This window comes from Paractinoplanes brasiliensis (assembly GCF_004362215.1).
GTDB classification, from domain to species: Bacteria; Actinomycetota; Actinomycetes; order Mycobacteriales; family Micromonosporaceae; genus Actinoplanes; species Actinoplanes brasiliensis.
On sequence record NZ_SNWR01000001.1, the window covers coordinates 1,261,842 to 1,377,184 of the forward strand.

Consider the following 115,343-nt stretch of genomic DNA (forward strand, 5'->3'; position numbering starts at 1 on the left):
AACCTCAAGGACGTCAGCGTCGAGATCCCGAAACGGCGGCTCACGGTGTTCACCGGGGTCTCCGGCTCGGGCAAGAGCTCGCTGGTCTTCGGCACCATCGCCGCCGAGTCGCAGCGGCTGATCAACGAGACGTACTCGGCTTTCCTGCAGAATTTCATGCCCTCGATGGCCCGGCCCGACGTCGACGTGCTCGACGGGCTGACCACCGCGATCCTGGTCGACCAGGAGCGGATGGGCGGCGACGTGCGGTCCACGGTCGGCACGGCCACCGACGCCAACGCCATGCTGCGCATCCTGTTCAGCCGGCTGGGCAAGCCGTACATCGGCTCGCCGCAGGCCTTCTCGTTCAACATCGCCTCGGTCAGCGGGGCCGGCGCCGTCACCCTGCAGAAGGGCGGGCGTGAGGTCAAGGAGAGGCGTTCGTTCAGCCTGCTCGGCGGCATGTGCCCGCGCTGCGAGGGCCGCGGCCAGGTCAACGACATCGACCTTTCCCAGCTGTACGACGAGGAGAAGTCGCTCAACGAGGGCGCGATCACCATCCCCGGGTACAGCATGGAGGGCTGGTACGGGCGGATCTTCCGCGGCGTCGGGTACTTCGACCCGGACAAGCCGATCAAGAAGTTCACCAAGAAGGAAATGGACGACCTGCTCTACCGCGAGGCCACCAAGGTCAAGATCGAGGGCATCAACCTCACGTACCTGGGCCTGGTCCCCAACATCAAGAAGTCGTACCTGTCCAAGGACATCGACGCCGTGCAGCCGCACATCCGGGCCTTCATCGAGCGGGTCGCCGTCTTCAAGACCTGCCCGGACTGCGACGGCACCCGGCTCAGCGAGGCCGCCCGGTCGTCGAAGATCAAGGGCATCAGCATCGCCGACGCCTGCGCGATGCAGATCAGCGACCTGGCCGAGTGGGTGCGCGGGCTCGACGAGCCGTCGGTGGCGCCCCTGCTGACGGCGCTGGGCGAAACCCTTGATTCCTTCGTACGGATCGGCCTGGGCTACCTTTCCCTCGACCGCCCCTCGGGCACGCTGTCGGGCGGCGAGGCCCAGCGTACGAAGATGATCCGCCACCTGGGGTCGGCGCTCACCGACGTCACGTACGTCTTCGACGAGCCAACGATCGGCCTGCACCCGCACGACATCCAGCGCATGAACGATCTGCTGCTGCAGCTGCGCGACAAGGGCAACACCGTGCTGGTGGTGGAGCACAAGCCGGAGGCCATCGCGATCGCCGACCACATCGTCGACCTGGGGCCGGGCGCCGGCAGCGGGGGCGGTCAGGTGGTGTTCGAGGGCAGCCTGGACGGGTTGCGGGGCAGCGACACCCTCACCGGCCGCCACCTGGAGTACCGGGCGAAGCTGAAGGAGAAGGTGCGCCAGCCGTCGGGAACGCTCGAGGTGCGCGGCGCGAACAGCCACAACCTGCGCGACGTCGACGTGGACATCCCGCTCGGCGTGCTCGTGGTCGTCACCGGGGTGGCCGGCTCGGGCAAGAGCTCGCTGATCCACGGTTCGGTGGCGCCGCGCGACGGGGTGGTGGCGGTCGACCAGGCGGCGATCCGGGGTTCGCGGCGCAGCAGCCCGGCCACGTACACGAGCCTGCTCGAACCCATCCGTAAGGCGTTCGCGAAGGCCAACGGGGTCAAGCCGGCCCTGTTCAGCGCGAACTCGGAGGGCGCGTGCCCGAACTGCAACGGCGCCGGCGTCATCTACACCGACCTCGGGGTGATGGCGAGCATGGCCACCACCTGCGAGGTGTGTGAGGGCCGGCGGTTCGACGCGTCGGTGCTGGAGTACAAGCTGGGCGGCAAGGACATCAGCGAGGTGCTCGCGATGCCGGTGGTCGAGGCCGAGGAGTTCTTCCGTACGGGCGAGGCGAAGGTGCCGGCCGCGCACGCCATCCTGGTGCGGCTGGCCGACGTGGGTCTGGGCTACCTCAAGCTGGGCCAGCCGCTGACCACCCTCTCCGGCGGCGAGCGGCAGAGGCTCAAGCTGGCCACCCGGATGGGTGAGAAGGGCGGCGTCTACATCCTCGACGAGCCGACCACGGGCCTGCACCTGGCCGACGTGGAGAACCTGCTGGGTCTGCTCGACCGTCTCGTCGAATCGGGCAAGTCGGTCATCGTCATCGAGCACCACCAGGCCGTGATGGCCCACGCCGACTGGATCATCGACCTGGGTCCGGGCGCCGGCCACGACGGCGGCACGATCGTCTTCGAGGGCACTCCGGCCGACCTGGTCGCCGCCCGCTCCACCCTGACCGGCGAGCACCTGGCGGACTACGTGGCACCCTGATCCACCCTCGCCGGCGAGCATCCGACACCGCACGTTGCACCCTGATCCACCCTCGCCGGCGAGGGTCCGGCGTCGCACGTGGCATCCTGATCCACCCTCGCCGGCGAGCATCCGGCGTCGCACGTGGCATCCTGATCCACCATGGAGAGCATCACCAAGAACCGGCAGTCGCTCGACACGCTGCGGGCGATGGTGGCGCGCGCCTACGGCGACGATCAAGTGCCTTCCGGTACGGCGGAGTGGGCGCACGAGCTGCGGCACGGCTGGTTCAACGTGGCGTACCGGGTGCGCCTGCGCGACGGCCGGCACGTGGTGTTCAAGATCGCCCCGCCGCCCGGGGTCGAGGTGCTGACCTACGAGCGCGGGGCGATGGCGAACGAGCTGGCTGCGCTCGAGCTGATCCGATCCCGTACGGGTGTGCCGGTGCCCGCGGTCGACTTCGCGGACACCTCAGGTGAGCTCGGCGGGGCCGGCTGGTTCTCGATGCCGTACGTGAACGCCGACAACTACGGCGTCATCCGCTCGACGCTGTCCGCCTGTGAGCAGGACAAGCTGGACGTGTCCCTGGGGCGGATCACCCGTGAGCTCAACACGATCCCCGGCCCGGCGTTCGGCCCGCTGACCGACCCTCCGTACGCCACCTGGCGGTCCTGCTTCGTGGCCATGGTCGAGTCCGTGCTGGACGACGGCGCACGCCGGGGCGTCGAGCTGGACTACGCCGGTGTCCGCGCCCTGGTCGCCGCGCACGCGGACTGTCTCGACGCGGTGACCGAGCCCCGGTTCGTCGAGTGGGACCTGTGGGACAGCAACGTCCTGACCCGTGACGGCGTGATCGTCAGCGTCATCGACCACGAACGCGCCTTCTACGGCGACCCCCTGATCGAGGCCGGTTTCGTGGCGACCCAGCTGCCCTCCTTCGGCAACCCGGCCGCCTTCCTCCGCGGCTACGGCAAGCTGGCCCTGACCCCCGGCGAGCAGGCCCGCCGCCGCCTCTACAACCTGCACCTGACCCTGGTCATGCTGGTCGAGACGGCGTACCGCGGCGAGCCCGGACCCCAGCATGCCGGCTGGACCCGGGCCCGCCTCACCGAGGCGCTGGCCCAGTTCCGTTAGCTCTGCGGCCCGTCTGCTTTCGCCTCCGCGACAGACGTCCTCCGCAACAGCAGCAGAGAGGCCACAGCGGCCAGAGCGACGGCCACATAGAGCAATGAGACGGTCGAGTCGACGACGGCGGATGCGGAGGTGAGCAAAGGGCCGGCCGCCATGCCGACGGTCAACGCCAGGTTCGAAAGGGCGTTGTAACGGCCGCGCAGGTCGTCGGGCGCCATCCCGTTGATCAGGGTGGGCAGAGCGCCCGCGATCAGCAGCTCGCCGAAGCCGATCAGGACCGACGCGACGGTCAAAGCCGCTCGGGTGCCCAGCCCACCACCGAGCACTGTGGGCACGCATATCGCCCAAGCCAAGCCCCACAGCCCGGCCGTGCAGAGCAGCGCCGAGCGCGCGGAGATCCGGTCGGCCAGCCGCAGCGCCACGGGCGCCCCGACTACGATGGCCAGGGAGTTCGCCACGCCGGCCCAGCCCAGCGCGGCCGGATCTGCTGCGGCCAGCGCCATCACTGACGGAGCGGCGTTGTAGATGCCGTAGCCGAGGGTGGACAGCAGGGCCGCGGCAACCAGGATACGCACGAGCGTCCGGTTGCCCAGCGCCCGGCGGTACCCGCCCTTGCTCATCGCGTCGGTGTCATCCGACGGCGGCGCCATCTGACGTCCGGCCAGCACGGTCACCACGATGTAGACCACGCTGAGGGCGGCTGCCGCCACCCACAGCATGGGCAGTACGGATTTGCCCGTTTCCGTGTCCGGCGGCCAGACGGCGAAGGCCACACCGCCCACGGCGGCACCGATCGCCATGCCGAGATTCATGATCACGTACTCGGTCGTGAAAACGCGTGCTCGCAGCTTCTCCGGGGTCAGGATCGCCAGCCGCGTGGCGAGCGCCGGCAGCGCGAACGAGAAGCCCAGCCCGCCGATCATGACACTGCCCATGGCTGAGGCCAGGCCCGGACCGTACGCGAGCGCCAGCAGACTGATTCCGACTAGCACAATGCCGATGACCATGACGAACCGGCCGCCCCGGCGGTCGATCAATGGCCCCGCGACGGCGTTGCCCGCGATGGTGACGATCGGGCCCAAAGCCCAGATGCCGGTGGCCACGGCCAGCGAGTAGCCGCGGATGTCGTGCAGCAGCACCACCGCGTACGGCTGGGTCATGCCGATGCCCAGCGCCATGATCAGCTCGCCGATCAGCAACAGCCACACGCCGGCTGGGAAGCGAGTCTTGACCTGCTCAGGACTGTGGAGGTCAGTAGTCAGGATGCACACCCCCGGGCAAGGGGATCCGCCGGCCGCAGGCCATCGGCGAATTCCAGTGAGGAACGCCGATCGTAGGGCGCAATGCCAACTCTGGTCCACCCCGCAGATCTGGCACACTCCAGCGCGAGATTGGCCTTCCGCTGGAACAAGCAAGATCTATGATCCAATCTAGACCTTGGAGGGCTTCGTGTGCTCGTCGGCGGTCAGCCGGCACAGCCTTTTGAGGACCCTGCCGCAACCTTTCAGCAACGCATCGCTCATCACGATGGGAGCCTGAAATGGATCTACCGACCAGTCACGTCTGCCCGCCTGAACCAGGCCGGCGCCTGATTCCCCATCTGTCCTGACACCCTTCCCAGGCTCACTCGTCGTCACGCGGCGGACTGTTCGGCGTGCGCGTTTCCGAGCGCACCGCCCGAATCACCACTGAAACCTCTGGAAGGGTTCATGACTGAAGACCTGCACGACCTTGAAGCTCTGCTCGCCGACCCGCGGCAGATTCAGGGCAACATCCTGCAACCTTTCGACGGACGTCACCAAGCGTTCCTGTTCCTCTCGTTCGCCAGCAACCGGACCGGAGCGCGTGCGTGGCTGGCCGGCGCGGCCGATCGTGTCGACTGCACCGCCGACGTCCTCGAGGCCCGCGACGGTACCCACATTCCGTCAGGCCGGTCGTTGATGAGCGTCAGCCTCACCGCCACCGGACTGACCATGCTGCACCCGGAGGTCGCATCCGACCTGGTGCCGTTCGAGGCGTTCTGGAAGGGTCCGCTGGGTAACCGGCTCGACGACAAGGGGCAAATCACCAGCACCCCCGCGCTGCTGGGCGACATCGGCGACAGCGACCCGACGAGGTGGGTGGTCGGCGGGGTCCGGCGGCCCCCGGTCGACGCGATGCTCACCATGGCCGCCGACGACGAGGAAACACTTCTTTCCCGCGCACTGGATGAACAGGCCCTCGCCGGCGAAGCGGGACTTTCCGTGATGCCGATTGCCGCTCATGGCGCGGATGGTCCCCGCGCGCAGGTCGGTAACGTCGTTCGCAACGCCGACGAGAAGCCGATCGAGCACTTCGGGTTCGTCGAAGGCATCTCGAATCCCGGTGTGCGGGGAGTGGACGGCGCGGCCGCCGGAACGCCCGACGTGGCGGCGGGCGAGTTTGTGCTCGGCCTGGTCGGCGAACGGCGGCCGCAGACCCTCGGGCAACGGCCCACGCCTGCGGCCTGGATGCGCGGCGGCTCGTTCCAGGTGTTCCGCCGGCTGCGGCAGGACGTGGCCGGGTGGTGGGACAAGATGGAGAAGCTCAGCGACGAGACCACCTCGCCCGAGGAGATCGCCGCGCGGGCAGTGGGCCGCCGCCTCGACGGCACACCGCTGGCCACACCGGGTTCCGGCGACAACGACTTCACCTACGCCGACGACCCCGACGGGGAACGGACCCCGCTCTACGCCCACATCCGCAAGATGAACCCCCGCCGTGATGAGATGTTCCGCGAGCGCAGTCACAAGCTGCTGCGGCGAGGCATTCCGTACGGGCCTCCGATGGACCGCCGCGTGCCCGACACCGCCGAGCGGGGCATGCTGTTCAACGCTTACATGGCCAGCATCGAGGACCAGTTCGAGTTCCTGCAACGCTGCTGGGCGAACGATCCCGAGTTCCCCTCGAGCACGATCGCCAAGTTCGACCTCGAGCCCGGCGCCGCGGAGGGGCGCGTCGACGGCATGGACCCGGTGATCGGCTACAGCGCCGAAGCCGCCCACCGTCGCCACGGCGAAAGCGTCAAGGGCGTGCCACCACTGGCATTCGGCGGCTTTGTCACAACCACCGGCTCGGTCTACGCGTTCGTTCCTTCCCGCGCGGCTTTGCGACTGCTGGCAGCGAACCAGTCCCTCGACCCCTAAAGGGTGGACACTTTGAGCCAACCAACCAGTAACGCCGCTTTCGCACTATACGGAGAGCGTGCGTCCATTCCCTGCGTTTTTCGTTCGCCGCGCCGTTGGACTATCCGTACGCGCCGGCAACAGTGGCCGACGAGAAGCCGCCGCCGGCACTGTTCCGCCGCATGCAAGCCGCCTCACCGCCACCCGCCCGCAACGGCGCACCATGGCAGACGGGGCTCACCCTTGACGGTGAACCCTTCTACCCGGTCGGCGCACTCGACCGGCTCGCCGATGTCGAACACCCCGCGGGCGCCACCAACCTCGACCAACCGGCACCCGACACCTTCGTCCTCGACTGGACCTTCGACATCCCCGGCGACCAGCACACCATCTCCATTCCGGGCGACGGCGAAGGCCAGCGCCTTCTCTCGATCCCCTACTGGGGCCCCGCCACGGAGAAAACCGTCGACTACTACGTTACCCACCGCGTCGAGTGGGCTGAACAGCCTGCAGACGCCTGGGTCGCTGTCAGTTTCGACGGCTTCTACCCCAAGGAACGCGACAGCGCTGACATCCTCATCCCCCTCGGCGCTTGCGACGAACTCTGCCCCAGCTGATCCTAGAAAGGAGCGACCTGTGACTGTATGGAGCAGTGACGCAGCATTCGAGCTGCACGGAGCTTGCCGACATTCCCTGCGATTCTCCTTCGCCGCACCAGTCGGCTACGCGTACGCACCGGCCAAGATGGCCGAGGACAATCCGGCGCCGACACTTTTCCGCCGTATGCAGGCGGCTTCACCGCCACCGACCCGTAAGGGCGCACCGTGGCAGACGGGCCTCACCCTCGACGGGCAACCGTTCGATCCGGACGGCTCTTGCGACCGGCTCGCCGAGGTCGAGCACCCAGCGGGCGCTACGAATCTCGACCAGCCGACCCCCGACACCGTCGTCCTCGACTGGACGTTCGACATCCGTCGCGAGCAGGCCACCATCACCATGCCAGGCGATGACGAGGGTCAGTACCTGCTCTCCATCCCCTACTGGAACCCCGCCGCCGCGGCCGGCACAACAGTGACCCAGACCGTCGACTACTACGCCACCCATCGGGTCGAATGGACCAAGGCGCCGTTGGACGACTGGGTCGCCGTCAGCTTCGACGACTTCTACCCGAAGGATCGCGACAGCGCCGACATCCTCATCCCCCTGGGTGACTGCGACGAGCTCTGCCCGGTTTCGTAGTCAGCAGCCGTTGCGCTGGGAGCTTACGGCGACGTCGTCGTACCAGAGGGTGTCGGCGCCCTCGCCGTAGCTCTCCCAGCCCAGGCGCAGGTCGGTCAGGGCCGGGCGCCACGTGCGGTTGAGCCACTGGCCGTCGACGTCGTGGGTGGGGACGCCGTCGTTGAGCAGGCCGGGCACCGAGGTGTCGTTGAGCCAGGTCTCGATGGTGCCGTTGCTGCCGTCGATTTTGAACTCGACGCAGTTCCACGTGTTCGTGGGCAGCGGCGCCGACTGGGCCACGCCGGCCGGGCTCTGCTCGGGCAGGGTCGCGTCGTCGGAGGCCCGGTTGAACTGCAGGGCGCCGTTCTGCCCGCCGAAGCGCAGGTCCCGGTTGCCGTCCGCCGAGTCACGCATGGCCACCGTGGTGATGTGCGACGTCGGCAGCGCGGTGGTGTGCCGCACCCAGTAGCGGACGTACCAGACCGGGCCGGCCGTGCCGAGGATCTGTGTGTTGCCGGCGAAGACGTGGTTGCAGTAGCCCGCGGCCCCGTTGATGCGCAGCGAGGTGGTTCCGGTGTGCGCGACCGTACGGTCGATCACCGCTGTTCCGGCGCCCGAACAGTCCGGGGTGGAGATCGTCCAGTTGCCGCCCGGGGTCGTGCCGGTCTGGTTCTCGAAGCCGTCACAGATGCCCGTCGGCACACACCCCTGCCCCGGCGTGGGCGGCGGGGTGGTCGCGGGCGGCGTGGTCGGCGGCGGAGTGGTCGGCGCGGCCGTGGTCGGGACAGGAGTTGTCGGCGTCGGGGTCGGGGTTGATCCGCTGCAGGACACCCCGTTGAAGGCGAACTCGGTGGGTTTGGCGTTCGTCCCCGAGAAGGTTCCCTGGAAGCCGAACCGCGCCGACGCCCCCGTGGCGAGGGACCCGTTCCACCCCACGCTGGCCGCCGTCACGGCGCTGCCGGTCTGGGTGACGGTGGCGTTCCAGGCGTTGGTGACCCGCTGATTCCCCGCGAACGTCCACCCCAGAGTCCACGACGTGACCGCCGAGCCGCCGTTGGTGACCTGCACTTCGGCCGTGAACCCGTTCGACCACTGGTTGGTCGTCCACTCCACGGTGCAGGCCGCGGCCGCCGACGCGGGCGGGGCCGCCGCCACCGCCATACCGGCTGCGACCAGCGCCGCAGCCCCCGCCACCGCATAGTTCCGAAGCCGCACAGCCGCCTCCTACAGTCTTTGGGAGCGCTCCCATACATCGATGACTGTAATTACGCGTTGCGGAAATGTGAAGACCGGAAGTCGTAAGCTCCGACCGGTTCGCCGCTCCGCCTCAGACCCGAGCCGCGAACAGGGCTTCCCTGAGGTCGAGCGGGATTCGTCGGTGAGGCTGCGGCGATTGAGCAGCCGGGGACGGACGGCGAGTCACCCGAGAGCCGGCCCGTCCTGGCTGCGGAACTCATCGAGCCGGTCAGCTCGGCGCCGACCGGGCGGTCGAGTCGGCCGGCCCGAAGAAGCGGCGCCGAAGGCGGTCAGGCAGGGCAGAGCGAGTCGCAACTGCCGAGGGGGATCAGGATGTCGGCGCTGTCGCGCTCTGGCGGGTAGAAAGCGTCGAAGGTGAGCGCTACCCAGCGCCCCTCCGGCACTCGGGTCCAGTCCTTTCGATACTCACCGTAGTAACGAACGAATCGCTTCACGCCGTCCGCGCCGGGGTTCCAGTAATCGATCGACAGGAGATACTTCCCGTGGTTCTCCCCCAGGGCCTCCACCGGCCGCGGCTCGTCAAGCCGGTCCATCCGGATCCATTCGTCGAGCACGACCGAGGCCGGATCGGGGGTGTCGAGCGACGGGTTGCCCTCGTCGTGCTCGACCGCCTCCAACTGGTCGCCACCCGTAGGCACATCCGGCCGGAACGGCTCATCGAACAGGGTCATTCCGGAGTACCAGGATTTGCCCGCCCTGGTCGGAGGGGGCGAGACGACCTGGATCCGGCGGAAGAAGGCAGGCGGACCACCGGCCTCCTCCGTCACCGGAACGCCTTGCGGGTAGCCGATCGGAGCCCCGAACGAGAACCGCAGCGAGTGGACACATGCGCCGGTCAACTCGAAGACACCGTCGCTGCTGATCACAGACATGGTTTGCCCCCCCTTGGCGACAGGCACGCTGAGAATATGATTGATCCCGTCAGTAGGATCGAAGGGTGGCCGCACAGGGCGTGACGCAGGAGTCACCGAGGACACCGTCATCACAGATCGTGAATGAGCTGGCCGCGACCTGGCGATCGTACCTGCCCGAACATACGGTGCGACTGCTGCTGACGGCCGAGAGTGTCAGCAACCCGCCAGTAACCCAGCGGGCTGAGGCCGTCGTCCTCTACGCCGACGTGGTCGGTTTCACGGCGTTGGCCGAGAGCTTCGCGGGCTCCGGAAGCTACGGCACCGAGCAGCTGACCCGCATCATCAACAGCTGGTTCGCCGTCACCGCAGACGCCATCGCCGAGTCCGGGGGCAGCGTGGTCGACTTCGCCGGTGACGCCCTCGTCGGCATGTTCGATTACACGCCGGAAACCGCCGCCGCCGTGGCCCGCCGGGCGATCAGGTGCGCCGAGCGCATCCGGGAGGCTACCGCCGAGGTCCGGCCGGTGCCCACACCCGACGGTGCACGCACGTTGACGATCCGTGTCGGGATGGCCTCCGGACCGGTGCTTCTGATGCTCCTGGGCGACCCGGACACCCGGCTGCAGCATCTCATCGCCGGTCCGGCCCTCGCCGGCGCGATCGACGCCCTCCATCGGGCCGAGCGGGGCGGCATCGTGGTCGACGAAGCGCTGCGCGCGATCGGCGGCACCATGGCGATGCCTCCGCCGCCGTACGCTCCGCCGGCGCCGCCCACGGCCGAGCTGGAGCGGCTGATCGAGCCGTTCTTGCATCCGGCCATCCGCACGAGGCTGCGCTTCGGGCGGCACGAACTGGTCAATGAGCACCGCAAGGTGACCACGGCGTTCGTTCAGCTGCCCGACCTGTCGATCGACGACCCAGCGACGGTTGACGCGATGCAGCGCTATCTGGCGGCTGCGGTCAAGGTCATCGACCGGTTCGGTGGCCACCTACGCCACCTGATGGCCGACGACAAGGGAACTGTCGTGGTCGCTGTCTTCGGCACACCGGTAAGCCATGAGGATGACGAGGAACGCGCGCTGCGGTGCTGCCTCGAGTTGCTGGCGCTGCTGGGCGGCAACGGCCGGGGCGGCGTCACGACCGGGCCCGTCTTTTGCGGCGAGGTCGGGTCGGACGTGCGCCGGGAGTATGCCGTCGTCGGGGACTCGGTGATCCTCGCCGCACGCCTCATGCAGGCGGCCCCGCCCGGACGCCTGCTCGTCGATCGTTCCACCTTCGACCGCGTCCGCGACCTTGTGGTGACCGACGGGCCGATCGACGTCCTCGCCAAGGGCAAGAAGGCGCCCGTCCCGGCCTGGTTCGTTGGCGAACTGCGAGAAACCGAGCCGACCAGCCCTTTGCCGGTTCCCGCATCCGGCCCGCTCGTCGGCCGTGCGATCGAGATGGCCAGACTGCGTGCGCTGGTGGACGAGGTGGGGGCCGGCCGCGGGCAGGTCGTCTGGCTGCACGGCGAGGCCGGCATCGGGAAGACCCGTCTGGCCGGCGAGATGTGCCAAGTCGCCGAAACCGTCGGGTTCACCGCCTACAGCGGCAGCTGTCGCTCCCATCAGACGAGTTCCAGCTACTTGGTGTGGCACTCCATCTGGCGCGAGCTGCTAGAGATCGACCCCGGCCTGAGCCTGGACGAGCAGCGGACGGCGCTGACCCAGCGGGTCGCTCGCTACGACGGCACCGGCCAGCGTGCGCCGCTCGTGGCTGCCGTGATCGACCTGCCGATGCCGGACAACGACCTGACCCTTCAGCTCGACCAGACCGGCCGTGACGTGCTGCTGCGTTCCACCCTCCTGGCCTGCATGCGGGAACGCGCCATGCGCGGACCGCTCGTGCTCCTGCTTGAGGACTGCCACTGGATCGATCCGGCCTCGTTGAACCTGCTCGGCCTGCTCGCCGGTCGGCTGGACGAGATTCCCGTGCTGCTGGTGGCCACCTCGCGCGAGACCGTCCCCGGATCGCTGCCCGAGGCGGAGCACATGACCACCGTCCGGTTGGACCAGATGACCGACGCCGACGTCCAGCGACTGGCTACGCGCCGGCTGCGCGACCGGTACGGGCCGGACGTGGGCATCGCCGAGGAGCTGATCAGGCAGATCGCCGAGCAGGCCGGAGGGAACGCGTTCTACATCGAGGAGCTCGTCGCCTATCTGCACGGCAATGCGATTGATCCGTCCGATCCGGCCGGACTAGGGGCACTGCACTTGCCCGGCAGCCTTCAGCGGCTGGTGATGGCCCGCATCGACCAGCTCAACGACGACGAGAAGTCGGCCATCAAGGTGGCCAGTGTGCTCGGCCGCCGGTTCCAGTCGCCGTGGATCGCCTCGGTCTACCCGGCCGCAGGCTCCCCGTCCGAAGTCGCCGGGCATCTCCTCCGGCTGCACGCTCTCGAGCTGACGCCGCAGATCGCCGCGCTGCCGGAGCCGGAGTACGAGTTCAAGCACCCGATCACCCAGGAGACCGCGTACCAAAGCATCGCGTACGACACCCGGGCCTTCCTGCACGAGCGGGCCGGTCTGTTCATCGAGGAGAAGTTCGCGGACCGCCTCATGCAATACGTCGACCTGCTGGCACATCACTACGGCCGGACGGACCGTACGGACAAGCAGCGAATCTGGTTCCGAGCCGCGGGCGACCGCGCCAAGGCGATCTTCGCCAACGAGGCGGCTACCCTCTACTACGGACGGCTCCTTCCGCTTCTGCCCGAGGCCGAACAGGCGGCACTGCACGTCGAGATCGGCACCGTGCACCACCTCACCGGGCGGTGGACGGAGGCCGAGCGTCACTACCGGCTGGCGTTGCGGGCCGCCGAAGCCACCGGGCGTCGCGACATCGTGGCCGCCGGCCAGCGTCAGCTCGGCGACCTGCTGACGTATACCGGCTCGCACGCGGAAGCGGTCGCCTTGCTGGGGCGGGCTCTGGCCGCCTTCGAAAGCCTCGGCGACGCCACCGGCCTGTCACGCACCCTGGACCGGCTGACATTCGTCCTGCACCGTCAGGGCGAATACGGTCAGGCGATCGCCATGGCGCAACGTCACCTCGCCATGGCGACCAAGGCCGGGGATCCGCCGGCGATGTGCGCGGCCCTCAACCATCTCGGCGCCTGCCACCTCCAGACAGGACGGGTCGACGAGGCGCTCGAATACCTGACTCGTGCTTTCCACACGGCGGAGCAGGCCGGTGACCGGCACTGGATGTTGCACGGAGCCAACAACCTGGGCGTGGCATTCCGGCGCAACGCCGACCACATGCAGGCCATCGCCTCGTATCAGCGGGCCCTCGACGTCGCCCGCGACATCGGCGCCCGGCCCACCGGGGGTCTCACCGTGGGCAACATGAGCGAGATCTACCGGGACGAGGGTGACTTCTTCCGGGCCCGGGCCTGCGCGATGTACGCCCTCCGTGTGGCCGTCGAGCTTCGGGACTGGATTCCCGTCGTCGACCAGGTCAGCGGGCTCGCAGCGATCGCCGCGGCGGAGGGGCGCCCCGAAGAGGCACGACGGCTGCTGGAACGCGTCATTCCGCTGGCACGGGAACTCGACGCGCCCCACTATCTCTGCGACTCGTTGCACCGGCTGGCCCGGCTCCACCTCAATGCGGGCCGGAGCGCGGTGGCCGAACGGCTCAACTCCGAGGCCCTGCGGCTCGCCGAGGAGCACGGCGAGCGATTCACCCAGGTGAACGCGTTCATCCTGGCCGTACGGCTGCAGGTCGACCGCGGTGATCTCACTCTGAGCGCCGCCGCCGCAGCCCTGCGCCAAGCCGCCGAGCGATGGACCGCGCCGCCCGAGGTCGCGGCACTGCTCGATGCCGCTTGGCGGGCCGATCCTGGTGACGACGAGGCTCGGCAGACCGCAGCCGAAATTTACCGAACGCTCTACGAGCGGGCTCCCACTCTGGAGCATCGGCGCGCCTACCAGCGGCTCACGGGTGTTCGTCTGCCGCCCGGACGGCCGCTGCCGGCCCTGCCGCGGTGGATCCGCGCCGACAGCGGACCCGATCTCGAGACCCTGCTGACCCGCATCGACCGTATCCCCCGCCAGGCCGTTGCCTCCTAGCTAGACCAGACTTTCCTCCCCGGCCAGGCGGCGCAGGGCCGGCAGGGACGGGGCGAAGGCGTAGACCGCGCCGGTCGTCGTGACGAACCCGCCGTATGCGGCTTTCGGGATCTTGTCGACGACCGCGGCGGGCAGGCGCTGAGCCGCGGCGCCGGGGCTGTCGCCGAGCACCGGGTCGAGGCCGTCGACGCCCGGCGGCTCGGCTGCGGCCCGCCCGTACTCGGCCAGGGAGCTGGCCGGGAAGCCCGGGTTGTTGGCCCACCGCCGCTGGATGAACTCGAACTGGTCCTCGATGGCGGTCAGGTACGAGTTGAAGACGATGCCGCGGTCCGCGCGGTCGGGGTTCTCGCGGTCGAAGGGCGGTCCGAACGGCACTCCCCGGCGCAGCATCTTGCGGGCCCGGTCGCGGAAGACGACGTCCTCGCGCGGGTTGACCTTGCGGATGTGGGCGTACCGAGGCGTCCGCTCGCCCTCCGGGTCGTCGGCGTAGGAGAAGTCGTTGCCGCCCCCGGGTTTGGCCAGCGGCGTGCCGTCGAGGCGGCGGCCCATCAGCCGGGCCGCCGCGTCCTCGGCCGGCTCGCCGGGCTCGCGCAGCTCCTCCACGTGCTCCCACCAGCCCTGGGCGTCCTGGTTGAGGCGGCGGAAGACCTGGAAGGAGCCGCCGTGCATCCAGCGCGCGGCAACCGGGCGGGCCTTCCACGCGGGCGGCCGGCGTTCGCCGTCGCAGCCGAGCACGAACTCGCCGGCCGCGATCACCGGGGCGCCCGGGCGGTTCTCGTCGTCCTCGAAGCCGCGGACGACCGGCTGGGAGATGCCGTCGGCGAAGCCGAAGCGCTCGAAGCGTTTGCCGTCCTCGCGCCGGACCTGGCAGCGTTCGACGTGCAGCGCCTCGAGGCCGGCGGCGGCCGCGGCGGCCAGCTCGCGGCGCAGCGCCTGCTCGATGGTCTCGGCGTCGCCCGCCGCGATCGTCAGCAGCGCGTCGACCGACGGACCGGTCCCGCCGACCACCCATTTCCGCGGGTCACTCGGCCCGACGTCGCCGAGCAGGGCGGGCGTCGTGGTGAGCCGTCCGTTGTCGTCGCGACGCAGGCCCAGCGGGCCGTTCCAGAAAGCGTCGTAGCCGGTCAGGTGGCTCGCCGTCTCGGGGTGCAGCAGGACCAGGCCGGGCGCGGTGAGGCCCACGTTGAGCAGGCTCCGGCCTTCGGGCAGCCGGTGCTCGCCGCGGGGCGGCACGTCGAGGGTGCCGGCGACGCGGCCCGCCGCCCCGGTCAGCCAGCGGCGGGCGCCGGGGCGGTCGTTGCGGAACGACAGCGCCACGAAGGCCTGGTGGGTGCCACCGAACGGGCGCAGGATGTTGCCCTGGATCTGCTGCACGTCAGCGAGCGGTGATGCGGCGGGGATCGCCATGGCTCAAGCACCCCTTCGGTCGGGATCAGGCCCGACCGATGCTAGCCACGGAAACTACTGGCCAGTCATAACTGTCGCCCATTGGTCGTTCGGGAGAGGAGCGGGGACGGGTGGGGCGATGAAGAGCGGCTCGGGGCTGATCGTGTGGTCGACGAAGATGGCCCACCACAGGCAGAACATGGCGACGGCCCACACCTTGCGGGAGTGGTCGGCCTGCCCGGCCCGGTGTTCGGTCAGCAGGCGCAGCGCGTAGTCCACGTCGATCAGGTGGCGGGGGCCGGAGCCGGCGATCAGGCCGCCCACCCAGTCGCCGATGCCGCCCTTGAGCCACAGCCGGGTCGGGGTGGGGAAGCCGAGTTTGCGGCGTTCGCGCACGGACTCGGGGACGATGCCGCGCATGGCCTCGCGCAGCGCGTGCTTGGTGGTGTTCCGGTTGCCGGAGGGCAGTTTGAGCTCGGTCGGCAGGCCCGCCGCGGCGGCGTAGACGGCCTGGTCGAGGAAGGGCACGCGCAGTTCCAGCGAGTGCGCCATCGACATGCGGTCGGCCTTGGCCAGGATGTCGCCGGGTAGCCAGGTGTGCAGGTCCACGTACTGCATGGACGCCACCGCGTCGACGTCGCTGGTCTCGGCGTACAGATGGGAGGTGATCGCGGTGTGGGGTTCGGCGGTGAAGCGCAGCAGGGCGGCCTTCTCGTCGGGGTTGAAGATGCGGGCGTTGCCGTAGTAGCGCTCCTCGATGGGGGTGGTGCCGCGTTCGAGGAAGCTGCGGCCGCGTACGCCCTCGGGGATGGCGTGGGCCAGGCCGCGCAGGCCGCGTTGCATGCCGGCGGGAAGCCGCTGGATGCCGGCCAGCGAGGCGGGCTCGCGATAGATGGTGTAGCCGCCGAACAGCTCGTCGGAGCCTTCGCCGGAGAGCACGACGGTGACGTAGCGCGACGCGGTCTGGGCCAGGAAGTAGAGCGGGATCAGCGAGGGGTCGGCGACCGGGTCGTCGAGCAGGTGGACGATGCGGGGCAGTTCGCGGATGACGTCGTCCTCGGTGACCACGGTCGGGGTGATCCGCACGCCGAGCTGCCGCGCCGTGTCCTGGGCGATCTCGATCTCGGAGTAGCCGTCGTGGGCGAACCCGGCCGTGAAGACGTGCAGGTCGGGTTTGTGCTCCCGGGCCAGCGCGACGATGGCCGACGAGTCGACGCCGCTGGACAGGAACGCGCCGACCGGCACCTCGGCGTGCAGGTGGGCGCGGACGCTGTCGCGCAGGGCGTCGCGGATGCCGTCCAGGAAGTCCGAGGCCGGAGCCGTCAGCGGCCGCAGCGAGGGCCGGAAGTAGCGGTCCAGGCGCAGGCCACCCCCGGCCGACCAGGTCAGGCGGTGCCCCGGCGGGAGGCGGCGGATCTGACGGTGCAGGGTCTGCGGGTCGGGCACGAACTGGAACGTGAAGTAGTGGGCCAGCGCGTCGGTGTCGAGCTGCGCGGCCGGGTCGCCGCTGAACGGCAGCAGGGCCTTGCGCTCGCTGGCCAGGAACAGCCCGTCCACGGTTTCGAGCAGGTACAGCGGCTTGATGCCGAACGGGTCACGGGCGGCGTGCAGGGTGCCCGTCCAGTGGTCGTACGCGGCGAAGGCGAACATGCCGCGCAGCCGGGGCAGGGCCGCCGGGCCCCAGAAGTGGAAGGCCGCCGCCAGCACCTCGCTGTCGCCCTCGGTGGCGAAGGTGGCGCCGTGGTCGCGGATCAGCTCGGCCCGCAGTTCCCGGTAGTTGTAGATCTCGCCGTTGAACACCACGGTCCAGCGGTCCTTGTAGTGCACGGGCTGCGCGGCGTCGGTGCGGTCGATGATGGCGAGCCGTTTGAAGCCGAACGCGGCGCCGTCGGTGAACTCCGCGCGGGTGTCGTCGGGGCCGCGGTGGTGCATGGTCTCGAGCGCGGCGGAGAAGGCGGCCTGGGATGCCGGGTCCGGCGCCCCGGCGGCGGGCCGGCTGCTCACGAAGACGTTCAGTCCACACATGGCGTTCCTCTCGACGACGGGTGACGGGAGGAGAGTGCGGGCCGGGCTGTGAAGAACTTGTTGAGGCATCGATTTCGGGCCGGAACTTCACAGGAATCGCACATTTCTTGGCGGGGCTTGCGAACGGAGGCCAGAATCGCGGGCGTGACCGCACGTATCCTCGTGGCCGACGACGACCCGAAGCATGCCCAGCTCATCCGCCTCTACCTGGAGCGCGAGGGGCATCAGGTCATCACTGTGGGTGACGGCCGGTCGGCGCTGGACCTGGCCCGTTCCCGCAAGCCCGACCTGATCGTGCTGGACGTGATGATGCCGCTGGTCGACGGCCTGGACGTGTGCCGGATCCTGCGGGCCGAGTCGAACGTGGCGATCCTGATGGTCACGGCCCGCTCGTCGGAGAACGACATGCTGCTGGGGCTGGACATCGGCGCCGACGACTACCTGCCCAAGCCGGTGAGCCCGCGCGAGCTGACCGCACGGGTGCGCGCGCTGCTGCGGCGTACGGGAAAGGCCGAAGGCCCGTCGTCGGTGATCCGGGTGGGTGAGGTCGAGGTGGACGCGGGCCGGTTCGAGGTTCGCGTACGCGGGGAGGCGGTCGCCCTGACCGCCAAGGAGTTCGGCATCCTGGAGTTGCTGGCGCGCGAGCCGGGCCGCGTCTTCACCCGCGGCCAGATCATCGACAAGACGTTCGGCTTCGAGCACGACGTGTCGGCCCGTACGGTCGACGCGCACATCGTGAACCTGCGCCGCAAGATCGAGGTGGATCCGGCCGAGCCCCGTTACGTGCAGACCGTCTACGGCCGGGGCTACCGGATGGCCGAGTCTTGAGTTTCCGGATCCGCATCTTCGCGCTGGTGATGCTGGTCGCGGTGACGGCCATCGGCGCGACCGCGGTCCTGACCCTGCAGCTCACCCGGCGGGAGGTGTCGCAGGCGGTCGAGGCGCAGAACCTGTACCGCGCCGAGATCGTCGAGGAGATCCAGCGGTACGGGCGCGTGCACGGCAACTGGCCGGGGTTGAATCGCCTGGTCATCGCGCTGAGCGAGCGCACCGGGCTGCACATCCGGGTGCAGACCCGCGACGAGGGCGTGGTGCTGGTCGACTCGGACATCGAGGCCGGGCGGGCGTCCGGGCCGGTGCAGCCCATCGCGTACGACATCGACGCTCTCCCGCCGCTGACGGTGCCGACGGCCGGGGACGACGTGGTGCCCGTCGAGTTCTATCGCAAGGCCGGCCCGGCTCCCCGGGAAATCTTCGGCGCCGCTCCCACCGACCGCATTTTCGGCGGTACGCCGATGCTGGTGCTGCGGCAGGCGGCCCAGTTCCGCACGGGTCTCGTGCTGGTCCGCTGCCTGAACGAGACGATGCGTACGGAGCCCGCCCTGGCCTCGGACAAGGCCCCGTACGTGTCGGCGGCGCAGCTGAGGATGTCGCCCGAGTGCACCCGCCGCGCGCTGACCCGGGTGCTGACCGACGAGGCCTGGCACCTGAGCTTCTGGGACGTCTACGCCCAGTGCGCGGACAACCGTCGCCAGGGGTTCGCCAATCCGGCGGCGAACAGCAAGGAGAGATCGTTCTGCCTGGGCCAGGCCTTTCACGACACCGTGGTGACCAGCTCGGCCGTGCCGCTCGAGCTGTACCTGGGCGGGCAGGGTCAGGTCGGCATATCGGACTTCGGGCGGCGCGGGCTGGCCGGGGCGGCCGGGCTGGTCCTGGTCGCGCTGGTCGGCACGTTCCTGATCGCGCGGCAGGTGAGCAGCCCGGTGCGGCGGCTCACCGGGGCCTCGCAGATGCTGGCGGCCGGGCAGCTCGACGCCCGGGTGCGGATCAAGGGCGCGGGCGAGCTGGCCCGGCTGGGCAGCTCGTTCAACTCGATGGCGGAGGCGGTGCAGCAGAGCGAGGAGCGGCAGCGCCGGCTGGTCGCGGATGTCGCGCACGAGATGCGTACGCCGTTGTCGAATTTGCGCGGCTATCTCGAGGGCCTGTCGGACGGCGTGATCGAGCCGAGCCGGGAGCTGTTCGTCTCGCTGCACGAGGAGACCATGCTGCAGAGCCGCATCCTGGACGACCTGCAGGTGCTGGCCCTGGCCGAGGCGGGTGACCTGGGGTACACGCGGACGCCGATCGACCTGGCCGAGCTGGCCTCGCTGAGCGTGACCGCGCACCGGGCGGTGGCGGCCGAGGCGCAGGTGGCGCTGACCGTGGACGCCTCGGCCCCGGCCTGGGTCTCCGCCGACCAGGACAGGATCCGGCAGGTGCTGGGCAACCTGCTGACCAACGCGATCCGGTACACCGACCGGGAGGGCCAGGTCCTCGTGCGCGTCCGGGCCGAGAACGGCGAGGCGGTGCTCACCGTGCAGGACACCGGGGTCGGCATCGCGCCGGGCGACCTGCCGCACGTGTTCGACCGGTTCTGGCGGGCCGACCCGGCCCGGCAGCGCGCCACCGGCGGCACCGGCCTGGGCCTGACGATCGCCCAGCGCATCGTCGCCGACCACGGCGGCCGCATCGACGTCGAGAGCCGGCAACACGTCGGCACGACCTTCACCGTGCGGTTGCCACTGTCCACACCGGCTTCCGCGGCTTGAACCAAGCCATGAAGCTTTGAGGAAGCCCTCGGCGCTGCTTTCGACTGATGCTGCAAAAGTTATGCTGGTCGATCCGAAAGTCTGGACAGGAACGACGCGAAGTTCCTAACGTGATCCCCACTACAGGATTGTTTCCGGCGCGTATCGGCTCCCCACCGATGCCGGCGACACCCCCCTGGCAACCCCCGGTCAGGAAGGGAACACGTGAACAAGCACACTCGCACACATCGATTAGTAACGATGGGTACGGCCGCGCTCCTGCTGTCCACAGTCCTCACGATCGCGGCCGCCCCGGCCTCCGCGGTCATCGACCCCGCCGACTTCCAGCAGGTCACCCTCGCCAAGGGCGTCGCCGAGACCGGCGAGCCGATGAGCCTCGCGGTGCTGCCCGACCGGTCGGTGCTGCACACCGCGCGTAACGGCACACTGCGGCGTACGGACGCGGCCGGCGCCACGGCCGTGATCGCGACGATCCCCGTCTACACCCACGACGAGGAGGGCCTGCAGGGCGTGGCGGTCGATCCCGGCTTCGCCACGAACCGGCACATCTACCTCTTCTACGCGCCGCCGCTGAACACCCCGGCCGGTGACGCCCCGGCCACCGGCACCGCCGCGACCTGGGCCACCTGGGCCGGGGTCAACCGGCTGTCCCGGTTCACCCTCAACGCCGACTTCACTGTCAACATGGGCAGCCAGGTGAACGTGCTCGACGTGCCGACCGACCGGGGCATGTGCTGCCACGTCGGCGGCGACATGGACTGGGACGCCGCCGGCAACCTCTACATCTCCACCGGCGACGACTCCAACCCGTTCGACTCGGCGGGGTACTCCCCGATCGACGAGCGCACGAACCGCAACCCGGTCTTCGACGCGCAGCGCAGTGCCGCCAACACCAACGACCTGCGCGGCAAGATCCTGAGGATCAAACCCAACGCCGACGGCACGTACGCGATCCCGGCGGGCAACCTGTTCGCGCCGGGCACCGCCGGCACCCGGCCCGAGATCTACGCGATGGGATTCCGCAACCCGTTCCGGATCAGCGTCGACAAGGCCACCGGCGTCGTCTACGCCGGCGACTACGGTCCCGACGCCGGCGTCTCGTCGTCCACCCGCGGGCCGTCCGGGCAGGTCGAGTTCAACCGGGTCACCGCGCCCGGCAACTACGGCTGGCCGTACTGCACCGGCACCAACACGACCGCCGAGACGTACAACGAATGGGACTTCGCGACCGGCGCGAGCGGCGCCAAGTACAACTGCTCGGGCGGGCCGGCGAACAACTCGTTCCGCAACACCGGCCAGTCCACACTGCCCGCCGCCAAACCCGCCTGGATCCGGTACGCCGGCGACGCGGGTTCGCCGCCCGAGTTCGGCGGGGGCTCCGAGTCGCCGATGGGCGGTCCCGTCTACCGCTACAGCGCGAGCAACCCGTCGGCCACGAAGTTCCCGCAGACCTTCGACGGGCAGTTCTTCGCCGGCGAGTTCGGCCGGGGCTGGATCAAGCCGACGGTGGTCAACGCCAACGGCACGTACGGGGCGATCGACACCTTCGGTTGGAACGGCAAGCAGGTCATGGACATGGCGTTCGGCCCCGACGGCGCGCTCTACGTCCTCGACTACGGCACCGGCTACTTCAACGGCGACGCCAACTCGGCGCTCTACCGCTACGACTACGTGGCCGGCGGCAACCGGGCGCCGACTGCGGTGGCGAGCGCGAACCCGACCTCCGGCGCCGCCCCGCTGACCGTCACGTTCTCGTCGGCGGGCAGCAGCGACCCCGAGGGCGGGACGCTCACCTACTCGTGGGCGTTCGGCGACGGCACCACGTCGACGGCGGCCAACCCGGCCAAGACGTACGCCGCCACCGGCACCTACACGGCGACCTTGACCGTACGGGATCCGCAGGGCGCCACCGGCACGTCGAGCGTGAGCATCAGCGTGGGCAACACCGCGCCGACGGTCACCATCGGCAGCCCGGCCGCGGGGCAACTGGTGTCGTTCGGCGACAGCATCCCGTGGAGCGTCACCGTCACCGACCCGGAGGACGGGGCGATCGACTGCACGAAGGTGACGATGGCCTACGTGCTCGGCCACGACCAGCACGCCCACCAGATCACCTCGCAGACGGGCTGCTCGGGCACCATCACCGTCCCCACCGACGGGGAGCACGACGACGCCGCGAACATCTTCCCGATCTTCGACGCGTCCTACACCGACAAGGGCGGGCTGACCACGCACGCCCAGAGCATCCTGGCGCCCCGCAAGCGGCAGGCCGAGCACTACAAGACGTCGCAGGGCGTGAACAAGATGTCCAAGACGTCGGCCGAGGGCGGGCAGACGGTCGGTGACATCCACAACGGCGACTGGATCCAGTTCGACCCGTACAGGCTCAGCAACGCCACCTCGTTCACGGCCCGGGTCTCCTCGGCCGGCATCGGGGGCACGCTCCAGGTCCGTACGGGGTCACCGACCGGAACGGTCATCGGCTCGGCCGCGGTGGCGTCGACCGGCTCATGGGACACGTTCGTCAACGTCACCGGGGCGATCGCCGGGGCGCCGGCGGGCACGACCTCGCTCTACCTGACCTTCGCCGGCGGGACCGGGAGCGCGCTGTTCGACGTGGACAGCTTCTCGTTCACCACCGGAACAGCGCAGAGCCTGCTCTCGCTCAACAAGACGGCCACCGCCTCCAGCGTCGAGAACGCCACGTTCCCGGCCTCGAACGCGGTGGACGCCTCCACCACCACCCGCTGGTCGAGCGCGCACAGCGACCCGCAGTGGATCCAGGTCGACCTCGGCTCGACGCGGACGGTGAGTCGCGTACGCCTGCAGTGGGAGGCCGCCTACGCCTCGGCGTACCAGATCCAGACGTCCACGAACGGGACTGCCTGGACCACCGTGCGCTCGGTGACCGGGGGCAACGGCGGCGAGGACGACAACACCGGGCTGAGCGCTCAAGCCCGGTACGTCCGCGTCAACGGCACCACCCGGGCCACCGTCTGGGGCTATTCGCTCTACAACTTCGAGGTGTACGGCAGCTGATCCTTCCTCATCGAGCGTGGGCGCCCGTCCCCCCAAGCGGGCGCCCACCTCCCCCGAAACAAGGAGGCTCCATGCGCAAACTCCTGGCCGGCGCGGCGACTGCGATCGCCCTGGCCGCTTGCACGTTCACGGCGACGTCCCCCGCCTCGGCGGCCGACACCCCGTACGACGTCCTGGTCTTCTCGAAAACCGCCGGCTTCCGGCACGACGCCATCCCCGTCGGCATCCAGACGATCCGCGACCTCGGGGCGGCCAACAACTTCACCGTCACCGCCACCGAGGACGCGGGCGCCTTCACCACCGGCAACCTGGCCCAGTACGAGGCGGTCGTCTTCCTCAACACCACCGGCGACGTCCTCAACGACACCCAGCAGACCGCCTTCGAGTCGTACGTGCGCGGCGGCGGCGGATACGTCGGGGTGCACGCCGCGGCCGACACCGAGTACGGCTGGCCCTTCTACGGGCAGCTGGTCGGGGCGTACTTCCACTCGCACCCGGCGATCCAGCAGGTCACCGCGCGGGTCGAGGACCGCGGGCACCCGAGCAGCGCCCACCTGCCGCAGGCGTGGACCCGTACGGACGAGCTCTACAACTACCAGAGCAACCCGCGCGCTTCCGCCCACGTGCTGGCCACGCTGGACGAGTCGACGTACTCGGGCGGCAACATGGGCGCCGACCACCCGATCGCCTGGTGCAAGACGGTCGACAACGGGCGCTCGTGGTACACGGGATTCGGGCACACGCAGGCCTCGTACTCCGAAACGAACTTCCGCACCCACCTGCTGGGCGGCCTGCGTTACGCGTCGAACCGGGCCAAGGCCGACTGCCGCCCCGAGACCGGGTACACCAAGCTCTACAACGGCAGCACCACCGGCTGGTCGCAGTCCGGGCCGGGCAGCTTCACCAACAGCGACGCCACGCTCAGCTCGACCGGCGGCATGGGGCTGTTCTGGTACTCGGCCAAGCAGTTCACGTCGTACTCGCTCAAGGCCGACTGGCGGCTCACCGGCGACAGCAACTCGGGCATCTTCGTCGGCTTCCCCAACCCCGGCAACGACCCGTGGGTGGCCGTCAACCAGGGCTACGAGGTGCAGATCGACGCCACCGACGCGGCCGACCGCACCACCGGCGCGATCTACACGTTCCAGTCCGCCGACCTGGCCGCCCGTGACGCCGCGCTCAACCCGGCCGGCGAGTGGAACGCGTACGAGCTGCTGGTCGAGGGGCAGCGCATCCGCGTCTACCTCAACGGCAAGCTGATCAACGACTTCACCAACACCGACCCGGCCCGCAACCTGGACGGCTACATCGGCATCCAGAACCACGGCGCCGCCGACCAGGCCGCGTTCCGCAACATCCGGATCAAGGAGCTGACCGGGCAGCCGCCCGTGACGAACCTGGCCCTGAACAAGACGGCCACCGCCTCCAGCGTCGAGAACGCGTCCTACCCGGCCTCCAACGCCGTCGACGCCTCCACCAGCACCCGCTGGTCGAGCGCGTTCAGCGACCCGCAGTGGATCCAGGTCGACCTGGGCGCGGTGGTCACCGTGAATCGCGTACGCCTGCAGTGGGAGGCCGCCTACGCCTCGGCGTACCAGATCCAGACGTCGGCGAACGGCACGACGTGGACCACCGCCCGGACGGTCACCGGGGCCAACGGCGGCGAGGACGACCACACCGGCCTGAACGCGTCCGCGCGATACGTCCGCGTCCACGGCACGCAACGCGCGACGCCCTGGGGTTACTCGCTTTACAACTTCGAGGTCTACGGCAACTGAAGTAAGGGGTTTTCGGATGACGACCGGCGTGTGGTTGATCGGAGCACGAGGATCTGTCGCGGTGACCGCCATGGTCGGGGCCACCGCACTACGCGCCGGGCTCGCCGAGCCCCTGGGGTGCGTCACCGAGCTGCCGGAGCTGGCGTCGCCGGCCCTTCCCGGGCTGGGCGAGCTGGTCTTCGGCGGCCACGACATCAGCGACATCACCCTGGAGAAGAAGGTCGAGAACCTGGTCGCCGCCGGAGTGCTGCCCGCACGTCCGGCGGCGGCCGTGGCCGACCAGCTCGACAGGCTGCAGTCCGAGCTGCGGCCGGTGCCGGTGGCCGGGAACCAGCTCGAACTGGCCCGGCTGGTGGCCCAGGACATCGACGACTTCCGGCGGCGGCGCGGACTGGAACGGGTCGTGGTGGTCAACGTGTCGTCGACCGAGCCGGCTGTCGCTTTCCACCCGTCGTTCGATCGCCTTGATGTGTTGCGGCGCGAGATGGCGGCGTCGCCGGTGCTGCCGCCGAGTTCGGTCTACGCGTACGCGGCGTTCAGCGCCGGGTGCGCCTATGTGGACTTCACGCCGTCGACCGGGGCGCGGCTGCCCGCGCTGGTGGAGCTCGCGGCCGCGGCGGGGCTGCCGTACGCGGGGCACGACGGCAAGACCGGTGAGACGCTGGTGAAGTCGGTGCTGGCGCCCATGTTCGCCATGCGGCACCTGCGTGTGCGCACGTGGGCCGGCACGAACCTGCTCGGCGGCGGCGACGGGGCGAACCTGGCCGACCCGGCCGCCCGGGCCGCCAAGTCGGGCAGCAAACAGCGGGTGCTGGCCGAGACGCTGGGCTACCAGCCGCAGGGCAGCAGCCACATCGAATACGTCGACGACATCGGCGACTTCAAGACCGCGTGGGACCTGATCACGTTCAGCGGCTTCCTCGGCACGCAGATGCGCATGGAGTTCTCGTGGCACGGCTGCGACTCGGCTCTGGCCGCGCCGCTGGTGCTCGACCTGGCCCGGCTGACCGCGGCCGCCCACGCCGCCGGGCGTTCCGGGCCGCTGACCGAGCTGGCGTTCTTCTTCAAGGACCCGCTCGGCGACGTGCCCCACGGCCTGGCCGAACAGTGGGGACGGCTGGCTGCCTTCGTCCGGAGCCTGTCGGATGTCTGAGACGACCCGCCCGGCATCCGCCAACGACTCCCCCCTCAATCACGTCCCGCAACCGAGCGTTTCCCGGGGTGGCGTACCGTCCAGCGACGCCTCCGCGGGCGGTGGCCGGGGAGGCAGAAACTCCAGAGGCGGGTGGCCACGGTGGCGGGATCTGGCCGAGCTCGTGCGGGCCCCGGCGGCGCTCTCCGTTCCCGGGGACACCATCGCGGGGGCGGCGGCGGCCGGTGGAGTGCGGCCCGCCACCCCGGTGCTCGCGGCCGCGTCTGTTTGTCTCTACTGGGGCGGGATGGCGGCCAACGACTGGGCCGACCGGGACGTCGACGCCCGCGAACGACCCCGACGGCCGATCCCGTCGGGGCGGGTGCGGCCGAAGCACGCGTTGCTCACCGCGGCAGGGCTGACGGTGGCCGGAATCGGGATCGCGGCGCTGAGCGGGGGCCGGAGGGCGGCGGCGGTCGCGGCGCCGCTGGCCGGGGCGGTCTGGGCCTATGACCTGTGGGCCAAGAACACCGCCGCCGGGCCCGCGTTCATGGCGGCCTGCCGAGGGCTCGACGTGCTGCTCGGTGCGAGCGGCGGGCGGATGCGGGACGCCGCCCCGGCCGCGCTGACCGTGGCGGCCCACACCTACACGGTCACGGCGCTGTCCCGTCGTGAGGTCGAGGGCGCGACACCGGCGCTGCCCCTCACCACGCTCGCGGGGACGGTGGCGCTGGCGGCCGCCACCGCCGGGCGGAAGCCCGGCCCGGCGGGGCTGCTCGCAGCCTGGTACGCCACCGGATACGGCGGCGCGCAAATCCGGGCGGCTGCCGAACCCACCCCGGGCCGGGTACGCGCCGCAGTCGGGGCGGGCATCACCGACCTGCCCACGTTGCAGGGCGCTTTGACCGCCAGAGCAGGCTCCCCCGCGTACGGGATCGGGCTGGCCCTTGTTGCCCCGCTCGCCCGCCGCCTGGCCCGGAAGGTGTCACCGACATGACGCCGGCCCATGGGTACAACCCGCATCAGCCACACCCCCACACGGCACGCGAACGCACAACCGACCGGCCGAGCGAACATCCCGGCATCGATGGGCGGCCGCTCTCCCCGCCCGCCGTGTCCCACCCGGCACGGGCCACCGGCTCGGCCACGCGCGTGGGATCCGGGGCACAACCGCGGCGGGCGGGCCTCGGCTGGAAGGAGCTGCGATGAAGTTCGGCTACGGGACCAACGGGTTCGGCAATCATCGGCTGCCGGAGGCGCTCCGGGTGATTGCCGAGCTCGGCTACGACGGGGTGGCGCTCACGCTCGACACCAATCACCTCGACCCTTTCGACGCGGATCTGGCCCGGCGGACCACGGTTGTCGCTGCCGATCTGCGAAAGCTCGGCCTCGAGGTGGTCATCGAGACGGGCGCGCGTTATCTGCTCGACCCATGGCGTAAGCACTCCCCCACGCTCATGGACGACAACCGGAAGCCGCGCCTCGAATACCTGCGACGGGCCGTACGAGTGGGGGCCGACCTGGGGGCGCAAGCCGTGTCGTTCTGGGCGGGCATCGGGGCGGCCGACCGCTGGGACAGGCTGGTCGACGGCACGGGGCAGATCGCCGAGTACGCCGCGAAAGCGGGAGTGACGCTGGGGTTCGAGCCGGAGCCGGGCATGCTCGTCAACGACATCGCGGACTGGCGACGGCTGTACGACGACCTCGGACGGCCGCACAACCTCGGCATCACCCTCGACATCGGACACTGCCGGTGCCTGGAACCGTTGCCGGTGGCGGACTGCGTGACGGCGGTGGCCGAGCATCTCGTCAACGTGCAGATCGACGACATGCGGCGCGGCACCCACGAGCACCTCGAATTCGGGACGGGTGAGATCGATTTCCCGCCGGTGCTGGCCGCGCTCGAGAAATCGTACGAGGGGCTTGTCTCCGTTGAACTGCCCCGGCATTCGCACGCGGCGCCGGCGGTCGCGGCGCAGTCGCTCGAATTCCTGCGGACCGCGCTCAAGGGGCAGCCGGCATGACCACAGTGGACGAGCTCCGGAGAGCGCTGGCAGACAAAGAGAAGCTGACGGACGACCTGCGGCGGGTGGCCGGCAAGCCGGAAACGGTGGCGGGACTGTTCCCGGCGGCCGGGCGGCGGTACGGCCGTGAGCCGCTGACCGACGGCTGGACGACCGACGAGGCGGCGCGGGCCCTGCTGCTGGCCGCGGCGCCGCCCGGGGAGATCCACGAGATCTACCGGTACGGGGACACGGCGGAGAAGCTGGCAGTGCTCAAGGCGCTGCCGTTGCTGCCGATCGGCGACACCGGCGTCCCGCTGCTCGAGGACGCGCTGCGCACCAACGACACCCGGCTCGTGGCGGCGGCCCTCGGCCCGTACTCCGATCGCCTCAGCCCGCAGATGTGGCGCCAGGCCGTGCTCAAGTGCGTGTTCATGGGGGTGCCGCTGAAGGTGGTGCATCGCCTGCACGAGCGCGCGGACGCCCGGCTCGATTCGATGCTGCGGGCTTTCGCCCAGGAACGCGAGGCCGCCGGCCGGGACGTGCCGCCCGACGCCCTGGCCCTGCTCGACCATCTCAAGGAGGCCTGATGCGCATCTTCGACCCGCACATCCACATGACGTCGCGCACCACCGACGACTATGCGCGCATGGCCGAGGCGGGCGTGCAGGCCGTGGTCGAGCCCGCCTTCTGGCTCGGGCAGCCGCGCACCAACCCGGGGTCGTTCACCGACTACTTCGACTCGATCATCGGGTGGGAGCCGTTCCGGGCGAGCCAGTTCGGCATCCGGCACCACGCCACGATCGCGCTGAACCCCAAGGAGGCAAACGATCCGCGCTGCCGGCCGGTGCTCGACCTGCTGCCGCGGTACCTGGCCAAGGACGGCGTGGTCGCGGTGGGCGAGATCGGGTACGACTCGATGACGCCGGCCGAGGACGAGGCGTTCGCGGCGCAGCTGGCCCTGGCCCTCGACCACGACCTGCCCGCGCTCGTGCACACCCCGCACCGGGACAAGGCCCGCGGCACGCAGCGCAGCCTCGACGTCATCAAGGAATCGGGCATCGACCCGGGCCGGGTGGTGCTCGACCACCTCAACGAGGTCACGGTCGCCGCGGCCAGGGACGCCGGGGTCTGGGCCGGGTTCTCGATCTATCCCGACACGAAGATGTCGCCGGAGCGGATGGTGGCGATTCTGCGCGAGTACGGGCCCGAACGGGTGCTGGTGAACTCGGCGGCCGACTGGGGGAAATCGGATCCGCTGCTCACCGCGGTGACCGCGGCCAAGATGCTCGCGAACGGTTTCAGCGAGGACGACGTCGATCGGGTGCTGTGGCGCAACCCGGTCGAGTTCTATGCGCAGTCGGGCCGGCTCGACCTGTCCGGCTCGGCCGGCGACTCCCCCACCTTCGCCGGCAACTCGATCCTGCGCGGGGGCAGCTGATGCATCTGAGCTACTGCACCAACGTGCACGCGGCCGAGACCCTGGACGGCGTCATCGGGCAGCTCGACACCTACGCGCTGCCGATCCGGCAGCGTCTCGGCAGCGACGTGCTGGGCCTGGGCCTGTGGCTGGCCGCGCCCGCTGCGGCTGGGCTCGCCGCCGATCCCGGGGCGAGGCGCCGGTTGCGCAGCGAACTGGACGCGCGCGGCCTCGAGGTGGTCACCCTCAACGGTTTCCCGTACGAGGCCTTCCAGGCGCCCGTGGTGAAACTGGGCGTCTACCACCCCGACTGGACGTCCCGCCGGCGGCTCGGCTACACGCTTCAGCTCGCGCGCGTTCTCGTCGACCTGATGCCGGACGAGGCCTCGTACGGGTCGGTGTCGTCACTGCCGATCGCGTGGCGCACGCCCTGGGACGGCACGCGCGCGTCGGCTGCGTACGGGCACCTGGACGAGCTGGCCCGTGGGCTGGCGCGGATCGAGACGGAGACCGGCCGCACGGTGAAGGTGGGGTTCGAACCCGAGCCGGGCTGCCTGATCGAGAACACGACTCAGGCGGCCGAGCTGCTGGCCGGCGTGGACACCGGGCGGCTGGGCGTCTGCCTCGACCTGGCCCATCTGGCAGTGGCGTGGGAGGAACCGGCCGAGGCCCTGCACCGGCTGCGGGCGGCGGGCGTGCCGGTGGTGAAGGTGCAGATGTCGGCGGCCCTGCAGGCGGACGACCCGATCGCGGCGGCCGGCGTGCTTCGGGCGTACGTGGAACCGCGTTTCCTGCATCAGACCCGCTCACGGGGCGGGGACGCGACCGACGACCTGGACACGGCTCTGGACGAGAAAACGCCGGGGCCGTGGCGAATTCACTACCACGTGCCGTTGCACGCGGAACCGGTCGCGCCGTTGACGTCGACAATTCCGGTGCTGCGGACGGCCGTACGGGAATTGCTCGCGACCTCGGACTGCGCGCATTACGACGTGGAGACGTACACGTGGGGGGTTCTGCCGGCGGAGCAGCGGCCCCGGGACGCGGGCGGGCTGGCCGACGGCATAGCGGCCGAACTGGCTTTCGCGAGGGATCTGCTGACGGCGGAAAGGGTGACTCGATGACCAAGCTGGTGGTGCTCGATGTGGTCGGGCTGACGCCGCGGTTGCTGGCGCACATGCCGAAACTGCGGGCCGTGGCCGAACGCGGGTTCCAGGCGCCGCTCGGCACTGTGCTGCCGGCCGTGACCTGTTCCGTGCAGTCGACGTTCCTCACCGGGGAAATGCCCTCGGGCCACGGGATCGTCGGCAACGGCTGGTATTTCCGCGACCTGGGCGAGGTGTTCCTCTGGCGGCAGCACAACGCGCTCGTCGGGGGCGAGAAACTGTGGGACGCGGCCCGCAGGCAAAGACCGGACTTCACGGTGGCCAACGTCTGCTGGTGGTACGCGATGGGCGCCCGGGTCGACTGGACCATCACACCCCGGCCCATTTATCGGGCCGACGGGCGCAAGGAGCCGGACTGCTACACGTATCCCCCGGAACTGCACGACGAACTGCCGCCGTTCCCGCTGTTCACCTATTGGGGGCCGAACGCGGGAATGCCGTCCACGCAGTGGATCGTGAACGCGGCGCTGCATCTGCTGACGACCCGGAATCCGGATCTGACGCTGGTCTACGTGCCGCATCTGGACTACGACCTGCAGCGGTTCGGGCCGTCCTCACCGCAGGCAGCGGCGGCCGCGGCGGCGCTCGACGACGTGCTGGCGCCGTTGCTGTCGGCGCCGGACACCACCGTGGTGGCGCTTTCCGAATACGGCATCACCGACGTCAGCAAGCCCGTCGACATCAACCGGACGTTGCGCGCCGAGGGGCTTCTCGAGGTCTACACGCAGGACGGCATGGAATACCTCGATCCTTGGATGTCGCGGGCCTTCGCCGTGGCCGATCATCAGGTGGCTCACGTCTATGTCCGGGATCCGGCGGACATCGCCGCGGTCGCCAAGGTGTGCGCTTCTTTGACCGGCGTGTCCGAAGTCCTCGACGATTCGGGCAAATCACGATATGGACTTGACCACGATCGGGCGGGCGAACTCGTGCTCGTGGCGGATTCGGACGCCTGGTTCACCTACTACTACTGGCTCGACGACGCGCGGGCGCCCGACTTCGCGCGCTGCGTCGAGATCCATCGCAAACCCGGTTACGACCCGGCCGAACTGTTCTTCGACCCGGCCGGTCCGGGAGCGGCCAAACGACGCGCGATCACGGCCGTGGCGCGCAAGAAACTGGGGCTGCGCTACCTGATGAACCCCGTCGGGCTCGACGCCGGGGCCCAGGCGATTCGCGGGTCGCACGGGCGGTTGCCCACCGGCGCCGAGGACGCCCCGGTGCTTTTGTGCTCAGACCCTTCCGCCGTACGGGAAAAGGTTTCCGCCACCGAGGTGAAAGGCCTGCTGCTCGGGTTGGCGGGGCTGTCATGACGCTCGAGGCGACACGGGCGCCCGCCACCGCCGAACTGCGGCAACGTTTCGACTCGGCGCTCGCGGAGTTCATCGACCGGCAGGACCCGTCGTGGCCGGACGGCGCCCCCCGCGGCGCCCTCGACTCGTTGCGGCGGTTCATCCTGGCCGGGGGCAAACGGATCCGGCCGACGTTCTGCTACTGGGGCTGGCGGGGCGGCGGGGGCGACGACTGCCCCGAGGTGGTCAACGCGGCGGCGGCGCTGGAACTGTTCCACGCGTTCGCGCTGATCCACGACGACATCATCGACGGCAGCGACCGGCGCCGCGGCCAGCCGTCGATGCACCGCTTCTTCGCCACCCTGCACGACCGGCACTCGTGGCGCGGCGACTCGCTGGCCTTCGGGCGCAACACCGCGCTGCTCTGCGGCGACCTGTGCGCGGCGTGGGCCGAGCAGATGTTCCACGAATGCGGGCTGCCGCCCAAGCAGATCCACCAGGGGTACGCGGCGTTCGCGCTGATGCGGACGGAGGTGATCGCCGGGCAGTACCTCGATCTCGTCTCCGGCGTCGGCGACGGCTCGGTGGCCAGCGCGCTGACGGTGATCCGGATGAAGGCCGCGCGGTACACGGTCACCCGCCCCCTGCAGATCGGGGCGTGGCTGGCCGGGGCGCCCCGGCCCCTGTACTCGGCGTTCGTCGACTTCGGCGACCCGCTGGGCGACGCGTTCCAGCTGCGCGACGACGTGCTGGGGGTCTTCGGCGACCCGACGGTGACCGGCAAGTCCACCCTGGACGACCTGCGCGAGGGCAAACCGACCGTGATGATGGCGCTGGCCCGCGACGCCGCCTCCCGGGCGCAGGCCGCTCAGCTGGCCACGCTGTTCGGCAACCCGGAACTGGACGCGGCCGGGGCCGAGGAGCTGCGGGCCATCATCGTCGAAACGGGCGCGCTGACCCGGATCGAGCAGATGATCCGCGTGCGCACCGAGGCCGCGCTCGCCGCCCTGGCCGTGGCGCCTCTGCCGTCCTTCGTCCGCGAGGCCTTGACCACCCAGGCCGCCGCCGCGGTCGACCGCGCCACCTGACCACTCGCCGGCGTCCGGTCCTGCCGTGACCGCGCGCCACCTGATCCGTTGTCAGGTCAGATCAAGGGTGAACTCGGCTCGGTGCACCTTGCCGTCGACCTGGAACTCCAGGAACGCCCGGTAACGGGCAGCGCCGGGCACGGAGACGGTGAAGCGGATCGCGCCGCCGGCCAGCTCCGGGTCGGGGTGCACGTGCGCGTAGCCCAGGTCGCCCTCGCGCAGGATCACCAGATGCCCGTACGCCCCCAGGTAACGCTCCAGGGCAGCCGGGCCGGGCGACGAGCGGGCGACCCGGAACAGCACGGGCACCGTGGCGCCGGGCTCGGGCTTGCCCTCGATCGAGACCAGGAACGGCTTGGCCTGCACGATCGCCTGCGGCGCGGGCAGCTCGGCGGCCGGCGCGTCACCGGGCACGACGTGGTCGACGCCGAGCACGAGCGGGGTGCTCGCCCCGTCCGCGGTGGCGAGGGTGAAGTCGGCGAAAATGCGGTAGGCGCCCGCCTCGGGCAGGGTCAGCGGCACCGACCACAGGCCGTCGGGCGTCATGGTGGGGTGCAGATGCTGGAAACCGGTCAGGCCCCGGCCGACGACCACCAGGTGCAGCGGCTTCTCGTGCACGACGGCGTACCGAGTGGCCGGTTGCCGGTCGGGCCCGACGATCCGGAAGGCGTAGTCGACTTTGCTGCCTCGGGGCTGGGTCCGGCGTACGGGCTGCATCGTGTAACCCTGGTCGCTGACGGTTGTGCCCAGCGCGCCGGCGCCGGCCGCTCCGCCGTCGCCGCCGTGCTGATGCCCGCTCGCCGCGGGTGGGATCGTCGTCGTGGTCGTCGCTGCCGTCCGCTCGGGTGCGGTGGCCCGGCCCAGCGCGTAGCCGCCGATCAGCGCCACCACGACACCCCCGACCGCGATCGGTGCGACCTGCAGCCGGAAACCCCGCCGTCGCCACATCGCGAGCCCGGCCGCCCCGAGCGCCAGCCCGCCGGCGCCGCCCAGCCAGGCCGGCCAGTTGATGCCCTCCGCCCCGGCGCCCGTCTTTTCCCCGGTGTCCGCGTTCTCCCCGGTGGCCGCCTTCTCCCCCGTGGTCGCCTTCTCGCCGGTGGCCGCCTTCTCGCCCGTGGCCGCCTTCTCGCCCGTGGCCGCTTTCTCCCCGGTCAGCGCCGGGTCGGCTTCCCCGGTCGGTGCGGCCCATCCGGCGGGGGCGGGCGTGACCGGACCGGTGTACTTGAAGGTGACGGTGCCGTGCACGGAATCCCCGTCGGAGGCCTTCGACAGGTAGTCCACCCTGTACTCGCCCGTGGTGGGCAGGTGCGCCACCCGCACGCGCGCCGGGAAGCCGGTCTTGTACTCCCGCGGCTCGAACTGCCCGCCCTCCATGAAGTACTCGGTGACCGGCTTGTCCAGCGGCCGCGGGCCGGCGTGCTCCCACCCGTTGTCGACCCGCCCGCCGCCGGGCGCGGTAACCGTGAAGTGCGCAAGATCCGGCACCTTCTCGGTGAAGTACAACTCGACGCTCGCCACCGGCGCGTCGACCGTCGCCCCGTTCGCCGGGTTGGACATCGCCAGCGTCCCGTGCGCCCGCGCCGGCGACGGCAGGGCGAACACCGCCGCCGCGAGGACACCCAGCGCGAGGACGCCACGACCCAGTGATCCCATCCGTCCATCCTGGAAGAAGCGCGACTTCCGGCCAAGGGATCGACAACTTTTTATTTTTGCGACCGAAGTCCCGTCCCGTCCGGCAGCAGCGGCCGGGACCTCGGCGGCGCCACCCGGTTCGGTGAGGCGGGCGTGGCGGCAACGACCGGCGCCGCCGCACCCGGCGTGGGCAGCCTGCCGATCAGGGGCAGGTTCAGCGCGCTGCCGCGCAGGTCGAGGTGAATCGTCGCGCCGGTCGACTGCGGGGTCGAGTACTCGTTGTCGCTCGCCTGCACGATCAGGCCCAGCACGTGCCCGGTGGCGATCCGCTGGTCGGTGGGCTGCAGGGGAACGGTCACCGAATACCACCGGCCGGGCCGCAGCGGCGTCACGAACCGCAGCGACACGTGATGGGCGGCGTCCTGCCAGCCGCGGGTCAGCACGGCGTGGCCGGCGGTGACCGTGCTCTCGGCGGTGTCGCGGTAACAGGCGTCGTCGGCCGCTGTCGAGGCGCCCCAGCACGACTCGGTGGCCAGCGTCGTGATGCCCTCACCCCGGCCCAGGTAGTTGACGCGGGTCGCGGTGCCGTAGTCGACCAGCCGGGCGGTCAGCTCCGTCGTGGGCTTGTCCACCTGCACCTTCAGGGTCACCGTGGGCGTTCCCGAGATGCGTACGGGCTCGGTGAGGGGCGCCGAGAGAAACGCGACCCTTCCCCGTACGGGGGCATTCGGGCTCGCGACAGCGGCCGCCTCGCTGAGGTCGGGGTTGTCGTCCCACGTACGGGAACCCGGGGTTGATCTGCCGCCCAGCGTGCCCGTCGCGCCGTTGCCGTCACCCAGCGCGACCCTCGTCGTCCGGGCCGCCGCCGCGGGCCAGTTCCGCTCGTGCGCCCAGGTCCCCGGCGCGGTCTCGATCGTCACCGCCGGCTCGCGCTCGACGCCGTTGCGCAGCCCCTGCAGCCAGCGGTCGAACCACCGGTGCAGCGTCCCCACCCACTCGGCCCGGCGGATGTCGAACGGATCGACGTGCCCCTGCTGCGGCAGCCAGAGCTTCTTGGGCGCACGCAGTCCCTCCCACCACCGCGCGAACTGGGTCGTGCTCACGTTGATGTCGTTCAGCCCGTGCGCGATCAGCACGCTGGCGCGCACCTTCCGGGCGTCCGGCCGGAAGTCCCGCTCGGCCCAGTACGCGTTGTAGTCGCCGGTGGCGTCGTCGCTGCCCTCGTCGAGCCCCTGCACAACCGCGTCGCAGACCCCGGCCGGGCGCCCGTTGACGACCCGGTGCAGGTACTCCGGGTAGTCCTCGATCCGCAGCACACCGTTGTAGCGCTGATAGTCGTACCAGCTGGAGATGGCCGAGATCGGCACGATCGTCTCCAGCCCCTCGACGCCGGTCGCCGCCACGCCGTTGGCCACCGACCCGTCCCACGACTTCCCGATCATGCCGGTCCTGCCGTTGGTCCAGCGCGTCGCCACGGCCGGCGTGCCATCCGCGTACGTGGCCTTCGCGCGCCCGTTGAGCCAGTCGACCACGGCTTTGGCGCTGAGCACCTCTTCGCGGCCGCCCACGTCCATGCATCCGGTGGAGCGCCCCGTGCCCGCGATGTCAGCCGAGACGAACGCGTACCCGCGCGGCACGAAGTAGTTGTCGTAGAACAGCGGCTGCTTGGTGATGACGCCGTTCGCGTCGTACTGCTTGAGCTCGCTCTCGTTGCCGCGCCCGCAACACGAGTAGTACGGCGAGGCCTCCAGAATGACCGGAACCTTGCCCTTCGCCCGGGGGCGCGTGATGTCGACGGCCACCTTGTCGGGCACGCCGTCCCGATCGTTGTCGAGCGTGGTCTGCACCCACACGCTCTCGCGAACCGCATCCTCGTACGAGTAAACAGGCACCGTCTGCCCACCCCGTACGTGGTCCTCCCCCGCCCACGCCGGCGCGGCGACCATCGAAGCCCCCACCCCAGCCACCACTGCGACAGCCAATACCCGCAACCCCACCATCAACGCATCGTAGTACGTCGATGCCTTCCGGGGTCAGCCGTCACGCCGCGGGTTCACACCGGGACCTAGGCGCGTAGTTCCTCCAGCGTCGCACCAGCGACGATGCGAGCAATGACGCTGTCACTGTCGCGCCCGGCCAGCCGCCACGCCAGCTCGTCCAAGTCGTCGAACTCGCCGTACTTGGCCCGCAGAAGCGACCGCATGATGTCCACGCGTTCCTTCTGGCGACCCTCCTGACGACCCTGCTCCCGGCCCTTCGCGAGGATCTCGCGGCCGACCTCGGACTGCTCGAGAACGTTGTTCATGCCTCTCCTCCGCAACGCTTCCAACACCTGAGCCGCCAGCGAACCTCCCGCCAGCATACCCAGCTCCACCAGCACCAACTGCTCCTCGAGCGTGGGGATCGCCGCGATCCGATCCACCACCCGCTCCACCACATCCACCGGCGGCTTCTGCGACCACAACGCCAACGGCGCCAACGGACCCGCCAGCAACACCCCGGGCTCCAAGTCATCGGGCACGTTCACCGACCGATAGTCCAGCTGCGCCCGATCACGCCGGAAACGCCCCGGATAACCCCCACCCAACGGCCACAACACCACCTGATGAATCCGATGCTCCGCCCGCCGATACCGCAACGCCAACGACGCCCAGTACGAGACCATCCGCTCCTGAAAATCCTCGGTCCGCTTGACCTGCACCTCAACGTGATAGATATCCGCCGGAACACCCTCACCCCGCCGGACCACAAACACCTTGTCCAGCTGAAGGCTGCGCTGCCGTGGCTGCTCAGTCGGCCCGTCCACCACCACCGTCCCGCCATCCACCCGGGCACCGCACAACTGCTGCAACGCCTCCCGCGGATGAGCCTCCAGCAACTTCTTGAACAACCCGTCAAAATCCCGGGCCGGCGCCGCGCTCCGAACCACCCTGATCCTCCCCCGTCGCCATCGACGCGAGGCAGTCTGCCCTGTCACACGACCACTAGTCAAGCGACCCGATGACGAACGCCTAGCAACGGCGTGACGGAGAGCGTTGTCAGACCGACCAGGCCCGGACGATGTCGCCGGGGCCCCAGATCAGATCGACGGCCCCGGCGGGAAGATCGACCCCGGAGCGGCTGACCACGACCAGTCCACCGACGCCCGGTTCGAAACCAGGAATCATCGGAACATCACGCCGCAGTTCGTCGAGGTGATGCCGGTCGAACGGGCCGTCCTGCCACTTGACCGAGCCCGCGAACGCGATCCGCGAGGCGACCGGGGCGCGGTCGGCTCCGACCAGGTCGATCTCCGAATTCGCCTGCCGGTTCCACCAGCCGCCGACTTCCCAGGTCTCGGTCCACGGCAGCGCACCGGCGCCGGCGGCGATGGCCAGCGCATCGCGGACGAGCGGCTCGACGGCGTGCCCGCGCCATGACGACCAACGCGCTTCGAGCACGCTGCGGGCGGCTGCCGTGCGGTCGCGCAGGATCAGCTGGTGCACATCGCGGAGGATGGCGAGGTAGAGCCGGAGGTTGCTGTCGGCGATCCGGTACTGAGCCAGCTTGCTCGGCTTGGTGGACAGCGGCTTGTCGACAGCGAGGATCTGCTTCTCGCCGACGAGCCGATGAAGCAACGGGGACAAGGTGCCGGAACTGACCGGCCCGGCCCGGTCACCGGCGGCCGCCGCGATGTTGCTGAACGTACGACTTCCGTTGCCGCCGACTGCTTCGAGAACGCGCCGAGCCGTGTCCGGGGCAGGGAACTCCGAGGCCAGCGACTGTTCGGGAACGGTGAACAAGGCCGAGGTCTTGTTGGCGATCTCCGATGTCAGGAACTCGACCGGAGACATCCCGGGGGTCCACTCCAAGCTGATGCCGGGCAGTCCACCGGTGATCAGGTGGGCGTCGATGGCTTCGGCACCGCTGAGCCCGGTCACGGCCGCGGTCTCAGCGAGGTTGAACGGGCCGAGGACCATGTTGGCGGCCCTGCCGTAGAACGGCCGGTCGTACTCGGTGAACCGTTGCATCATGTGCAGGTCACTGCCGAGCAGCAGCAGCAGAACGGGCTTGCGGGAGAGGATCCTGTCCCAGGCGACTTGCAGGTGCCCGTCGAAGGTCGGGTCCTGTTCCGACACCCACGGCAGCTCATCGAAGACGACGATGCTCGGCTCGTCGGGCAGCACGCCGGCGAGGACTCGCAGCATGTCGCCCCAACCGCTCGACGGCGGCAAGGACGGCAGGATCTCTCGGCTGGTCGAGGTCGGCACCGAGGAGTCCCGCAGCGCGCCGAGGAAATGACCGACCGATTCGGCACTCGACGCGCCTTTGACCGCAGTGTAGAAGCAATACGACAGATCCGCTCGATCGCACAGTTCCTGAACCAGTCGCGACTTCCCGACCTGGCGGCGCCCGCGGATCGCGACGGCACGGCCCTCCCCCGTACGCCGGACGCGCTCAAGCTCTTTGCCGAGCTGTTCGAGCTCGGCGCGACGGCCCACGAACATCGGCGCCTCCGAAGCTAGATGCAATCTTACTTCGGCTCAATCTAGCAAAGAGGCGCCCGCCAACGACCGAGCCACGTTGACCGCGTTCAGGCTGGGACGCGGGACGGGGCGGTGCGCTGGTCCATCTCCGCCGTGTACGTGACCTGGCGGCCCTTGCCCAGCCCTTTGGCCTCGTACATCGCGACGTCGGCCCGGCGCAGCAGCTCGTCGGTGGTGTCGCCGGGGCGGGCGGGGGCCAGGCCGATGCTGGACTCGACGACCAGTTCGTGGCCGCCCGCGTGCACCGACCGGCGCAGCTGGGACGCGATCGCGGCGAGCGTCCGGGTGGCGTCGCCGGGCAGCAGCAGCGCGTACTCGTCGCCGCCCTGGCGGGCCACCAGGCTTCCCGGGGGTAGCTGGGCCCGGATCGTGCCGGCCACGGCGACCAGCAGCTCGTCGCCGACCGCGTGGCCGAGGTCGTCGTTGATGGCCTTGAAGTCGTCGAGGTCGATCAGGGCGACGCTGACGCCGGACGGGTCCCCGGCCAGCGCCTCGGTGATCTCGCGGGCCAGCACCGTGCGGTTGGCCAGGCCGGTGAGCGCGTCGTTGCCGGCCTGGTGGGCCAGTTCGCGCTGCCGGGCGTCGAGGTCGTCGAGCAGGCGGGCGTTGTCGCGCAGGGCGATCAGCTGGCGGGTGGCGACCAGCAACGTGACGGTCACCGAGCCGATCGCGACCGCGAGCAGGTCGGCGGTGTGCCCGGCGGCGCTGCTGAGCAGCAGGCCCGCGGTGGCGAGCACGGCCGCGTACGGCATGGGACTGAGCCGCCGCATTGCCGGGCGCGGAAACGGCCGGGTGAGACGGCCGGCGCGCAGCTGCCGGTCGGCGGCCAGGCTGAGGCAGAAGCAGGTGGCCGGCAGCAGGACGTGCGTGGTGTTCAGGTGCGGCTTGGCTGCCAGCAGCGGGGCCAGCGAGCCACCGCCGGCCCCGATCGCGCCTGTAAGGGCCAGCAGGTGCAGGGCGCGCCGGTCGATCGGGCCGGTGCCGGTGAAGGCGACCTTGACGAAGGCCAGCACGCACAGGAAGCCGGCCGCGAGCACGATGAGGACCGAGAACGAGCCGGCGACGCTGCCGCCCAGCCAGCTCTCCCAGCGCCGGTACGCCAGGTGCCAGGTGCCAGTGCCAGGTGAACGTGAGCACGGTGACGATGTCGAGGCCGAAGCGGGTCCATTCGATGCCGCTGCGCCGGGCGCCCGGGATGCGCAGCAGGCCCGCCACGAAGACGATCAGCCCGCAGATGTAGATCGCGGCGGTGAGCCCGCTGATGTGCTGGCCGGCCTCGGCGCCGCTGAAGTAGTCCCACGCGTTGGAGGCCAGGGTGTGCGTCAGCCGGAACGGGGGCACCGTGTCCCCGCCGGCGGCGCTCGTCCTTCCCACTGCGTTCCCATCGGCTCGACACCGCCGCGGGCTGACTGCCCCCCGGGGCTATCCGGGGCACAGGGTACCGCCGTGATCGGATTGAGCAAAGGGCACGAACGTCGTAGGCCCGATCCTCCCCTTTGCGGAAACGGCAAGGTAGCATGCACTAAATGCAGGAGATTTCGGACGTCGTACGGCAGCGGATCCGTGGTCTGCGGCAGGCCCGCGGGTGGAGCCTCGACGCGCTGGCCGTCCGCTGTCACCTCAGCCCGTCCACGCTGAGCCGGATCGAGACCGGGCGCCGGCGCATCGACCTGGAGCAGCTGGTGGCGCTGGCCCGCGCCCTCGACACCACGATCGACCACCTGGTCGAGCCGGTCGACGACGCCGACGTCATCATCCGGCCGATGCAGCATCAGGAGCCGGGGCTGACGACGTGGGTGCTGTCGCGCGAGCCGGCCCGCAACAGCGGCAGCCACGTGGCGAAGATGCGGATCACGCCGGAACGCCGTACGGGACCGGAGTTTCAGGCCGTGCATCCGGGGCGGGAATGGTTCACCGTGATCAGCGGGACGGCCCTGCTCTTCCTCGGCGAGCGGCAGATCCCGGTCGCGGCGGGCAACGCGGCCGAGTTCTCCACGATGATTCCGCACTCGATCGGCGCGGTCGGTGGACCCGTCGAGATCCTCACGATCTTTGACCAGGAGGGCGAGCGGGCCCACGCCGCCCAGTAGGTTCTTGCCACTTCTGCAAGAGCTGATGCCGTCACCGCAAGCCCGGCCTACCGTTCGGGCATGACTGTCACCTCGCCCCCGTCCCCGACCGTCGACGATCCGCGCCGGCGCCGCGCGATCCTGATCGCCGTCTGCGTCGCACTCATGGCCGTCATCGCGTCGGTGTCCGGCCTCAACGTGGCCCAGCAGCAGATCGCCCTCGCGTTCGGGGCCTCCCAGAGCACCGTCCTGTGGATCATCAACGTCTACGCGCTCACGCTGGCCGCCCTGTTGCTGCCGCTGGGCGCGGTCGGCGACCGCTGGGGCCGCAAACCCGTCCTGCTGACCGGCCTGCTGATCTTCGGCGTCGCGAGCGCGGCCGCCGGGCTGGCCGGCTCGACCGAGGTGATGATCGCGGCCCGGCTGCTCAGCGGCGTCGGCGCCGCGATGATCATGCCGGTGACGCTGGCCGTGATCACCTCGACGTTCCCGGAGTCGGAACGGTCCCGCGCGATCGGCGTCTGGACCGGGGTGGCCGGCGGCGGTGGCCTGCTCGGCATGTACCTGTCGGCGATCCTGGTCGACGTGGCGAGCTGGCGCTGGCTGTTCGTGCTGCCGGTGGCGCTGGTGGTCGCGGCCGCCGTGCTCGCCGCGCGAGCGGTGCCCGACTCGCGCGAAGGGCACGGCTTCGACGTCGTCGGCTCGCTGGCGTCGCTGATCGCCGTGGTCGCGCTCATCTTCGTCCTGCACGAGGGCCCCGTACGGGGATGGACCGCCCCCGAAACCCTGATCAGCCTGGCCGTCGGCGTGGCCGCCACGACCGGTTTCGTCGGGTGGGAGCTGCGGCACCCGTCCCCGCTGCTCGACGTGCGCCTGTTCCGCGAGCGTGGCCTGGCGAGCGGGTCGGTGTCGCTGCTGACGGTCTTCGGGGTGCAGGCCGGCATCTTCGTGGTGCTGTTCCCCTACTTCCAGGCCGTGCTCGGCTGGTCCGGCCTGCGGTCGACGTTCGCGATGCTGCCGATGGCGCTGCTCATGATGGTCGCGTCCGGGCTCGCCCCGCGCCTGGCCGAGCGGGCCGGCGGACGCGCCACCATGGCCACCGGCATCGCGCTCGGCGGCGCGGGGCTGGCGTTGATGGCCCTGCTGGTCTCGGTCGACGGCGGTTACCTGTCGGTCCTGCCCGGCATGCTGGCGATGGGGCTGGGCATGGGCCTGTCGATGACCCCGTCGACCGAGGCGATCACCTCGTCGCTGCCCCGGTCCCGTCAGGGCGTGGCGTCGGCGCTCAACGACGTGACCCGCGAGTTCGGGACGGCGCTGGGTGTGGCCCTGCTCGGCGCGATCCTGTCGGCCGGGTACCGCAGCGCCGTCGACTCCCGTTTGCCGGGCGCTCCTGAGCCCGTACGGGGAAACATCGCCAACGCCGTCGGTGACGCGGACCTGGTCCGGGCCGCCCGGGAATCCTTCGTGGACGGCTGGCAACAGGCCATGTGGGCGGGCGTGGTCGTCATGGCACTGCTTTTCGTGTACGTGGTCGCGCGCGGCCCGGCCCCGTCCATCGCGCGCGGCCGGTCAGCCTCCGACACGCGCGGCCCGGCCCCGTCCATCGCGCGCGGCCGGTCAGCCTCCGACACGCGCGGCCCGGCCCCGTCCACGTCGCCGGGCGCGGCGCGTCTGTCAGGCGAAGAGCGACCCCGGGATGTCGGCGTAGAAGAGGGCGGGGTCGCGGGACAGTGACGCCTTCACGTTGGCGGTCGGCTTGTCGGCGACGACCTCGAGCTGCCCCGCCTCCAGACCGTCGAGGGCCTGGGCGACGACCTCGTGCGGCGGCAGCTTCGGGATGTCGAAACCGGCCATCATGTCGGTGTCCGCGATGGCGAGGGCGAGCGCGGTCACCTGGGTCTTCTGGTCGGCCAGCTCGAGCCGGACACCGTTGGTGAGTGACCACATCGCGGCCTTCGAGGCGGCGTAGCCGTTGCTGGCCGGGGCGAAGGCGTACCAGCTCAACGCCGAGATGACGTTGAGGATGGCGCCCCCGGCCAGCCTGGGCGCGAACGCCCGGGTGACGTTCAGCGTGCCCCAGAAGTTGGTGTCGAACTCCTTACGGACGTTCTCGACGTCGGGGCCGAGCAGGGGCGCGTCGGTCGAGATGCCGGCGTTGTTGACGAGGATGCCGAGCTCACCCACCTCGGCCGCCGCCGCCTCGATCGACGCCGGGTCGGTGATGTCGAGCCGGAGCGGGACGACACCGGGAATCTCGATGCTCTCGGGGCGGCGGGCCGTGGCGTAGACGGTGGTGGCGCCCCGGGCGACAAGGGCTTCCGCGAAGGCCTTGCCAAGACCACGGTTGGCGCCGGTGACGAGGGCTGTGCTGCCGTTGATCTGCATGCCGCCACGCTAGAACCTGACGCCGACGTGAGGGGCAAACATAGCGACGCGGGTCACCCCGTGTGCTTTGATGCTGCCGTGCGATGGAGCGAGTTGATCGTCCGGATGGGTCGTTACCGGTGGTTCGCCGCCACCGGGCGGTTTCTTGTGCCGCTCGACCGGCGGTTGATCCGGCTCACCAAGGGACGGTTCTCGGTGACCGGGTGGCGCACGTCGCCGCCGACGCTGCTGCTGACCACTCGGGGGCGCAGGAGCGGGCTGCCGCGCGAACGGCCGGTGCTGTACGCGCGCGACGGTGACGCGTTCGTCGTGATCGGCTCGAACTGGGGGCAGGACCATCATCCGAGCTGGTCGGTGAACCTGCTGGCCGACCCGCAGGCCACGGTCACGATCGGCGGGGAGAGCACCGCCGTACGGGCCGTGCTGGTCGAGGGCCAGGAACGGGAACGGCTGTGGCCGCTGCTGCTGCGGGTGTGGCCGGCTTTCCGCGACTACGACGCCCGCGCCGACCGCGCCCTGCGCATCTTCCGCCTCGAACCGGTCACCACACCGAACCACGAGCCGGCCGGGTAACCAGCACCCACCCGCCGCTGCTGGTGCGGGGGCTCGAGGCCTTCCTGGCCGCCACCCGGGACGAACGCCGAGCCGCCCTGCGCACGCTATTCCGTCCGTAAAGCCGTCGCCGTACGGGTCCGGGCCGCCCACCCGGCCGGCAGCAGGGCGCCCAGCAGCGCGATGACCGGCCCACCCAACGCCACCCCGGCGAGCAGCATCGGTCCGTACACGTCGAGCAGCGAGTCCGGCAGGTTGAGGCCGCCGCTCGCCGCCATGGCCGGGACGACCAGGCGTTGCATCGTGATGCCGGCCGGCACGCCGAGCAGGGCCCCGAGCAGGCCCACCCCGGCGACCGAGGCGATCACCATCGCCACGGTCTGGCGTGGGGTCATGCCGAGCGCCTTGTGCACTCCCAGGTCGTGGACGCGGTCGCGCAGGTCGAGAACCAGCATGTTGAGCACGCCCAGCGCGGCCACCGCGAGCAGCAGCAGCGTCAACGTCAGGGTCAGGCCCTGCACCACGGCCAGCAGCGGGTCGATCTCGCCGCCGTTCGGGTGCGCGGACAGGTCACGGCCGGCCAGCGCGGCGTTCAGGGCATCCGTGTACGCGTTCTTGTCGGTTCCGCCGGTCAGGGCGATGCGCCACTCCCCCGGCCTCAGGTCGGGGATCGTGGCGGCCGCGGTGAACACGCCCCCGCTGGTCTCGAACACCTCGCCGACGATGTGCAGGCGTACGGGCTGGTTCTCGACCTTGATCTGGACGGTGTCCCCCACTCGCGCGCCGGTCGCGCTCAGGAACTGCGCGCCGGCCACCGCCTCGCCGGGCGCGGTGAACCATCGGCCGCTCACCATCACGAAGCCGTCCCAGGCGGCGTCGCCGCTGATCGCGGTGACGCTGAACGGATCGCTGACGCCGGGCGCCGTTCCCGGGGCTTGGCCGAGCCCGTACGCAGCCCGGGTCCCCGCCTGGGCCGTGATCACGGGGAGCGCGTCGGTGGCGGCGCCGGGCGGGCCCGCCACGAACACGTCCGCGTTGTCCTGCTCGATCGCGGACTGGATGCGCACCAGTGAGGCCGCCAGCCCGGTGGCGAAGGTGACCGCGGCCGCCCCGGTCGCCACGGCCAGCAGGATCGCCGTCGTCCGCACCGGACGCGCGAACGGCCGGGCCAGCCCGAGCGCCACAGGGCGTGGCAAAGGCAGCCGGGCGGCGAGGCGTCCCGCCCATCGGCCGCGTACGGGTCCGGTCGCGCGCCCGACCGCGATGGCGTCCACGGTGCGCAGCCGTCCGGCCCGCAGCGCCGCCGCCCAGGCGCTCACTGCCACCACGGCGAGCACCCCGCCTGTCGCGACCAGGGTCACCCACCAGGCGATGGCCGCGCCGGAGGACCCGTACAGCTGCTCGGTCTCGGCCAGCACGGGCAGCGCGATCACGTTGCCCGCCAGCGCGCCCACGACCCCGCCGGCGGCCGCCGGGATCAGAGCCTGGGCGACGAACGCGCGGACGATCCCGGCCGGGGTGCAGCCGAGCGCCTTGAGGATGCCGATGCGCCGGGTGGCCGCCCCGACCGCGCCGGCGATCACCGTGCCCACCACGAGCACCGCCATCACGATGCCGAGCAGCGCGAACGCAACGAGGAAGGGCACGAACACGGCGGCCTGCTCGACGGCCTGCTGCCGGACGTCGAGCCAGGACCGCGCGCCGGCGACCGCACCCGCCGGCAGGGCTGCCTCGACGGCGGCGCGAGCGGTCTCGACCTCGGCGGCCGTGCCCGCGGCGGCGAACCGGTACAGCATCTGAGTGCCCTGGACCCTGCCGAGCTTGTCCACGGCGGACGGTGACACCCACGCCGTAGCGGTGGCGCTGACCGAGCGGGCCACGCCGACCACTTTCAGCGTCACGCCGTCGCGGGTGGTCAGTCGCTCGCCGAGCGGCATGCGGAACCCGCCGTCGCCGATCACGATCTCGTCCGGGCCGGTCGCCCAGCGCCCCTCGGTCACCTCGATCCGGTCGACGGCCCCGCCGGGCTCGGCACGGGCGACCACGGTCAGCGACGGCCCCTGCAAGGGCAGGTCAAGGACCGGGTACGGGCCGGCCGACGCCACCACTCCGGGCACTTCGGCGGGCTGAACACCGGGGGCGAGCTGGACGGTGAGGTGCGCCCCGCGCTGAGCGGCGAACGAGTTGTCGAACGGCGCCCGCGACGCGACCAGCAGGCCCGCGCCCAGCACGGTGGCGGTGACAGCGGCCGCGGAGACCAGCGCGATCACCAAGGTCTGCAGCCGCTTACGCCGCAGGCTCCTCATCGCTCCTCCTCAGCGCGGCCGTCGCGCATGGCGACCGTACGGGTGGCGCACGCCTCGGCCAGCCGCAGGTCGTGCGTGACCAGCACGATCGTCTGCCCGCTGTCGTGCAGGTCGTTGAGCAGGCGCCGCACGTCGTCGCCGGAGGCGGTGTCGAGCGCGCCGGTCGGCTCGTCGGCCAGCAGCAACGCCGGTCGGTTGACCAGCGCCCGCGCCACGGCGACGCGCTGCCGTTCCCCACCGGAGAGCCTTCCCGGGTACGCGTCGGCGTGCCGGGCGATCCCCAGCGAGTGCAGCAGCCCGGTCGCGCGGTCGTGGGCCTGCTTCCTCGAACCGCCCGCGAGTTGCGCGGGCAGCAGCACGTTGTCGAGCACGGTCAGGTCGTCGAGCAGGTTGAAGAACTGGAAGACGAGCCCGATGTGCGCGCGCCGGAACCGGGCCGAGGCCGCCTCGCCCAGCGTCTCGACCCGGGTGCCGGCCACCGTGACCGTGCCCTCGTCCGGCCGGTCCAGCCCGGCGATCAGGTTGAGCAACGTGGACTTGCCGCTGCCGGACGGGCCGAGCACGGCCACGGAATCGCCCGGCTTCACGGTCAGCGACACGTCGTGCAGCGCGGGCGGGCCGTCGTCGTAGCGGCGGGTCACCCCGCGCAGGTCGATCACCGGGTCGGTCATGGCGTGCTCCTTCATGTGGGTCGCTGCGTCGCCCTGTGCCGGGCCGGCCGCTGTGACGCTAGGGCCGGGCCGGGTCCGTGCGCGTCCGTCAGGCGACGCATCGGCCGTACCGTAGAAGGCGGATCCGCGTCCGTCGTCAACCCAGGGATGTAGTCCCAGGGACCGATGACCGGGCCGGTGGCAGCGGGCCAGAATGAGCCGGTGAAACGGATGCAGGCCACCGGACCCCTGCCGCGACCGGGCTGGCGCGCGTTGCTGCTCGACGCCGCGCTGGCCCTGGTGCTCGGGCTCGTCTGCTTCCAGGCCGCCACCGACGACGCCGCGATCCTGCGGCCACTGCCGACGTTCCCGCCGATGCCGCCCGACCCCTGGATGCCGCAGCCACCGCAGGAATCGGACCTCGGGGCGCTGCTGCTCGTCTTCGTGCTGTGCGCGCCGCTCGTGCTGCGCCGCCGCTACCCGCTGGGTGTGCTCTGGGCGACCGTGCTGGCGTCGGTGCTGGCGCTGCTGAGCAAGGGCGAACTGCAGCCCAACCTCTACCCGTGTGTGGTGGTCGCGTCGCTGATCGCCGTTTACAGCGCGGCCGCCCACAGCCCTTACCGTGCGCCCGCCCTGGCCAGTATCGCGGTGGCGGCGCTGATCGGGCTGACCGTGATCGACGTGCCCGGCGGCGACTACCTGCCGTTCCTGCTGCTGGCCCCGCTGACCGCCGCGGCCGGTGGCAACTACGTGTGGCAGCGGCGGGCCGGGGAGGACAGGGCCCGGATCGCCGCCGAGGCCCGAGCCCAGGCCGAGGCGCTGCGTGACGCGGTCGACGGCGAACGGGCCCGGATCGCCCGCGAGCTGCACGACGTGGTGACGCACCACGTCAGCGTGATGGTCATCCAGGCCGGAGCGGCCCGGGCGGTGCTTGCCGCGCAGCCCGACGAGGCGCGGGAGGCACTGCTCGCGGTCGAGGCGACCGGCCGGTCGGCGCTGACCGAGCTGCGCAACGTGATGGGGTTGCTGTCCGAGCCGGCGGCCATATCGGTGGAAGCGCCACAGCCGGGCATAGAGGGGCTGCCCGCGCTGGTCGGGCGCATGCGTGACGCCGGGGTGCCGGTGCTGCTCACAGTGCTCGGCGAGGAACGGCCGATTCCGCCGGGCGTCGGGCTGACCGCGTATCGCGTCGTGCAGGAGGCGTTGACGAACATGGTGCGGCACGCGCCCGGGGCCACCGCCATGGTGCTGGTCGAACACGGCCCCGGCGAGCTCCGGGTCGAGGTGACCAACACCGAGCCCACCGGCCTCGCCGCCACCGGGCCGACGGGCGGGCGCGGGCTCATCGGCCTGCGCGAACGGCTCGCCGTCTACGGTGGGACCCTGCGAGCCGAGGCCCGGCCCGGCGAGGGCTTCCTGGTCGAGGCCGTGATCCCCGTGGAGTCGGCGTGACGGTGCGCGTGGTGGTGGCCGACGATCAGGCGCTGGTCCGTACTGGCTTCCGCATGATCCTTACGGCGGCCGGGGTGGACGTGGTGGCCGAGGCCGCGAACGGCGCCGAGGCGATCGAGGCCGTCCGGCGCACCCGCCCCGACGTGGTGCTGATGGACGTGCGGATGCCCGAGCTCGACGGCCTCGAGGCAACCCGCCGCATCCTCACCGGGGCGTCCGCGGCGCCACGCATCATCATCCTGACCACGTTCGACCTCGACCAGTACGTCTATGCCGCGCTCGCCGCCGGGGCCAGCGGTTTCCTGCTCAAGGACGTCACCCCGGAACACCTGGTCGCCGCCGTGCTCACCGTCCAGGACGGCGACGCCCTGCTCGCCCCCGCGATCACGCGGCGGCTGGTGAGCCGGTTCGCCCGCCGCGAACCGCAGACCACGACGGTGCACCGCGACCTGGCCACCCTCACACCCCGCGAGACCGAGGTGCTGCGCCGGCTGGCCGGCGGCCTGAGCAACGCCGAACTGGCGGCCGAGCTGCACCTGTCCGAGGCCACGGTCAAGACGCACGTGGCCCGCATCCTCGGCAAGCTCCAGCTGCGCGACCGGGTCCAGGCGGTCGTCGTCGCCTACGAGACCGGCCTGGTCAGCCCCGGCGGGTGACCGTCAGTACTTCAGGTGTTCCCGCGTCAGCTGGGCCACCTTCTCGACCAGGGCGATGCCGCTGTCCATCGACGGGTTGTTGTGCGACAGCACGGCCACCGAGACGTCCACATTGCCGTCGGGCGAGGTGACCCGGCCGATCGTGTTGACCGCCCACAGCCCGCCGTCGGCCGAGCGGGTGTCCCAGCCGTTCTTGACCGTGGTGGTCTCGCCCGGCTTGGCCACGGAGGGCACGCCCCAGTCCTGTTCGTCGGCGACCGTGTTCATCAGCGTGAACGCCGTCTTGCGGGACTTCTCGTCGAGGGGGCCGCGCGGGTCGACAAGCCGCGTCAGCAGCTTGACCTGGTCGGTCGCGGTGGTCTTGGTCAGGCCCCAGGCCCGGTTCACTGTCGTCTGGGTCAGGCCCATCCGCTTGTTGCACTTGGTGATCGCGCTCTTGCCGCCCAGGTGCTCGAACAACTCGGTCGTCGCGTTGTTGTCGCTGAACTGGATCATGGGCTTGGCCAGCGCCATCTCGCTCTCGGTGGGCTCGCGGTCGGCGTCCTGCGCCTTTAGCAGCTCGCACGCGAGGATCTGGGCCTTGACGATGCTGGCGGTGTCGAACTTCGTCGCGCCCTGATACGCGTACGTCTGTCCGGTTTTCCGGTCGATGACGGCGACCGAGAAATCGGGGGTCTCGGCCGCGACCTGCTTGAGGGCGGCGTCGAGCTGCTTGGCGCGTTTCGCCCGCTCGATCCGCGCCAGCTCCTCGGGGCTGGGGCCGGCCGGCTTCTTGTCCTTGCCGGTCAGCGCCGCGACCGCGCCACCGCTGTCGTCGCCGCCCATACCGAGAGCAATGAGGCCGCCGCCGCCGAGGATCACGGCCGCCGCCACAGCAATGAGGAGGTTTCGGGATCGCCGCACCGGAGCATAGTGCCGCCTTCTGCCCGCAGGATCAAACCCTCACACACAGGGCATCCCCGTCGATACTTTAGGTGATCGTCGCGGGGCGGCATCCCCCGGACGAGCTACCCCCGATTGCCCACCGCACGGTGACTCCGGCGAAGGCGCTCGTCCATAGCGTTTTTCCCATGTCGATGACCAAGGTTCCGCGCCTGCTCCGCCCGATCGGGCTCCGTCTGTTCTTCCTGTTCGTGACGTTCCTCGCCGCGGATGTGCTCCTGGCCCCGGTGGCCGTGTTCGCCGCCCGCAACCCGATCACCGGCGTCCTGGCCGGGTTCGCCGTCGCGGGAGCGGCACTGGTGCTTTATGTCCGGCTGGTGGGGTGGCTCGAACAGCGGCCGGTGACCGAGTTGGACCGGACGACCATGCGGGAAGGGCTGCTGCGCGGCCTGTGGACAGGGTTGGCACTTTTCTCCGCGCTCATGCTGCTGATCGTCGTCAGCAACGGCTGGCGGTTCGGCGGCTACGGCTCGATCGGCGACATGATCGCGACGTTCGGGCTGATGGCGGGGGTCGCGACCCTGGAGGAACTGCTGTTCCGGGGCGTGCTGTTCCGGATCGTCGAGGAATGGGCGGGCACTGTCGTCGCGCTGGTCGTGTCGGCGACGTTCTTCGGCGGCCTGCACCTGCTCAACCCGGGAGCGACGCTGTGGGGCGCGCTGGCCATCGCGGTCGAGGCCGGCCTGCTGCTCGGGGCGGCGTACGTGCTCTTCCGCAACCTGTGGGTGCCGATCGGCCTGCACCTGGGCTGGAACTTCGCCGAGTCCGGCATCTTCGGGGCCACCACCTCGGGTTCGAGTGGCACCGTGGGCGGCCTGCTCACCGGGACCCCGCACGGCCCGGCAATCGTCAGCGGCGGTGGTTTCGGGCCCGAGGCCAGCATTTACGCCGTGCTGGTGTGCCTGACGGCAGCTTACTTCCTTCTCCGTACGGCCCGTCGCCGCGGCCTTGTCCACAGGGCCTCCTGGCGGTGACGTCCGGCCGCTACGCTGCCCCCGTGTTCCGGCGTCCCGCCCCGACGGCCCAGCGCTCCCCCGCCCCTACGGCGCGGCGCTGGTCCGCCGCCCGGCGTTTCTCCGCCCCGGCGGCCCAGGGGTTCTCCCCGCCGGCCCGGCGTTGGGCGCGCTGGGCCGCGGGCTGGCGGGCCCGCCCGGTGCCGGTCCGTGACGGGCTGCTCGCCCTGGCGCTGGCGCTGCTGGCCTTCGTCCCGCCGCTGTCCGGCCAGGGCACCCGGCTCGGTGAGCTGCCGATCCGCCCTGTCGACGGGCTCGCCGTGGTGGCCGCGCTCGCCATGTCGCTGCCGCTGACGTTCCGCCGCCGCGCGCCGGCGATCACCCTGACGATCGTGGCGGCCGGGTTCGTGGTCCAGGAGCTCCGGGGTTACGGCACGTTCGCCAGCATCGGCCTGATCATCGCCCTCTTCAGCGCGGCGGCCCACCTGTCCCGGTTCCGCCCCGCCACAGCGGTCGCGGCCGCGGTGGCGTACGCCGGTCTGGTCCGTGGCCTGCAGTCGGCCGGCTCCACTGCGTCCCCGTCGGACTACACGATCTTCTTCCTCTGCCTGTGCGGCGCGTGGGCAGCCGGCTCCTGGACGCGGGGCCGACGGGTTCTCGAGGCCGAGCGCGCCCGCCGGGTCGCCGCCGAGATCCGAGCCGCCGAAAGGGCAGGCATCGCCCGCGAACTGCACGACGTGGTGACCCACCACGTCACAGCAATCGTCGTCCAGGCCGGCGCGGCACAGTTCCTGACAGCCGACCCCACCCGCACCGCCGAGAGCCTGACCGCCATCGGCGACACCGGCCGCCGGGCCTTGGCCGAACTCCGCGATCTGCTCGAAGTCCTCAACCCCGACCGCGTGACCGCCTCCCCGACCCACCCTTCACCTTCTCCCGCCCCGAGCGCATCCGGTCCGCCCTCCCCCTCGCCGGACCAGCACCCACCCGCCCCTCGCACGGCCTCGCCTTTTCCCGGCCTGGATCCGCCCACCGCTTCCACCTCCCCGGAGTCGCCTGCACGTTCCTCAGGGTCGCCTGCAGCCTCCTTGGAGTCACCCTCGCACCCATCCGGGCCACCTACGCCCTCTCCAGGGCCGGCTCCGGGGTTGCAACCGCCATCCGCGGCTCCCCGCTCCCCCGAGCCACGCTCCCCCCTCACCGCCCCGAACCCACGGGCCCCCTCCCAGCACCCCGCCGCGAACCCGCCCGCCGGTTTCTCTCGGCAGGCCCCGCGCAATCGGCAGCCGGGAATGTCGGATGTGTCGCTGCTCGTCGAGCAGGTTCGGGGCGCTGGACAACCGGTTGAGCTGGTCGAGGACGGCCATCCCGCGCCGCTGGGTGAGGGGCGCCAGATCACCGCCTACCGCGTGGTGCAGGAATGCCTCACCAACGCGATGAAGTACGCGCCCGGCGGCCGGACCGTCGTGCGCTTGGACCACCGGCCCGACGGCGTGCGCATCGAGGTCACCACCGATCCCGTCGACGGCGCGAGCAACCCGGCCGGCAGCTCCGGGCGCGGGCTGGCCGGACTGCGCGCGCGGGTCGAGGTGTTCGGCGGCGAACTGACGGCCGGCCCCCGGCCCGACCAGGTCTTCGCCGTCACCGCCCACATCCCCACGGAGGCCTCACCGTGACGCTCAAGGTGCTGGTCTGTGACGACCAGGCCCTCGTACGCACCGGTTTCGTCACCATCTTCGACGCGCAGCCCGACATGACAGTGGTCGGCGAGGCGTCCGACGGCCGCACCGGAGTCGACCTGGCCCTGCGGCTCCGGCCCGACGTCGTGGTGATGGACGTGCGCATGCCGGTGATGGACGGCATCGAGGCCACCCACCAGCTGGCCGGCCCCGCGGCCGCCGACCCGATCAAGGTTCTGGTGGTCACGACCTTCAACCTCGACGAGTACGTCTATGCCGCGCTCAACGCCGGGGCGAGCGGTTTCCTGCTCAAGGACGCGGCCCCGCCCGAACTCGCGGCGGCGGTGCGCACGGTCGCGGCCGGGGATTCGCTGCTCGCCCCCGCGGTGACCGGTCGCCTGATCGGCCGGTTCGCGCAGCGGATCCGCCCGGCCTCGTTGTCCGGCGGCGCCGTGGCGGCCGAGGTGCTGACGCCGCGCGAGCTGGAGGTGCTGCGCCTGATGGCCACCGGCATGTCCAACGGCGAGATCGCGGGCGCCCTGGTGATCGGTTCCGAGACCGTCAAGACGTACGTCTCCCGCATCCTGACGAAGCTGGCGTTGCGGGACCGTGTGCACGCGGTGGTGTACGCCTACGAGACGGGGCTGGTCCGTCCGGGGTGACCGCCGGAGCCGGGTTCCAGGGGCAGCGTGATGGTGACGGTGGTGCCGACGTTCTCGGTCGACTCGACGGTGATGGCGCCGCCGTGGTTGTCGATGATCGTGCGGACGATCGCCAGGCCCAGGCCGGTGCCGGGGACGGCCTGCTTGATGGCGTTGGTGGCGCGGAAGAACCGGACGAACAACGCCTGCTGCTCGTCGGCGGGGATGCCCATCCCGGTGTCGGCGACCGTGAGCACGGCCCGGTCGTCGAGGCGTTCGGCGCGTACCGTCACCGTGCCGCCGGGTGGGGTGAACTTGACGGCGTTGGACAGCACGTTCTCGAGCACCCGGTCGAGCTGGCCGCTGTCGCCGCGCACCGGCAGCGGACCGCGGATGTCCAGGTGCAGGCCGACCGAGCCCTTCGCGGCGACCGGGCCGAGCGCGACCAGCGCCCTGTCGACGGTGCGGGCCAGGTCGAGCGGGGTGCGGTCGCTGCCGTAACCGCCCGACTCGATCTTCGACAGCGTCAACAGGTCCTCGATCAGGTCCCGCAGGCGTTTGGCGTTCCGCGAAATCACCTCGAGCATGCGGCGCTGAGCGTCGTTCAGTTCGTCCGGAGCGCTGTCGCGCATCAGCTCGAGATAGCCGGAGATGCTGGTCAGTGGCGTGCGAAGCTCGTGCGACACGGTCGCCATGAAGTCGTTCTTGACGGTGTCGAGGGCCTGCAGGCGGGCGCTGACCTGCTCCTCCCGGCGCCTGATGTGCTCGCTCTGCTCCGCGGCCGCGTTGACGGCCTCGGCCACCGCGCGGATCTCGGCCGGCCCGATGGTCACGTCGGCACGGGCGTCGAGCTTTCCCGCCCGTACGGCATCGAGCGTCCGCACCACCGCATCGAGGGGCCGCGTGATGCGGCGGCTCGTGCACACCGCCGTGACGACGGCGATCACCGCGGCCGCCACGGTCAGCACCGAGATGGCCGCGATCGCCGCCGCCTGCAGCGAGTGGGCCTGGTCACGCAGGCGGCCGGCGCGGGCGGCCAGCGTGCGGCGGAGTTCCTCGTTGGCCGAGATGAAATCCTGGAACAGCGGGCTTGCCTGCTCCGCGAAGTCGATCGCGGCCCGGCTGCGCGGCGGTTCGAGGCGCTCCCTCTCGGCCAGAACCCACCACAGGTTCGCCTTGTCGATCTGGCGGGCCGCCGCGTCCGCGTCCCGGTTCTGGCTGCGCCGGCGGAGCTCGTCGCCGGCGACCGTGAAGTCCCGGCGCGCCGCGTGGTAGGTGTCGAGCATCCGCTCGTCGCCTGTGAGCAGGTAGCCGCGCAGCCCTCGCTGGGCGTCGGTGAGCACAGAGCGCAGCCCCGCGTTGGCCAGCTGCGACGGTTGCACCTCGCCGGTCAGCTGCTGCACGGCCCGGTGCTGCACCAGCACCGCGGCCAGCCCGACCAGACCGGACCCGATGATGAGCGCGACCAGAACCGCGAACGCCCGGCTCAGCAGCCTCCCGACGGACCCGTCACGTCGCATCGTCCCGACGTACGCCCGCCCACCCGGCCCTCACGTCCGGGCCCGGGTCAGCAGGGCCTGGACGCGGGACACCAGTTCGCGCGGGCTGAACGGCTTGGTCACGTAGTCGTCGGCGCCGGCGTTGAACCCGCCCTCGACGTCCTGCTCCTGCACGCGGGCGGTCAGCATGATGATCAGGATCCCGGCTGTCGCCGGTTCGGACCGCAGCATCCGGCACACTTCGATGCCCGACAACCCCGGCATGGACACGTCCAGCACCGCCAGCGTGGGCTGCCGGATGCGTGCCTGCTCGACGGCGGACTGCCCGTCCTCGACGGCGATCACCTCGAAACCCGCCTGCTCGAGTTTGAAGGCCACCAGATCGCGGATGTCGGCGTCGTCGTCGGCGACCAGGATCACCGTCACGACAATCTCCCTCGGCTAGGATGCGGTTCTTTCGGTACTTATCGGGACCATATCCGGTTGGTCCGGGTTGTGCGGCCGCTCCGCAAATGCCGACCGCGGCCGGGGCGAATCCAACGCGCGCTGCGCCAATGCCGGGCGCGGGCGCGGCACATCGACGGACGCTGCGCACATGTCGGCCGTGATCGACGGTCGCTCCGCAACCGAGGCGCAACGACTGTGCAGCGGAGCTGCATCCCCGCTCCGGTGTTCTGATTGCAGACCGCGCTGACTTCACCCGGCAGGAGGTTCCCATGAACGCCGTCCTCGATGACATCCGTTGCGAAGCCCTGTTCGTCTCGGACGTCCAACGTTCCCAGCGACCCACCCCCGAGCTGATCCGGGAAGCGGTCGCCGCCACCGTCACCCGCCTCGGCGAGGCCCGCTGCGCCGAACTGGTGGCCCAGGAGTTCGGTGAACACCCCGACTGCGCCACCGACCGCATGCTCTGGGCCCGGAACGCCGTCCGCTCCGCCTTCGCCGCATAGGGCCCGCTCGGGGGAAATTTGGGACAGGGGTGGTGCGGCGATCGTGCCGGGCCGTACGCTCCTCCCCATGCTGTACGCGCGATTGAACTGGTGGCCCGCCTGACCGGCGGCCACGATCTTCGCGCGTAACTCACCACGCGGCCGCCTCCCCGAGGCGGCCGTTTTCTGCATGGTCTGTCCTCGGCCGGCCCCGCCGAGACCCGGAAGAGGACCACCATGCAACCGTTCGCCCTGCTGCACCGTGACGGCGCCGACCACGTCGAGGTGTTCACCGGTGACGTGATCACCGTGTCCGCGCTCGACGACATCCCCCTGCATCGCGGCCGGCCCACGCTCGCCGTGATCCCCTATCGGCAGATCGCCGAGCGCGGCTTCGACTGCGTCGACGACGCCGCGCCGCTGGAATGCCTCGTCGTGCGGTCCTCCCGGCTCGAGCCGCTCGACGCCTTCCCGCCCAGCCCGCTGAGCGTCAGCGAGGGCGGGTTCGACCTCTCCGACGACGAGTACGGCGCCATCGTCGAGGACGTCCTGCGCGACGAGATCGGCCACGGCGAGGGCGCCAACTTCGTGATCCACCGTGTCTTCCGCGCCACCGTCGACGGGGACCCGGTCGCCGCCGCCCGGGCCGCCTTCGGCCGGTTGCTCGCCTCCGAGCAGGGCACCTACTGGACGTTCCTGGTGCACACGGGCACTCGTACGCTGGTCGGCGCCACGCCCGAACGACACGTCAGCGTCGCCGACGGCATCACGATGATGAACCCGATCAGCGGCACCTTCCGCAACGGCTCGGGCCGGCTCCTCGACTTCCTGCGCGACCCCAAGGAGGTCGAGGAGCTCTACATGGTGCTCGACGAGGAGCTGAAGATGATGGCCACGGTCGCCGAGCAGGGCGGCCAGGTCGCGGGCCCGTACCTCAAGCAGATGACCCACCTCACCCACACCGAGTATCTGCTGGCGGGGCGTGGCTCGCTCGACGTGCGTGACGTGCTGCGCGAGACCATGTTCGCCCCCACGGTGACCGGTAGCCCGATCGAGAACGCCTGCCGGGTGATCGCCCGCCACGAGCGCCGCGGCCGCGGTTACTACGCGGGCGTGCTGGCCCTGCTCGACCACGACGACCAGGGACGCCAGACGCTGGACGCGCCGATCCTGATCCGCACGGCCGAGATTTCGCCCGTCGGGGACCTGCGCGTGCCTGTCGGCGCCACGCTCGTGCGGCACTCGACCGCGGCCGGCGAGGTCGCCGAGACCCACACGAAGGCCGCCGGGGTCCTCGCCGCGCTGGGCGCGGTCCCCGCCCGGCCGCAGCCCACCCGCGCCGAGGCCGAATCCCCCGAGGTTCAGGCCGCCCTGGCTGCCCGCAACGACAACCTGGCCCGCTTCTGGCTCGATTCGCGAGCGCCCGGGGCGCTCGTCGTTCCCGAGCTGGCCGGCCGCACAGCGGTGATCGTCGACGGCGAGGACACCTTCACCGGGATGCTGGCCCACCAGCTGAAGGCCCTGGGCCTCGCCGTCACGCTTGTGCCCTGGTCCGCTGCCGCCGCCCCGGAGGTGACGGCGGCGGATCTCGTGATCGCGGGACCGGGGCCGGGCGATCCCGGCGATCTCGCGGACCCCAAGATGGCGGCCATGCGGGCCCTGATCGAGGCCCGGCTCACCGAGGGTCGGCCGCTGCTGGCTGTCTGCCTCGGCCACCAGATCCTGGCGTCGCTGCTCGGGCTGCGGCTGCACCGGCGGGATTCGCCTTATCAGGGCCTGGCCCGCGAGATCGAGCTCTTCGGCGCCACGCGGCGGGTCGGCTTCTACTCCAGCTTCTCCGCGCTTGCGCCGGCCGGCGAGCTGGACACCGCGTACGGGATGGTGGAGATCGCGCGGGACCCCGGGGACTCGACCGTGCACGCCGTGCGCGGGACGGGTTTCGCCGGGGTGCAGTTCCACCCGGAATCGGTGCTGAGCAGGGACGGTCTGGCCGTGCTGGCCGAACTTCTGCCACAAGTCCTCTCCGGAGTGATTAGTCCCGCCACGAACGGGTAGCGAAGAGGGTTGCCGGTGGTTCAAGGGGATCGAGAGCCTCCGCTTGGGCCACCGGCCCCACTCACCCGGCCAGCACATCGTCCAGCACCTCGACGAAGCGACCGGGCTGTTCGAAGGGCACCGCGTGACCCGCGCCGGGCACGACCACGAGCTTCTTGGTGGGTGCCCGGAGCTCGGCGTACCACTCGTCGAAGAGCGCCTGCAGCCCTCGCATCTCGTCCGCGCCCATGACGAACCACGCGGGCACCTGCAGGCTCGGGGCATTGCGGCGCAGGTCGACGGCCTGCATGCGGGGATAGATCACGTCCCAGGTGTCGAGGATCGCGTTCAGCACGTGGATCTTCTGCAGGAGCGTGAACTCCCGGACACCCAGCCCGAAGGCCGGCGGCCGCTGGTGGTACGCCTCGTTCTCGTACAGCATGATCGGCTCGTAGCCCCACACGTCCGGATAGGGCGGAGGGCCCTGCTCGGTGAGCTGCCGGACGACCTCGTCGCGTCCCTCCGAGCGAGCCCACGCGAGGATGTCGTCGTAGAAGATGCGGTCGCCGGCAGGCAGGTTCACCGCCTGGCCCGAGCCGATGTAGGCACGGAACTTCTCGGGATGGCGCTGGACGGCGAGCACCGACAGCAGCGAGCCGCCGGAATGCCCGTACAGGAAGATCTTGTCTTGCCGGAAGCGCTCGCGGAGGTAGTCGGTGACCTCGACGATGTCGGCGACCAGACGATCGAGGGTGACGCGCGACGTCGGGTCGAGCGCAGGGTACGACGAGCCGCCGCCACGCCGATCGAGGGTCGCCATCACGAAACGCTGCTCGACGGCGGCCAGACGGGTGCGGACGTTGCCGAGCTCCGAACCGCCGGGCGCGCCGGGCACGAAGAGCAGGACCGGCGCGTCCAGGTGTGCCCCGCGGATCATCACGCCGAGCCTGCCCACCCGGGCCAGCTCGGCGACACCGCCGGGAATCGTGGCCGTGCGAGCGGGAACGGCGAGCGCCGCCGTGAACAGCAGCAGGCCCGCGGCCGGAAACGCATAGAGCACCCGGCTCACCCGCCTTTTCACCCCGCGACCGGCCGCCAGGCCCAGCAGGATCGGCAGGAGGGTCAGCACCGCCTGCACTCCCCGGCCGGCGACGAGCACTGTCACGCCGAACGGGCTGCCGTGCGGCAGCTCGGCCGAAGGACCAACGACACCCGAACGGGTCAGTTCGAGCGCCAGCTGGAAGGAGACCGGGACGACCAGCCAGACGAGGCGGGAACGACCGAAGCGGCCGGCGGCCCAGCCCACCGCCGCGCTGACGGCGACCGAGCAGAGCGCCTGACTGACGGTGAGGGGGCCACGCGGGGTCCACCACCCCGCGACCACGCCCCAGGCAGCTGCGGGAACGGTCCAGAGGAGCGCCGGAAGAAATGTCATGCCGGTGAGGATGGTGCTCGGCGCCCGGGAGCACAGCCGTCTTCGGTACGGGGCCGACCCAGTACTTTGGTAGGTCCTCAAACGACTCCGGGCTCCGTAGGCTTCGCTCATGTCGTCGCTTCTGTTCGCCCTGCTGGTGCCCGGTCCGCCGGGCAGCCCGCGTGCGACGCTGCGCGACCGCACAGCCGATGTCGTCGCAGTGCTGTCCGCCCTGGCCTACGGCGCGCTCATGGTGCCGCTCGGCGACGCGACCTCGGTCCACGCGGCGATCCCGTGGCAGGCCGACGTGGCAATCGGGCTCGCCTGCACGCCGGCCCTGCTGGCACGTCGCCGCCGGCCGCTGGCTGTGTGCCTGGCCCTGCTCCCGTTCGGCGTCATCTCGGTGATGGCGACCGGCCCGATCCTGGTCGCGCTGTTCACGGTCGCGATCCGGCGCCGCGCGCGGCTGGTGCTCGTCCTGGCCGCGGTCCACGTGCTCACCGGCGTCGTCTATTACGCGCTTCAGCACGACCCGCCGTTCGATCTCTGGGTCGACCTGCTGATGCGGGCGGTCACAGGGCTGGCCGCGGTCGGGTGGGGCCTGTTCCTCAAGGCCTACCGGCACCTGACCTCGTCGTTGCGGGCCGAGGCGGAAAACGCGCAGGCCCAGGCCGAGATGCGCATGGAGCGGGCCCGGCTCACCGAACGCGCCCGCATCGCCCGCGAGATGCACGACGTGCTGGCCCACCGCATGTCGATGGTGAGCCTGCACGCCGGGGCGCTCGAGGTACGCACGGACGCCACCCCCGACGAGATAGCCACGGCCGCCCGAGCCATCCGCGTCAGCGCCCACCTGGCCCTGGAGGAGCTGCGCTCGGTGATCGGCATCCTCCGTCAGCCCGCCACCACCACCGGCATCGGCGCTCACAGCAGTGGCGTTGACGGCAGGCGCGCCGACGCCTACAGCAACGACGACACTGACGTCGAAGACGCATCACGGGCAGGCCCGAGCATGCACGACACGATCGTGGTGCTGGGCAGTCTCCTCGGGCCCGGCACGAGCCACCGCGGCGCCGAGGGCGATACCGGCGCACACAAGGTGGCCGGCGTGGGTTTGGTCGGCGGACGCGGGGACGACGGTCGCCGTCGGCATCGTGGCGGTGTCCGGGTGGAGCCGCCGCAGCCGCGCTTCTCCGACCTGCCCGACCTGTTGACCGAGGCCCGGTCGTCGGGCATGAAGATCGACGTGTGGGTGGCGCCGCGCTCGGTGCCCTCCGAGGAACTGGAGCGGACGGCCTATCGCGTGGTGCAGGAGGGGCTGACCAACGCGCGGAAACACGCCCCCGGCGGCGACGTCGAGGTGCGACTGGACGGTGGGGGCGATCGCGACCTGCGCATCCTGGTCACCAATTCGCTGCTTCACGAGCCCGGCGGCGACGAAGTGCCCGGGTCCGGCACAGGCCTGACCGGGGTCGGCGAGCGGGTGGCGCTCGCCGGGGGGCGAGTGGAGTACGGCGCCGAGGACGGCCGGTTCCGGTTGGAGGCCTGGCTGCCGTGCAACCAGTGATTCAGCGTCCGGTGCGGCTCCTGCTGGTTGACGACGACTCGATGGTCCGGACCGGGTTGCGGCTGCTCTTCGGCGGGGACAGTGGCTGCGTCGTGGTCGGTGAGGCGGGCGACGGCGACGAGGCGGTCACGGCGGTGCGAGCGCATTGGCCCGACGTGGTGCTGATGGACATCCGGATGCCGCGGGTCGACGGGGTGGAGGCGACCCGGCGGATCCGGCGCCTGCCCCACCCGCCCGAGGTGGTCATGCTGACGACCTTCGACGTGGACGAGCTCGTGGTGGAGTCGATCAGGAACGGGGCCTGCGGGTTCCTGCTCAAGGACACGCCGCCGCGGGAGATCATGGCCGCGGTCCGGGCGGCGGCGCGGGGCGAATGTGCGATTTCGGGCCGGATGCTGCGGCCGATCGTCGACCTGGTCGCGAGCACTGCCGAAGGGTCACGGCGGTCTCAGGCGATCAAGCGGTTGGACACGCTCACCGATCGGGAGCGGGAGGTGGCAGTCGGGCTGGGCCGGGGCTGGTCCAACGCGGAGATCGGCGCCGAGCTGGGCATGGGGGTGTCGACGGTGAAAGGGCACGTCTCGCGCGTGCTCGGCAAGCTGCTGCTCAACAACCGCGCGCAGGCCGCCGTGCTGATGCACGAGGCGGGCCTGGTCTGACCGCCGGGGGACGTGCCGAGCGCCCGGCACAGGGCCGGGCGCTCGCCGATGCGGTTCAGGAGGCGGACACCCCCGCGGCCTTGCCCTCGTGGAGGGTGATGTTGCGGCCGTCGCCCGGGTCGAACAGGTGGATCTTGTTGAGGTTCATCCAGATGCGGGCCTCGCCGCCGTCCCGTACGCGGGACTCGGCCGACAGGCGAGTGACCAGGTTGTCCTGCGGCGGCAGGTCGGCCCCGCCGGCGTCGGCGGCCAGGTCCTCCAGGTCGGCGGCGACCGCGTGTTCCCCCTCGACGGTCAGGTAGACGTACTTGTCCGAGCCCATCGACTCGACCAGGTCGACCGGGGCGGTGAACTCGAAACCCTTCTCCCGCTGGTGCTCCTCGATCAGGTTGGCGTCCTCGAAGTGCTCCGGCCGGATCCCCACGATCAGCTGCCGGGGAGCGTCCGCCCCGCTCAGTCCCTGCCGCAGCCGGTCACCCAGCGGCAGGTCGCCCAGCGGCGTACGCAGAAGCGACTCCTCGACCGTGGCGGGCAGGAAGTTCATCGACGGCGAGCCGATGAACCCCGCCACGAACAGGTTCACCGGGTTGTCGTACAGGGTTTGCGGGTCCCCGACCTGCTGGATGTAGCCGCCCCGCATCACCACGACCCGGTCGCCCAGGGTCATCGCCTCGGTCTGGTCGTGGGTCACGTACACCGTGGTCGTGTTGAGTTGCTTCTGCAGCCGCGACACCTGCGTGCGCATCTGCACCCGCAGCTTGGCGTCGAGGTTCGACAACGGCTCGTCCATGAGGAACGCCTTCGGTGACCGCACGATCGCCCGGCCCATCGCGACCCGCTGACGCTGACCGCCCGACAGGTTGGCCGGCTTGCGGTCCAGGTACTCGGTCAGCTCGAGAACCCGGGCCGCCTCGGCCACCTTCTCCTTGATAACCGATTTGTCCAACTTGGCGAGACGCAGGGGGAAAGCCATGTTCTCGCCCACGGTCATGTTCGGGTAGAGCGCGTACGACTGGAACACCATCGCGATGTCCCTGTCCTTGGGCGCCTTGTCGTTGACCCGCTCCCCGCGATCCGCAGCTCGCCCGACGAGATGTCCTCGAGCCCCGCGATCATGTTGAGGGTGGTCGACTTCCCGCAGCCCGAGGGCCCGACCAGGATGATGAACTCGCCGTCGGCGATCTCCAGGTCGACCGCGTGCACCGCCGTGGTCCCGTCCGGGTATTTCTTGGTCACCTTGTCGAGAACAATGTCAGCCATCGTTACCTAACCCTTCACGGCGCCGGACGTGAGGCCCGCGACGATGCGCCTCTGGAAGAACAGCACGAACAGGATGATCGGGATCGTGATCGTCACGGCTGCCGCCGAGATGGCCCCGGTGGGGTCCTCGAACTGCGAGGCGCCGGTGAAGAACGACAGCGCCACCGGAACCGTGCGGGACCGCTCGGTCGAGGTCAGCGAGATGGCGAACAGGAAGTCGTTCCAGCAGAAGATGAAGACCAGGATGGCCGTGGTGAAGACTCCGGGCGCGGCCAGCGGCGCGATCACCTTGCGGAACGCCTCGCCCTGGGTCGCGCCGTCCATCTTGGCGGCTTTTTCCAGGTCCCACGGGATCTGCTTGAAGAACGCCGACAGCGTGTAGATCGCCAGCGGCAGGGCGAACGTGATGTACGGCAGGATCAGGCCCAGCCAGGTGTCGAAGATCCCCAGGTTGCGTTCGATGTTGAACAGCGGGGACACGAGCGAGACCTGCGGGAACATCGCGATGAGCAGCGAGACGCCGACGAGCGCCTTCTTGCCGGGGAAGTCGAGCCGGCTGATCGCGTACGCGGCCATGGTGCCGAGGACGACGGCGATCGTGGTGGAGATCAGCGCGATCCCGATCGAGTTGATCAGGGCCCGGACGAACTGGTCGGTCTGGAAGATCAGCTTGTAGTTGTCGAACGTCCACTCGCGCGGGATGAAGTTGCCGTCGGTGAGCGTCGCGGTCGTCTTGAACGACAACGAGACGATCCACAGCACGGGGATCAGCGCGAAGACGACGACGACCGCGTCGAGCAGACCCCATTTGACCTTGGCGGAGGTGGTCTCGGCCGCCATCAGCGCCTCCCCTCGTCGGTGCTGCCGGGTGCCGCCGTGCCGAAGAGCTTGACGAAGATGAACGCGATGATCGCCACGGTGACGAAGATGAGCACCGACATCGTCGAGCCGATGCCGAGGTTGAGACCCTTCATCAGGTTGTTGTAGGCGATCATCGAGACCGACGACGTCTCGTTGGCCCCGGCCGTGAGCACGTAGATGTTGTCGAAGACGCGGAACGCGTCGAGCGTGCGGAACAGCAGCGCGACCAGGATGGCCGGCTTCATCACCGGCAGCATCACCTTGGTGAACCGCTGCCACCAGGAGGCGCCGTCCATCGACGCGGCTTTGAGCAGGTCGTCCGGCACCAGCGCCAGCCCGGCCATCAGCAGCAGGGCCATGAACGGCGTGGTCTTCCAGATCTCGGCGAGGATGATGATGGCCAGGGCGCTGGCTCGTTCGGTCAGCGGCGCCCCGTCCGGCGAGACCAGGTTGGCCAGGTAACCCGTGCCCGGCGTCCAGGCGTAGCGCCAGCTGAACGCGGCGACCACGGTGACGATCCCGTACGGGATGAGAGCGCTGGTCCGCACGAGACCGCGCCCGATGATCGTCCGGTGCATGATCAGCGCCAGGCCCATGCCGAGCACCAGCTCCACGGCGACCGAGATGACCGTGATCAGCATGGTGACGCCGAACGCGGTCCACCAGTACTCGTTGCTCAGCACCGTGGCGTAGTTGGCCAGCCCGATGAACTCGCGGTTCTCCGGGAACTTGAGGTCGTAACGCTGCAGCGACAGCCAGATCGAGTACAGGATCGGGTACGCGGTCACGGCCACCATGACGAACGCCGCGGGCGCGCAGAGCAGCCAGCCGAGCCGGCGTTCCTGCCTCTTGCCCTCGCTCAGCCCTTTCTGTGGCGACGGAGCCGCGGTTTCCGCAGAGGCGGTCTTCTGACGGGAAGCGACGCTCACGGCAGCACTCCCTTCGAGTCGATGGCGGCCTGGATCGACTCACGGAGCGAGTCCGCGGTCTGCCGCGGCTGGATGGAGGCCGGCGGGGACAGCTCGGCCGACACCACGGTCGACAGGTTCTGGTACGCCGGGGTCCGTGGCCGCGGCGCCGACGTCTTGAGCTCGTCGAGCAGCACGTCCTTCATCGGGTAGGCCTCGTTCATCGACGGGTCGTTGTAGACCGACTCGATGGACGGCGCCTGGCCCGACTTGGTGGCCAGGAACAGCTGGCTCTCCGGCCCCCGCAGGCAGCGGATCGCCTCGAAGGCCAGGTCCGGGTGTTTGCTGTAGGCGCTGACGGCCAGCTCGGACCCGCCGATGGTGGTCCTGCTCGGCTTGTCCGCGTCGATCGCCGGATAGCGGGCCCAGCCGACGTTCTTGGCCAGGTCGGGGGCCTCCTGCACCATCGACGCCCAGACGAACGGCCAGTTGAGCTGGAACGCGCCGCCGCCGGACTGGAACGCGCGGCGGACGTCGTCCTCGACCGCGTTCGAGAACGACGGGCTGGTCACACCAGCGGTCGCGAACGTCTTGAGCGTCTCCAGCGCCCGCACGGCGCCCTCGTCCATCACGGCCTTCTTACCGTCCTCGTCGACCACGTTGCCGTCGACGCTGGCGACCAGGCTGTTGTAGAGCACGACCAGGCCCTCGTACTGGGCGCCCATGGTCATCACCTGGTAGGTCTTGCCCTCGGCCTTGAGCTGCTGGGACATCTTGATCATTTCGTCCCAGGTCTTCGGCGGGTTCGGCACCAGGTCCTTGCGGTACCAGAGCAGCTGCACGTTGGTGTTGTTGGGCGCCGCGAACAGCTTGTCCTCGTACTGGGCGGCGGCGACCGCGGGTTCCAGCGTCTCGCTCTCCACCTCGTTCTTGAGTTCCCCGGTGACCTCCCGGATCCAGTCCGCGCTGGCGAACTCCTGGGTCCAGGTCACGTCCATGCCGAGGATGTCCATGCTGTCGTCCTTGGCCGCGAGCCGGCGGACCATCTGCACCCGCTGGTCGTCGGCCTGCCGCGGCAGGACCTGGTACGAGATCTTGTACTTGCCCGCCGCCTCCTGGTTGCACCGGTCGACGACGCTCTGCATGTTCTCGACGGGCGAGTTGTAGAAGTTGAGGACGGGCACTCCCCCGTCATCGGATCCGCAGGCTGCCAACGGTGCCGTCAGGGCGATCGCGGCCCCCGCCGCAAGTGCCCGGACGCGCAGGGTGCGCCTCTGCGGATGTTGGTCGTTTGTCGCCATTGACCCTCCATCCGGCCGGAAACGCGTCGAGTGATCGGGATCACTCGACGGCCATGGTTGTCCTGCCCCAGGCGGTGCGGAAACAAACCAGTAATGCATCCGGAACGCGGACGGAGGGCGCGCGTTTAACCCCGTGACGCGGATGGGTACCCGCGTCACGCCGATCTACATAGGGGGATGACATGGCCGAGCCGCAGGTCACGCTGGATCCGCGCACGCTCAACGTGGTCGAGCAGAAGCTGCGCGGGCCGCTGGAGGATCAATTGACCTCAGCGCTGCAGGCCGCCACCGACAAGATCCGGCACTCGTACGCCGGGGAGAGCGTCGACGAGGTGACCGAGCAGCTGTTCGAGCGCACCAAGGCCGGGCTGCACCCGGACATCGCCGCCGGCTTCCACCCCGATCACGCCCAGTTGCGTCGCGTGGCCGAGGCCATCGTCACAGGTCACTGACGATCGCCCGGATCGTGTCCATCGCCTTGAGGCGGTCGGCGCCCTCACCGAGGCCACGATCCGGGAGGATCAGCTCATCAAGACCGTCGCATCGCCTCACCCTGCCAGTCAGGGCCGCAACGCCGCCAGCACATGATCGGCCAGCGCGTCGGCGTACTCCGCGTCCAGCGGGCCGTTGCGCAGTTGCCACCGATGGAAGACCGGCCCGAACATCAGCTCAACGGCAAGGTCAAGATCTGCCCCCGTACGGATCTGACCCTGCTCACGGGCGGCGGCAAGGCGATCCCGTACGGCGTGCAACTGCGGCCGCAGCAAGCGATCACGTACCTGTTCGGCGAGGTCGTCGTCGGTGAGCATCTCGACGGTCAGCGCCCGCGTCGTCGCCGAGAGCCGGGGGTCGCCGAACTCGGCCACCGTGGCGCGCACGACCTGGCGCAGGTCGGCCTCGAGGTCGCCGCTGTCCGGCAGCGCCATGGGCATCGCCTGCTCGGCCAGCGCCTCCAGCACCACCTCGCCCTTGCGCCGCCACCAGCGATAGATCGTCTGCTTGCCGACGCCGGCGCGGGCGGCGATGGCCTCGATCGTCACCTTGGCGTAGTCGGTCTCGGCCAGCAGGGCCAGCGTCGCGTCGAGGATCGCGCGGCGGGACTGTTCGTTACGGCGGGCGGCAGCGGGCACGGGGTCGATCCTATCGCACGCGAGACGAGACGTCTCGTCTTGACACCCAGGCGAGACGATACGTAGCGTCTCGCTCATGGCTCATATCGCGATGGTCAGCATCCCGTTCCACGGTCACGTCAACCCGAGCGCCGAGGTCATCCGGGCACTGGTCGCCCGCGGCCACCGCGTCACCTACGCCAACGACCCCCGCTTCGCGTCCGCGGTCGCCGCCATGGGGGCCGAACTCAAGCCGTACGCCTCGAAACTGCCTGCCAACGACGACGACTGGGCCGGGGATGCGATCGACCAGCTCACGCTCTTCCTCGACGACGCGATCGCGATGCTGCCGCAACTGCGCGACGCGTACGCCACCGACCGCCCCGACCTGTTCCTCTACGACATCGCCGGCGCGCCCGCCCGCCTGCTGGGCGAGCAGTGGGGCATCCCCGCCGTCCAGCTCTCCCCCACGTACGTGGCCTGGGAGGGCTACGAGCAGGAGATGGCCCCGATGATCGACCAGATGCGGGCCGACCCGCGCGGGGCCGCCTACTACGACCGGTTCGCGGCGTGGCTCGCCTCGGAGAACTCGTCCGCGAGGGACAGCCTGTCGTTCCAGGGCCGCCCGAGCCGTGGCCTGGTGCTCATCCCCCGCGCCCTGCAGCCCGGCGCCGACCGTGTCGACCCGGCCGTCTTCGACTTCGTCGGCCCCGTCCTCGGCGACCGGGGCTCATGGTCGCGCCCCGCCGGCGCCGAGAAGGTCCTGCTCGTCTCGCTGGGCTCCGCCTTCACCAACCACCCTGCCTTCTACCGCCGCTGCGTCGAGGCCTTCGGCGCCCTGCCCGGCTGGCACACCGTCCTGCAGATCGGCGACCGCGTCGACCCCGTCGCGCTGGGCGACGTGCCCACCTCGATCGAGGTGCACTCCTGGGTCCCCCAGCTGGCCGTCCTCGAGCAGGCCGACGCCTTCCTGACCCACGCCGGCATGGGCGGCGCGAGCGAGGGCCTCTACTGCGGGGTCCCCATGATCGCCGCCCCGCAGGCCGCCGACCAGTTCACCAACGCCGACCAGCTGACCGCCCTGGGCGTGGCCCACAGAATCGACCTCGAAACCGCAACCCCGGCCGAGCTCCGCGACCACCTGCTGGCCCTGACCACCGACACCGCCGTCCAGGCCCGCTGCGCCGCCCTCAAGCAGCAACTCCACACCGAGGGCGGCGCGCACCGAGCAGCCGACCTCATCGAAAAGATGCTGTGACGGTGCTTACTGACGACGCCGCAGCGGCGCCGGTGGATCGGGGAAGATCACTGCTCGGCGCGGCGCAACCTGCCGGCGGCGGCGAGCTCGGTGATGACGGCGTTCAGCTCGCCGATCTCCTCGTCGCTGTTGGCCGCGGTGATCTGGGCCCGGAAGCCGACCTGGCCGCGGGGAACCAGGGGGTACGCGGCCAGCGTGACGTAGATGCCGCGGTCCCACAGCAGCCGGCCGACGACGTCGATGTCCTCACCCTCGGCCAGCGGCAGCTCGATCACCGGCGTGCTGCCGGTGTTCGGGGTGAAGACGCCCAGGCCGCGGACGTGGTCGAGCACCGTCATGGTCTTGCGGTACAGGTCGGCCCGGATGTCGTCGCCGCGCTTCTCGTTGAGGTCGAGACCGGCGTTGACGGTGGCCAGCGACGCGGTCGGGGCGGGGCCCGAGTACAGGTACGGCGGGGCCGAGACCTTGAGGTGGTTCTTGAGCCAGGTCGGCAGGGCCAGGAAGGCCAGCAGCGACGAGTACGACTTGGAGAAGCCGCCCACGAGCACGACGTTGTCGTACGTCTCGCCCGAGTACTTGACGATCGCGTTGCCCTTGAGGCCGTACGGGCTCTTCTCGTGGGCGGCCCGCTCGCCGATCACGCCGAAGCCGTGCGCGTCGTCGACGTAGAGCAGGGCGCCGTACTCGCGGGCCACGGCGGCGAACGCCTTCAGGTCGGGCGCGTTGCCGGTCATGCTGTTGACGCCGTCCATCGCCACGACCTTCTGCACCCCGGCCGGGGCCGCCTTGAGCAGCTCCCGCAGGTGCTCGTGGTCGTTGGCGCGGAACCGCTGCACGGTGGCGCCGAGCCCACGGGCGTACACGGAACCGTCGTAGATCGTCTTGTGGGCCTGCGCGTCGAGGAAGATCACGCCCTTGCCCGCCAGGATCGGCAGCACCGACATGTGGATGTGCGTGATGGTCGGCAGGACCAGGGTGTCGGGGGCGTCGAGCAGGGCGGTCAGCCTCTCCTCGATCTGGGGGTAGAGGGCGGGGTTGCCGAGCAGGCGCGACCAGCTCGGGTGGGTGCCCCAGCGCGCGACCTCGGGGGCGATCGCGTCCATGATCTCGGGCTCCAGGTCGAAGCCGAGGTAGTTGCAGGACGCGAAGTCGGCCAGCCAGTGGTCGCCGACCCGGATACGACGGCCCTTGATCTCTTCGATCGTGGCGTCGTACATCGGGTTGCCGCCGCGCAGCCGCTCGAGGTCGGCCCACCGTCCGTCACGCTGGACGAACTGGAGGCCGTCACCGGCGAGGGAAGCGTCGTTCATGGTTTTCCTTTCGGGGGCGTTACCGGGGTGATGGCAGGAACGTTCAGTGCGAGAGCGCGGCGTGCCGGTTGTGCAGGTAGACCTGGAACTCGTCCGAGGTGATCGGCTTGGAGAACAGGTAGCCCTGCCCGTACGAGCAGCCCATCTCCTGGAGGGCGGCGCGGTGCCCGTCGAGCTCGATGCCCTCGGCCACGACGGCCAGGTCGAGCGTGCGGGCCAGGTTGACGATGGTCTCGACCAGCGCCATCTGCTGCCGGCTGTCGAGGATGTCGTCGATGAACGACTTGTCGATCTTGAGGACGTCGACCGGCATCTGGCTCAGGTAGCTCAGCGAGGAGTAGCCGGTGCCGAAGTCGTCGATGGCGATCCGGACGCCCATCGAACGTAGCTCGCCGAGGTCGCGCCACACCTGGTCGGCGTCGTGCAGCACCAGGCTCTCGGTGACCTCCAGCAGCAGCCACTCGGGCCGCGCGCCGGTCCCGGCGAGCACCGCGCGCACCTCGTCGACGAACCCGGGCGTACGGAACTGCCGGGCCGAGACGTTCACGCTGACGTACCGCATGTTGCCGCCGGCCTCGGTGTGCCGCCACTCGGCGAAGGTGCGCAACGCCTCACGAAGCACCCAGCCGCCGATCGCGACGACCGAGCCGTTCTCCTCGGAGAGCTCGATGAACTCGTTCGGGCCGAGCAGGCCGCGGGCCGGGTGCTGCCAGCGCACGAGCGCCTCCAGCCCGGCCACCTCACCGGTCGGCAGGTCGACGATCGGCTGGAACCGCAGGCGCATCTGCCCGCCCTCGACGGCCTCGTTGAGCGCCGAGCGCATCTCGAGCCGGCGCATCATCGCCTCGTGCATCTGGTCCCGGTACCGCTGCCAGGTGTTCTTGCCCTCGGTTTTGGCCCCGTACATCGCCACGTCCGCGCGGCGCAGCAGCTCGCTGATCCCGGTCGCCTCGGCGCTGGTCGCGAGGCCGACGCTGGCGGCGCCGTTGACCAGGTGAGTGGCGCCGGTGGCGTCGGTGACCTCGATCGGCTGGGCCAGCACGGCCACGATCAGCTCGGCGACCCGCTCCGCCTCGTCGCTGCCGCCGACGTGGTCGATGAGCACGGCGAACTCGTCGCCGCCGGTGCGGGCCACGGTGTTCAGCGGCCCGACGGCCTCACTGATCCGCCGGCCGGCGACGGTCAGCAACTGGTCGCCGGCGGCGTGCCCGAGGGAGTCGTTGACCTCCTTGAAGTCGTCGAGGTCGACGAAGAGGACGGCCACCTCGTGCCCGCGCTCGGCGGCGTACGTGGCCGCGTGCTCGAGCCGGTTCTGGAACAGGGCGCGGTTGGCCAGGCCGGTCAGCGCGTCGTGGTACGCCTGGTGGGCCAGGTCGCTCTCGAGGCGGCGCCGCTCGGTGACGTCGCGGATCGTGACGACCAGGCCGTCCACCGCCGGGTCGTCGCGCAGGTCGCGGCAGGTGCACTCGACCTGCAGCAGCAGGTCGTCGCCGGAGATCGCGGTCAGGTCGACGCCGTCGCGGGAGCCCCGGCCGTCGCGCACCTGGTCGAGCAGGGAACGCAGCTCGGCGTGGTCGGTGGCGGCGATGAGCCGCGACAACGGCAGGCCGGCCAGGTCCGTACGGCCGAACACGGGCAGGGCGGAGGGGCTGGCGTACCGGATGGTCTCGTCGTCGCCGACGATCAGGATCACGTCGGAGGCGCTCTGGATCAGCGCGCGGAAGTAGTCCTCGCTGCTGCGCCGGTTCACCTCGTCGGTCAGGTTGATGCGCTCGACGGCCATGGTGCCCTGCGCCATCAGCGCTTCGAACAGCGGCTCGACCACGGTCAGCAGCCCTTCGTCACCGGCCAGGTAGACCTGGTGGTGGCGGGACGGGCCGTCGGCGGTGCGGCCCGCCGCGATCGACTCGGCCCGCAGTGCCTGGTCGAAGCCGCCCAGCTCGGCGCGGACCGCTTCGGGCAGGTCGGCGACCCGGACCCGGCCGGTGGACATCACGCCGGTCGGCATGCCCGGGTCGGCGTCGACGCCGAGCATGTGGAATCGGTAGTCCTCGCCGGCCGGCACGATGTCGGCGATGGCACGGCGCAGGGCTGCGCCGGCCTCCAGGACACTGCGGGCCGCCACCAGGTCGGCGCCGGTGAGGCGCAGGGTGCGCTCCCGGGCCGCGGTCTCGCGCTGCGACTGCATCAAACCGGCGACACGGGCGATGACCAGCAGGAACATGACGCCGGAGGCGGTAGCGATCATCAGGGCGTCCTTGACCTCGCCGGCCAGGTGCTCGATGAACAGGACGGCCGGGGCGATCAGCGCGGCGGCCGACATCAGGGCCAGGCGGCCGCCGGCGGGAACCTGGGCGGCGCGCTCGGTGTGGGTCAGGTCGCGCATGGACGGGTGCAGGGCCGACATCGCGATGGCGGTGTAGAACAGCACCCAGCCGGCGTCGACCGGGCCGCCCACCTCCCAGCTGCCGGCGAGCTGCCGCAGGCCGTAGAGCACATCGGTGATCAGCAGGCTCGTACCGCCGACGACCAGGACGGTCAGCGCGACCGGCTTGCGGCCGCCCGCGGTCAGCAGGCGCGCGAACATGGCCAGCGCCAGCACGTCACCGAGCGGGTAGCCGACCGAGACCGCCTTCTCGAGGAACGTCAGGTCGGTGTCGTGCACGTACGGCGAGATCAGGAAGACCCAGAAGAGCAGGCCCAGACCGGCCGTGGGCACCAGCGCGTCGAGCAGGGCGGCGCGGTTGCCGGTGCCCGAACGGGCGCGGATGAAGATCAGCAGCGCGCCGGCCAGCATCGGGTAGACGAGCAGATAGAACAGGTCGGCCGGCGACGGGAACGGGTTCGCCATGCCGAGGAAGTCGGTCTGGATGTTGAAGGTGGTGTCGCCCAGGGTGAAGCTGGCGACCACGGCCGACAACAGGTACCAGGGCAGCCGCCGCGACGGCTGGTGCACCCGGATGCCGACCAGCACCATGGCCGCGGCCGAGAAGCCGATCGTGGCCCACGTGTACATGGCGTACTGCGGCAAGGCGTAGAAGACGACGGTGAGGGCGACGACCCAGGCGCCGAAGCACACCTGTAAGCGCTTGGCCGGCATTCGTGCTCCGATCCGTCCGCGGGTTTCGGTTGAGCCCCACTGATCGGCATCCGGTCACGCTTGTTGAGGGGCGAGCGTCAGCTCATCCGCTGCATCAGGGTGCGAACGCGGCGCAGGTCACGGCGCCGGCGCTCGATAGTGGTGGCGATCACCACCAGCAGCAGGCCGGCCACGGCGAGCGGGATCCACCGCGGGATCAGGTCCCAGAACTGGGCCAGCTCGTGCAGGGCCAGCACGACCAGGACACCGCCGCCGACCAGCACGGGCGCCCGCAGCTTGAACACCGCCCCGGCCACCACGACCGCCACTGCCGCCACACCGAGCAGCAGGCGCCGCAGGTGCTGGCCGTCGCCCGCGAGCACCGAGGCGAGGCTGGGCAGCAGGGCCGCGACCAGCGCGGGACCGTAGGCGACCCAGCTCGACCGGCCCCGGCCGAACAGCACACCCGCCAGCAGGGCGACGGCGGCGGCCGGAACCGTGTACGCCTCCAACGTGGTGACGCCGTTGCCGGCCGCCACGAGGACGCCGGCGGCCACCTCGGACGCCACCGCCGCCAGCAGGTAACCGCGCTGCCGCGCCCGGATCGCGAGCACCAGGCCCCACAGCGCGAACACGATGGCGGCCCGTTCGGGGCCCGCGCCGGCGCCGGTTGCCGCCAGCACCAAGGCGATGGCCGCACCGGTGTGCGCGGCGACCTCGGCGGCCGGCCTGCGCAGCGCGGTGACCAGGGCCGAGACGGCCAGGACGGCGAACATCTGCGGGAGGTGGTCCGTGGTGAACGCGGCCACGCCGGACCAGGCCGCGGCGGGCACGGCGAGCAGGCCCACCAGCAGGCTCCCGGTGTGCAACGGGTCGCGGGCCGAGTCGCGGGTCAGGGTCGCGGTGGCGCACCCCAGCACGGCGACGGCCGCGAACACGCCGGCGGCCACCCCCGGCTCGGGCAGACCGGTCGCGACCGCGTGCGCCCCGAGCGGAAGCGCGACGAACACCGCGGCCCGGTTGAACCGCACCGCCACCCCCAGACTCACCGCCACCAGCACCAGCTCGACGATCGGGGTGCCCCACCACGGCAGCTGCAGGCCGGTGACGGCGATCAGTGCCACCGCGATCAGGCTCACGAGGACCCGCCGGCCCGCCGGCACCAGCGCCACCGCGGCCGCGCCGAGCAGGGCCAGCGCGACCGGCAGCACCCAGCCGGCACGGGCCGGGTTCTCGTCGAAGTGCGCGACCAGCAGCGTCCGGAACGCCTCCACCATGGCCCAGCCGAAGGCGAACGCGGCCGGAGGCAGAACCGTGGCCGCGGCCCCGATCCGGGCGCCCACGCCGGCCCGCGGCACGGTCACGACCAGCACGGCGATCACCAGCAGCACCAGGGCCACCTCGGCCAGCGTGTTCCCGCCGCCCGGGGTGAGCAGCACGGTCACCCGCCCCGCGGCGATCGCCGTCGCCACCACCAGCAAGCCGTCCGCGACCTGACGGGCGACCGGCGCGGAGGCGACCAGCGCGCCCGCCAGCACCACGAGCGCGGCGGTCACCAACGCCGCGCCGCCGCCCGCGGCCCGGCCGGGGCTCGTCGTGTCGAAGAGGGCGACCAGCGCGGAGCCGGCGGCGGCGAGGGCGGCCAGGCTGCCCGCCAGCACAGCGGCGAAACCGAGGCCGCCGCGCCGGACGGCCAGGACGGCCACGTTGAGGGCGCCCACCGCGGCGAACGCGAAGCCCCACACCGCCGGGCCGGGCTCGGCCGCGGCCACCAGCAGCGGGATCACCGGCTGGGCCGCCACGAGCGCGGCGAAGCGGGGACCGGCCAGGCCGGTGAGGTGCTCGTAGCCGACCGCCACGGCGGCGGTGACGGCGCAGACCGCGCCCGCGTAACCCCAGGCGGAGCCGTCGGCCACGCCGAACAGGTTGACGTGCCAGGCGGCATACCCGTCGAGCAGCATCAGCAGCAACCCGATGGCGGCGAAGGTCTCGGCGGTGGCCGTCAGACGCCGGCGCAGCGCCACGAACGGCACGACGAGCGCGGCGCCGGTGACCACGGCCAGCACGACGGCACGGCCCCCGACACCGAACTGATCCCAGGCGACGGCGGTGAAGACGATCGCGGCCACCGCGAGCAGCAGCCCGCCGATCAGGAAGAGCGCGGTCTGGACAAGCCGGTTCGAAGCCTCCCCGGCCGGGGCCGGGGCCGGTTGCCGTTGCTGGATGCGCGCAGCGGCGGCCTGCCTCCGGCTCCACACCTGAGCGAGCGTCGCCTCCAGCCCGGCCACGGCTCGCCGGGCCTCGAACAGCCGCCGGTTGAGCTCGGCGATCTCGGCGTCGGCCCGCACCACCTCGATGGCGTCCGGGTCGGGGCCACGCCCGCAGGACGGGCAGCCGCTCTCCGGCGAGGCCGGGGTTCCGCACTGCGGGCAGGGGTACGTCATGCCGTCGATCCTTGTCGCCCGGCCGTCGTGCCGGGTGAGCACGCGTACTCAACCGGGCTGAGCACCTTGACGCGAGTGGTCGTACTGCTCGGCAATGATCGAGACCAACGCACTGACGAAGAGGTTCGGCAAGGTCGACGCCGTACGGGATGTGACCTTCACGGCCGCACCCGGGCGCGTGACCGGCTTCCTCGGCATGAACGGCTCGGGCAAGACCACCACGCTGCGGATGCTGCTCGGGCTCACCCGGCCCACCTCGGGCAGCGCGCTCGTCAACGGGCAGCCGTACAGTGCCCTCAAGGATCCGCTGCGGCAGGTCGGGGTCCGGCTCGCGGCCCCGCTGTCTTTCGAGACCCGGTTGCGCGTACGGGGTCGCGAACCCCACCGGTTGTGGCAGGCCTACGAACAGGCGGGCGCCGTGGTGACGACCGCCGCCGGCGGCAACCCTCGCGGGCTGTTGTTCTTCGCGGGCTGGACGGCGCCGGCGTTGGCTGTCGCCCTGTGGAGCATCCGCCGCGACCTGAGCGATTAGTGACGTAGGCCACCCGACGTCACGGAGGACCCGGCTGGTTCCGTCCCGCGGGCATGACTGACATCGTTGTTCTCGGGGCCGGTTACGCCGGTCTGGCCGCCGCCACCAACCTGGCCGGCCGCACCCGCCACCGCGGCGACCTGCACATCACCCTCGTCAACGCCTCCTACCGCTTCACCGAGCGCCTCCGCCTGCACTCCACCGCCGCCGGCCACTCCACCGCCGACTTCGACCTGCGCGAGGTCGCGGCGAAGGCAGGCGTCACCTTCGTCCAGGGCTGGGTCACCGCCGCCGGTACCGTCCGCGTCGACGACGATCGCACCCTGAGCTTCGACACCCTCATCTGGGCCCTGGGCAGCACAGCCGACACCTCCGACGTCCCTGGCGCCGCCGAGAACGCGTACACCCTCGACAGCTTCGCCGACGCCGAGGCTCTGGCCGCCCGGCTGAGGGAGATGCGAACCGGCGCCGTCCTGGTCTGCGGCACGGGCCTGACCGGGGTCGAGACGGCCGCCGAGATCGCCGAGCGCTACCCGGACCTCACCGTCACCCTCCGGGGCCGTGAGGAGCCGGGCGCCACGCTCACCCCCAAGGCCCGGTCCTACCTCATGGCCGTTCTGACCCGTTTACGCGTACGGGTGGAAAGCGGCGCCGAAATCAGCAAGCTGCTCCCCGGCACCGCCGACGTGGTGGTGTGGACGGCCGGCACCAGGGTCTCGCCTCTCGCCGCCGAGGCGGGGATGACGGTCGACGAGCGCGGCCGCATCGTCACCCGCCCCTCCCTGCGCTCGGTCTCGCACCCGCACGTGTACGCCGTCGGGGACGCTGCCGCCGTCCGGCAGCGCTACGGGATCATGCACGGCACGTGCCAGAGCGGGATGCCGACCGGGGTGCACGCCGCCGTGTCGATCGCCCGCGAGCTGGCCGGGCGGGAACCGCGGCCGTTCCGGTTCGGTTACTACCACGCGCCGATCAGCCTGGGCCGCCGTGACGCCGTGGTGCAGTTCACGCGCCCCGACGACAGCCCGCGCCGGGCCTTCCTGACCGGTCGCGCCGCCGTCTGGTACAAGGAGACGGTGACCGCCTCACCGTGGCCGACCTTCACCCGCATGGTCGAACATCCGGGTTCGGCGTCGTGGTGGCCGCGCGGGGGCCGGTTCACGCGATGACCGTCTTCGATCAGCATCAGCGGCTGCTGTTCTCGATCGCCTACCGCATTCTCGGCTCGGCCACCGACGCCGAGGACGCGGTGCAGGAGGCTTGGCTGAAATGGTCGGCGGCCGATCGTTCACAAGTTGCCGACCCCAAGGCGTACCTGGCCCGCATCGTCACCCATCAGGCGCTCGACCAACTGCGGGCGGCCCGGAGCCGGCGCGAGACCTACGTCGGCCCGTGGCTGCCCGAGCCGGTGCTGACCGCCGACGCCACCGAGCACGACGACGTCTCCACGGCGATGCTGGTGGTGCTCGAGACCCTCGGCCCGATCGAGCGCGCGGTGTTCGTCCTCAAAGAGGTCTTCGATTTCCCGTACGGGGAGATCGCGGCCGCCGTCGACCGGAGTGAGCAGGCCGTACGCCAGGCCGCGCACCGGGCCCGCGAACATGTGCGGGCGCGGCGGCCGCGGTTCCTCACCGACCGCGGCCGGCAGCGAGAGGTCACCGACCGGTTCCTGGCGGCGGCGGCCGGGGGCGACATCAACGGGTTGCTGCAGTTGCTCGCGCCGGATGTCACGTTGTGGACCGACGGCGGCGGCAAGGTCCGTCAGGCGCGCAAACCCGTCTCGGGCGCTCAGCGGGTGGCCGCGTGGATGGCCGGGGTCGCCGGCTCCCCGTACGAGGGAATCGCCCCCGCCGACATGCGAGCCGAGGTGGTGGAGATCAACGGGACAGCGGGTGTGCTGTTCACCGGGGCCGGCCGCGTGATCGCCACGCTGACGTTCGACCTCGGCGAGGACGGGCTGATCCGGGAGATCTACAACGTGGCCAACCCCGACAAACTGCGCGCCGTCACGCGTGGCTGACCCATTCCGACCAGCGCTCGACGGTGATCTCGACGAACGGCCCGGCCGGCGGCGACTCCCGATACCGCGGGTAGCGCTCCTTCAAGGCCTCAAGGGCTTCCCCGTACGCCTCCAGCACGCGCGCCGTCCCGTCGGCGCGCACCCACCACAGCCGGGACCAGTCCGGCTCGTAATGATCGGCGAGCACACTGACCCGGGGGTCGGCCGCGATGTTGGCCAGCCGCTTCAACGCCCGCGACCGTTTCGGTTTCCCGTCCACAGCGAACACGATCCTGTCCCCCAGCAGCGCGAACACGATCGGCACCAGGTGCGGCCCGTCGGGCCCGGCCGTCGCCAGCCGGGCCACTTCGACGGTGGCGAACCGTTCGGCGGGTGTCACCGTCCGGTCAGCTCGCCGATGGCCGCTTCCCATTTCTCCAGGGCCGGTTCGACCCGGCTCCACGGGCCGGACGGCAGCCACGTCGACACCCGGTCGATCCCGGCCCGCTCGCACTGCTCGAGGGCTTTCGGGTCGGCCGGCACGCTCAGCATCTGCACCTGCAGGTAGCGGTCGGCGCGGGCGCGCAGCTCGGTGATCCGCTCGAAGACGTTCTCGTCGCGCCACTGCGGGAACCAGCCGTCGCCGTGGTCGAGGACCCGGTCCAGCACGGTCGGGCCGCCGCCCCCGATCAGGATCGGCGGGTGGGGGCGCTGCGCCGGTTTGGGCCACGACCAGATCCGGTCGAAGTTCACGTACTTGCCGTGGTAGGTGGCCTCGTCGTGCCGCCAGATCTCGCGCATGGCCTGGATGCGCTCGGTCATCACCGGAACCCGTACGCGGGGATCGGTGCCGTGGTTGAGCATCTCCTCGCGGTTCCAGCCCAGGCCGACGCCGAACTCGAACCGCCCGCCGCTGAGGTGGTCGACGCTCGCGACCTCCTTCGCGGTCGTGATCGGGTCGCGCTCGGTGACCAGGCAGACGCCGCTGCCGATGCGCAGCCGGCTGGTCGCCTCGGCCGCCGCGGTCAGCGCCACGAACAGGTCGTACGTGTGCCAGTACTTCTGCGGGAGCTGGGCGCCGCCGGGCCAGGGCGTGTCACGGCTCGCGGGGATGTGCGTGTGCTCGGCGAAGAACAACGCCGAGTGCCCGCGTTCCTCGGCCCGCCGGGCGATCTCGCCGGGCCGCATGCCGTCGTGGGTGGGGAAGTAGCCGACACCGAATTCCATGCACCGATCCTATGAACCTCCCGGCTCCGAACAGCGTGTGACCGGAAAGCGCGGAGGGAGAGCCCCATGATCCTCGCCATCGCCGTCACAGCCGCCCTGCTGGCCGGCTTCCTGACCGGCTTGCTGTGTTTCAAGAAGACCAACCAGTTCTGCGGCCGCTGCGGCGTCACCCGCGTGTGCCCGATCTGCCCGCCGCCGGCCCCTCAGCCCGCCCGGAAGACCAGCGGGTCCCGAATCATGGCCGTCCGCTCCGGCGTCCTCCCCGCGCAGCGGACGATCGGCGTCAGCGGCGGCGCAGGGTGAGGATCAGGTCGACGACCAGGGCTGTCCAGCCGGTCTGGTGCCACGCGCCCAGGCCGGCGCCGTTGTCGCCGTGGAAGTACTCGGGGAAGACGAGCAGGTCTTTCCAGTCGGGGTGGGTCTGCAGGATCGGGTTGGCGCCGTAGATGGGTCGCCGGCCCGTCTCGTCGGGGAGGAAGAGCGCGATGAGCCGGCGGGAGATGTCGTCGGCCACCTCGGCCAGCGGGACCTTGGACTGCGAGCCGGTCGGGTATTCGGCCTTCATGTCGTCGCCGAAGAAGTCGGCGTATTCCCGCAGCGCCTCGATGAGCAGGTAGTTCACCGGCATCCAGACCGGGCCGCGCCAGTTCGAGTTGCCGCCGAACAGGCCGCTCGTCGATTCGGCCGGCTCGTAGCCGACGGTGAAGTCCGAGCCGCCGAGCGAGACCGTGAACGGCTTCTCCAGGTGGCTGCGGGACAGCGTCCTGATGCCGTACGGGGAAAGGAACTCCTCGGGGTCGAGCATGCGCGCCAGGATGCGCAGCAACTGGTCCTGCCCGACCATCGACAGCAGCCGCTGCTGCCGCCCCTCGGGCGAGATCCGCCGCGCGCTGATGACGTCGGCGTACTCGGTCTGCGAGGCCTGCAGCCAGCGCAGCCGGGCGTGCAGCTCGGGCAGCCGGTTGAGGGTGGCGGCGGAGAGCCGGGTGGTGGCCGCCAGCGGCAGCAGGCCGACGATCGAGCGCACCTTGAGCGGGAGCTTGTGACCGTCGGGCAGGCGCAGCTGGTCGTAGAAGAAGCAGTCCTCCTCGTCCCACAGGCCCTGCCGGTACGCGGCCTCGGCGATGTACGCGAAGTGCTCGAAGAACTTCGTCGCCATGTCCTCGTAGGTACGGTCGTGCAGCGCGAGCCGGATCGCCATGTCGAGCAGGTTGAGGGCGTACATGGCCATCCACCCGGTGCCGTCGGACTGTTCGAGCGCCCCGGCCACCGGCAGCGCCGCCGAACGGTCGAACGGTCCCACGTTGTCGAGCCCGAGGAAGCCGCCCTCGAACACGTTGTTGCCGCCGACGTCCTTGCGGTTGACCCACCAGGTGAAGTTGAGCAGCAGCTTGTGCATGACGCGGGCCAGGAAGTCGAAGTCGCGCCCGCCGTCGATCTCGAAGACGCGCAGCGCGGCCCAGGCGTGCACGGGCGGGTTGACGTCGCCGAAGGACCACTCGTACGCGGGGATCTGGCCGTTGGGGTGCATGTACCACTCGCGCAGCAGCAGGATCAGCTGCGACTTGGCGAAGCCGGGGTCGACGCGGGCGATCGACACGCAGTGGAACGCCAGGTCCCACGCCGCGTACCACGGGTACTCCCACGGGTCGGGCATCGAGATGACGTCGAAGCTGTTCATGTGCCACCAGGCGTTGTTGCGCCCGAAACGCCGGCCGGGTGGCGGGGGCGCCGAGCCGGGGTCGCCGGTGAGCCACTGCCGCACGTCGAAGTGGTAGAACTGCTTGCCCCACATCAGCCCGGCGATGCCCTGGCGCGCGACGGCCGCTTCGTCGGGCGAGGCCGCCGCGGGCACCAGATCGGCGAAGAACTCGTCGGCCTCGGCCCGGCGCTCACGCATCACCTGCGCCCAGCCGCCGCCGAGGTCGAGCCGGTCGATCTCGTCCTCGTCCTGGGCGAGCCGCAGCCGGATGGTCCGGCTCTCCCCCGGCGCCAGCGTCAGCAAATAGTGCAGCGAACCCTTGGTGCCGACGTTCTCCGGGTTGATCGTGGGGGCGCCGCCGATCAGGTAGTCGTTGATGCCGTCCTTGGGGTACAGGCTCTTGCCGGGCTGCCCCCACAGCCGCTGCGCGTTGGTCTCGTTGTCGCACAGCAGCGGCGTCGCGTCCGCCTCCCCGGCGAGCACGAGGTGCCCGAGCGTGCGGTGCTGCCCGGCCAGCCGCCCCGGGCTGCCCTCGATGCTGGGGACGGGACGGTTGGGCAGGCCCCACGACCACGTGTTACGGAACCACAACGTCGGCAGCACGTGCAGGCTCGCCGTCTCGGGCCCCCGGTTGGCGACGGTGACGGCGACGCACATGTCACGCGGGGACGCCTTGGCGTAGTCGACGGTGACGGCCCAGAACCGGTCCTCGTCGAAGATGCCGGTGTCGATCAGCTCGTACTCCGACTCCTCGCGGGAGCGGTGCCCGTTGACGCGCACCAGCTGGTCGTACGGGAAAGGCTCCTGAGGGTAGTGGTAGCGCCAGCTCATCCACGAGTGGGTGGGCGTGGAGTCCTGGTACCACCAGTACTCCTTGGCGTCCTCGCCGTGGTTGCCGCCGTCGCCGCCGAGGCCGAACATCCGCTCCTTGAGGATCGGGTCGCGGCCGTTCCACAGGGCCAGCGCGAAGCAGAACGTCTGCCGGTCGTCGCAGATCCCGGCCATGCCGTCGTCGTTCCACCGGTACGCCCGGGAACGCGCGTGGTCGTGCGGGAAGTAGTCCCAGGCGGTGCCGTGTTCGCTGTAGTCCTCCCGGACCGTGCCCCAGGCCCGCTCCGCCACGTAGGGCCCCCAGGCCCGCCACGGCTCCTCCCCCGAGTCCGCCTGCGCAAGCCGGAAGCGCTCCCCCACGCCGTTCCTCACCCCTGGATCATCTCGACGACTCTCAGAGTCTCACTGCCCGTTGTTACAAGTGTTGACACCGGATGATTCTGCACGACAACGGGAGGTCATCGGGTGGCTACTTTCGGCTGCCGGACGTGCGGCCGGCTCGACGACGGGACCGGAGGGCGGCGGCGGGCCCGGCCGAGGTGTTACGGGCCGGCCGTCCGGTGAAGATCGGACAAAAGTATGAGCGGCGGAACTTGCCTGGAATTTGTGGAAAGAAAAACGCTTTTCCCCGCCACTTGCCATCGGCCGGCCTCGACCATTTTCCTGTGCATCGGCTGAGAAACAGAAATGCAAAAGCGAAGGGCGCACCCGATATCGGGTGCGCCCTTCGCTTCAATCAGAGCCGCTCGGCTCAGCGGTGACCCCGCGGGCCCTGCGGGCCGTGGCCGTGACCCTTCGGGCCCTGCGGACCGTGGCCCTGGGGGCCGTGCGGCTTGACGATCGGGCCGTGCCCGTGGCCGCGGACGTACCACTGCGCCTCGAGGGCGACCCAGCCACGCTTCGGGCCACGCTGCACCCGGTCGCAGTCGAAGTCGTGCCACTTCTTGTGGAACTCACCGATCTTGCCGGCCCGGTTGCAGGCCTGCTTGGTGCGGTAGTACCCGACGACCCGCTCCTTGGTCTTGAACTTCGGAGCCTTGGCCTGAGCCTGCGTGGCGTGGCCGGTGGCGGCCGGCGCGGACGGGGTGGCCGACGCCGGGCCGACGCCCATCGTCAGGCCGACACCGAGCGCGATGCCGGTCATGGTCAACATGCGCGTGACCTTGTTCATGACAACGCCTTTCTCTCTGTTCACCGGGCTTTGCCCGATGCAGCAGATATTAGGGAATTCGCGCCATTAATCCGGCACGAAAACACGCCACGAAAGGGTGACTTGTCATCCGGCAAATAATTGATCTTGCAATTGATCGAAATTGTTTCCCTCGATTTGCGACTCGTTCAGCGCCGCGTCGACAGCGGCCGCGAGCGCCGCCGGCAGGCTCGGCAGCCTTTCCCGTACGGGGGTGGGAGGCTCCCGCAGGACGACGGCGACCGGGTCGGCGCCGGCCGGGAAGTCCCGCGGGGTGGCGCCGGTCAGCATCCAGTACAGGCAGGCGGCCAGGGCCCACCGGTCGACCTCGGGACCGGCGTACTTGTAGTCGATCACCTGGCGCCGGGGCATGAAGGCCACGCTGCCGGCGATCGCCCCGGTCGGCGTACGGCCGCTCAGCCCCGCCTGGTCGTACGCCTTGGCCAGGCCGAAGTCGCCCACCTTGAGCCGCCCGTCCGCGGTCAGCAGCAGGTTCTGCGGCTTGATGTCGCGGTGCACCAGCCCGCGCCCGACGGCGGAGGCGCCGTCGGCGTGCACCACCGGGACCTCGGCCGTGTGCGCATGACGCAGGGCGGCCGCCGCCTGACGGGTCAGATCCAAGGCGACGTCCACCCCGTACGGGCCATGGTCGGCGACACTGCCACCGGCGCAGTACTCGGCCACGAAGCCCAGCGGCTCGGCCAGGCTGCGGTGGAAGCGGACGATGTTCGGGTGCCGCAGCGCCGCCGTGCAGTCGAGCTCACGGCGGAACAGTTCGGTGGCCCCGGGGGCGGTCAGGGTCTTCACCGCGACCAGCTCACCGCCGGGCTCGCGGGCCAGGTGCACCACGCCCTGCGCCCCGCGGCCGAGTTCACGCAACAGCGCCAGCCCGCCGATGGCGACCCTGACCAGCACGTACGCGTCACCCAGGCGCAGCTCGTCGCCGTCGTGCAGCGGGCGCTCGCCGTCGGCCCGGACACCGTTGACGTACGTTCCGTTGCGGCTGCCGAGGTCGCGTACGGTGACCTCAGCCGGCCGAATCGTCAACCGGCAGTGACGGCGGGACACACGGCGGCGGTCGTCGGCGACCCGGACGTCGCAGCCCGGGTCACGGCCCAGCACCACGTCGGCCTCGCCGGTGAAGACGTGCCGCGCCCCGCCGGCCGTCAGGGTCACGTCAGCCAACGTCGGCTTCCCAGGCCAGCTCCCAGGCGCGCAGGCCACCCCAGATGTCGACGGTGACCATCATCGTCCCGTCGTCGCTCAGCCCGATGCGGTGCATGCTGTGCCGGTGGCCCTCCATCGTCCGCAGGCACCGCCCGGTGGCCACGTCCCAGATCCCGGCCGTGTCGCTTTCCCCGGCCACGACGGCGAACGTCCCGTCCGGCCCCAGCGCGAACTCGACCGGCGCCTCGGGCAGGGCCAGCCGGCGATGCACCTTCCCGGTGCCGGTTTCCCACACGGTGAGGCTGCTCGCGTCGGGGGTGGCGGCCAGCCGGCGGCCGGCGGTGAAGGCCACATTGGTGCGGCCGCTGATCGACCCCCGCCGGCTGGGGAACTCGAAGCGCTTCCGGCCGCGGGCCGCGTCCAGCCCGGTCAGCCCCGCGAGCTCGTCGACCAGCACCACCTGGCCGTCCGGGGCCGAGTGCAACCGTGCGCCGCCGGGGAACCGCGGCGCCATCGTCCAGTCCGGCCGCCGGGCGTCCGGCCGCCACATCCGGACCTCGCCCGCCCTGTCGAGGCACACCATGCGCGAGCTGTCCGGGCTGAGCGCGACGGCCGTGATCGGGCTGTCGCCGGCGCGGACGGTAACCGGCCGCACCCCGCCGGCCAGGCCCCGCAGGCGCATCGTGCCGGACTCGTCGCCGTACAGGAGGTGTTCGCCCGACGGATCGAGGCCGAAGGCGGTGATCTTGCCGGATTCCCCCGCGATGATCTCGGCGCGGCCGTCGCGGACGTCGAACAGCTGCAGGACGCCACCCCAGGTGTGCGCGACGAGCAGGTTGCCGCCCCGAGCCCAGCACAGCTCCCGGAGGGTGCCGCCCGGACCGCGCTCGCGGGTATGCGTGACCTGCCCCTCGGGGAAGTTCCACAGGTCGACCTCACCGCTCCACCGCCCGGTCGCCAGGATCCGCCCGTGAGGGTGCAGCGCCACCGCCGGCGGCTGGGTGAACAGGCCGCGGCCCTCCAGGTGGTACAGCTCCCAGGCGGCGATCAGACCGGCCCGGCGGCCGTGCGGCAGCAGTGAACGCCACCCCCTCAGCAGCTCGGGATGCCGGCTGTGACCCGGCACGTCGCGGGCCGACCGCAGCAGCGTGGCCGCCGCCGCGAACTGCCCGTCCTCGAAACGGGCACGGGCCTGGTGGAGCAGCGCGTCGAACGACTCCTGGGCCCGGTGCAGCTCGGGCGCGGGGCGGGGGCGCGCGTAACACCAGGGCGCCTGGTAATCGGAGCCCGGCACGGCCCGGAGCACGACGTGGTCGGGCCCGCCGAGCGCGAGCACCCGCCCGTCCGGGCTGATCCCGCCGGCGTCCACCCCGAACAACGGCTCCGGCAGGTCGTCGTCGAGGGTCCGCAGGCTGCGCCCGTCGCGCGGGTCGAGGATCTGGGCCGACCGGCCGTACCCGGCGACCAGCAGGCCCCGGGCGCCCGGCCCCAGCTCCATGACGCTCTGATACAGCAGGCGGTGCGAACCCTCCGCCACCACACGGGCCCGGCGGGCGTCCCACAGCGACAGCGGCCCCTCCTGCCAGGCTGCCACCGCGTAGCGGGCGTCGGCCGACAACGCGACCCGGTCGCCCGGGAAGTGCACCCAGGGCTCGCCGGAGACAAGGATGCCGCGGCTCGGCCCGGCCCACACCGCGACGCACTCGCCGGTGCTCACCCGCCAGTGCCGCACGGTTCCGTCGCCCTCGAACTCGTCGAACGAACCGGACAGCACCCGGCGGCCCGTCCGGCTCAGGGCGAGCGTGGTGACCTGGGCGGTGTGCCCGGTCAGGACCACGGGCCCGCGAGCCGCGCCCGGTTCCCAGATCCGGATGTGCCCGTCGCGGTGCCCGGCCGCCACGAACCGGCCGTCGTCACTGACCGCCACCGACATCGCGTCCGGCGCCTCGACAGTCCAGCCGCGGGCCGCACCGCCGGGCAGATCCCACAGCGTGATCGCGCCGTTCTCGCGCAGGACCGCGGCGAGCCGGCCGGCTCCGCCCAGCGCGATCGCGGTGACCTTGACACCCTGCGCCAGTTCCCGCGGCTCGCCACCGCCCGGAGTCCACACGTACAGGCCGCCCTGGCGGACCGCGTACAGCACGTGCTCGCCGGCCGCCCCGACGACCAGCTTGCGGACCTCACCGGCCGGAGTCCCGGCGCTGATCCGAGGCGCCCGCCGGGTCCTCTCCCGCAGCGCGTCCACGGCGTCGGCCGAGGACGGGTCGGCCGCGGCGGCCTCGCGCAGCAGCTCGCCGGCCCGGTCGTCCTCGTGCCGCTCGAGCTCGACGCTGCCGAGCAGCAGGGCGGCCCGGCCGGGCTCCGGGTCGCCGCCCGCCGCGCGGGCCGCTTCCAGCGCCGACACCACCTCCTCGCCGGTGACCTGGCCGGCGCGCCAGCGGTGCAGGCCGAAGTTGTACACCGAGGGCAGGTGGTGCGGGTCGGCCACGATCGCCTCCCGCCACAGTTGTTCGGCCTCACCGGCCCGGCCCAGGTCCAGAAGGGACAGCGCCTGGTTGGACAGCCCGTCGGAGCGGAGCTGTGCCGGGCGGGGCGCGGGCCGCGGGTACGGCTCGCCGGTCAGTTCCGCGTACAGGCCGATCAGCCGCTCGACCACGCCGTCGAAGCTCGCCGGACGCTCCGCGAAACACCCGGCGACCAGGTCGGCGACCGGCGGCGGCAGGTCCCCGCGCACCCCGTCGAAGGCCTCGGCCGCCGCCTGTCCGAACCGGGTGATCCGCCGCCCGGCGAACAGCTCGGCCACGGTGACCGCCCACGCCCACACGTCGGTGGCCGGGGTCAGCCGCACCCCGCGGTCACCGGCCGCCGCGGCCGCCTGCTCCGGCGAGAAGTAGGCCGTGGTCCCGCCGCCGAAGGTGCCCTCCCCGGCGGCCACGGCCAGCCCGAAATCGGTCACCTTGGCCGTGCCGTCCGGCTCGAGCATCACGTTGGCCGGCTTGAGGTCCTGATGCACCAGACCGTTCGCGTGCGCGTGCCCGGCGCCCCAGGCGGTCTGCACCGCGACGTCGAGCTTGCCGGCCAGGCCGAGCCGGTTCCCGCGGATCGCCTCGGCCAGGCTCCCACCGTCCACCCACTCGGCGAACACGCGCGGCACCCCGTCGATCGTGCGGACGTAGACGCAGTTCACCGTGTGCGGATGCAGCCCGAGCCCGACCCAGGTGCCCGCTTCCGCCTCGAGCCGGGCGTACGAGGCGGTGCCGAGCGGTGTCTTGACCGCCAGGTCGACCTCCCAGCCGAGGTGCCGCACCCGCTGCACGACACCCATGCCGCCGGCCCGCGGCTCACCCAGCACCTCGTACCGGCCGAGAACGACCTCCCCCGCCGCCCAGCTCACGGCCGGCCCCTCGCAACCGCCCGCAACGTTCCCCGCCCCCGTCGGACAAACACGCTGCCCATGATGTCACCCAGCGACACCCCTCAATAGCCGTCCGTCCCCACCCGCGGCCCATCTGCGGCAGGATGGCCCCTGAGCCCAACCGGCCGGCCAAAAGCCGACACCAGCTTCACCCGGTCCGGTAGGTGGCGCCGGACCGGGCTTGTGGCCCGGTCCGGCTCCCCCCTCGGAGCGGCGGTCGTCGAGGAGCGGACGTGACCACCGCCGTTGTCAGCCCTTGACCGCGCCGGCGGTGAGGCCCTCGGTCAGGAACCGCTGGCCGAAGGCGTACATGATGACGACGGGGATGCTGACGAGCAGGGACGCCGCCGCCAGCTGGCCCTGGGGGACGACGTCGCCGGCGATCATGGACTGCATGCCGACGGGCAGCGTCTTGTACTCATCCTTGGTGATGAACACGAACGCGAACAGGAACTCGTTCCACGCGTTGGTCAGCGTGAACAGTGCGACCGCCAGCAGTCCCGGCTTGGCCAGCGGCAGCACGACCCGCCCGAACGCCTGCACCCGGGAGCAGCCGTCGACCAGGGCTGCTTCTTCCAGTTCGGCCGGGATCGACGAGAAGTAGCCGGCCAGCAGCCACGTGGCGAACGGGATGGTGAAGGTCGGGTACGTCACCACCAGCGACCACAGCGAGTCGGTCAGCCGCACCCCGATGAGCAGCTGGTAGAGCGGGATGAACAGCAGCGCGCCCGGCATCACGTACGTGAGCAGCACCGTGACGGTGAAGCCCTGCGCCCCGCGGAAACGCAGCCGGGCCAGCGCGTATCCGGCCAGCACGGCGCAGATCAGGGCGACCACAGTGGACGCCGCCGACACCAGGATGGTGTTGATGTACCAGCGCCCGAAGGGCTGGTTGGTGAACAGGGCGGTGAACTGTTCCAGGCTCCACGGGGTGGGCCACAGGTCGTTGACCCGGCTGACGACCTGCCCCTCGGTCTTGAACGCGGTGACCGCGATCCAATAGAGCGGCCCCAGCACGAACGCCAGCAACCCGAACGTCGCGACGCTTCTGCCCACACTGGACACCGCTGACGACGTACGGCGTCCGCCTCTGGCCTGGAAGCCGGAGACCACGCGACCGACCGCCGCCGCGATGAGCAGGAACACGCCCAGCAGCACTGCCGCTTTCCAGAAGATCTGCGGCGACGCCCACGCCAGCGCGATGGTGACCGCCGCCGTGATGAGCCACGGCACGGCCCTGCGCAGCGGGCCGGGTGGCCGGTAGGGGCGGTTGACCAGGTCGGGTCTGAGCAGGCGGACCAGATAGAACACCAGTCCGCCGATGACCGGCAGCATGACCAGCGTGACCGCGGCGCCGGCGCCGAACTGCAGTTGCAGGATCGCCTTGGAGTAGGCGACGAGCACGTACGGCGCGGTGACGTCGCCCGGTCCGCCCTGGGTCAGCAGCCAGATGAGGTCGAAGTTGTTGAACGTCCAGATCGACGACAGGGTCACCGTCACCGTGATGACGTGCCGCAGCCCGGGCAGGGTCACGTGCAGGAACCGCTGCCAGGTGGAGGCGCCGTCGATGGTCGCCGCCTCGTACTGGTCGCTCGGGATGGCTTTCAGCCCGGCGAGGAAGCAGACGGTGAAGAACGGCACGCCTTTCCAGACGTTGACCAGGATCACCGACGGCATCGCCAGCGACGGGTCGGACAGCCAGCCGGCGGGCCAGGCGTCGATCAGGTGCGCGGACGCCAGCAGCGGGCCGATGCCCGAGGCGTCGAGCAGCATGTTGACGCTGCCGAAGATCGGGTCGAGCAGCGAGCGCCAGCTGAACGCCGTCACGACCGTGGGCACCACCCACGGCACGAGCAGCAGCCCGGTCAGCACGGCCCGGCCCCGGCGCTGGTTGTGCAGCAGCAGGGCGGCCGCGAGGCCCAGCACGACCTTGAAGATCTCCGCGTACGCGGTGAAGACGAACGAGTTGATGACACCAGTGCGGAACTGGTCGTCGCCGATCAGCGAGAGGTAGTTGTCCAGGCCGACGAACACGCTCTCGGAGCCGTGCCGTTCGGTGGTGCTGGTGATGATCGACCGGCCGATCGGCACCAGCACCAGCACACCGACCAGCACGGCCGTCGGCGCCAGGAAGAGCGTCGACAGCCGCCAGTCCCGGCCCAGCCTGCGCTGGGCCGGTGTGAGGGAGCCCGGCCCCGGCGGCGGGGATGCCCGCTCCACCGGGGCCGGGCCTTGGCGAACCGTCCTCACTGCGGCAGCCCCTGCTGGTTGAAGATCTGCACCATCTTGTCGTGGGCCGACTTGACCGCCTGCGCGGGCGCCGCCCCCTGGACGACCTGCTGCATCATGTCGGTCAGGACGTACGCCGCGACGACGGCCTGCTGCCCGGCGCTGGCCTTCTGCGGGAACTCCAGGCCGTTCTTCGTCTTCAGCGGCAGCGGCTGCTGCGACAGCTTGCGCACCATCGGGAAGGCCGGGTCACCGCTCGCGAAGTACGGGTCGGCGTCCCACACCTTCTCCCAGGCCGGCATGACCAGGCCGGGCGCCTCCTTCGACACGCCGACCAGGGCGGGCGCGGTGATCAGGTACTGCGCCAGGATCTTGGCCAGCGGGGCGTTCTTGGCGCCCTTGAAGATTGTGAAGCCCTGCGACTGACCGAGCAGCAGCGACGAGTCGGTGGCCGGGCCGATGCAGTCGGAGAAGACGTGGGTCTTCTCGTAGACCGGGTTCTTCTTGGTCTTGGAGTCGGCGTAGACGCTGAAGCTGTTGCGGGTGTAGCCCAGCACGCCGGCCAGCCAGTTCTCGTTGTTGCTGGTGTCGGTCCAGCTGGCCACCCCGGGCGGCAGCATGGACTTGTACTTGGAGTTGGTGTAGATGTCGCCCAGGAACGTCACGGCCTGCACCGTCTCGGGCGAGTCGAAGGTGACCTTCTTGCCGTCGTTGGAGGCCAGAGACCCCCCGTACGAGTTGATCAGGGCCTCGATCATGCCGTTGGCATCGCCGGACCGGTTGACCGTCATGCCCCAGCCGTACCGGCGTTTGCCCGGATCCGAGATCTCGAGGCAGACGTCGCGCAGTTCCTCCCAGGTGTAGACGTCCTTGGGCGTGATGCCCTTCTCCTGCATCCAGTCCTTGCGCAGGAACGACCCGATCCCGATGAAGTGATACGGGATCGCGTACCACTTGCCGTCGAAGACGCAGAAGTTCTTGGCCTCCGCGCACGGCTCGCCGTACTTGGCAGTCAGCGCCGTGACCACGTCGGTCACGTCCTCCAGGTCACCGAGCGCATGGAACTGGGCGATGAACCGCGAGTCGGTCATGAACGCCATGTCGCGCGCCACGCCACCCTTGACCTCGGCGTCGATCTTGGCCACGACGTCGCCCGCGTCGGCCTGCACCAGGCTGTTCTCGACCTTCGTGCCGGTGGCGTCGGCGAACTTCTTGATCGACGCGTCGAGGGCGTCGTTGGCCGCCGTCGAGTAGAGCTTCTGTGACAGCAGCCCCATCGAGGAGCCCTTCATCGAGCCCGCGGCGTCGATCAGCTCCTTCGGAACCTCCGCCGCCACGCTCGTGGACGACGTGGACGTGCCGCCGCAGGCAGCCAGTCCGGCCGCCCCGAGCACCCCCACCCCAAGTCCCAGGAACTCGCGCCGTGATCGCAGCGATTTATCCCCCATGGGTATCTGCCTCCTTGTCTCCGCCGACCGGTGCACGTGCTGGAAGTGGCTTTCTGGCCCGTGCCGGCCGGCGGGTCACGCGGTCGCGGCGTCGAGATCGGGCACTCTATAGTTCGAAATATCGAACCGTGTTCGAGATATCGTATGGAGTGGACGCGACGCTAGAACACGACGGCGAGGGGTGTCAATGTTTCGAGGGGGCTTCTGGCCCGTGACGGCAAGCCCGCTATCGGGGCGAGACGTAACCCATCCGGGCGGACAAAGTGGCCGCGCCCTCCCGGAGCAACTCGGTCCACTCCCCCTGCACCTGCGGGGTCCAGCGGATGATCGGCGCGGACAGGCTCATCGCCGCGATGACGGCGCCGGTGTGGTCGCGAACGCCGGCGGCGACGCAGCGCATGGCCGTGTCGGACTCGCCGACGTCGGTGGCAACCCCGTCAGTCCGTACGCGGTCGAGCTGCTCGCGCAAGCAGTCCGGGTTGGTGATGCTCTCCGGGGTCATGCCGGGCAGCGTGGCCTTGGCCAGCACCTCGTCCAGCGCCGCCGGGTCGAGGCTCGCGAGCAGCACCTTGCCCACCGCCGTGCAGTGGGCCGGCAGCCGCCGCCCGACCGCGGAGACCATGCGTACGGGGTGGGTGCTGTCGACCTTGACGAGGTAGATGACGTCGGCGCCGTCGAGCACGGCCACGTGCACCGCCTCGTTGCACCCGGCGGCCACGTCCCGCGTCACGCTCTGCGCCTCACGCACCAGGTCGAGCCGGCCGGCGAAGGCCGCCCCGAGCTGGAACAGCGGCATGCCGAGCCGGTACTGCACCGGCTGCCCCGGCACCGCGATCAGGTACGCCCGCTCGACGAGCGTGACCAGCAACTCGTGCACGGTGGTGCGGGGCAGGTCCAGCCGCTCCATCACGTCGCGGGCCGACAGCTGGGGACGTTCGAGGAACAGCTCGAGGATGTCGAGCGCGCGGACCACCGCCGGTACTACACGGGCCATGACGGTTGTCCCTTCGCCAGCACCCCAAGAGCGTAACCGCGGACTGTTTCCGCACTTCACACACCTAGGATGGTCACATGTCAGTGTCCCTGTACCGCCTGCGCAACGGCGAGACGACGTGCTGGGCGGTGCGCGCGAACGACGAGTGGCGCGAGCTCGACCACAGTCTGGCCGACCTGCTCGCCCTGCCTCTCGACAAGGCCCGGTCAATTGTGGAGGCGGCCACCCGGGTCGTGCCCGGCGACGACGTCGTGCTCCCGCCGATCGACCGGCAGGAGGTGTGGGCGGCCGGCGTGACCTACCTGCGCAGCCGGGACGGCCGCAAGGAGGAGTCCGGGCACGGTTCCCTCTACGACGACGTCTACGACAACGACCGTCCCGAGCTGTTCTTCAAGGCCAGCCCGTGGCGGGTCGTCGGCGACGGCGACGGCGTCGGGATCCGCACCGACTCCGGCTGGGACGTTCCCGAGGCCGAGGTGGGCCTGGTGCTCAACGCGGCGGGGCAGATCTTCGGCTACACGCTGGGCAACGACATGAGCAGCCGGTCGATCGAGGGCGACAACCCGCTCTACCTGCCGCAGGCCAAGATCTACGACCGTTCCTGCGCGCTGGGCCCGTCGATCGTGCCGAGCTGGGCGGTCGGGCCGGGCCCGTTCGAGATCGGCCTGCGCATCCTGCGGGAGGGCCGCGAGGTCTACGCCGGCTCCACCTCGACGTCGTCGATGGCCCGCGGCTTCGAGGACCTGGCGGGCTGGCTGTTCCGGGCGTTGAGCTTCCCGGCCGGCGCGATCCTGCTCACCGGCACCGGCGTGGTCCCGGACGCCGGCTTCACCACGCAGCCGGGCGACATCATCGAGATCACCTCCGAGGCGCTGGGCACGCTGACCAACCCGGTGGTGGCGATCGAATGATCAGCTCGACGGCCGGAACGGGGCGAGGGTCGCGCGGATGATGCCGGCCGCGCCCCAGTCGTCGTCGAACTGCGCCAGCACAGCGAGGTGCTGGCGCAGCTGCAGGATCGGCATCCGGGCCGGCCGGTCCCGGTCGAGCGAGGTCAACCCGCGCCCGCTCATTCGAGCCGGTAGAGGATGCTGCCGTCGATGTCCTGGCGGGTGATGCCGAGGCCGTCGATCGGGCGGTCGGGCAGGCCCTGCCACGGGGTGTCGCCCAGCCAGCCCGGCATGACGACGACCGATTTGATGCCCTCGGCCCGCAGCGCCGCGACGCTGGCCGCGTCGGGGAAGGTCGCGCTGCTCGCGCGGATCCGCTTCTGCGATTCCGGCTCGAAGGTGACGATGCCGTTGGGGACGCGGGGGAAGCCGTTCGTGGTCCACAGCATGATGGGCATCTCGAGGGTGCCGCCACTGGGCAGCACCAGGGTGGGCTCGGGCGCGACGGCCATCGCGGCCGGGTAGCGCGGCACCTCGGGGTGCTCGGTCTTGTTGACGCTCTCGGCGATCACCAGCACGAGCGGGACCAACAGGACGAGACGGATCACGACGAACTTGCCGCGGGCCGGCAGCCCCGGACGCCACGGCGCGAACGCGCGGGCCCGTACGGCGAAGGCACTGACGGCCCCGGCGGCCAGCACGGCCATGAGCAGCGACAGCCACAGCACCATGCGTCCGGAGGTGCGCAGGGCCGCCCAGCCCGGCAGGTGCTTCGAGAGCGTCAGATAACCCGGGTCGCCGCCCCAGGGCAGTGTCGCGCCGAGCGCGAGCACCGCCGTCACCGCCACGCCGAGGGTCAGCAGCACGCGATGGCGGAGCCGGAAGACCGAGAAGAACACCCCCATGGTGGCCAGGGCGATCAGGGCCACGCCGGGCAGCAGCGCCATCTCGGGGGGCCAGAACAGGTCGGCGCGGGCCGTGGTGTGCCGTTCGCCCCACAGCCACGACCCCTCGGGCGCGACGAACAGGCCCCGCCACGGCGGCGAGTACATCTCTGTCCAGGCCAGGCTGCGGTCGGCCTGCGGGTGCAGCTCGACGACCCGGGAGAAGGCGATGCCCAGATAGAGCGTGGCGCCGCCGAAGACCGCCCCGCCGACCAGGTCGGCGATCAGCAGCCGCCGGCCGAACGCCGGCCGTCCGCGCCGCCACCAGACCCAGCCGTAGCAGGCCGCGGCGATCAGGCAGATCGCGATCATCACGTACGCGAAGGCCAGGCCGATCGCCAGCCCGAGCGTGATCTGCCACGCGGCGACCAGCCAGCCGGCCAGCGCCCAGCCCGGTCTGTGCTTCTCGGGGCGGTGGCCGCGGCGCAACGACCAGCCGTGCCCGCGGGCGAGCATGGCCAGGGCCAGCGCGATGCCGCCGGTGGACAGGACGTTGAGGTGCCCGGCGTGTGCGAGCCGCCACGGAGCGTACGCCCAGGCCACCCCGGCCACCAGCGCGCCGAGCGGATGCGCGCCCAGCTGCCGGGTCAGCGCGTACGCCCCGACGAAGGCCAGCGCGTGCAGCAGGACGTACAGGATGTTGTAGCGCAGGACGGCGTCGTCCATGCCGGAGCCGATCATGCCGAGCGGCGCGTAGCCGAGCACGGTGTCGGTGAACGCCAGCGAGTGCGGCTCGGGATAGAACGTGTTCGAGTCCCACAGGTGCATCGGGTTGTGCAGCAGCGCCTGCCCGGCCCAGGCGATCTGCCAGGCGAACATGGCCGGGTCGCCGATGTCGCCCGGCACGGTGTGCCGCGGGTCGCGCATCGTCGGCCAGGTCAGCGCCACGGCCAGCGCCAGCCCGCCGAGGACCACCAGGATCCACTCGCGGCGGGCCCACACCCGTCTCAGCGCGCCGGCTGCCGGCATCGAACGCCGGGCGCCCTCGTCCGCCACCCGCTCGTCACCGACGGTCGCTGTCCGACCTCCGACTGCGCTCACTCAAGCCCCCGGATCTTGTGGCCGCTCGACGGCACGCATTGTCGCACATCAATGCGTACGGTCATCGGCCGGTGACTGCGGCAGTCACCGTGCCCAGAGGTTACTCGGTTCAGCGGCCGAAGCCATCCGCCCAGGTGTCGAGCTCGAAGCGTTGCAGCAGGCCAGGCGCGAAGATACCCGCGAGGGCGATCAGGGAAATGGCGACCATGGCCGTACGCAGGACGACCGTCTCGACCTTGCCGCCCACCTTGACGGCCATGCTGTTGGGCACGCCGATCATCCGCCACAGCCGGCGGCCGGTCGGGACGGGCCACAGGATCGGCACGCCCGCCGAGGTGATGATGTCGCCGAACAGGTGCACCACGCAGCCGACCGCCACCGCGAAGCCGAGCATCGGATAACCCCGGTCGCCGGGCAGGCCGGCCGCGGTGAACCACGCGATCGCGGCCGAGCAGAGCGTGACGATGACCCAGCCGGCGCGCTCGGCCCACTTGTCGAACAGGCCGCGCAGGGCCAGGCCGGCCATGAAGAAGACGATGCCGACCACGGCCCACTTGCCGTAGTGGCCGGCCAGCGCCGTGGTGCCCCAACCGACCAGCGCGGCGAACGGCAGGGTGTGGGTGAACGTCCGGTGGCCGTTGGTCCGCCGCGGGTCGCGCGAGAGCCGGGTCGCCGTGTAGATGCCGAGCGACACCTTCTCGACGACCTCCGCCACGAACAGCGAGAACACCCCGAACGTCCGGGCGACCGTCGCGCCGCCCTGATTGCGGGTCACCCTGCCGGACAGGTCGAGGTCGGGCAGCAGCGCGCCGCCCGCGCAGACGAGCGTGCCCACGCCCACCGCGAGCGGCGACTGCTCATACCCGGCGAAATGGTCCAATGCCCAGGTGCCGGCCAGCCAGACGGTCGCCCCCGAGAGGGCGTGCGACGGACCCATCATGTGAAGTTGTTCCTCCCCGCTCGAACCGGATCACTCTGGCAAAGCGGGGAGGGTCGATCAACAACCCGGGCGTCCACTGTGGAACTGACGGGGGCCGGCCCAGCCCGGCCCGTTCCACGGCGCAACCCCGTGACCGAGGCTGTACTCGTACCGGTAACGCCGGAGACGAGCATGCTTCATGAACCCGATGACCAGGAACATCAGCGGGATCGCGGGCCAGAAGAAGTGCGCGCCCGACAGGATCCAGAGCCCGGTCAGGATCATGCCGATCGAGACGATGATCGAGGCGTGCCGGCGCAGCGCCCGGCGTGTCGCGATCCGGTTGTCAGGGGTGTCGGCCAGCGCGCGCAGCCCGCCGAAGGGAAGGTCAGCGGTCAGCGGGGCGAGCTCGTCGCGGAACTTGGCCGCGTACGCCTTGGCCAGCCGCTCCTCCCCCTCGGTCAGGTCGAGCCGGCCCTCGGCCATCGCGGCCCGCAGGATCTCGGCGACGTGCTCACGTTCGGAGTCGGAGGTCCGCATCCGCTTGGTGCTCGCAGCGGACCAGTTCGCGTCGTTCGTTTCCACCGTGTCCTCCTCGGGGCGTCGTGTTACCAGCGTCGGCTTCTCACCGCGCCGGCACGTCGCCCCGGCGGAGCATCTTGCGGGAGTCCCCGGGAGGGCCAGAACCTTTCCCCCGTACGCCGTCAGGAGCACAACGCCAGCACGGCGTACGCCCCGGGGAGTACATGGCTGCGGTCCCGCGCACCGATGCCCGCCCGGCTTGCGGTGCCGTAGCTTCGGCAGGGTGAGACAGATGCACGGGCCGCCGCTGCCGCCCTGGGCACGCGAGAACCGGACCGGCCGTTACCGCCGGCACCGGAACGACCCGGGCGTCGGCGGGGCCGTGAGCGCCGCCCTGTTCCAGCTGATCGGGGCCAAGAGCCTGGCCGGCGAGGGACGGGTGTTCGTCGAGCTCAGCCCGTGGGTGTGGGCGCTGCTGCTGGCCGGGCCGGTCGCCCTGCTGGTCCGGCGGCGCTACCCGGTCGCCGCGTTCGCCGTCGCGGCCGCCGCCTCGCTCGTGTTCGCGACGATGGCCGAGCCGCACTGGTTCTGGGCCGTCGCGCCGGTCATCGGGCTGTTCCACCTGGCCGCGTGCGGGCGGCGCACCGCCGCGATCGCCGGCGCCGGCACGGCGTACGGGACCTATCTTTTGATCTTCTGGGGTTTGCGCGGGCACCTCGACGAGCGTGCGCTGCCCGGGGTGCGGGAAACCGTGCTGGTCGGCATCGCGCTGACCGCGGCGATCTTCCTGGGCGGCATCGCCAAGATCAAGCGGGAGCAGATGGCGCAGCTGATGAAGGTGCGCGCCGAACGCGAACGGGCCGAGGAGGAGCAGCAGCGGCGGCAGGCGTCCGAGGAGAGGCTGCGCATCGCCCGCGAGCTGCACGACGTGATCGGGCACCACCTGTCGCTGATCAACGTGCAGGCCGGCGTGGGGCTGCACCTGATGGACAGGGAGCCCGAGCAGGCCCGCGAGGCGCTGTCGGCGATCAAGACGGCCAGCTCGGAGGCGCTGCGCGAGGTGCGGGCGGTGCTGGGCGCGCTGCGCACCGAGGACGAGGCGGCGCCCCGGCAACCCGCGCTGGGCCTGAGCCGGCTCGACGAGCTGACCGCCGACGCCGGGCTGCCGGTCGAGACCGTGACGACCGGTGAGGTGCGGGTTCTGCCGGCCGAGGTGGACCGGGCGGCGTACCGGATCGTGCAGGAAGCCCTGACCAACGTGCGCCGGCACGCCGGGCCGGGCGCGACGGCGTCGGTCGGCGTCGACTACCTGCCGACGGCGCTGCACCTGGCCGTCCGCAACACGTTTGCCGGTGACGCCGGCGCCGGTGACGCCGCGCCCGGCACAGGGATCGCCGGGATGCGCGCGCGGGCTCAGAGTCTCGGCGGCACCCTGGAAGCGGGCCCGGTCGACGGCGGTTTCCTGGTGTCGGTCCTGTTGCCCACGGGGGAAGGCAAATGATCTCGGTGCTGCTGGCGGACGACCAGCTTCTCGTACGGGCCGGATTCCGCGCCCTGCTCAACGCGGAGCCCGACATCGAGGTGGTGGCCGAGGCGGCCGACGGCCTCGAAGCGGTGACCAAGGCGCAGCAGACCAGGCCCGACGTCGTGCTGATGGACATCCGCATGCCCGGCGTCGACGGCCTGGAGGCGACCCGCCGCATCGCCGCGGACCCGGCGCTGTCCGGCACCCGCGTGGTCATCCTGACGACGTTCGAGCTGGACGAATACGTGTTCGAGGCCCTGCGTACGGGCGCCTCGGGTTTCCTGGTCAAGGACACCGAGCCGGTCGAGCTCATCCGCGGCGTCCGAGCCGTCGCGGGGGGTGACGGCCTGTTGTCACCGAGCGTGACGCGCCGGGTGATCGGCGAGTTCGCGGGCGGCGGCGCCGGCCGTTCCGCCACCCCGCCGGACACGCTCGCCCAGCTGACCGACCGCGAGCGCGAGGTGCTGGTGCTGGTGGCCGAGGGCCTGAACAACGACGAGATCGCCGCCCGCCTCGTGATCAGCCCCGCCACCGCCAAGACCCACGTCAGCCGCACCATGATCAAGCTGGCCGCCCGCGACCGCGCCCAACTGGTCGTCTACGCCTACGAAGCAGGCCTCATCCGCCCCGGCTGGCTCACCTGACCGCAAGGGCGTGGGTCAGATACGGGTCGTCGGTGAGCCAGGTGCTGACGGTGCGGGTGCGGGTCTCGTAGTGCGCCGGGACGAGGACCTTGACGGTTCTGGCGACCGGGCGGGTCTCGTGGTGCGGCTTCACCCACACGCGCTTCTTCTTGCCGTTGACGGTCCTGGTCACGTACCGGCCCTCGACCCGGACCTTGGTGGGGACGGTGACCTTCCTGGTGGCGTGGCGCGTCGGGACGAGTGTCAGGGCGGTCTCGGTCGTGGTGCCGGGCCGCTGCCACTGGCCTCCGCGGCGCGTCCACGGGCTGCATCGGGCGTGCCACGTCCGCTTGCCGGTGGCGTAGCTGTTGATCTGGAAGCAGAGGGTGGCGGTGGTGACCGCGTACGGGTTGGCGCCCGCCGGCTCGCTGTCGCCCAGGTAGACCGCGGCCATGGCCCGGTAGAGGTTGTAGGCCATCTTGGCGTAGCCGTGGTCGTTGGGGTGCAGGTTGTCGAAGATGGACAGGCCGCCGATCGCCGACTGGTCGACCAGGTGCACCTTGGCGTCCTTGCCGGCCACGATGCCCGGGATCCTGCTGTTGAAGGCGGCGATCCGGCTCCGGTAGGGCTCGATGTGCCCCTGCACGAGCCGTTGCACGAAGATGCCGGCGTCCGGACGGGCGGCGCGGATCTGGTCGATCAGCGCGGACAGCCGGTCGGCCGAGGCGCGCACGCCCATGTTCTGGGCCATGTCGTTGGTGCCGAGGTGCAGCAGGACGGCGTCCGGCTCGTAACCGGCCAGCCAGCCGTCGACGTTCGCGGCGATCTGGTCGATGCGCCAGCCGGAGTGACCTTCGTGTTCGGTGTCCGCACCGGGCGGTCCGGCCCGCTGCGAGCCGACGAAGTCCACGTCCAGGCCCGCCGCACGAAGCCGGTCGCCCAGCTCGACGCGATAGCCGCTGGCGGTGGGCGCGCCGGTCCGGTTGCCGACCCGGGAGTCCGCCGAGCCGCTGCCATAGGTGATCGAGTCGCCCAGCGGCATGACCTTGAGAGGCCCGTACGCCGGTTCCGCCGCGGCCACGGCGACAGAGCTCGCAGCGACCGGCACGGCAGCGGCGACGCCCGTGCTCTCCGGCTCGGCGGCAGCGGCGCACGGCCCGGACAGCGTGGCGGCCACGAACGCGGTGGCGAGGCTGAGGCCGCCGAGGCGGGCGGCGGTGCGCATTCTCACATCCGCAGCAATCGGCCGGTGCGGGAGCGCGGCCAGTCATCGCGCGGGTGCAGAACGGGTGCGCCGGCGAAGGTCGGGCGTTCGGGGGAGATCGTCTCCACAGAGGACCCGCTAGGGTCGGGCCGTGATGGTGGCGGCCGGGGCACGGGCGGGGACGACCGCCCGCCGTTACGTGTGGGCCACGGCCGCCGTCGTGGCCGTGGGCGCCGTCTGGTGTGTGACCTACCTCGTCACCGGGGCCGGCAGCGAGGCCGTCGGCTACGTGCTCGTCCCGCTCGGCGCCGCCCTGGCCACCGCGAGCCTGTACGACCTGCTCACGAGCCGCCCCGGCCTCGACCCGGCGGCGCGGCGGTTCTGGCGCACGATCCTGGTCGGCGTCGGGCTCAACACCGCTGGTTACGGCTGGATGGCCGTCGACATGCTGTTCCATGCCGACCAGGCCCGCACCCGTACGATGCCCGCCCCGGCCGCGGCCCTGGCGTCCGCCGGTTTCCTGCTCGCCCTCTGGGCTCTCGCCCGGGTGCCCGTCACGTCGGCCGGTGGCGCCGAGCGGTGGCGGGTGGCGCTCGACCGGATGATCGCGTTCCTGGGCTGCGCCGCCGTGGTCTGGTATCTCGGCCTGGCCCCGATGCTCTCGGCCCGCGAGCCGTGGAGCCCGCAGGCGATGCTGCTGGTCGCCCTCGGGTTCCTGGTCGCCGTCGGGGCTGCCACCAAGGTCTCCTACATCGCCGATGGCCCGGTCGACCGCGTTGCGATCCGGTTCATCGCCGCCGCCGGCGGGGTTCCGGCCGCCGCCTGCGCCGTCCTGTCGGTGCAGTTCGGCCTGGTTGCCAGCGTTCCGGCCCAGGGCGTCGTGCTGCCGGCGGCCCCGTTGCTGGTCGCGCTCGGCGTCGCCGCCCAGCATCGGGCCGAGGAGGGCCTGCGCCGCCCGGCCCGGGTGGGGGTGCTGCTGCCCTACGTGGCGATGGTGCTGGTCGACGTGCCGCTCCTCGCGGTGGCGTTCGGCGCGCCGCTGCGCCGGCCCGTGCGGGTGGTCCTGATCGCCGCCGTCGTGGTGACCGCCCTGGTCATGGTGCGGCAGTATCTGGCGTACCGGGAGAACGCCCGTCTGCTGCGGATCGCCCGCATCCAGGAGAAGCGGCTGCAGCACGAGGTGAGCCACGACGGCCTGACCGGGCTGGCCAACCGGGCGCTGTTCCGCGAACGGCTCACGGCCGCGCTGGCCGCGCCCGGCCCGACGTCGGTGCTGCTGATCGACCTGGACGACTTCAAGGCCGTCAACGACCTGCTGGGGCACGGGGTGGGCGACCGGCTGCTGGTGTCGGTGGCGTGGCTGCTGCAGGTCGAGGCCGGGGAGGCCGCGCTGCCGGCCCGGGTCGGCGGTGACGAGTTCGCGGTGGTGCTGACCGAACCCGGCGCCGATCCCGAGGGCCTGGCCGAGCGTCTGCTGACCGCGCTGTCCCACCCGATCAGCGAGCACCGGCTGCTGGTGCAGGCCAGCATCGGGGTTGCCACCGCCGGCCCGGGCGCCTCCGCCGACGAGGTGCTGCGGGACGCCGACCTCGCCATGTACACGGCGAAACAGCAGGGCAAGGCCGGTTTCGTACGGTACGTGGAGGGTCTCGGCGAGCCGGTGCTCGCGCACATGCAGCTCGGCGGCGAACTGCGGCGGGCCCTGGACAACGACGAGTTCCGGGTCGTCTACCAGCCGATCATGCGGCTCGACGACAACCAGCTGGTCGGTGTCGAGGCTCTGGTCCGGTGGCATCACCCGGCCCGTGGCGTGGTCGGGCCGGGCGAGTTCATCCCGGCCGCCGAACGTACGGGGCTGATTGTGCCGCTGGGCCGGTTCGTGCTGCGCGAGACCTGCCGTCAGGCCGCGGCGTGGCTGGCCGAGTTCGGGCCGGAGTCGCTGCGGGAGGCGGGCCTGAACGTCTCCGCGCGGCAGCTGCACGACCCCGACTTCGTCGCGGAGGTGGCCGGCGCGCTGGCCGACAGCGGGCTGCCCTGCGAACGGCTGGTGCTCGAGGTGACCGAGTCGGCGGTGCTGCGCGGCCAGCAGGTCTCGCGGGCGCTGCACGAGCTCGACCGCATGGGCATCCGCCTCGCGCTGGACGACTTCGGCACCGGCGAGTCGTCGCTGAGCCTGCTGCGCGCCTTCCCGGCCGCGATCGTCAAGCTGGACAAGTCGTTCGTCGACGGGATCGAGATAGACGACGGCCTGCCCGCCGCCGCGGACGCCCGGCAGGCAGTGGCCCGCGCGGTGATCCAGCTGGCCCGCGCGCTGGGCCTGGACACGGTGGCCGAGGGCATCGAGAGCCCGGAGCAGGTGACCGCGCTGCGCGAGCTCGGGTACACCGTGGGGCAGGGATACCACCTGGCCGAGCCGATGACCGCCGACGGCGTGTCCCGCTTGCTGGCCCGCCGGGCCGTGAGCAATCACCTCTCGTAGCGCACCCGTCACATCAGCGCTCGTCTGTGTTTGCGCGATCATCGAAGTAGCGGTAGGTCAACACCGTTTCGGTTGATGATTTCGGGCTCGTTACGGCGCATCATTGTCCCGATCCTGATCGAGAAAGTGTGAACGATGTTCCGAACTGTCGACGCCGAAGCCCGTTCGCTCGCTACCGCGAACGAGATCGCCGCCCTGCTCCGCGCCGAGTACGTGGCCAGTGGAAACCGCGCGTACCTGCACGCGGCCTCCATCGCCCTCAGCCGCACCCCGCAGGGTGCCGTCGTGGTTCCGGAGGCCGCCCCCGAACCGGTGTGATCGGCCCGTTCCCGGGACAAAGAGGCAGCGTTCAGCCGGCTCCATTGACATTTGTTAAGTTTCCGAAACATTCTTCTGAGGCCCCTTCCCCCGGGGCTCGGAAGAGAGTTGAGGAGCCGACTTGCGTAAACGCACCGCATGGCTGAGCGTGGTGGCGGCCCTGGCCGTCGCCGCGCCCGTTGCGGCGGTCACCTTGCCCGCCTCGGCGGCATCGCCCGCCATCCTCCCCGTCACCGTCACCAACAACACCGGCCGCGGCGACGCGGTCCACCTCTACGTCATCGGCATCATGAACGGCCGCTGGGGCTCGGTGAACAGCGCCGGCACGTTCTCGCCGTGGCCCGCGGGCGGCATCCCCCCGACCCCGGCGCCCGACGTGTCCATCCCCGGCCCCGGCAACGGCGCCAGCACGACGATCCGCATCCCCAAGGGTCTGTCCGGCCGCGTCTACATGGCGATGCGCGACAAGATCAAGTTCTTCATCACGCCGGACGGCTTCGTGCAGCCCGCGCCCTGGGCCCCGGGCGACCCCAACTTCAACACCCTCTTCGACACCAGCGAGTTCACGTTCAACGACTCGGGGCTGTGGCTGAACAGCTCGCAGGTGGACTTCTTCGGCATCCCGCACGCGGTCACCGTCACCAACGGCGCCGGGCAGACCAAACGCACGGGCGACGTGGTCAACGACGGCCGCAACAAGGTGATCAACGCGATCAAGGCGCAGCCGGGCTGGGAGCGGTCGGTCATCACCCGCTCCGACGGCACGGTGCTGCGGGTGCTCGCGCCGGGCAAGGCCACCGACGCGGGGCTGTTCCCGGCGAACTACCTGGACGCGTACATCAACTCGGCGTTCGCGTCCTACACCAGCCGCACGCTGACCGTCGTGCCGCGTTCCGCCGAGCCGAACCGCAAGTTCTTCGGCCGTACGGTCGGCAACACGATGCGCTTCACCGACAGTTCGGGGGCCGAGGTCGCGACGGTCGACAAGCCCTCGACGTCGAACGTGTGGGGCTGCGACGGCGTCTTCAACGCGCCCAACGTCGCGCCGTTCATCCAGAGCGAGGTCCGCCGTACGATCTGCACGGCGCTGGTGCGGGGCACGCTCGGCACCTCGACGCAGGAGCCGGTGCTCGACGCGAACGCGTTCTACAAGAACAGCGCGGCCAACCACTACTCGCGGATCATCCACGCGAACATGGCCGACGGGAAGGCGTACGGGTTCGCCTACGACGATGTCGGCGGGTTCGAGTCGCTGGTCAACGACGGTGACCCGCAGCGGGCCGGCATCATCCTGAGCCCGTTCGGCGCGGGCGGCAACCCGCCTGTCACCACTCCCCCGGCCACCCAGCCCACAACGGCGCCGCCGACCACGCGCCCGCCGACCACCGCGCCGACCACGCAGCCGCCGGCCGGCACCACGTGGGCGGCCAACACCCCGTACGCGGTGGGTCAGGTCGTGACCTACAACGGCCTGCGCTACCAGTGCCGCCAGGCCCACACCTCCCTGCCCGGGTGGGAGCCGCCGAACGTGCTCGCGCTCTGGCTGCCCCTCTGACAGTGATGAGAGCCCGCCGGGCACGTGCGACACGTGCCCGGCGGGTTGTTTTTATGGTCGTCGAATATTTCCTGCCGGTTTCTTGATCCGGCGGCGGTTCGCCCGCGTACTCCTGCACAGCCAGGGCCAGGGAGTTCGAGGAGGTCGACTTGTCCACCGTCGCTCGTGTGTTCCGCCGGCGCGGCCGGCTGGTCGGGGCGGCCGTCGCCGCCACCGTGAGCCTGGCCCTGACAGAGCCGAGCGCGGCCTGGGCCGAGCCGGGCGTGCCCGACCCGCCCAACCAGCTGATCACCGACACCGGCAAGGGCAAGCTCGCCGAGGCCGACCGCGACTTCGCGATCAAGGTGCGCCTGGCCGGGCTGTGGGAGATCCCGGCCGGCGAGATGGCGCAGGAGAAGTCGAACAACCCCCGGATCAAGAAGATCGGGCAGGACATCGCCGCGCAGCACGTCGTGCTCGACGAGATGGTGCGCGGCGCGGCCGCCAAGCTCAAGATCGACCTGCCCGACGAGCCCAACGAGGACCAGCAGGGCTGGCTCGACGAGATGCGCGACGCCGAGGGCGAGGAGTTCGACCAGATCTACATCGACCGGCTGCGTTCCGCCCACGGCAAGATCTTCCCGGCCATCGCGACGATCCGCACCAGCACCCGCAACGACACCATCCGCAAGCTGGCGCAGCGGGCCAACCAGTTCGTCATGACCCACCTGACGTTGCTGGAGAGCAGCAACCTGGTCGACTTCGCCGCGCTGCCCACCGCCCCCGCGCCCAACGCGGCCCCGCCGGCGAGCGGCACGGCCGGTGGCGGGGGAACGGTGTTGTCCTCGGCCGATCAGAACGAGCCGTCGACCTCGCTGAGCCTGCCGGTGCTCGGGCTGATCGTGGTGGTGGTCGCCGGCATCGTCCTGTTCCTCAGCCGCAATCTCTGGGCCGACCCGAGGCGGCGACGCCGGCGCCGTTACCGGTCGTACTACTAGCCCCTGCGGCCGGGGCCGTTCTGCCTACTTGTCGATCTCGTACGCCAGGTTGGGGCGGAGCCAGCGCTCGACCTCCTCGACCGGCATGCCGCGGCGGCGGGCGTAGTCGGTGATCTGGTCCTTGCCGAGGCGGCCGACCGTGAAGTACCGCGACTGCGGGTGGGCGAAGATCAGACCGCTGACGGCGGCCGCGGGGGTCATCGCGTACGACTCGGTCAGCCCGACGCCGATCCCGGCCGTGCCGAGCAGCTCGAACAGGTCCTTCTTCTCGCTGTGGTCGGGGCTGGCCGGGTAACCCAGCGCGGGCCGGATGCCGCGGAACCGCTCGGCGTGCAGGTCGGCCAGCTCGGGCTGCGCGCCGGGCTCGAACCACTCGCGGCGGGCCTGCAGGTGCAGGTACTCGGCGAACGCCTCGGCCAGCCGGTCGGCCAGCGCCTTCACCATGATCGCGCGGTAGTCGTCGTTGTCGGCCTCGTACTTGGCGGCCAGTTCCTCGGCGCCGTGGATCGCCACCGCGAAGCCGCCCAGGTGGTCGCCGTGCCCGGCCGGCGCGATGTAGTCGGCCAGGCAGCGGTTGGCCCGGCCGGCCGGCTTCTCGGTCTGCTGGCGCAGCATCGGGAACGTGACGCCGTTGTCCAGCACGATGTCGTCGCCGTCGCTGTGCGCCGGCCAGAACGCGTACTTGCCGCGAGCCTCGAACGAGTCGTCCGCGATGATCTGGTCGAGCAGCTCGTTGGCGTCGTCGAACAGCTCGCGGGCGACCGGCTGCTCCAGGATCGCCGGGTATTTGCCCTTGAGCTCCCAGGCCAGGAACAGGAACTGCCAGTCGACCATCTCGCGCAGCTCGGCGATCGTGGGCCGGACCTCGCGGACGCCCGTGAAGGCCGGCGTCGGGATGTCGCCCAGGTCGATCCGCTCGCGGTTGGCGCGCGCCTGCTCGAGGGTGAGCAGCGGCTGGGCGTGCCGGTTGGCGTGCTGTTCGCGCAGGCGCTGCTGGTCGGCCCGGTTGGCCACGTCGAGCCGCTCGGCACGATCCGGTTCGAGCAGGTCGCTCACGACCCCGACGACCCGCGAGGCGTCCAGGACGTGCACGGTCGTTCCCTCGTACGCGGGAGCGATGCGCACCGCCGTGTGCTGCTTGCTCGTGGTGGCGCCGCCGATCAGCAGCGGCAGCTTGAGGCCGCGGCGCTGCATCTCGGCCCCGACCGCCACCATCTCGTCGAGCGACGGCGTGATCAGGCCGGAGAGCCCGACGGCGTCGGCGCCCTCGCTGACCGCCGTGTCGAGGATCTTGGCGGCGGGCACCATCACGCCGAGGTCGATCACCTCGTAGTTGTTGCAGCCCAGCACCACGCCGACGATGTTCTTGCCGATGTCGTGGACGTCGCCCTTGACCGTGGCCAGCACGACCTTGCCCTGGCCGCGGGTGTTGCCGCTCGCCGCTTTCTCCTGCTCCATGAACGGCTCGAGGTAGGCGACCGAGCGCTTCATGACGCGGGCGCTCTTGACCACCTGGGGCAGGAACATCTTGCCCGAGCCGAACAGGTCTCCGACGATCTTCATGCCGTCCATCAGCGGGCCCTCGATGACCTCGAGCGGCTTGGGCAGCAGCTGCCGGGCCTCCTCGGTGTCGGCCTCGATGTAGTCGACGATGCCGTGGACCAGCGCGTACGACAGGCGCTCGGCCACCGGGGCGTCGCGCCAGGACAGGTCGACCTCGCGCTGCTTGCCCTTGCCGGTCACGGTGCTGGCGAACGTCACGAGCCGGTCGGTGGCGTCCTCGCGGCGGTCGAAGAGCACGTCCTCGACGAGTTCGAGCAGATCGGCCGGGATGTCCTGATAGACGGCGAGCTGCCCGGCGTTGACGATGCCCATGTCGAGGCCGGCCCGCACGGCGTGGAACAGGAACGCCGAGTGCATCGCCTCGCGGACCACGTCGTTGCCGCGGAACGAGAACGACAGGTTGGAGATGCCACCGCTGGTGCGCGCGCCCGGGCAGCGCTGCTTGATCAGCGGGAGGGCCTCGATGAAGGCCTTCGCGTACCCGTTGTGCTCGCTGATGCCGGTCGCGACGGCGAGCACGTTCGGGTCGAAGATGATGTCGCCGGGCGCGAACCCGGCCTCGTTGACCAGCAGGTCGTACGCCCGCCCGCAGATCTCGACCTTGCGGTCGCGGGTGTCGGCCTGGCCCTGCTCGTCGAACGCCATCACCACGACGCCGGCGCCGAAGTCACGGATGCGGCGGGCGTGGGAGAGGAACGGGCCCTCGCCCTCCTTCAGGCTGATCGAGTTGACCACGCCCTTGCCCTGCACGCACTTGAGGCCGGCCTCGAGCACGCTCCACCTCGAGCTGTCGATCATCACCGGGATGCGGGCGACCTCGGGCTCGGTGGCGATCAGGTTGAGGAACGTCGTCATCGCCGTCTCGCTGTCGAGCAGGTCGGCGTCCATGTTCACGTCGAGCAGGTTGGCCCCGCCGCGCACCTGGTCGAGCGCGACGTCCACGGCGCCCTGGTAGTCGTCGGCCTCGATCAGGCGGCGGAACTTGGCCGAGCCGGTGACGTTGGTGCGCTCGCCGATCATGACGAAGCCGGTGTCGGGGCCGATCTCGAACGGCTCCAGGCCGCTGAACCGGGTCGTCTCCGCCGGGGCTTTTACTTCGCGCGGCTTCTTCCCCGCCGCCGCCTTGGCGATCTGCCCGATATGCGAGGGGGAGGTGCCGCAGCAGCCGCCGACGATGTTGACCAGGCCGGCGTCGGCGAACTCCGCCAGCAGCGCGGCGGTCTGGTCGGGGGTCTCGTCGTAACCACCGAACGCGTTGGGCAGCCCGGCGTTGGGGTGGGCGGCGACGTAGGTGCCGGCCAGCCGGGCCAGCTCGGCCACATGCGGGCGGGCCTCGGTCGCGCCGAGCGCGCAGTTCACGCCGACGATCAGCGGCTGGGCGCGCTCGATGGACCGCCAGAACGCCTCGACGGTCTGGCCGCTGAGGGTGCGGCCGGACAGGTCGACGATCGTCACCGAGATCCACAACGGCAGCTCGGGGGCGACCTCACGGGCGGCGGCGATGGCGGCCTTGGCGTTGAGCGTGTCGAAGATGGTCTCGACCAGCAGGATGTCGACGCCGCCCTCGGCCAGGGCCGCGATCTGTTCCGCGTACGCCGCCTTGACCTGGTCGAACGTGACGGCGCGATACGCGGGGTCGTCGACCTTGGGCGAGAGCGACAGGGTGACGTTGAGCGGGCCGATCGAGCCGGCGACGAACTTGCCGCCCGCCTCGTCGGCGGCCTGACGAGCCAGTTGCGCCCCACGCAGGTTCATGTCCCGCACGTACGCCTCCAGACCGTAATCGGCCTGGGCGATGCTCGTCGCGGTGAACGTGTTGGTGGTCGTGATGTCGGCGCCGGCGGCCAGATATTGCCGGTGCACGTCGAGGATCAGGTCGGGCCGGGTGAGGATGAGCAGATCGGGGTCGCCCGTCACGTCCTGCGGATGATCGGGGCCGATCAGGTCGCCCCGATAGTCCTCCGGCGTGAGCTTCGCGCCCTGCAGCATCGTGCCCCACGCGCCGTCGAGCACCACCACGCGCTCGTCGAGAAGGCGCTTGAGCTCATCAGTTCTGATTTGGCCAACTCTGTTCACACCGACCACCTCCGGTTCAACGGAGGCGCCCTTGGTCGGTTTCCACCGAGCGAGCGTGGCGGGTGTCACCCCGTTGCAGCGCCTCTCGCTTCGGACCCTCCAAGGTACCCGATTGTCACTTCGCATCCGCGTAAGCGCCAACTACTGAGACGTCGAGCGGGAAGCGCACCGTCGTGTCGCCGAACAGCAGCCGCCCGGCCTGCTCGGCGCACCGGTGCACGGCCGCGACGACCTCGCCGGCCTGCTCGGCCGGGCAGTGCACCACCACCTCGTCGTGCACGAACAGGACCATTTCGGCCCGGGTGCCCGCCAACGCCGTACGCAGCGTGGCGAGCAGCACCAGGGCCCACTCGGCGGCGGTCGCCTGCACCACGAAGTTGCGGGTGAACCGGCCCCGGGCCCGCCCCGTCGCCCCGCCCTGCGGCTCGGCCGTGCCCGTCTCCTCCGGCGGGTCGAGCCCCGCGTCGCGCCAGGCCCCCGACGAGGGCGGGCAGGTGCGCCCCAGCCACGACCGGACCAGCCCACCCGCCTCACCCACCCGGGCGGCCTGCTCGACGAACTCGAACGCCGTCGGGTAGCTCTTGCGCAGCACGGCGAGCGCCGGGATCGCGGCCCCGCCGGTCTGTCCGTACATCGCACCGAGCAGCGCGATCTTGGCCTTGGCGCGGTCGCCGTCGAACGAGTCGGCGGCCAGCGCGGCATACAGGTCACCGGCGGCGGCCGCGGCGGCCAACCGGCGGTCACCGGAGATCGCGGCCAGCACCCGCGGTTCGAGCTGCCCCGCGTCGGCCACCACGAACGTCCAGCCCGGGTCGGCGACCACGGCCCGGCGCACGGCCTTGGGCACCTGCAGCGCGCCGCCCCCACGGGTGGCCCAGCGCCCCGAGACGACACCGCCCGGCACGTACTCGGGGCGGAAGCGCCCGTCGATGACCCAGGCGTCGCACCACGACCAGCCGTGCGCCGTCCAGATGCGGTAAAGCTCCTTGTACTCCAGCAGCGGCTTGACCGCCGGGTGCTCGACCCGGCGCAGCACCCAGGCCCGGGTGTTGGGGATGTCGACGCCCGAGCGCGCGAACGCCCGCACCACCTCGGCCGGCGAATCCGGATGCAGCCCCCGGGCGCCGAAGGCGGCGTTGATCTCGGCCGTCAGCTCGGCGAGCCGGCGCGGCGGCCCCACCGGCTGAGGCGCCCCCAGCAGCTCCCGCAGCAGCTGGTCGTGCAGGTCGGCCCGCCACGGCAGCCCGGCATGCCCCATCTCGGCCCCGACGAGCGCCCCCGCCGACTCGGCCGCCACGAGCATGCGGAACCGGCCCGGATGCTCGGTCTCGCCGACCCGCCGCAGCTGATCGCGGTAGACCTCACCCACGGCCTCGAGCACATCGAACCCGTACGGCCCCGGGGGCGCGGCGGCGGTCTCGAACAGCGCCCCCTGCGCGTGACCCGGAGGCTCGGCCACCCGGGGCGGCGGATCGGCCGGCACCGGAAGCCCCCTCAGCCGGGCGCGGGCGGCCGGCAACGCCTTGGGCGAGCCCCACCACCCCGCATGCCCCATCAGCAGCGCCTCGGTGAGCTCGAGGTCGTGGCAGCGGGCCACCCGCACGCCGCTCCTGAGCAGGGCCGGATAGACCTCTGCGGTGGCCGCCCAGACCCAGCGGGGCTGATCGGCAGCCTCCCTTTCCGCGATGGCGCCGGCCAGGTCATCCACCGGCCGGACCTCCCCCGCCGCGGTGCCGTCGGCATGCAGATCCTGCAGACGACCACCTCGCCCGTCCGCATCAACCGCCACCGCCGTGAGCACCCCTGAATTCTCCCCGCGGGGTACGACATTTTCGGCTGTCGCCAGCGCCCGGCCGGTATGCGTCGTACGCGGCGCGGGCATGCCGGAACGTCGTGGCCGGTTCCGGCAAGCAGGCCGGGCGGTCAGCCCAGCTCGGCCAGGTCTTCCGCGGTCAGCGTCAGCTCCGAGGCGGCCGCCGAGTCCTGGATCGTCTCGGGGCGGCTGGCGCCGGGGATCGGGATGACCATCGGCGACTTGGCCAGATGCCAGGCCAGGCAGACCCGCTGCGGGCTCACCCCGTGGCGCTCGGCCACGGTGGCGAACTTGTCGGCGTGCCCGTTGAGCGCGGACGCCTTGCCGATGCCGCCCAGCGGCGACCACGGCAGGAACGCGATGCCCAGCTCGTCGCAGAGCTCCAGCTCGGGCTCGGAGGAACGGAACGACGGCGAGAACTGGTTCTGCACCGACACGAGCCGGCCGCCGAGGATCTCCTGCGCCTCGCGGATCTGCCGCGGGTCGGCGTTCGAGATTCCGGCCATGCGGATCTTGCCGGCGTCGAGCAGGTCCCGGATCGCGCCCACGGAATCCGCGTACGGCACCGACGGGTCGGGACGGTGGAACTGGTAGAGCCCGATGGCCTCGACGCCGAGCCGCTTCAGCGACGCCTCGCAGGCCTGCTTGAGGTAGGCGGGGTCGCCGTTGCGGGTCCAGCTGCCGTCGCCGGGGCGCAGGTGGCCGCCCTTGGTCGCGACCAGCACGCCCGACGTGTCCCCGCCGTACGTGGCCAGGCCGCGGGCGATCAGCGACTCGTTGTGCCCGACCTCGTCGGCGCCGATGTGATAGGCGTCGGCGGTGTCGATGAACGTCACACCGGCGTCGAGCGCGGCGTGAATCGTACGGATGGAACGGTCTTCGTCGGGCCGCCCCTCGATCGACATCGGCATGCCGCCGAGCCCGATCGCACTGACCGTCACGTCACCGATGCGGCGACTCTGCATGATCAAAACCTTTCCTCGCGTACGGGGATCAGATCGTCCCCGGTCAACCTTGGTACCCCGGGACGAGCGAGTCCAACAGAAAAGGGAGGCTGGGGTTTCGGCGTGCGGAGGCACTACCATGACCGCGACCCGACGGACGGCGGCGAGGACGTGGTGTCATGCGGTGGTTCCGGCGCGGGCCCAGCAAGCAGCAGACCGACAGCGCCCAGGCTCGGGCGCTCGTCGAGGACGTCCGGGCCCGATACGGCGCCTCCGTCCACGCCACCTTCCACGAGCAGGCCACGGCGTGCGCCGCGCAGCTCACCCAGGCCGACGAGGACGGGATGATCGCCGCGGCGATGATCCTGCGCGAGTTCGCCGACGAGGCCCACCGCGACGTCAGCGCCAAGCTCGGCCACGCCGTGGACCGCAGCAACTATCGCCCTCAGTGGCGGCACCCGCGGGGCGGCCCGCGGTGGAACCTGTTCGCCCTGCCCGGCGGCCTGCACCCGTACATTCACGTCACCGCCGCCGCCACCGTCCTCGGCGAGCAGGCCAAACGCGCCGTCCGCGCCACCGCCCCGGCGCCCCTGCTGGCCCACGTCTTCGAGATCCTCGACCTCACCGTGATCGGCTGGGAGTTCGCCCGGGTGCGGCCCGACACCGACATGGCCGGCCTCGCGCACCGCCTGATCGGCACGGCTCGCGACCTGCGGGCAGCGATGAGCGACGAGCCCCCGCTGCCCGACCCCGTACGCGAGGTGATGCGCCGCAACAACACCATCACCGTGTACGACCCCCACTCCCCGCAGGTGGTCGGCGGCTTCAACCCGGGCAAGGAGATGCGCGAGGCCCTGCTGGCCTGACCGGGTTCACGACTCGCTGGAGCGGGCCCAGAGGTTGATTGTCGAGCCGCACCGGAAATTCGCATTGAGCCCAATCGATCATCTGGACACCGGCGGCGCCCCTCCGGCGTTACGGTGATGCGATGAGCATCCGTGAGACGCCACCGTTCCGGGCCGACCACGTCGGCAGCCTGCTTCGCCCACCCGCCCTGCTCGAGGCGCGCGAGCGCCGCGCCACCGGCGAGATCGACGCCGAGGAGCTGCGCGCCACCGAGGACGCCGCGATCCGCGACGTCGTCCGCATGCAACGCGACGTCGGCCTGCGCTCGGCCACCGACGGCGAGTTCCGCCGCACGTCGTGGCACATGGATTTCATCTACCGCCTCGGCGGCGTCCACCCCACCGACGAAAAGATCCAGGTCCACTTCCGCAACGCCGAGGGCGAGATCGACTTCGAGTCGGCGGCGCTGGCCATCGACGCGCCGATCCGCCTCACCGAGACCGTGTTCGGCGACGACTTCGCGTTCCTGCGGTCCGTCGTGGACCCGGGCGTGACGGCGAAACTGACCATCCCGTCGCCCAGCATGGTCCATTACCGCGGCGGCCGGGCGGCAATCGATCCGGCCGTCTACCCCGACGAGGACCAGTTCTGGGCCGACCTCAGCGCCGCCTACGCCGAACAGGTGCGGCGGGTGGCCGAGCTGGGCTGTCGTTACCTGCAGCTCGACGACACCAGCCTGGCCTATCTCAACGATCCCGCGCAGCGCCGCCTGCTCAACGACCGCGGTGACGACGCCGAGCACCAGCATCTGCGCTACATCCGTCAGATCAACGCCGCGATCGCCGGCCGCCCGGCAGGCCTCTCCGTCACCACCCACATGTGCCGGGGCAACTTCCGCTCGTCGTGGACGGCCGAGGGCGGCTACGACTTCGTGGCCGAGGCGCTCTTCAGCGAACTGGCCGTCGACGGCTTCTTCCTGGAGTACGACGACGAGCGCTCGGGCGACTTCGCTCCCCTGCGTTTCGTGCCACCCGGCAAAACCGTCGTGCTCGGCCTCGTCACCACCAAGAGCGGCCGGCTCGAATCGAAGGACACCCTCAAGCGCCGCATCGACGAGGCAGCCCGCTACGTGCCGCTGGAGCAGCTCTGCCTCTCACCCCAGTGCGGCTTCTCCTCCACAGTGGAGGGCAACACCCTGACCTACGACGAGGAGGTCGCCAAGCTCGCCCTGATCGTCGAGACAGCCGCGGAGGTGTGGGGCTGAGACGACGAAGCTCCTCCCCGCGGGACGGACCGCGAGGGGGAGCTTCGTCAGAGGGGAGCTTCTACTTCACCGCGCCGGCGGTGAGGCCCGACTGGATCTGGCGCTGGAAGACGGCGTACACGACGATCATCGGCAGGATCGTGAGGACGAGCGCCGCGAACAGGGTCGACCATTCCGCCTGGTAGCCGGCCGAGACGCTGATCTGGGCGATGCCCTGGGTGAGCAGCAGCTTCTGGTCGGCGCCGGGACCGCTCATGATCACGACGGGCAGCAGGTACTGGTTCCACTGGCCGACGATGTTGAAGATCGTGATGCTGACCAGGCCGGAGCGCGCCATCGGCATCATGATCTGGAAGAACTTGCGTACGTGGGAGGCGCCGTCGACGGTCGCGGCCTCCTCGATCTCGTACGGGAGGCTCTTGAAGAAGGCGGCCAGGAAGAAGATCGTGAAGGGCAGCGAGTACGCGATGTACACGAGGATCAGCCCGGTGAACGAGCCGAGCAGGCCCAGTCCTTTGAGGATGTAGAACAGCGGCGCCAGCGCCATGAACGTCGGGAACGCCAGGCCCGAGACGAACAGGTAGTAGATGGCGCGGTTGCCGGGGAATTTGTAGCGGGCCAGCACGTACGCGGCCATCGCGCCGAACAGCATGGTGCCGGCGGTGCTGATCAGCACGACGAAGACGCTGTTGAGGAAGTAGCGCCCGATGTGCGCGTCGCTCCACGCGTTGGCGTACGTCTCGAACGAGAACTGGTTGGGCAGCGCGAACGGCTTGCCCAGGAAGATCTCGGTGTTGCTCTTGAACGACGCCAGCAGGACCCACAGCAGCGGGCCGGCCGTGATCAGGGCCCAGGCGACCAGGGCGACGTGCGAGAGGCCGGTGGCGATCTTGAGGTCGCGCCTGGGTTCCGGCGCGCGGCCCGCCGACAGCGCGGTGGTGCTCGGGGTCTTGGTGATGGTGGTCATCGTCTCGCCTCTCGCCCGATCAGGCTTCGACGGATTCGCGGCGGGTGGCCGAGAGGGTCACCCAGGCGAAAGTCAGGGTCAGGAAGAAGAGCACCACACCGAGGGCGGATGCGTAACCGGCCTGCGAGAACTCGAAGGCGTTGCGATAGATCATGAGGCTGAGCACCGAGGTCGCGCCGTCGGGGCCGCCGCGGTCCACGGTCATGATGTTGACCAGGGCGAACGCGTCGAAGGCGGCGATGCCGAGGTAGACCCAGGCGACCTGCACCGTGTTCCAGAGCAGCGGGATGGTGATCCGGAAGAACAGGGTCATCCGGCTGGCGCCGTCGATCGCGGCCGCCTCGTACACCTCGGTGGGGATGTTGCCCATGCCGGCCGAGAACAGCACGACGTAGAAGCCGACCGCCTGCCAGACCAGCACGACCAGCAGGCAGCCCATGGCGTAGCGCTCGTCGGCCAGGAACAGCCAGGGCGACCACGAGTCCGGGAACAGGCCGTTGATCATGCCGCTCTTGTCCGGCCCGAACACCCGGCCGAAGATCACGGCGACGATGGCCAGCGCCAGCAGCTGCGGGAAGAAGAAGATGATCCGGTAGACCTTGGAGCCCCAGACGCCCCGGGTCACCCCGCCCTTGTGCCCGCCGCCCACGTTCAGCAGGAACGCGAAGATCAGGGCGAGGACGACCGTGATGAGCGGCAGGAAGATCAGCAGGAACACGTTGTGCTTGATCGACTGCCAGAACAGGGTGTCGTCCCACATCTTGCGGAAGTTGCCCAGGCCGACGAAGTTCTCGACCGGCCCGAGCCCCGACCATTCGTAGACCGACAGGTAGAACGCCTGGATGTACGCCCACACGACGAATGTCACGTAGAGCGCCACCGGCACGACAAGGAAGCCGATGATGAAGGGATACTTGCCGTGCCGCATGGCGCCTACCGTCCTACCTTGTTGCTAGTTGCCGGTTACCAGATGATCAGCTGCGGGTGAACTTGGTGATGGCAGAGTCCTTGGCCACGGCCTGCGAGGCCTTCTCCATGCGCTCGCAGAACTTGGCGGCGTCGTAGTCCTTGAACATCAGATCGTTGGCGGCAGCCCGCGACTCGTCGTCGAGCTTCTTGTACCAGGTGTCGAACAGGTAGCCCATGAAGACGTCCT

89 protein-coding genes and 2 pseudogenes (2 of these 91 cut by a window edge) are annotated in these 115,343 nt (G+C 70.8%); 45 read left to right on the plus strand and 46 right to left on the minus strand.

The annotated features are described in order from the left end of the window. A protein-coding gene (locus tag C8E87_RS05305; protein WP_133872039.1) for an ATP-binding cassette domain-containing protein crosses the window boundary here: on the plus strand, positions 1-2,298 show its 3' portion. 54 nt of this gene lie to the left of the window's left edge; only the last 2,298 of its 2,352 coding nucleotides appear in the window; the start codon falls outside the window, past its left edge; its stop codon occupies positions 2,296-2,298. A gap of 141 nt (positions 2,299-2,439) precedes the next feature. Next, entirely contained in the window at positions 2,440-3,411 is a 972-nt protein-coding gene (locus C8E87_RS05310; RefSeq protein WP_133872040.1) for a phosphotransferase family protein, read from the plus strand. On the opposite strand, the gene C8E87_RS05315 is transcribed toward C8E87_RS05310, so the two are convergent. Beyond that, on the minus strand, positions 3,408-4,616 hold the full coding sequence (locus tag C8E87_RS05315; protein ID WP_133872041.1) for an MFS transporter: 1,209 nt from the start codon (positions 4,614-4,616) through the stop codon (positions 3,408-3,410). The two genes, C8E87_RS05310 and C8E87_RS05315, sit on opposite strands and share 4 nt — an antisense overlap. A 501-nt stretch (positions 4,617-5,117) precedes the next feature. Here C8E87_RS05315 and C8E87_RS05320 point away from each other — a divergent pair. From C8E87_RS05320 to C8E87_RS05330, 3 genes are all read left to right on the plus strand, one after another. Beyond that, positions 5,118-6,572 (plus strand): Dyp-type peroxidase, encoded by a 1,455-nt coding sequence (locus C8E87_RS05320; protein WP_133872042.1) that lies wholly within the window; start codon positions 5,118-5,120, stop codon positions 6,570-6,572. A gap of 95 nt (positions 6,573-6,667) precedes the next feature. Further along, a complete protein-coding gene (locus C8E87_RS05325; RefSeq protein WP_133872043.1) occupies positions 6,668-7,168 on the plus strand; it encodes a hypothetical protein in 501 nt (166 codons plus the stop codon). A gap of 166 nt (positions 7,169-7,334) precedes the next feature. After that, positions 7,335-7,790: a hypothetical protein gene (locus tag C8E87_RS05330; RefSeq protein WP_133872044.1), complete on the plus strand. Its 456-nt coding sequence runs from the start codon at positions 7,335-7,337 to the stop codon at positions 7,788-7,790. Here C8E87_RS05330 and C8E87_RS05335 read toward each other — a convergent pair whose 3' ends face one another. Beyond that, positions 7,791-8,984 (minus strand): cellulose-binding domain-containing protein, encoded by a 1,194-nt coding sequence (locus tag C8E87_RS05335; RefSeq protein WP_239080257.1) that lies wholly within the window; start codon positions 8,982-8,984, stop codon positions 7,791-7,793. It abuts the gene before it with no gap. A gap of 311 nt (positions 8,985-9,295) precedes the next feature. After that, positions 9,296-9,925, minus strand: coding sequence for a hypothetical protein (locus C8E87_RS05340; RefSeq protein WP_133872045.1), 630 nt, complete (start codon positions 9,923-9,925; stop codon positions 9,296-9,298). Between the two features lie 38 nt (positions 9,926-9,963). Here C8E87_RS05340 and C8E87_RS05345 point away from each other — a divergent pair, with 38 nt between their 5' ends. Then, entirely contained in the window at positions 9,964-13,989 is a 4,026-nt protein-coding gene (locus C8E87_RS05345; protein ID WP_133872046.1) for a tetratricopeptide repeat protein, read from the plus strand. Here C8E87_RS05345 and C8E87_RS05350 read toward each other — a convergent pair whose 3' ends face one another. Further along, positions 13,990-15,396, minus strand: coding sequence for a Dyp-type peroxidase (locus C8E87_RS05350; protein ID WP_133872047.1), 1,407 nt, complete (start codon positions 15,394-15,396; stop codon positions 13,990-13,992). A 54-nt stretch (positions 15,397-15,450) separates the two neighbouring features. Next, positions 15,451-17,400 carry an asparagine synthase (glutamine-hydrolyzing) gene (asnB, locus tag C8E87_RS05355; RefSeq protein WP_133872048.1) on the minus strand — a complete coding sequence of 650 codons (1,950 nt, stop codon included), beginning with the start codon at positions 17,398-17,400 and terminating at the stop codon, positions 15,451-15,453. A 135-nt stretch (positions 17,401-17,535) separates the two neighbouring features. Between asnB and C8E87_RS05360 the strand changes: the two genes are divergently transcribed. From C8E87_RS05360 to C8E87_RS05415, 12 genes are all read left to right on the plus strand, one after another. Beyond that, the gene (locus C8E87_RS05360; RefSeq protein ID WP_203720683.1) at positions 17,536-18,228 is read left to right on the plus strand and encodes a response regulator transcription factor; all 693 of its coding nucleotides are present in this window, start codon (positions 17,536-17,538) and stop codon (positions 18,226-18,228) included. Next, positions 18,225-19,988 carry a sensor histidine kinase gene (locus C8E87_RS05365; RefSeq protein WP_133872050.1) on the plus strand — a complete coding sequence of 588 codons (1,764 nt, stop codon included), beginning with the start codon at positions 18,225-18,227 and terminating at the stop codon, positions 19,986-19,988. Before C8E87_RS05360 ends, C8E87_RS05365 begins: the two co-directional genes overlap by 4 nt. 240 nt (positions 19,989-20,228) lie before the next feature. Further along, the gene (locus C8E87_RS05370) at positions 20,229-23,027 is read left to right on the plus strand and encodes a PQQ-dependent sugar dehydrogenase (RefSeq protein ID WP_133872051.1); all 2,799 of its coding nucleotides are present in this window, start codon (positions 20,229-20,231) and stop codon (positions 23,025-23,027) included. A gap of 71 nt (positions 23,028-23,098) precedes the next feature. Beyond that, a complete protein-coding gene (locus tag C8E87_RS05375) occupies positions 23,099-24,805 on the plus strand; it encodes a ThuA domain-containing protein (protein ID WP_133872052.1) in 1,707 nt (568 codons plus the stop codon). A 16-nt stretch (positions 24,806-24,821) separates the two neighbouring features. Further along, entirely contained in the window at positions 24,822-25,958 is a 1,137-nt protein-coding gene (locus tag C8E87_RS05380) for an inositol-3-phosphate synthase (protein ID WP_133872053.1), read from the plus strand. A gap of 151 nt (positions 25,959-26,109) precedes the next feature. Beyond that, positions 26,110-26,934 (plus strand): SCO3242 family prenyltransferase, encoded by an 825-nt coding sequence (locus C8E87_RS05385; RefSeq protein ID WP_369076864.1) that lies wholly within the window; start codon positions 26,110-26,112, stop codon positions 26,932-26,934. 208 nt (positions 26,935-27,142) lie between these two features. Continuing rightward, positions 27,143-27,961, plus strand: coding sequence for a sugar phosphate isomerase/epimerase family protein (locus C8E87_RS05390; protein WP_133872055.1), 819 nt, complete (start codon positions 27,143-27,145; stop codon positions 27,959-27,961). After that, the gene (locus tag C8E87_RS05395) at positions 27,958-28,530 is read left to right on the plus strand and encodes an EboA domain-containing protein (RefSeq protein ID WP_133872056.1); all 573 of its coding nucleotides are present in this window, start codon (positions 27,958-27,960) and stop codon (positions 28,528-28,530) included. The genes C8E87_RS05390 and C8E87_RS05395 overlap by 4 nt, the downstream gene beginning before the upstream one ends. Next, entirely contained in the window at positions 28,530-29,381 is an 852-nt protein-coding gene (locus C8E87_RS05400) for a TatD family hydrolase (RefSeq protein WP_133872057.1), read from the plus strand. Before C8E87_RS05395 ends, C8E87_RS05400 begins: the two co-directional genes overlap by 1 nt. Next, positions 29,381-30,484 carry a metabolite traffic protein EboE gene (gene eboE, locus C8E87_RS05405; RefSeq protein ID WP_133872058.1) on the plus strand — a complete coding sequence of 368 codons (1,104 nt, stop codon included), beginning with the start codon at positions 29,381-29,383 and terminating at the stop codon, positions 30,482-30,484. The genes C8E87_RS05400 and eboE overlap by 1 nt, the downstream gene beginning before the upstream one ends. Continuing rightward, positions 30,481-31,839 carry an alkaline phosphatase family protein gene (locus C8E87_RS05410; protein ID WP_133872059.1) on the plus strand — a complete coding sequence of 453 codons (1,359 nt, stop codon included), beginning with the start codon at positions 30,481-30,483 and terminating at the stop codon, positions 31,837-31,839. Before eboE ends, C8E87_RS05410 begins: the two co-directional genes overlap by 4 nt. Further along, entirely contained in the window at positions 31,836-32,906 is a 1,071-nt protein-coding gene (locus C8E87_RS05415) for a polyprenyl synthetase family protein (protein WP_133872060.1), read from the plus strand. Before C8E87_RS05410 ends, C8E87_RS05415 begins: the two co-directional genes overlap by 4 nt. Before the next feature lie 51 nt (positions 32,907-32,957). Here the strand turns inward: C8E87_RS05415 and C8E87_RS05420 are convergent, their stop codons facing one another. The 5 genes from C8E87_RS05420 to C8E87_RS05440 all read right to left on the minus strand — a co-directional run bounded on the left by C8E87_RS05420 (position 32,958) and on the right by C8E87_RS05440 (position 40,101). Next, positions 32,958-34,559: a copper resistance CopC family protein gene (locus C8E87_RS05420; RefSeq protein ID WP_133872061.1), complete on the minus strand. Its 1,602-nt coding sequence runs from the start codon at positions 34,557-34,559 to the stop codon at positions 32,958-32,960. Between the two features lie 50 nt (positions 34,560-34,609). Then, positions 34,610-36,538 (minus strand): Xaa-Pro dipeptidyl-peptidase, encoded by a 1,929-nt coding sequence (locus C8E87_RS05425; RefSeq protein ID WP_133872062.1) that lies wholly within the window; start codon positions 36,536-36,538, stop codon positions 34,610-34,612. 65 nt (positions 36,539-36,603) lie between these two features. Then, entirely contained in the window at positions 36,604-37,428 is an 825-nt protein-coding gene (locus C8E87_RS05430; RefSeq protein WP_133872063.1) for an RpnC/YadD family protein, read from the minus strand. A 148-nt stretch (positions 37,429-37,576) separates the two neighbouring features. Further along, complete coding sequence (locus C8E87_RS05435) at positions 37,577-39,025, minus strand: ATP-binding protein (protein ID WP_133872064.1); 1,449 nt, start codon at positions 39,023-39,025, stop codon at positions 37,577-37,579. A gap of 86 nt (positions 39,026-39,111) precedes the next feature. Then, on the minus strand, positions 39,112-40,101 hold the full coding sequence (locus tag C8E87_RS05440; RefSeq protein WP_133872065.1) for a GGDEF domain-containing protein: 990 nt from the start codon (positions 40,099-40,101) through the stop codon (positions 39,112-39,114). Positions 40,102-40,590: 489 nt separating this feature from the next. Between C8E87_RS05440 and C8E87_RS05445 the strand changes: the two genes are divergently transcribed. Then, positions 40,591-41,154 (plus strand): helix-turn-helix domain-containing protein, encoded by a 564-nt coding sequence (locus C8E87_RS05445; RefSeq protein WP_133872066.1) that lies wholly within the window; start codon positions 40,591-40,593, stop codon positions 41,152-41,154. A gap of 60 nt (positions 41,155-41,214) precedes the next feature. Next, a complete protein-coding gene (locus C8E87_RS05450) occupies positions 41,215-42,870 on the plus strand; it encodes an MFS transporter (RefSeq protein WP_208116360.1) in 1,656 nt (551 codons plus the stop codon). Here C8E87_RS05450 and C8E87_RS05455 read toward each other — a convergent pair. Next, a complete protein-coding gene (locus C8E87_RS05455; RefSeq protein WP_133872067.1) occupies positions 42,811-43,521 on the minus strand; it encodes an SDR family oxidoreductase in 711 nt (236 codons plus the stop codon). The genes C8E87_RS05450 and C8E87_RS05455 overlap by 60 nt on opposite strands. A 105-nt stretch (positions 43,522-43,626) precedes the next feature. Between C8E87_RS05455 and C8E87_RS05460 the strand changes: the two genes are divergently transcribed. Further along, the gene (locus C8E87_RS05460; protein ID WP_133876636.1) at positions 43,627-44,094 is read left to right on the plus strand and encodes a nitroreductase family deazaflavin-dependent oxidoreductase; all 468 of its coding nucleotides are present in this window, start codon (positions 43,627-43,629) and stop codon (positions 44,092-44,094) included. Positions 44,095-44,180: 86 nt separating this feature from the next. Here the strand turns inward: C8E87_RS05460 and C8E87_RS05465 are convergent, their stop codons facing one another. Both C8E87_RS05465 and C8E87_RS05470 read right to left on the minus strand, forming a co-directional pair. Next, positions 44,181-46,379, minus strand: coding sequence for an ABC transporter permease (locus C8E87_RS05465; protein WP_133872068.1), 2,199 nt, complete (start codon positions 46,377-46,379; stop codon positions 44,181-44,183). After that, a complete protein-coding gene (locus C8E87_RS05470) occupies positions 46,376-47,050 on the minus strand; it encodes an ABC transporter ATP-binding protein (RefSeq protein ID WP_133872069.1) in 675 nt (224 codons plus the stop codon). The genes C8E87_RS05465 and C8E87_RS05470 overlap by 4 nt, the downstream gene beginning before the upstream one ends. A gap of 210 nt (positions 47,051-47,260) precedes the next feature. Between C8E87_RS05470 and C8E87_RS05475 the strand changes: the two genes are divergently transcribed. Together C8E87_RS05475 and C8E87_RS05480 are read left to right on the plus strand one after the other, a co-directional pair. Then, positions 47,261-48,481: a sensor histidine kinase gene (locus C8E87_RS05475; protein WP_239080267.1), complete on the plus strand. Its 1,221-nt coding sequence runs from the start codon at positions 47,261-47,263 to the stop codon at positions 48,479-48,481. Continuing rightward, on the plus strand, positions 48,478-49,137 hold the full coding sequence (locus tag C8E87_RS05480; protein ID WP_133872071.1) for a response regulator: 660 nt from the start codon (positions 48,478-48,480) through the stop codon (positions 49,135-49,137). The genes C8E87_RS05475 and C8E87_RS05480 overlap by 4 nt, the downstream gene beginning before the upstream one ends. A gap of 3 nt (positions 49,138-49,140) precedes the next feature. Here C8E87_RS05480 and C8E87_RS05485 read toward each other — a convergent pair whose 3' ends face one another. Further along, positions 49,141-50,040 carry a serine hydrolase gene (locus tag C8E87_RS05485; RefSeq protein WP_239080255.1) on the minus strand — a complete coding sequence of 300 codons (900 nt, stop codon included), beginning with the start codon at positions 50,038-50,040 and terminating at the stop codon, positions 49,141-49,143. A 167-nt stretch (positions 50,041-50,207) separates the two neighbouring features. Here C8E87_RS05485 and C8E87_RS05490 point away from each other — a divergent pair, with 167 nt between their 5' ends. Genes C8E87_RS05490 through C8E87_RS05500 form a run of 3 tightly spaced genes read left to right on the plus strand, consistent with a single transcriptional unit; the run spans position 50,208 to position 53,373 of the window. Beyond that, positions 50,208-51,053: a CPBP family intramembrane glutamic endopeptidase gene (locus tag C8E87_RS05490; protein ID WP_133872072.1), complete on the plus strand. Its 846-nt coding sequence runs from the start codon at positions 50,208-50,210 to the stop codon at positions 51,051-51,053. Positions 51,054-51,076: 23 nt separating this feature from the next. Next, positions 51,077-52,708, plus strand: coding sequence for a sensor histidine kinase (locus C8E87_RS45325; protein WP_239080254.1), 1,632 nt, complete (start codon positions 51,077-51,079; stop codon positions 52,706-52,708). Then, positions 52,705-53,373, plus strand: coding sequence for a response regulator (locus tag C8E87_RS05500; RefSeq protein ID WP_239080253.1), 669 nt, complete (start codon positions 52,705-52,707; stop codon positions 53,371-53,373). Before C8E87_RS45325 ends, C8E87_RS05500 begins: the two co-directional genes overlap by 4 nt. Here the strand turns inward: C8E87_RS05500 and C8E87_RS05505 are convergent. Further along, on the minus strand, positions 53,343-54,872 hold the full coding sequence (locus tag C8E87_RS05505) for a sensor histidine kinase (protein WP_133872074.1): 1,530 nt from the start codon (positions 54,870-54,872) through the stop codon (positions 53,343-53,345). The genes C8E87_RS05500 and C8E87_RS05505 overlap by 31 nt on opposite strands. Positions 54,873-54,902: 30 nt before the next feature. Beyond that, positions 54,903-55,277, minus strand: coding sequence for a response regulator (locus C8E87_RS05510; RefSeq protein WP_133872075.1), 375 nt, complete (start codon positions 55,275-55,277; stop codon positions 54,903-54,905). A 290-nt stretch (positions 55,278-55,567) separates the two neighbouring features. Between C8E87_RS05510 and C8E87_RS05515 the strand changes: the two genes are divergently transcribed. Next, positions 55,568-55,801, plus strand: a complete 234-nt coding sequence (locus C8E87_RS05515) for a hypothetical protein (protein WP_133872076.1) — start codon at positions 55,568-55,570, stop codon at positions 55,799-55,801. 216 nt (positions 55,802-56,017) lie between these two features. Next, the gene (locus C8E87_RS05520) at positions 56,018-57,835 is read left to right on the plus strand and encodes an anthranilate synthase family protein (RefSeq protein ID WP_133872077.1); all 1,818 of its coding nucleotides are present in this window, start codon (positions 56,018-56,020) and stop codon (positions 57,833-57,835) included. A gap of 61 nt (positions 57,836-57,896) precedes the next feature. On the opposite strand, the gene C8E87_RS05525 is transcribed toward C8E87_RS05520, so the two are convergent. Next, positions 57,897-59,249 carry an alpha/beta fold hydrolase gene (locus C8E87_RS05525; RefSeq protein ID WP_133872078.1) on the minus strand — a complete coding sequence of 451 codons (1,353 nt, stop codon included), beginning with the start codon at positions 59,247-59,249 and terminating at the stop codon, positions 57,897-57,899. 109 nt (positions 59,250-59,358) lie between these two features. On the opposite strand from C8E87_RS05525, the gene C8E87_RS05530 reads away from it, so the two are divergent. Together C8E87_RS05530 and C8E87_RS05535 are read left to right on the plus strand one after the other, a co-directional pair. Next, positions 59,359-60,795: a sensor histidine kinase gene (locus tag C8E87_RS05530; protein ID WP_239080252.1), complete on the plus strand. Its 1,437-nt coding sequence runs from the start codon at positions 59,359-59,361 to the stop codon at positions 60,793-60,795. Further along, complete coding sequence (locus tag C8E87_RS05535) at positions 60,795-61,454, plus strand: response regulator (RefSeq protein ID WP_133876640.1); 660 nt, start codon at positions 60,795-60,797, stop codon at positions 61,452-61,454. Before C8E87_RS05530 ends, C8E87_RS05535 begins: the two co-directional genes overlap by 1 nt. A gap of 55 nt (positions 61,455-61,509) precedes the next feature. Here the strand turns inward: C8E87_RS05535 and C8E87_RS46620 are convergent, their stop codons facing one another. From C8E87_RS46620 to C8E87_RS05555, 5 genes and pseudogenes are all read right to left on the minus strand, one after another. Beyond that, on the minus strand, positions 61,510-62,283 hold the full coding sequence (locus C8E87_RS46620) for an ABC transporter ATP-binding protein (protein ID WP_341771754.1): 774 nt from the start codon (positions 62,281-62,283) through the stop codon (positions 61,510-61,512). Positions 62,284-62,289: 6 nt separating this feature from the next. Beyond that, a pseudogene (locus C8E87_RS45335) lies at positions 62,290-62,714 on the minus strand (ABC transporter ATP-binding protein); the annotation flags it as partial. A 6-nt stretch (positions 62,715-62,720) separates the two neighbouring features. Beyond that, positions 62,721-63,554 (minus strand): carbohydrate ABC transporter permease, encoded by an 834-nt coding sequence (locus C8E87_RS05545; protein ID WP_133872079.1) that lies wholly within the window; start codon positions 63,552-63,554, stop codon positions 62,721-62,723. Next, entirely contained in the window at positions 63,554-64,438 is an 885-nt protein-coding gene (locus tag C8E87_RS05550; protein ID WP_133876641.1) for a carbohydrate ABC transporter permease, read from the minus strand. The genes C8E87_RS05545 and C8E87_RS05550 overlap by 1 nt, the downstream gene beginning before the upstream one ends. A 62-nt stretch (positions 64,439-64,500) precedes the next feature. Beyond that, positions 64,501-65,784 (minus strand): ABC transporter substrate-binding protein, encoded by a 1,284-nt coding sequence (locus C8E87_RS05555; RefSeq protein WP_133872080.1) that lies wholly within the window; start codon positions 65,782-65,784, stop codon positions 64,501-64,503. A 182-nt stretch (positions 65,785-65,966) separates the two neighbouring features. Here C8E87_RS05555 and C8E87_RS05560 point away from each other — a divergent pair, with 182 nt between their 5' ends. Next, positions 65,967-66,236, plus strand: coding sequence for a hypothetical protein (locus tag C8E87_RS05560; RefSeq protein ID WP_133872081.1), 270 nt, complete (start codon positions 65,967-65,969; stop codon positions 66,234-66,236). 108 nt (positions 66,237-66,344) lie between these two features. On the opposite strand, the gene C8E87_RS05565 is transcribed toward C8E87_RS05560, so the two are convergent. Then, positions 66,345-66,914 (minus strand): TetR/AcrR family transcriptional regulator, encoded by a 570-nt coding sequence (locus C8E87_RS05565; RefSeq protein WP_239080251.1) that lies wholly within the window; start codon positions 66,912-66,914, stop codon positions 66,345-66,347. Between the two features lie 76 nt (positions 66,915-66,990). Here C8E87_RS05565 and C8E87_RS05570 point away from each other — a divergent pair, with 76 nt between their 5' ends. Beyond that, positions 66,991-68,151 carry a macrolide family glycosyltransferase gene (locus tag C8E87_RS05570; RefSeq protein ID WP_133872083.1) on the plus strand — a complete coding sequence of 387 codons (1,161 nt, stop codon included), beginning with the start codon at positions 66,991-66,993 and terminating at the stop codon, positions 68,149-68,151. A gap of 47 nt (positions 68,152-68,198) precedes the next feature. Here C8E87_RS05570 and C8E87_RS05575 read toward each other — a convergent pair whose 3' ends face one another. The 3 genes from C8E87_RS05575 to C8E87_RS05585 form a co-directional block, all read right to left on the minus strand. Beyond that, a complete protein-coding gene (locus C8E87_RS05575) occupies positions 68,199-69,461 on the minus strand; it encodes an aminotransferase class I/II-fold pyridoxal phosphate-dependent enzyme (RefSeq protein WP_133872084.1) in 1,263 nt (420 codons plus the stop codon). 43 nt (positions 69,462-69,504) lie between these two features. After that, positions 69,505-72,561 carry a putative bifunctional diguanylate cyclase/phosphodiesterase gene (locus C8E87_RS05580; protein ID WP_133872085.1) on the minus strand — a complete coding sequence of 1,019 codons (3,057 nt, stop codon included), beginning with the start codon at positions 72,559-72,561 and terminating at the stop codon, positions 69,505-69,507. Between the two features lie 77 nt (positions 72,562-72,638). Continuing rightward, positions 72,639-74,984 carry an SCO7613 C-terminal domain-containing membrane protein gene (locus C8E87_RS05585; protein ID WP_133872086.1) on the minus strand — a complete coding sequence of 782 codons (2,346 nt, stop codon included), beginning with the start codon at positions 74,982-74,984 and terminating at the stop codon, positions 72,639-72,641. A 94-nt stretch (positions 74,985-75,078) separates the two neighbouring features. Here C8E87_RS05585 and C8E87_RS46915 point away from each other — a divergent pair. The 3 genes and pseudogenes from C8E87_RS46915 to C8E87_RS05600 all read left to right on the plus strand — a co-directional run. Next, positions 75,079-75,321: pseudogene (locus C8E87_RS46915) on the plus strand (ATP-binding cassette domain-containing protein); the annotation flags it as partial. 248 nt (positions 75,322-75,569) lie between these two features. Beyond that, positions 75,570-76,685: an NAD(P)/FAD-dependent oxidoreductase gene (locus tag C8E87_RS05595; RefSeq protein ID WP_133872088.1), complete on the plus strand. Its 1,116-nt coding sequence runs from the start codon at positions 75,570-75,572 to the stop codon at positions 76,683-76,685. Then, positions 76,682-77,536 (plus strand): RNA polymerase sigma-70 factor, encoded by an 855-nt coding sequence (locus C8E87_RS05600; RefSeq protein ID WP_133872089.1) that lies wholly within the window; start codon positions 76,682-76,684, stop codon positions 77,534-77,536. The genes C8E87_RS05595 and C8E87_RS05600 overlap by 4 nt, the downstream gene beginning before the upstream one ends. Here the strand turns inward: C8E87_RS05600 and C8E87_RS05605 are convergent. Both C8E87_RS05605 and C8E87_RS05610 read right to left on the minus strand, forming a co-directional pair. Further along, a complete protein-coding gene (locus C8E87_RS05605; RefSeq protein WP_239080250.1) occupies positions 77,523-77,915 on the minus strand; it encodes a TIGR03668 family PPOX class F420-dependent oxidoreductase in 393 nt (130 codons plus the stop codon). The genes C8E87_RS05600 and C8E87_RS05605 overlap by 14 nt on opposite strands. Beyond that, positions 77,912-78,742: an LLM class F420-dependent oxidoreductase gene (locus C8E87_RS05610; protein ID WP_133872091.1), complete on the minus strand. Its 831-nt coding sequence runs from the start codon at positions 78,740-78,742 to the stop codon at positions 77,912-77,914. Before C8E87_RS05610 ends, C8E87_RS05605 begins: the two co-directional genes overlap by 4 nt. 66 nt (positions 78,743-78,808) lie before the next feature. Here C8E87_RS05610 and C8E87_RS05615 point away from each other — a divergent pair, with 66 nt between their 5' ends. Continuing rightward, complete coding sequence (locus C8E87_RS05615) at positions 78,809-79,045, plus strand: hypothetical protein (RefSeq protein ID WP_133872092.1); 237 nt, start codon at positions 78,809-78,811, stop codon at positions 79,043-79,045. Here C8E87_RS05615 and C8E87_RS05620 read toward each other — a convergent pair. The 7 genes from C8E87_RS05620 to C8E87_RS05650 form a co-directional block, all read right to left on the minus strand. Beyond that, entirely contained in the window at positions 79,026-81,647 is a 2,622-nt protein-coding gene (locus tag C8E87_RS05620; RefSeq protein WP_133872093.1) for an MGH1-like glycoside hydrolase domain-containing protein, read from the minus strand. The two genes, C8E87_RS05615 and C8E87_RS05620, sit on opposite strands and share 20 nt — an antisense overlap. Before the next feature lie 379 nt (positions 81,648-82,026). Then, positions 82,027-82,428, minus strand: a complete 402-nt coding sequence (locus C8E87_RS05625) for a hypothetical protein (RefSeq protein WP_166661094.1) — start codon at positions 82,426-82,428, stop codon at positions 82,027-82,029. Positions 82,429-82,551: 123 nt separating this feature from the next. Further along, positions 82,552-83,640 (minus strand): protein kinase domain-containing protein, encoded by a 1,089-nt coding sequence (locus C8E87_RS05630; RefSeq protein WP_239080265.1) that lies wholly within the window; start codon positions 83,638-83,640, stop codon positions 82,552-82,554. Position 83,641: 1 nt separating this feature from the next. Then, complete coding sequence (locus tag C8E87_RS05635) at positions 83,642-87,025, minus strand: serine/threonine-protein kinase (RefSeq protein WP_133872096.1); 3,384 nt, start codon at positions 87,023-87,025, stop codon at positions 83,642-83,644. 270 nt (positions 87,026-87,295) lie between these two features. Then, on the minus strand, positions 87,296-89,296 hold the full coding sequence (locus C8E87_RS05640) for an ABC transporter permease (RefSeq protein ID WP_239080249.1): 2,001 nt from the start codon (positions 89,294-89,296) through the stop codon (positions 87,296-87,298). Beyond that, complete coding sequence (locus tag C8E87_RS05645) at positions 89,293-90,723, minus strand: extracellular solute-binding protein (protein WP_133872097.1); 1,431 nt, start codon at positions 90,721-90,723, stop codon at positions 89,293-89,295. Before C8E87_RS05645 ends, C8E87_RS05640 begins: the two co-directional genes overlap by 4 nt. A gap of 226 nt (positions 90,724-90,949) precedes the next feature. Continuing rightward, a complete protein-coding gene (locus tag C8E87_RS05650) occupies positions 90,950-91,717 on the minus strand; it encodes an IclR family transcriptional regulator (protein WP_133872098.1) in 768 nt (255 codons plus the stop codon). A 77-nt stretch (positions 91,718-91,794) separates the two neighbouring features. Here C8E87_RS05650 and C8E87_RS05655 point away from each other — a divergent pair, with 77 nt between their 5' ends. Then, a complete protein-coding gene (locus C8E87_RS05655) occupies positions 91,795-92,628 on the plus strand; it encodes a fumarylacetoacetate hydrolase family protein (RefSeq protein WP_133872099.1) in 834 nt (277 codons plus the stop codon). On the opposite strand, the gene C8E87_RS05660 is transcribed toward C8E87_RS05655, so the two are convergent. From C8E87_RS05660 to C8E87_RS05675, 4 genes are all read right to left on the minus strand, one after another. Continuing rightward, positions 92,629-92,775 carry a hypothetical protein gene (locus tag C8E87_RS05660; protein ID WP_239080248.1) on the minus strand — a complete coding sequence of 49 codons (147 nt, stop codon included), beginning with the start codon at positions 92,773-92,775 and terminating at the stop codon, positions 92,629-92,631. 11 nt (positions 92,776-92,786) lie between these two features. Continuing rightward, on the minus strand, positions 92,787-94,520 hold the full coding sequence (locus tag C8E87_RS05665) for a putative glycosyltransferase family protein (RefSeq protein WP_239080264.1): 1,734 nt from the start codon (positions 94,518-94,520) through the stop codon (positions 92,787-92,789). Between the two features lie 181 nt (positions 94,521-94,701). Further along, on the minus strand, positions 94,702-95,532 hold the full coding sequence (locus tag C8E87_RS05670; RefSeq protein ID WP_133872101.1) for a metal-dependent hydrolase: 831 nt from the start codon (positions 95,530-95,532) through the stop codon (positions 94,702-94,704). Between the two features lie 57 nt (positions 95,533-95,589). After that, positions 95,590-96,096 (minus strand): DUF1707 SHOCT-like domain-containing protein, encoded by a 507-nt coding sequence (locus C8E87_RS05675; RefSeq protein ID WP_239080247.1) that lies wholly within the window; start codon positions 96,094-96,096, stop codon positions 95,590-95,592. Between the two features lie 229 nt (positions 96,097-96,325). Between C8E87_RS05675 and C8E87_RS05680 the strand changes: the two genes are divergently transcribed. Together C8E87_RS05680 and C8E87_RS05685 are read left to right on the plus strand one after the other, a co-directional pair. Beyond that, positions 96,326-97,534, plus strand: a complete 1,209-nt coding sequence (locus C8E87_RS05680; RefSeq protein WP_133876644.1) for a sensor histidine kinase — start codon at positions 96,326-96,328, stop codon at positions 97,532-97,534. Further along, positions 97,531-98,202: a response regulator transcription factor gene (locus C8E87_RS05685; RefSeq protein WP_133872102.1), complete on the plus strand. Its 672-nt coding sequence runs from the start codon at positions 97,531-97,533 to the stop codon at positions 98,200-98,202. Before C8E87_RS05680 ends, C8E87_RS05685 begins: the two co-directional genes overlap by 4 nt. Here C8E87_RS05685 and C8E87_RS05690 read toward each other — a convergent pair. Then, positions 98,195-99,406 (minus strand): SGNH/GDSL hydrolase family protein, encoded by a 1,212-nt coding sequence (locus C8E87_RS05690; RefSeq protein WP_133872103.1) that lies wholly within the window; start codon positions 99,404-99,406, stop codon positions 98,195-98,197. The genes C8E87_RS05685 and C8E87_RS05690 overlap by 8 nt on opposite strands. Before the next feature lie 133 nt (positions 99,407-99,539). Between C8E87_RS05690 and C8E87_RS05695 the strand changes: the two genes are divergently transcribed. From C8E87_RS05695 to C8E87_RS05710, 4 genes are all read left to right on the plus strand, one after another. Next, positions 99,540-101,864 carry a putative bifunctional diguanylate cyclase/phosphodiesterase gene (locus C8E87_RS05695; protein WP_133876645.1) on the plus strand — a complete coding sequence of 775 codons (2,325 nt, stop codon included), beginning with the start codon at positions 99,540-99,542 and terminating at the stop codon, positions 101,862-101,864. A gap of 135 nt (positions 101,865-101,999) precedes the next feature. After that, positions 102,000-102,182, plus strand: coding sequence for a hypothetical protein (locus C8E87_RS05700; RefSeq protein WP_133872104.1), 183 nt, complete (start codon positions 102,000-102,002; stop codon positions 102,180-102,182). 121 nt (positions 102,183-102,303) lie between these two features. Next, the gene (locus C8E87_RS05705) at positions 102,304-103,737 is read left to right on the plus strand and encodes a beta-1,3-glucanase family protein (protein ID WP_166661095.1); all 1,434 of its coding nucleotides are present in this window, start codon (positions 102,304-102,306) and stop codon (positions 103,735-103,737) included. 149 nt (positions 103,738-103,886) lie between these two features. Beyond that, on the plus strand, positions 103,887-104,714 hold the full coding sequence (locus C8E87_RS05710) for a DUF4142 domain-containing protein (protein ID WP_239080246.1): 828 nt from the start codon (positions 103,887-103,889) through the stop codon (positions 104,712-104,714). 24 nt (positions 104,715-104,738) lie between these two features. Here the strand turns inward: C8E87_RS05710 and metH are convergent, their stop codons facing one another. From metH to C8E87_RS05725, 3 genes are all read right to left on the minus strand, one after another. Next, positions 104,739-108,353 (minus strand): methionine synthase, encoded by a 3,615-nt coding sequence (gene metH / locus C8E87_RS05715; protein ID WP_239080245.1) that lies wholly within the window; start codon positions 108,351-108,353, stop codon positions 104,739-104,741. A gap of 115 nt (positions 108,354-108,468) precedes the next feature. Further along, the gene (locus C8E87_RS05720; RefSeq protein WP_438866012.1) at positions 108,469-110,154 is read right to left on the minus strand and encodes a bifunctional 3'-5' exonuclease/DNA polymerase; all 1,686 of its coding nucleotides are present in this window, start codon (positions 110,152-110,154) and stop codon (positions 108,469-108,471) included. Between the two features lie 122 nt (positions 110,155-110,276). Next, positions 110,277-111,131 (minus strand): aldo/keto reductase, encoded by an 855-nt coding sequence (locus C8E87_RS05725; RefSeq protein ID WP_133872107.1) that lies wholly within the window; start codon positions 111,129-111,131, stop codon positions 110,277-110,279. Positions 111,132-111,289: 158 nt separating this feature from the next. On the opposite strand from C8E87_RS05725, the gene C8E87_RS05730 reads away from it, so the two are divergent. Next, complete coding sequence (locus C8E87_RS05730; protein ID WP_133872108.1) at positions 111,290-111,976, plus strand: hypothetical protein; 687 nt, start codon at positions 111,290-111,292, stop codon at positions 111,974-111,976. Positions 111,977-112,098: 122 nt separating this feature from the next. Further along, positions 112,099-113,220 (plus strand): 5-methyltetrahydropteroyltriglutamate--homocysteine S-methyltransferase, encoded by a 1,122-nt coding sequence (locus tag C8E87_RS05735; RefSeq protein WP_133872109.1) that lies wholly within the window; start codon positions 112,099-112,101, stop codon positions 113,218-113,220. Positions 113,221-113,281: 61 nt separating this feature from the next. Here the strand turns inward: C8E87_RS05735 and C8E87_RS05740 are convergent, their stop codons facing one another. The 3 genes in view from C8E87_RS05740 to ngcE are tightly spaced (at most 46 nt apart) and all read right to left on the minus strand, a layout consistent with a single transcriptional unit that may run on beyond the window. After that, positions 113,282-114,187 (minus strand): carbohydrate ABC transporter permease, encoded by a 906-nt coding sequence (locus tag C8E87_RS05740; RefSeq protein WP_133872110.1) that lies wholly within the window; start codon positions 114,185-114,187, stop codon positions 113,282-113,284. Between the two features lie 19 nt (positions 114,188-114,206). Beyond that, positions 114,207-115,115 carry a carbohydrate ABC transporter permease gene (locus C8E87_RS05745; protein WP_133872111.1) on the minus strand — a complete coding sequence of 303 codons (909 nt, stop codon included), beginning with the start codon at positions 115,113-115,115 and terminating at the stop codon, positions 114,207-114,209. A 46-nt stretch (positions 115,116-115,161) separates the two neighbouring features. Further along, on the minus strand, positions 115,162-115,343 hold the end of the coding sequence (gene ngcE / locus C8E87_RS05750; RefSeq protein WP_133872112.1) for an N-acetylglucosamine/diacetylchitobiose ABC transporter substrate-binding protein. The gene runs 1,255 nt beyond the window's last position; only the last 182 of its 1,437 coding nucleotides appear in the window; the start codon falls outside the window, past its right edge — the gene reads right to left on this strand; its stop codon occupies positions 115,162-115,164.

Bases quoted from the DNA above. Each gene is read 5' to 3' on its own strand.
- C8E87_RS05310 (WP_133872040.1), top strand. From the start codon at position 2,440: ATGGAGAGCATCACCAAGAACCGGCAGTCGCTCGACACGCTGCGGGCG.
- C8E87_RS05320 (WP_133872042.1), top strand. From the start codon at position 5,118: ATGACTGAAGACCTGCACGACCTTGAAGCTCTGCTCGCCGACCCGCGG.
- C8E87_RS05330 (WP_133872044.1), top strand. From the start codon at position 7,335: ATGCAGGCGGCTTCACCGCCACCGACCCGTAAGGGCGCACCGTGGCAG.
- C8E87_RS05350 (WP_133872047.1), bottom strand. From the start codon at position 15,396: ATGGCGATCCCCGCCGCATCACCGCTCGCTGACGTGCAGCAGATCCAG.
- asnB (WP_133872048.1), bottom strand. From the start codon at position 17,400: ATGTGTGGACTGAACGTCTTCGTGAGCAGCCGGCCCGCCGCCGGGGCG.
- C8E87_RS05370 (WP_133872051.1), top strand. From the start codon at position 20,229: ATGGGTACGGCCGCGCTCCTGCTGTCCACAGTCCTCACGATCGCGGCC.
- C8E87_RS05375 (WP_133872052.1), top strand. From the start codon at position 23,099: ATGCGCAAACTCCTGGCCGGCGCGGCGACTGCGATCGCCCTGGCCGCT.
- C8E87_RS05380 (WP_133872053.1), top strand. From the start codon at position 24,822: ATGACGACCGGCGTGTGGTTGATCGGAGCACGAGGATCTGTCGCGGTG.
- C8E87_RS05390 (WP_133872055.1), top strand. From the start codon at position 27,143: ATGAAGTTCGGCTACGGGACCAACGGGTTCGGCAATCATCGGCTGCCG.
- C8E87_RS05395 (WP_133872056.1), top strand. From the start codon at position 27,958: ATGACCACAGTGGACGAGCTCCGGAGAGCGCTGGCAGACAAAGAGAAG.
- C8E87_RS05400 (WP_133872057.1), top strand. From the start codon at position 28,530: ATGCGCATCTTCGACCCGCACATCCACATGACGTCGCGCACCACCGAC.
- eboE (WP_133872058.1), top strand. From the start codon at position 29,381: ATGCATCTGAGCTACTGCACCAACGTGCACGCGGCCGAGACCCTGGAC.
- C8E87_RS05410 (WP_133872059.1), top strand. From the start codon at position 30,481: ATGACCAAGCTGGTGGTGCTCGATGTGGTCGGGCTGACGCCGCGGTTG.
- C8E87_RS05415 (WP_133872060.1), top strand. From the start codon at position 31,836: ATGACGCTCGAGGCGACACGGGCGCCCGCCACCGCCGAACTGCGGCAA.
- C8E87_RS05420 (WP_133872061.1), bottom strand. From the start codon at position 34,559: ATGGGATCACTGGGTCGTGGCGTCCTCGCGCTGGGTGTCCTCGCGGCG.
- C8E87_RS05425 (WP_133872062.1), bottom strand. From the start codon at position 36,538: ATGGTGGGGTTGCGGGTATTGGCTGTCGCAGTGGTGGCTGGGGTGGGG.
- C8E87_RS05435 (WP_133872064.1), bottom strand. From the start codon at position 39,025: ATGTTCGTGGGCCGTCGCGCCGAGCTCGAACAGCTCGGCAAAGAGCTT.
- C8E87_RS05445 (WP_133872066.1), top strand. From the start codon at position 40,591: ATGCAGGAGATTTCGGACGTCGTACGGCAGCGGATCCGTGGTCTGCGG.
- C8E87_RS05450 (WP_208116360.1), top strand. From the start codon at position 41,215: ATGACTGTCACCTCGCCCCCGTCCCCGACCGTCGACGATCCGCGCCGG.
- C8E87_RS05455 (WP_133872067.1), bottom strand. From the start codon at position 43,521: ATGCAGATCAACGGCAGCACAGCCCTCGTCACCGGCGCCAACCGTGGT.
- C8E87_RS05460 (WP_133876636.1), top strand. From the start codon at position 43,627: ATGGGTCGTTACCGGTGGTTCGCCGCCACCGGGCGGTTTCTTGTGCCG.
- C8E87_RS05465 (WP_133872068.1), bottom strand. From the start codon at position 46,379: ATGAGGAGCCTGCGGCGTAAGCGGCTGCAGACCTTGGTGATCGCGCTG.
- C8E87_RS05470 (WP_133872069.1), bottom strand. From the start codon at position 47,050: ATGACCGACCCGGTGATCGACCTGCGCGGGGTGACCCGCCGCTACGAC.
- C8E87_RS05475 (WP_239080267.1), top strand. From the start codon at position 47,261: ATGCAGGCCACCGGACCCCTGCCGCGACCGGGCTGGCGCGCGTTGCTG.
- C8E87_RS05490 (WP_133872072.1), top strand. From the start codon at position 50,208: ATGTCGATGACCAAGGTTCCGCGCCTGCTCCGCCCGATCGGGCTCCGT.
- C8E87_RS05505 (WP_133872074.1), bottom strand. From the start codon at position 54,872: ATGCGACGTGACGGGTCCGTCGGGAGGCTGCTGAGCCGGGCGTTCGCG.
- C8E87_RS05515 (WP_133872076.1), top strand. From the start codon at position 55,568: ATGAACGCCGTCCTCGATGACATCCGTTGCGAAGCCCTGTTCGTCTCG.
- C8E87_RS05520 (WP_133872077.1), top strand. From the start codon at position 56,018: ATGCAACCGTTCGCCCTGCTGCACCGTGACGGCGCCGACCACGTCGAG.
- C8E87_RS05525 (WP_133872078.1), bottom strand. From the start codon at position 59,249: ATGACATTTCTTCCGGCGCTCCTCTGGACCGTTCCCGCAGCTGCCTGG.
- C8E87_RS05530 (WP_239080252.1), top strand. From the start codon at position 59,359: ATGTCGTCGCTTCTGTTCGCCCTGCTGGTGCCCGGTCCGCCGGGCAGC.
- C8E87_RS46620 (WP_341771754.1), bottom strand. From the start codon at position 62,283: ATGGGCCGGGCGATCGTGCGGTCACCGAAGGCGTTCCTCATGGACGAG.
- C8E87_RS05545 (WP_133872079.1), bottom strand. From the start codon at position 63,554: ATGGCGGCCGAGACCACCTCCGCCAAGGTCAAATGGGGTCTGCTCGAC.
- C8E87_RS05555 (WP_133872080.1), bottom strand. From the start codon at position 65,784: ATGGCGACAAACGACCAACATCCGCAGAGGCGCACCCTGCGCGTCCGG.
- C8E87_RS05560 (WP_133872081.1), top strand. From the start codon at position 65,967: ATGGCCGAGCCGCAGGTCACGCTGGATCCGCGCACGCTCAACGTGGTC.
- C8E87_RS05570 (WP_133872083.1), top strand. From the start codon at position 66,991: ATGGCTCATATCGCGATGGTCAGCATCCCGTTCCACGGTCACGTCAAC.
- C8E87_RS05575 (WP_133872084.1), bottom strand. From the start codon at position 69,461: ATGAACGACGCTTCCCTCGCCGGTGACGGCCTCCAGTTCGTCCAGCGT.
- C8E87_RS05580 (WP_133872085.1), bottom strand. From the start codon at position 72,561: ATGCCGGCCAAGCGCTTACAGGTGTGCTTCGGCGCCTGGGTCGTCGCC.
- C8E87_RS05585 (WP_133872086.1), bottom strand. From the start codon at position 74,984: ATGACGTACCCCTGCCCGCAGTGCGGAACCCCGGCCTCGCCGGAGAGC.
- C8E87_RS05595 (WP_133872088.1), top strand. From the start codon at position 75,570: ATGACTGACATCGTTGTTCTCGGGGCCGGTTACGCCGGTCTGGCCGCC.
- C8E87_RS05600 (WP_133872089.1), top strand. From the start codon at position 76,682: ATGACCGTCTTCGATCAGCATCAGCGGCTGCTGTTCTCGATCGCCTAC.
- C8E87_RS05610 (WP_133872091.1), bottom strand. From the start codon at position 78,742: ATGGAATTCGGTGTCGGCTACTTCCCCACCCACGACGGCATGCGGCCC.
- C8E87_RS05615 (WP_133872092.1), top strand. From the start codon at position 78,809: ATGATCCTCGCCATCGCCGTCACAGCCGCCCTGCTGGCCGGCTTCCTG.
- C8E87_RS05625 (WP_166661094.1), bottom strand. From the start codon at position 82,428: ATGTTGACCATGACCGGCATCGCGCTCGGTGTCGGCCTGACGATGGGC.
- C8E87_RS05645 (WP_133872097.1), bottom strand. From the start codon at position 90,723: ATGGGGGATAAATCGCTGCGATCACGGCGCGAGTTCCTGGGACTTGGG.
- C8E87_RS05650 (WP_133872098.1), bottom strand. From the start codon at position 91,717: ATGGCCCGTGTAGTACCGGCGGTGGTCCGCGCGCTCGACATCCTCGAG.
- C8E87_RS05655 (WP_133872099.1), top strand. From the start codon at position 91,795: ATGTCAGTGTCCCTGTACCGCCTGCGCAACGGCGAGACGACGTGCTGG.
- C8E87_RS05665 (WP_239080264.1), bottom strand. From the start codon at position 94,520: ATGCCGGCAGCCGGCGCGCTGAGACGGGTGTGGGCCCGCCGCGAGTGG.
- C8E87_RS05670 (WP_133872101.1), bottom strand. From the start codon at position 95,532: ATGATGGGTCCGTCGCACGCCCTCTCGGGGGCGACCGTCTGGCTGGCC.
- C8E87_RS05680 (WP_133876644.1), top strand. From the start codon at position 96,326: ATGCACGGGCCGCCGCTGCCGCCCTGGGCACGCGAGAACCGGACCGGC.
- C8E87_RS05685 (WP_133872102.1), top strand. From the start codon at position 97,531: ATGATCTCGGTGCTGCTGGCGGACGACCAGCTTCTCGTACGGGCCGGA.
- C8E87_RS05690 (WP_133872103.1), bottom strand. From the start codon at position 99,406: ATGCGCACCGCCGCCCGCCTCGGCGGCCTCAGCCTCGCCACCGCGTTC.
- C8E87_RS05695 (WP_133876645.1), top strand. From the start codon at position 99,540: ATGGTGGCGGCCGGGGCACGGGCGGGGACGACCGCCCGCCGTTACGTG.
- C8E87_RS05700 (WP_133872104.1), top strand. From the start codon at position 102,000: ATGTTCCGAACTGTCGACGCCGAAGCCCGTTCGCTCGCTACCGCGAAC.
- C8E87_RS05725 (WP_133872107.1), bottom strand. From the start codon at position 111,131: ATGCAGAGTCGCCGCATCGGTGACGTGACGGTCAGTGCGATCGGGCTC.
- C8E87_RS05730 (WP_133872108.1), top strand. From the start codon at position 111,290: ATGCGGTGGTTCCGGCGCGGGCCCAGCAAGCAGCAGACCGACAGCGCC.
- C8E87_RS05735 (WP_133872109.1), top strand. From the start codon at position 112,099: ATGAGCATCCGTGAGACGCCACCGTTCCGGGCCGACCACGTCGGCAGC.
- C8E87_RS05740 (WP_133872110.1), bottom strand. From the start codon at position 114,187: ATGACCACCATCACCAAGACCCCGAGCACCACCGCGCTGTCGGCGGGC.
- C8E87_RS05745 (WP_133872111.1), bottom strand. From the start codon at position 115,115: ATGCGGCACGGCAAGTATCCCTTCATCATCGGCTTCCTTGTCGTGCCG.